A 115343-nucleotide genomic window follows, 5' to 3' on the forward strand; every position below is an offset into this window, starting at 1 on the left:
AGCAGGTTCGCCACGTGCCCCCACGCCGTCATGAGGAAGCCTTCCGCAAGGCCCACCAGGGGAAACGCGGCAAGCGCATGGGTTGATCCGAAATCGGTCCAGGCCGATTTCGGGACGGGGATGCGCGAGAACGTTCCGAACGCCGCGCCGATTGCCTCTGCTATCTTCACCTTGTAGGTCCTTCGCCTTTCATCCACACGGGAATCCCGCATACCACTTCGACTGCGCGGTCGGCCAGCGCCGCCACGCCCGCGTTCACGCGCGCGAGCGCGCGCCTCCATGCCTCGGTCCCCTCATCGTAGCGCATCCCATCGGCGAACACGTCGACGGTGACCACCACCGTATACGCAGCGGCCTGAGCAAGCCGTTCGATGCCTCCGAGCACCTCGCGCGCCGCAGCGTCGGGGTCACGTGGGGACAAGCCGCCTTCCGCGAAAAGCTCGTTCGCAACCAGGTTGCCCACGTCCTCCAAAAGAAGCGTGCAGCCGCGCGGAAGCCCGGGCACTGCGGCGCCCACGTCACGCGTGCGCTCGAGGGTGGAAAACCCCTTGCCCTCGCGCAGCGCCCGATGGCGCGCAATGCGGTGGGCGCCCTCTTCCCCGAAGGGCTCCATCGTTGCCAGGTACACGCGGGGGCCGTCGTGCCCGAGGCACAGGGACTCGGCGTAGGCGCTCTTGCCGCTCGCGGCGGCGCCGATAACGAGCGTCACCGTCATTTCCCGGCCTCGAAATGCTCGTAAGCAGCCATGCCAGTCGCCGTGAACGTCTTCCCATCCCGGTACACGCGCAGCGCCGAATCCAGAAGGGGCAGATACGCCATGGCGCCCGCGCCCTCGCCCAAGTGCATGCCTGCGTCGAGGGGTGCCTTTATGTCGAGCTCGCGAAGGAGCTCCTGGCTTGCGGGTTCGCTTGATGCGTGGGTGCCCACGAGGTAACCCAAGGCGTTGGGGCACAGGCGCGCCGCGCACAGGGCCGCCGTGCAGGATATGACCCCGTCGAGGAGCGCCGGCGCCTTCGAGGCCGCGGCCCCCAGGTAGAAGCCGCACATCGCCGCGATGTCGAAGCCGCCCACCTTCGAGAGCACGTCGATTGGGTCGGCGGGATCGGGCGAGTTCGCGTCGATAGCGCGCTCGACCACGTCGCGCTTGCGCGCGAGCGAGGCGTCCGAGAGCCCCGCGCCGCGCCCGACGAGGCTCCGCGCGTCCGCCCGGATGAGCACTGCGGCCACCGCCGCCGAGGTGGTCGTGTTGCCGATGCCCATCTCGCCCGCGGCGAGAAGGCGCACGCCGGCGCGGGCAAGCCCGCACGCGACGGCAATTCCGACCTCGATCGCGCGCACGGCCCCATCTCGAGACATAGCGGAGCCGTGCGCGATGTTGCCACTCCCCCGCCGCACGTTCGCGCGCACCATGCGCGCGTCTTCTATGCCCCGGGCCATACCCACGTCGACGGGCACGACCTCGGCATCCGCGAACGCCGCCATGCGGCAGGCGCTCGTGGCCCCCTCGCACATGTTGCGCGCGACGGCTCGCGTCACGTCTTGCCCGCTTTGCGACACGCCTTCGGCAACGACCCCGTTGTCGGAGAAGAATACCGCGAGCGCACGGGGAAACTCGGCCACCTCGGCGCTCCCCTGAGCTGCAGCGATACACGCGACGGCGTCTTCAAAGTCGCCCAATCCCCCCAAGGGGTGCGCGATGGAGTCCCACGCGGCGTACGCGGCGGCGCGGGCGCATTCGTCTGCGGGCGCGATCCGGGAGAGCGCGGCTTCGAGCACGGCGCCCGGCGCCGACGAGAACGCGCGCTCGACTTCCTCGCGAATGCAGGCAAGCGCGGTTTCGGTTGTTTCAGCCATGCCGTCTCCTCTCTGCGAACGACGCTGCGGCAGATGCGAACGCGCGCGCAACGTCGGGGTTCGCGGGATAGTACACATGCGGAAAGCCCGCCACCAGGGACGGGGTGGCCGTCATGCACGGCCAGCCCTTGTCGCGCCGGGGCTTCTGCGCCCAGAAGTCGCCGCCCGGGCAGGTGGACTGCCAGTAATGGAATTCGTGCGCGCGGATGCGTGTGCCGCGCGGCCCGTAGAGCCCGTCGCGTTGGGAAGTGAGCTCCACGTACCCGAAATGGGACAGCCTTCCCCCGTTCTCGCTTGCGCCCTCAAGGGCGCCCGCAACAGGCCAGCGCCGCCCCTCGCTATCGGCGATTTCGCGCTGCAGGTACAGAAACCCACCGCATTCGGCGACCGTCGGCATGCCGGATTCCACCGCGCGCCGCACCGCTTCGCGCATCGGCGCGTTCTCGGAGAGCTGCCGCGCATGGAGCTCCGGGTAGCCGCCCCCCAGATAGAGGGCGCTTGTCCCCCGGGGCAACTCGCTATCACGCAGGGGGCTGAAAAAGGCCAGCTCGCAACCAAGGTCCTCGAGCGCGCGCAGGTTCTCCTCGTAGTAGAACGAGAACGCCTCGTCACGTGCGACGGCGACGATGGGCCGCGCTCCCGCGATCAGCTCCAACCGGTAAGGTTCCTCGCGGATATCGGGTGCCGTCGCCGCTATTTCGAGCAAGCGATCGACGTCGACGCTCTTTTCCACCAGCTCGGCCATCTTGTCGATGCGCGCGGAGAGCTGCTCGACCTCGTCGGCGGTCACAAGCCCCAGATGCCGGCTTTCGAGCGAGAACGCCTCGTCGGCGGGGATATTCCCCAAAACTGTGACGCCCGTGTGCTTCTCGATCGCAGGCGCCGCGTAGGCGCAGGCAGCGGCGCTCGTCTTGTTCAGCACGACGCCGCGCACGTTCGCACAAGGCAGGAACTCGGCGATGCCATGGATTACGGCGGCGAGCGATAAAGACGCCCCGCGCCCGTTCACCACTAAAACGACCGGCGTTTCCGTGTCGCGCGCAACCTGGTAGCTACTCGCGTCGGCCACGCCGGGCGCCATGCCGTCGTAGAAGCCCATAACCCCCTCGAGTACCGCGACATCCGCGCCTGCGGCGCCGCGTGCGAGCAGGGCGCGCAGCGTCGGGGCGTCGGTGAAGAAGCCGTCTAAGTTGCCCGAGCGCGCACCCACGACGCGGCGATGAAAGAGCGGGTCGATGTAGTCGGGGCCGCATTTGAAGGCCGCGCATGCAAGGCCGCGGCGCGCGAGCGCGCGCAGGAGCGCGCACGTTACGACCGTCTTGCCGCTCCCGCTCGAGGGCGCAGTGACCATGAAGCGCGGGATGGACGTGCTCACCGGGCGCCGCCTTCCCCACCTGCGGCGCTGCAGTTAGCAAGCGAGACCACCTCAACGGATGGGTTCCCCTCGACAGAGAGGTCCTCCCCGACAGGCGACTCAGCAAGCGCGCCGACTTCGGCAAGCTCCTCGGCATCCGCGCCCGCACCACGCGCGCTGACGAGGAACACGGGGTTTTGCGCCTTCATAAGATGGTGCGAGCCTACAGCCTCGGCACGGGCGGCCGACACCTGGCACGCCTCGAACCCCTTAAAGCGCGAACCCGAGAGGAGCGCGCACGCCTCGGTGAGCGTCTCAACGGTGACGCATGGCACGCACAGGCGAACCTGCGAGTTCTTCTCGAGCGCCGCCTCCACGATGGAGGGAAGCTCGCCCGCGCTCCCGCCGACGAACACGGCGTCGGGGACAGGCAGTTTCGCGAGCGCTTCGGGGGCGACATCGGGGACCGCATGCACGTTGCCGCACCCGAATGCATCCGCGTTCTCTCGGATGAGCCGCACGCCGGCCGCGTTGCGCTCGACCGCCCATACCGACCCCGCTCGCGCGACGAGCGCCGCCTCGATCGACACGCTCCCCGTGCCGGCGCCGACATCCCACACGGTGTCGGTCGCGGTAAGGCGCAGCTTCGCGAGCGCGACGGCGCGCACCTCCTGCTTGGTCATGGGAACGTCGCCGCGGATGAAGAGCTCGTCGGGAATGCCCGAGGAAGCGTACGGCCAGCGGGAGCTCGCGGCGCGGGATGCGCCCGCAGAGTCCGCCGCGAAAGAAGCCGCCGCGGGCTCAGACGCGCCGGCCGGCGCCTCGGAGGCTGCGCTAGAGCCCGCAGGCGACCCGGCGCCGCCTGCGGGCTCGACAAGCATCACGTTCAAGTCGTCGAACGTCTGACCTGCGATTTCACTTGCGGTCGCGCAGGTGATGCGCTCGTCGGGGTACGACAGGCGCTCGGCCACCGTCACGCGCGCGTCCCCGAAGCCCGCCTGCACAAGCTCGCCCGAAAGCCGCGAGGGGTCTTCCCCGCCCGACGTGGCGAGGAAGAGCTCACCTGCGCGCTCGGCCTCGGCCACGATGTCGCACGCCACGCCGTGAGCGCTCGCGAAGCGCCAATCCTGCCATGGACGCGCGAGGCGCGCGGCGAGATACGACGCTGAGCTTATGCCGGGAATGACGCGCACGTCCACCCGCGCGTCGCCGGAGAGCGCCTCCACCAGGCGGCGCGCGCCGCTGAACAGCCCCACATCGCCCGTCATCACGACCACGGCGCGCTGCCACGACGCCGCATCGGTGAGAGCGGCGACGATGTCCGCCGTCTTCACGAGCTCGCATCTCACCACGTCGGGCGGCACGTCGATGCTGACAAGCGCGCGATGAGCGCCGATGACCACGTCGGCGATGTCGATCGCGTCGAGCGCCGCGCGCGAGAGCAAGTCGGGGTTTCCGGGCCCCGCCCCGATGATCGTTACCTTTCGCATGGAATCTCCCGATACCCGCGCGGCGTGACCATACGGCCGCCTACGCGCTTCGTGTCCGCGTTGCCGACGAACACGGTGGTGAACATGTCGGCGTCGAACTCCCCCAGCTCGGAGAGCTTGCACATGCCCGACTGCTGCCCCTCGCGCCCGATGTTGCGTACCCAGCCGCAGAGCGTGTCGGGGGCCTTCCATTCGAGCATAATCTTCGCCGCGCGCGAGAGCCTGTCGGCGCGCTTTCTGCTGCGCGGGTTGTACAAACAGATGCAGAAGTCGGCGCTCGCCACGGCGGCGAGCCTGCGCTCGATGACCTCCCACGGCGTGAGCAGGTCGGAGAGCGACACGACCGCGAAGTCGTGGGCAAGCGGGGCGCCGAGCACCGCCGACCCGCTCTGAGCCGCGGTGGCCCCGGCGATAACTTCCACGTCTACATCGGGGTAGTCCTCCGCAAGCTCCAGCACGGGGCTCGCCATGCCGTACACGCCCGCGTCACCGCTGCACACAAGCGCCACGGCTTCTCCGCTCTGCGCGCGCGAAAGCGCCAGGCGGCACCGTTCGACCTCGTGCATCATCGGCGTCGCGAGATGCGCCGCGTCGGGCACGGCGGCGAGCGCGAGCTCCACGTATTTCGTGTACCCCACAACGATGTCGGCCGCCTCGAGCGCGCGCCGAGCCGCAATCGTCATGCCGTCGGGGCCGCCCGGGCCGATCCCCACCACGAAGAGCTTTCCCATCACAGCTCCTTAAACGAAAGTTCGATAGTTACCTTGGAAAACGCGACGGTCACGCCGCCGTGAGCGAGCTTCGGGAAGATAAGTTTGCCCCCGTCCGCGAGCGCCGCGCGCTCGCACACGTTGTCGACCCCCACCGTCGCGCGCACGAAATCAGATGTTGAAACGCTGCCTTCGACCTGCGACAACTCCTCTACGGAATACGTCACAAGCGGAATATTGCGCGCGCGACAGAAGGCGAGCAGACCCTCCTCGTGCGCCTTCACGTCGATCGTCGCCGCTTCGCGCACGGCCGAAGGCGAGATACCCGCCTGCCCGCACGCGAGAAGAAACGTCTCCCCGATCGCTTCGGCGCACGCACCGCGACGGCACCCTATGCCCGCAACGATGCAGGGCACGACAAGGCGAAGCGGCTCGGGCGCAGACGTCTGCGCCCGCACGCCCGCCGGCTTCCCCGTCTCACCGGCGGGCACGACCTCGCCCGTTGTCTCCGCCGCGCGAACGGACGCACCTGCATTCGCGCCAGCGAACGGCGACACGACAATATCGGCCCGAGCGCGGTCGGACGCAATGTCAACCCCCTCAGGCAGCTGTCCCGAAATCGGCATGTCGGAATAGAGCGCCACGCGCCCGCCCGAAAGCAGCCGCGCCGACACTCGCTTGATGGCCTCGGGATTCGAAACGGCGAGCCCCGCACAGCGAGCCCACGTATCCACCGCCCACACGCCGCGGACGTCGGTCGCCGTGGTGATGACGGGGATGGCCCCTGCCGCGCGTGCCACAGTTTGCGCAAGCTCGTTCGCACCGCCCAAATGCCCCGACAAAAGCGGGACGGCAAAGCGCCCCGCCTCGTCGATCGCCACAACCGCAGAATCGCTTGCCTTCGAGGCGACATGCGGCGCGATCGCCCGCACGGCGATGCCCGCCGCGCCCACGAACAGAAGCGCGTCCGACGCTTCCCACGCGAGCGCCGTCCATGCGCGCAGGTCGGCCTTCCACTCGCCGAACCCGCGCGAAACGGAAACGTCCCAGCCAGGGTCATCTTCACCTGTCTGCGCGCAATCGGAAAGCGCGTGTGCGATGCGCTCCGCCAACGCATACCCCCTCTCAGTGAACGCTATGCAGGAAACCCTCATCTAGCGCACCACCATCGTCGAGAAGTAGCTGCCCCGATCGGGCACATCGTCGAGCGAGCGGTACACGCGCTCGCCCGGAAGCCCACAGTCCTCTACGAGCTCGGCACCGTCGAAGGCGCCCTCCTCGCGAAGGATGCGCTTCGTGTCCGCAAGCGAGCGGCGCGCCTTCATGACCACCTTCGTCCCCGGCCAGCCGATTGCGCGGCGCACGTCGTCGTAGCCGCCGGGCACGATGTGCAGAGGCGACGACATCTCGGGCGTGAGGTCGCGCTCGAGCGCTGCGGCGACCGCGCAGAAGCTCGGCACGCCGGGAATGGCGCGCGCCTCGAACCCGCAGGCGCGCACGTCGGGCGCTATGCGCTGGAAGGTGGCGTAGATGCTCGGGTCCCCCAGGTTCAGCAGCGCGACGTCGCGGACCGCATCCAGGTGCGCGACAAGCTCGCGAACAAGCGAGGCATGCTCGGCCGCGCGGCACTCGGCGTCGCGCGTCATCGAGAATCGCACGGGGATCACCGTCTTGCCTGTAAGGTCGACGGCGCCGCGCACGATGTCGAGCGCGACCATGGCCCCGTCAGCCGTCTGCGGTGCGGCGATGACCGGACACGATTCGATTGTGCGGACGGCCTTGATCGTGAGCAGCTCGGGGTCGCCAGGCCCCGTGCCCACCCCGTACAGCACGCCTTTACTCATACGTAGCCCCCAATTCCCCGATAACTGCATCGGCGCCCGACGTGCGGAAAAGCTCGCGGCGCTCGGCGTCGAACACGACCGCGGCGATGTCGCATGCGCCCGCCGCGCGGCGGCGCAACCTGTCATCGATTGCCGCAGCGAGCGAGGCGCGCGCAGCGTCCCCCACGCCGGCGGCCTCGATTACCTCTAGCGCCGCCGTGGTCGTGACCGACGACATGATCTCGCGCACGGTCTTCGTTCCCGCGCCGGCCAAGGCCGCGTGGGCGGCCAGAATCTCCGCGCGGCAGTCGGCGGTACGCGAATGGGTGTCCATGATGCCGCCCGCGACCTTCACCAGCTTGCCGATGTGTCCCACAAGAAGGACATTGGTAAATCCCTCGCGAACGCAGCAATCAATCGCATCACCCACGAAGTTGGAGATGAAGACCACCGGCGCACCGTTTAGGTGGAAATGCCCCGAGATGAACTGTGCACCGTAGTTGCCGGGCGTGAGCACGACTCCGCGCCGCCCCATAGCCGCATGCTGCCGGATCTCGAGCTCGATGCTGTCGCGCAAGGCAGCGAGACTGCGCGGCTCGACGATGCCCGTCGTGCCCAGGATGGAGATGCCGTCCTCTATCCCCAGGTGCGGGTTGAAGGTCTTTTCGGCAAGGGCAACACCCTCGGGTACCGAAATCGTCACAGCGATATTTCCAGAAAAGCCGTGCGCGGCGCACACCTCGCGCACCGCCGAAGTGATCATCGCGCGCGGCGTCGCGTTGATGGCGGCCGCCCCCACCGGCTGCTCGAGCCCGGGCAACGTCACGCGCCCCACGCCCACGCCGCCATCGACGGAAACTTCCGATTCGCGCGCGGGCACGCCCTTGCTGCCCGCAGTACCCGTGCCCGACCCCGCATGTTCCACGCGCGCGTACACGAGCACGCCGTCGGTCACATCGGCATCGTCGCCTGCGTCCTTTCGCACGGCGCACTGGGCGCACCCCTCGCCGATACATGCGTCGACCACGTTCGCCTCGACGGGCAGCCCGCCGGGGGTGACGATCGACACGCGGCCGACGGGCTTTCGTGACAAGAGCATCTCGCAGGCCGCCTTCGCCGCGAGCGCGGCGCAGCTCCCCGTGGTGTAGCCGCAGCGCAGGCGGGTCGTCCCGGTATATATGTAGTGCTCGAAGGCCACGCTAGCTGCTCGCCTTCCGATACCCTGTGGCAAACGAAGGGTCGTAAAGCTTGCTGCGCTCGTACGACTCCGCTTGCGCGCCGTTGTGCGCAAGCCCGCCGCGAGCTCCGAGCACGCGGCCCACCACCACGAGCGCCGTGCGGTCGATGCCCTCTCGCGCGCCCGCATCGGCGAGCGTGCCCACTGTGCATCGCACCACGCGCTCCTCAGGCCAGGTCGCCTTGTACACGAGCGCCGCCGGCTCGTCGGAGCTGCGGCCCGCGGCCAAAAGCTCGGCGGAAAGCTCGGCGAGCATACCCGAGCTCAGGAAGATGACCATAGTCGAGCCGCTTTCCGCCATGGTGCGCATGCCCTCGCCCGCGGGCATGGGGGTGCGCCCGGAAAGCCGCGTGATCACGACCGACTGGCTGATTCCCGGCAGCGTGTATTCCTGGCGAAGCGCCGCCGCGGCACCGCAAAAGCTCGACACGCCGGGCACCACCTCGTAGTCCACGCCGCGCGCGTCGAGCGCGTCCATCTGCTCCTGGATGGCGCCGTACAAGCACGGGTCGCCCGTGTGCAGGCGCACCACTTCCTCGCCCCGCGCATCCGCCGCGCACATCACGTCGAGCACTTCCTCCAAGGTCATGTGCGCGCTGTCGTAGACGACGCAGGATTCCTTGCACTCGGCGAGCAGTTCGGGGTTCACAAGGCTCCCCGCCCAAACGACCACGTCGGCCGCGCGCAGAAGACGCGCCCCGCGCAGCGTGATAAGGTCGGCGGCGCCCGAACCTGCGCCAACGATATAAATCATCCGAGCCTTCCCTTCCCGTTTCTCATCGCAACCGTTTACGCCGCCCTTCGCGCAGCAGGCAAGACACGGCGCCCGCAGCGGCAATCGGCGCAAATACGTAGGCAGGAGGCGCAATGCCGCCCGCCCTGGCTTTGACACGCCCACAAACGCCCACTATCATAGTGGTAGTTTCGGCAACGAGCATATGACAATCGAATAAAAGGAAATGACCGGCGCGGCGCCCACACAGCCCGCGCTGGCTTGCGGAGGGAACCAGGTGGGAATCCTGGGCAAGGGACATTACTGTGTAGGACGCGCGGGCGAACCGCCTCGCGCCCCAAGCCAGACTGCTTCGCCTTTTCCTCACGGCATCGCCGTGGCGTTATCTCCTTGTGAACCCCGAGGAGTGCGCTTCCCTTTCGAATGCAAGAAACAGGCGCGCTATCCCTTTGCGGACGAGCGCGCTTTTCTTTCGCTTGTGCCGATAAGCAACTGTCGCCGGGGGACCGGCAAACCGAGGAAAGGGAAAACCATGTCCGACCAGATGTCACGCCGCGGCTTCATGGGCGCCGCAGCAACCGGAGCCGTCGCGCTCGCCGGAGTCGCGCTCGCGGGCTGCTCCAGCACCTCCGCGAGTCCCGAGAAATCGAGCGAAAAGGAGAAGGCCGTGAAGCCGGTCATTCTCGTCACGAGCTTCGGCACGAGCTACAACGATTCGCGCCACATCACCATCGGCGCCATCGAAGACGCTATCCGCGAGAAGTACTGGCAGGACTACGACATCCGCCGCGCCTTCACCGCGCAGATCATCATCGACAAGCTGAAGAAGCGCGACGGCATCACGATCGACAACATGACCGAGGCGCTCGACCGCTGCGTGGAAGACGGCGTGAAGGAAATCGTCGTGCAGCCGACGCATCTCATGGCTGGCCTGGAATACGCCGACGTGAAAGACGAACTCGACAAGTACGCCGACAAGTTCGACAAGATCTCGCTCGGCGACCCGCTGCTCACCTCCGACGACGACTACAAGAAGGTGGCCGCAGCCATTAAGGAGAACATGGCGTCCTTCGACGACGGCAAGACGGCGCTGTGCCTCATGGGCCACGGCACCGAAGCCGATTCCAACGCCGACTATGCCAAGATGCAGGAAGTGTTCAAGAACGAGGGCTTGACGCAGTTCTTCGTCGGCACCGTCGAGGCTGAACCGACCTGCGAGGATGTTACCGCCGCTGCGAGCGCCGCAGGGTACAAGAAGGCCGTGCTCGCGCCGTTCATGGTGGTCGCGGGCGACCACGCGAACAACGACATGGCAGACGAGACCGACCCCGACAGCTGGGCTGCGAAGTTCGTGGCCGCCGGCTTCGAAGTGACGTGCCTGCTCCAGGGTCTGGGACAGAACGCCGCGGTCGACGACATCTACCTCTCGCACGTGGACGACGCCATCGCCAAGCTGTAAACTCGCCGCGCACGGGAGCGCCGGTCGCGTCCCCGTGCAACGGGCATGCGCCTTCCCCGACCGACGGCGCATGCCCGTTGCATTCGCATCCCGCCCGCCCACCGCACGGCGCGGGCGGTAGAAGCGATTGAAAGGAACCCCTCCATGTTGAAGAAAACCCTCGTCTTCGCCCTGTCGGCGGCGCTTCTCGCGTTCTCGCTCGCCGGCTGCGCCGGAAATTCAAGCGACAGCGCAAAGGCAAGCAATACCGATTCCCAGGAAAAGACCGAGCAGGCGGCCGATGCGACCGAGGGCGCAAGCGCTGCCCCCATCACCGCCGACAAGGTGGCCGACGGCACCTATCCGATCACCGTAGATTCCAGCTCGAACATGTTCAGGATTGTGGACGCCCAGCTCATCGTGGAAAACGGCTCCATGCACTGCGTGATGACGCTTTCCGGCACGGGCTACGGCAAGCTCTTCATGGGCACGGGCGACGAGGCTGCCGCCGCGAGCGAGGCCGACTTCATCCCCTATGTGGAAAACGCGGAAGGCAAGTACACCTACGACGTGCCCGTTGATGCGCTCGACGAGGACACCGCCTGTGCCGCGTGGAGTATTAGAAAAGAGCAGTGGTACGACCGCACGCTCGTGTTCGAATCCGCCGGCGTCGATCTACGCGCCGACGCACTGAAGTAACGCCATGCGGTCGATTCTTCCCAAGGGGGAAAACAGGAAGCGCCGAAGCATCGCGGCGCGCGCGATCGCCTGCGTTCTCGTCGCCCTGCTCGCGCTTTCCTTCGCGGGGTGCAGTGCGAGCCCGAACGCGACCGGTGGCACGGCGGGCTCTCAGGAATACACTGTGAATGTCTCGCTTTCCGGCGGGTCAGGGCGCGCAAGCATCGCCTCACCCACCACAATTGTGAAGGATGGCGACACCTACACCGCGACCATCACCTGGTCGAGTTCGAACTACGACAAGATGACCGTCGACGGCGTGGACTACGCGCCCGTAAACGACGGCGGCAACTCCACGTTCGAGATACCCGTCACGCTCGACGAGGACATCGCCGTGTCGGCCGAGACCGTCGCCATGTCGACGCCGCACACCATCGACTACACGATCCACTTCGACTCATCCACCATGAAGGAGAAATCGGGCGACGAAGCAAGCGGCGGCTCCCCTGTGGGAACGGCTTCAAGCGCCGCGGCCGACTTCCACAACGCCGATTTGGGCTGTGGCTGGGAGCCGACGGGGGCGCTTCAGCTTGAATACGCCGAGCACTTCACTGTCGACGAGTTCAAAGGCGGTCTGCGGCTTATCTGCGTTTCGAATGGGGAACGTTTCCTCGTGGTGCCGCAAGATGCGAAGGTACCTGATGGGTTGAGCTCCGACATCGCGGTCATAAGGCGCCCCGCCGACAAGGTGTACCTCGTGTCGTCGGCGACGATGTGCCTGGTCGACGCGCTCGATGCGAACGACAATATCATCATGTCGGGCACGAAGGCCGACGATTGCTCGGTCGTGGGCTTCAAAAGCGCGCTCGAAAGTGGGGCGATCGCCTACGGCGGCAAGTACAGCGCGCCCGACTACGAGCGAATATCGGCCTCGGGCTGCACACTCGCCATCGAGAACACCATGATCAACCACACGCCCGATGTGAAGGAAAAGCTGCAGAAGCTCGGGCTCGTCGTGCTCACCGAACAGTCGTCGAGCGAGCCCGAAGCACTCGGGCGCGTCGAGTGGATTAAGCTTTTCGGCGTTCTGTTCGACAAGGAAGACGAGGCCGCGCACCTGTTCAACGAGCAGAAGGCCCGCGTCGAGCAAACGTCGGGGCTCGCGTCGTCAGGTAAAACCGTGGCGTATTTCTACATTAACTCGAACGGGGCCGCCGTCACGCGGCGGGCGGGCGACTACGTGGCGCAGATGATCGAGCTTGCAGGCGGCAGCTATGCGCTCGATGACGCGCAGACGGCGTCGACGTCAGGTTCGTCAGTAACGCTCGAAATGGAGCGCTTCTACGCGACGGCGAAGGATGCCGACATCATCGTCTACAACGGCACCATCGACGAATCGGTTGCCACCTTGAACGACTTCGTAGGCAAAAACGCGCTATTGTCGCAGTTCAAAGCCGTGAAGAACGGCAACGTCTGGGTCACAAGCGCCGACATGTACCAGCAGATGACTTCTACCGCCGACATTATCGACGAGCTGCACGGGGCGTTCACCGGCGATGACGCGAGCGACTTCCATTATCTGAGGAAGCTCGGTTAGCGCCATGAGAAGCCGGCTTTCCATGGCATACGACGAATCGGGGCGCGCCGCGCGGTGTCGCGTCGTGACGGCGCTGCTCGCTGTTGCCCTCATCGTGCTCGTCGGGGCCAACCTGTGCATCGGGAGCGCGCTCGTGCCCGCAGACCACATCCCCGGCATCCTTTCGGGCGGCGCGGCCAATTCCATGGAAAGCCAGGTCATCTGGGAGATTCGCCTGCCGCGCGTGCTTTCAGCCGTGCTTCTCGGCGGGGCACTTTCGCTTTCCGGGTTCCTGCTGCAGACGTTTTTCAACAACCCCATCGCCGACCCGTTCATCTTGGGCGTCTCCTCGGGCGCAAAGTTCGTCGTCGCGCTTACGATGATCGTACTTCTAGGCGCGAACCAGGCCATGTCCTCGCCGGCCATGGTGGCCGCAGCGTTTCTGGGCTCGCTTATCACCATCGGCTTCGTGCTCCTCATCGCACGGCGCATAAGTTCCATGGCCATGCTCATCGTGGCGGGCGTCATGGTGGGATACATCTGCTCGGCGGCGACGAACTTCCTCATCGCCTTCGCCGACGACCAGTCCATCGTGAACCTGCACAACTGGTCTTTGGGTAGCTTCTCGGGTTCGAGCTGGGACGACATCGCGATCATCGCGGTCGTGGTGATCACCGTGAGCGCATGCGTATTCGCGATATCGAAGCCCCTTTCCGCCTTCCAGCTGGGAGAAGCCTACGCGAAAAGCGTCGGCGTGAACGTCGCACGCTTCCGCGTGGTGCTCGTCCTTCTAGCGAGCATGCTCTCCGCCTGCGTGACCGCGTTCGCTGGTCCGGTGTCGTTCGTAGGCATCGCGGTTCCGCATCTCGTGAAGTCGGCGCTAAAGTCGTCGAAGCCCATCCGCGTGATTCCTGCGTGCTTCTTGGGAGGCGCCATCTTCTGCGCGGGCTGCGATTTGATCGCGCGCACGCTGTTCTCTCCCGTCGAGCTTTCCATCAGCGCCGTCACCGCCATCTTCGGCGCTCCGGTGGTTATCGCGCTCATGTTGAAGAAGCGGGTGAGGTAGATGGGGGAATTCGTGCCGCGGCCCAAAACGCTCGGAGGGGACATTCCATGCTTAGACAGTCCTGAGCTCGCACGAAAGCGCCAGAAGGCACTTTCGGCTCGTGCGGAACTGCGCGCGGAACGCCTCCTCCGAGCGGAGCCGAACCTCGAAACTACGGTCGAAACGCAGGCTGACGGAGCGCCGCTTTTCCACATAAGCGACCTGTCGGCGGGCTACGACAAGAAGGTCGTAGTCGAAGGCGTCGATCTGGAGGTTCGCGCGGGCGACGTCGTGGCGCTCATCGGGCCGAACGGCTCGGGCAAGTCGACCATCTTGAAAACCATCACACGCCATCTGGCACCGCTTGCCGGCGCGGTCGAGCTCGACGGGCGGGAGATTTCCCGATGGAAGACGGCGGAGTTTGCAAGGAACCTTGCCGTTATGCTGACAGATCGCCCCCGGACCGAGCTCCTCACCTGCCGCGATGTCGTAGAGGCAGGAAGGCACCCCTACACCGGGCGAATGGGCACACTCTCGCCCGACGACCATAGTCGGGTCGACGAGGCCATGAAAACCGCACATGTGGAAGAGCTCGCCGAGCGCGACTTTATGCAGATAAGCGACGGGCAACGCCAGCGCGTCATGCTCGCACGCGCCATCGCGCAGGATCCGCGTGTGCTCGTGCTCGACGAGCCCACGTCGTATCTCGATATCCGCTACCAGATCGACCTGCTGCGAATACTTCGCCACCTTGCGAAATCGCGGAATGTGGCTGTCATCATGTCCATCCACGAACTCGAGCTCGCGCAGAAAAGCGCCGACAAGGTGATTTGCGTGAAGGACGGCCGGGTCTTCCGCGTCGGCGCACCCGAGGACATATTCACACGCGAGACGATTGGCGAGCTCTACGGCCTTCAGCATGGCACCTTCAACGAGCGCTTCGGCAGCGTGGAAATTGGGCGCCCGCACGGCGATGCGAACACGTTCGTCATCGCCGGCGCAGGTACGGGGTCGGCTGTGTTTCGCCAGCTCGTCCGGCAGGGCAAGGCGTTCTGCGCGGGCGTTCTGCACGAAGGGGACATCGACTGCGAGCTCGCGCGCGACCTGGCAGCGGAATGCGTGGCCGAGCGCGCCTTCGAGCCGATCGGGGATAAAACCATAGCCCGCGCCAAAGAGCTCCTCGTCCACTGCGCGCGCCTTATTGTGTGCCCCGCCGCCTTCGGCACCATAAACGCCCGCAACGCAGAGCTCGTCGAGTTCGCACGCTCGCATGGTATCGAGGTCATGTGAGCGTGCGAAGGCGCATCGGAGGATTCCCAATTGGAGTGGGAAGGATAAACTGGACTTTCTTTTAATGATCCTCAGGCTACAGCTCCTACGCCGGCGAGGTCTACAAGGCGCCGGAGAACCTCGTAAACAGGAATTTCCACGCCGACGAGCCCAACCTGCTGTGGCTCACCGACATCACCGAGTTCAGACTCCCGGGCGGCGAGAAGGTCTACCTGAGCCCGGTCATCGACTGCTTCGGCGGGATGCTCGTCGCCTGGTCGATCGGGCTGCACCCCGACAAGCGCCTCACGAACTCGAGCCTGCGCCTAATCCAAGCGAGATTCCAGACTCGATAGGCCATTGAGAGTCAGGTCGTTGGCGACCTCCGAGACGCGCTCGATAGGAACCGAGCCATCAGACAGGGCCCACGTGCGATAGATACCGATAATACCCGACAGCAAGAACGCCAGATAGTAGTCGAACATCTCGTCCTTGAGACCTTGGGGCAGCAGATCGCGCTCGGCAATCTCGTGTTCGAGCGGCGCACGAAGACGAGCCATAAAATCATCGAGCGGAATGTTCTCGATCAGCTGACGATTGAGCACCAAGTTGTTGCATAGTGCCTCGTTAACGGTTTTAAAGAAGGTCGCCGCCGCGCCCAGGGCGCGCTCGTTGGTGTCGCCGTCCATGGAGGCAAGCGTTTTCTCAACCGAGTCGACAATCATCTCCACCACATCGACGGCAATGGCATCGAGCAAGCCATCAACCGTACCAAAGTGAACGTAAAAGGTCTTGCGGTCGACATTGGCCTCGCGCGCGATGGCACTCACCGTAATGTCTGCCAGCGGCTTTTCCATGAGCAGGCGCTCGAAAGCGGAAAGGATGGCATTGCGGCTGCGAACGATGCGGCGATCAAGACGCGGTTTGCTGGTGTCCATAGACGTGTCCCTTCGATATGCGGGCATTCATCAACAGATGAGAGATAATCTACGTAAGAGGATTATCCCCCATACAGCACAAATATGCCCCGCATCATGAAGAACGCACGACTGTCCTACTGCGACTTAGGGTGCTTCTTCTTATTGAGTGCCGACGGAGATACGCGGATACCGTCGCCCGTCTGTCGCACATAGGCTTTATGAGCCGGCTTAGCGGTCCCAGAAGCCTTCTGAGCGTGCTTCCTGGGATCAACGGTAACAGCATTCGTGGGGTGCGGCTTAGTGGGCGCAGAGGGCGTCTGAGGCGCGCGGCCGAGCTTGCGCATCACGCGATCCCAGCGCGCATGGATACTCTCGTTGTGGGCGCTCTTAAGGCCCAGCAGGGGCGCAGCCAAAATGGTCGGCGCGATAAACGTAATGAGACGCCACAGCAGATAGCCGGCGGTCGAAGCCGACCCAAAGAAATGACCCAAGAACAAAGCAAAGCCGCCCTCAGCGCCACCAGTTCCACCGGGCAAGGGAACCGCAGAGCTCAGCAGCTGGACAAAGGCGCTCGCGGCCATGACCGAGAAAAAGTCGACCTCGTGGTGGCCAAAGGCGAGCATCAGAAAATACGGCACCAGATAGAAAAACGCGAGCTGCAGCATGGTGATAAACACGGTGAGCAGCATGGAAGAAAAATGTCCGGCCGAAAGCTTGAACTTCTCGGAGAAGGAGTAGATCTCGCCATCGACAAACGAGCGCCATCCATCGATCTTAGTGGCCGAGACACCTATGCGCTCGAGCCAATTGATGATGCAATGGGCGACGCGCGTGACGGTCTTAGGCATGAGCGCGACGGCGAAGATGCCGAGCAGGATGCAGCAGTGACCGCCAAAACTAAAGACGCACAGCAGCGTCATGTCGCCATAGCGCTCGGCAAAAAACGGCATGCGAGCAAGCAATAGGATAGCGCCCCAGGCAACTAGGCCAAACTGATACACAATAAATCGGGTGAACTGCGTGGCACCCGCTTCGCCCACGTTTTGACCCGCTTTGGTCAGGCGGTAGATCTGGGCAGGCGTAGAGCCCATCATCATGGGCGTCAGGTTGCCAAAGAAGATGCCACTCGCCTCGACCGAGATCAGGTCGCGAATGCCGACGGGTGAATTGGGGTCGAGCCAGACGGCGATCGCATAGGCCACAATGCCAAAGAACAGATACATGAACATGCAAAGACACGCGACAACGAGCCAGGGCGCCTGGATGCTCGACATAGCAGCCCAGAACTGCCCCATCTGCCCGGTTACCACCAGATAGACGATATAACCCACCAGCACAACGCCGATAAAGATTGCGCCGCGGCGTGCGCTCTTATTGTCATCGCCGCCCGAGGCCTCAACCTCGACCTGGGGCTTGGACGTATGCTGAGAGGACTCCGTCATGAGACTCCTTCTAACAGTCAAAATATCTTGGTTATTGTACCCGTAAGGGCCATAAGCAGAACGCAAAGCTCTTGTTCAAACGGGAATGACAGACAGTTGTTTGATAATAAAAAACCCGGTCTTCCGTGGAAAGACCGGGTATCAGATGCGTGGTAGCCCGTACCAGATTCGAACTGGTGATCTCCGCCTTGAGAGGGCGGCGTCCTAAACCGCTAGACGAACGGGCCACATGACATCTGCACTGCCGTGCTGCGAGGAAATATATTACGGGACAAAAAACGCAAGCGCAAGAAGAAATTCCAAATTGCCGAAATTTTGTCGCGAGGTTATGGAACGCGCAGGTCAACAAGGTAGCTAATTTGGGACGGGGCTATTTTAGCTACCCTAGGTGGAGATGAGTCAGGAGGGCTTCGCGGTTGTTGGGGATGTTGTCCTCGATCACGGCGTCGAGGGCGGCGTTGAGAAGCTGTCCCAGCTCCGGCCCCGGCTTGACGCCGGCGCGGATCAGGTCGCCACCATTGATGGCAAGCATCTTGAGTGTATAGGGCTCCCCCGCCTGCAGCAGATCGTGGGCGAGCGTACGCATCTCCTCGATCGTCTCGACGTAATAGAAGCACGAGGGCGCCTTGCCGAGCGTGTCGGCACGCTTAAGGTCCATGAGCTCGTCCATCAGACGCGGCGTATCGACACCCTCGCCCGAAAGCGCGCGCATCATATTGAGCAGGCAGGAGCGCTCGGGGCGCAGCGGCTTGTCATGGTATTTGATCAGCAGGCACACATCGCGCACCAAATCGTGCGAGAGCGCCAGGCGATCCATGATGACACGCGCCTTCTTGACGCCGAGCTCGGGATGACCGTAGAAGTGGCCGCTGCCGTCGTGATCGACCGTAAAGCACTCGGGTTTGGAAACGTCGTGCAAAAACGCCGCCCACATAAGGCTCGACGAGGGCGCGACGCCGTCGCACAGCGCCAGCTCCCCTGCCACCGTCAGCACGCGGGCGATATGCTCGTAGACGTTAAACGCATGATAGACGCTGCGTTGATCAAACCCGCGAGCGGACGCGAGCTCGGGCACGGCGGCGCAAACAAGCTCGGGGTAGCGCAGCATCGCGTCTCCCCCATGGCCGGTCGAAAGGATACCCTCGAGCTCAATGCCCACGCGCTCGCGCGCCACGGCATCGAGCAGCGGCGCGCACTCGGCAAGGGCACACTTGGTCTCGGGCTCAATCACAAAGTCTAGGCGGCAGGCAAAGCGCACCGCGCGCAACATGCGCAGGGCATCCTCGTTAAAGCGGCGCTTAGGATCACCGACGGCGCGAATCAGCTTGCGGTCTAGGTCGCCCTGGCCATCGTAGCGGTCGACAAGGCCGCGCTCGGGATGCCACGCCATGGCATTGACGGTAAAGTCGCGGCGCGCCAGATCGTCCTCAAGCGAAGCGGCGCGCTCCACACTCTGAGGATGACGACCGTCGGTATAGAAGCCGTCCAGGCGATAGGTGGTGACCTCAATGCGCTCGCCATCGCAAATAGCCGTAATGCCGCCAAATTTAATGCCCGACTCAACTACGGCAATACCGGCGGCCTCGAGTGCCGCCTTGGACTCCTGCCACAGGCCGCTACAGCACATGTCGACATCGTGGCTGGGACGTCCCATCAGGGCGTCACGTACCCAACCGCCCACGTACCAGGCCTCAAGACCGGCATCCTCGAGGGCTCGCAACACGCACAGAGAGGCGGCTGACGGCTGCGTAGCGTTGAGCGAAACATTGCACATTCCTGTGGCCTCCTGCAATTGCGGGCATATCGATTGATGGTTTCCATGAAGTCTAGCAAGAAATGAGAGCGGGCGCACACGCGAACGCGCTTCAAGCACGATTGGATCCCAAGGCATCGACTACAAACATGAAAAAGCACCCGCCTCGGCAATCCGAGACGGGTGCTCTACAAAGCAAAGATGCAAGGTCCGTGCGCTGCGTTAGCAGACCTGACGGATGGCGATGCCCTTCTGATACTCATCGACCTTAGCAAAATCGCCCAGACCCGGGCACTCGACCACGTTGGCGCCGGTGGCCATCGAGAGGCGCAGGGCGTCCTCGACGCGCTCGGGAGCGTCGTGCCACACGGACAGGAAGGCGGCCAGCGAAGAGTCACCGGCGCAAACGGTCGACAGCAGCTTGACCTCAAAGGTACGGTTGGCAAACCAGATGTTCTCGCCGTTGGAGAAGTACGCGCCGGCGCCACCCAGGGTCAACAGCACGTTCTTGGCGCCCTTGGCATGCAGTTCGGCCATCGCGCCCTTGACAGACTCGTCGTCGCCACCGCTCACCTTAATGCCAAAGATGTCGAGCAGCTCGTCGTCGTTAGGCTTAATGAGGAGCGGCTCCATAGCAATGAGGTCGGCCAACTGATGGCTCGAAATATCGAGCACGAACTCGGCGCCCTTTGCCTTAACGCGGCGAAGCACCTCGGCCAGGAAGCCCTCAGAGGTGTTGGGGGGCAGCGAGCCGCTAATGACCAGGCAGGTCATGTCGTCAAGTGAATCGATGAGCTCAAACATCTCCTGCTCGTTGGCAGCATTGATGGCGGCACCGGCATTGACCATGTTGTACTCGGTGTCGGGACCGGCGTTGAGGAACACGTTGACACGCGTGATGCCGTCAGTCCACACGGGCTTGACGGGCACGCCAAGGGCCTCGGCGCCCTTAACGATAAACTCTCCCGAGAAGCCGGCGAAGAAGCCCAGGATCGTGGTGTCGACGCCGTAGTGGTCGAGCGTAAAAGAGACGTTGAGACCCTTGCCGTTGGGGGTGTAGACAGCGTTACGGGTGCGGGTGACGGTGTTGGCGGACAGGCCATCGCAGGAGATGTTGTAGTCAATAGCGGGATTTGCAGTGAGCGTATAAATCATGAATGTTCCTTTCACGAAGCAACGTGTTAATGAAAGTATATTCCACACATCGGTAAAAGGCTAGGACAACTCGGTAAACGGTGTGGAAGCGATGAAGTACGGCAGAACATGTCTCCCCCATGGCAGAACAAAAAAGGCGCCCCGGTCGAAACCGGGACGCCGTATGCGCACGAGTTTGTCGCGTTTCGCTTACTTGCGATCGAGCTTGCGGACAGCAACGCGCTTGCTGTACTCGTCGACGTGACCAAAGTCGCCGATGCCGACGGACTCAGCAACGTTGGCACCGGTGGCCATAGCGAGCTTCATGGCCTCCTCGACGTTGTCGCGATCCCTGTACCACTTGTGCAGGAACGCAGCGAGGGTGCAGTCGCCGGCGCAGACGGAAGAGACAAGCTTGATGTTGAACTCACGCTTGGCATACCAGATGTCCTCGCCGTTGGAGAAGTAAGCGTCACCGCGGCTACCACGGGTGAGCAGCACGTTCTGGACGCCGGCCTCGTGAGCCAGCTTCATGGCAACGCGGACCTCGTCGTCGGTGTCGACCGGCACGCCGAAGATAGCCTTCATCTCGTGATGGTTCGGCTTAATGAGCAGCGGCTTCTTGTGAGCGAGCTCCTTGAGCTTGTCGGAGGACAGGTCCAGGACGACGTCGGCGCCACGGGCCTGAGCGTGCTCCATGACCTGAGCCAGGAAGTCGGGCGTAGCTTTGGGAGGCACGGAGCCGGAGACGATCAGGCACTCAAGGTCGCCCGCGGTGTCCAGGATGTTGTAGAGCTCCTCCTGGTGCTGCGGCGTGATCGGAGCACCGGGGTTGAGGATGCCGTACTCGTGCTGGCCATCGTTGACGTAGGTGTTAATGCGCGTGATACCGTCGGTCCAGACCGGGCGGCAAAGGCAACCCAGGTTCATGACCTCCTCGACGATGAACTTGCCCGTGAAGCCGGCGAAGAAGCCGAGAGCGACGGTGTCGACGCCCATCTTCTTAAAGGCGAAGGACACGTCGAGGCCCTTGCCGTTAGCCGTGTAGCTGGCCGAGCCGGTGCGGACGTTCTCGTCGGGCTCGAGCGGAGAGCTCGATACCGTCATGTCGACAGCCGGGTTAGCGGTTAGCGTGTAGAACATTTACAGTACCCCCTGTATATGTGAGGGCCGCGTGGCCGGCCCATTCCAACCACGCGGTTACCTCTGATACCAAATTAGCGAGCTGCGGACTCGAGCAGTGCCTTGACCTCGGCAGCGGTGTTGCAGGCGAGCGCCTTCTCGGCGAGCTCGTCGCACTCGGCCTTGGTCCACTGGCTGATGGTCTTGCGGGCGCGCAGGATGGACGGAGCGCTCATCGAGAACTCCTCCAGGCCCCAGCTGATCAGCAGCGGCTCGAGCAACGGATCGGCAGCGGCCTCGCCGCACATACCGACCATGATGCCGGCCTTCACGCCGCTCTCGATGATGTTCTTGAGCGAGCGGAGCACGGCGGGATAGTAAACCTGGTACAGGTTGGAGATGGTGTCGTTGCCACGGTCGGCGCACATGGTGTAGCCGATCAGGTCGTTGGTGCCGATGGAGAAGAAGTCGGCGACCTCGGCCAGGCGGTCAGCGAGCAGCGAGGCTGCAGGCGTCTCGACCATGATGCCGACCTCGATGTTCTCGTTGAACTTGCGACCCTCTTCGGTCAGCTCGGTCTTACACTGCTCGACGAGCTCCTTGACAGCCAAGACTTCCTCGACGCAGGTGACGAGCGGGATCATAATCTTGACGTCACCGAAGGCGCTGGCGCGCAGCAGGGCGCGGAGCTGGACCTTGTACTGGTCGGGGTTGGCCAGGCAGTAACGCACGGCGCGGAAGCCCATGAAGGGGTTCTCTTCCTTGACCATGTGCAGGTACGGAATCTCCTTGTCGCCACCCACATCGAGCGTGCGGATGATGACCGGAGCGCCCTTGAGCGCGCTGGCGACCTTACGGTAGGCGTTGAACTGCTCCTCCTCGGAAGGAAGCTCAGCAGAATCCATGAACAGGAACTCGGAACGGAACAGGCCGATAGCCTCGGCATCGTGATCGAGCGCGTTGGGCACGTCATCGGGGTTGCCGATGTTGCAGGCAATAATCTTCTTGATGCCGTCGGCAGTCACGGACGGCTTGCCGCGGAAGGCCTCGAGAGCCGCCTTCTCGGCAGCGAAAGCCTCGGCCTTGGCAGTGTAAGCGGCGAGCGTCTCCTCATCGGGATCGGCCTCGACGATACCCTTGCCACCGTCGACGACAACGGTCATGCCGTTGCGCAGTGCGGTGCAGCTGTTGGAAACCGAAAGGACAGCCGGGATCTCGAGGGCGCGCGCAATGATTGCGGAGTGCGACGTGCGGCCACCAGTCTCGGTGACGATACCGGCAACGTGGGCCTTATCGATCGTGGCGGTCATGGACGGCGTGAGGTCGTGCACGACAACGACGGTGTTCTCGGGCAGGACGGAAAGGTCGACGACCTCCTTGCCCAGCAGCTCGGCCAGAATACCGGTGCGGATGTCGGCGATGTCGGCCGCGCGCAGACGGAACATCTCATCGTCCATGGACAGGAACATGTTCTCGAACATGGTCGAGGTGTCCATGAGCGCCTGCTCGGCGCAGGTGCCGCCGTCAATGGCGGCGTTGATGGCGTCGGTCATGCCCGGATCCTGAGCCAGGACAATGTGTCCGCTCATGATCTCGGCCTCGGCCTCGCCCACCGTCTCCTTCATGTGGTCGGCCTGAGCCTGGGTCTTCTCGCAGAAGACCGAAAGAGCGGTCTGATAGCGCTCCTTCTCTGCTGCCGAATCAGCAACCTCGTGCGGCTCAAACGTCAAGTCGGGATCGACGGCGACCATGACGGTGCCGATACCGATGCCCTCGGAAGCGTTGACTCCCTGATACATTCCCATTCCTCTCTCCGTGTCATGTGATAAAGCGTTTTGCCATATCCATGACAAAAGAGCGCAGCTACCTTAAGACAGGTCACTGCGCCCCCAAATATGAACTTAGTTGTTCAACATGCGACCCGTTTGAGTTCTACTCGCCAAGACCGCTCTTGATGAGCTCGATGGCAGCAGCCAGAGCCTCGGCCTCGTCGGCGCCGTCGCACTTGACCTCGACCTCGGTGCCGCAGGGGATACCAGCAGCCATGAGGGCCATCGGGGACTTGCCGTTGACCTCCTTCTCGGGGGTGACGACCGTCACGTCACAGGCGTACTTGCCCATGGTGGAGGCGAACAGACCAGCCGGACGCATGTGCAGACCCTGAGGATTAACGAGGGTAGCCTTCTCAGAAACCATAGTTGACTCCTTTTTTTGTGTTTAACCCCTGTCATGCATGTGGCAGGAGTCAGATTCACGACGTTGTTTATATTAACTCACATCAAACGGTTTTTCATTGTGTTTCGCACGAATTGTTGGACAGATGTCGTTCGCTGTCCGCTCGCCTGCCGGGCGGGGCTGCGGGAACATGCTTCCGTCCAAGAAATATCGTGCAAAAGGAATTCTGGCTGAATTATTGTTCGCGTGGGTGATTCAGTCGATGAGGGCTATTTATGCCCTGTTGGGGACTAAGGAGTGTCCCGGGGTGCCGGCAGGAAAGGAACGTCCCTGAGTGCCGGGTGGTATGAAAAAAGGCGAGGACCCGTAGGGAGTCCTCGCCTTTGTTACAGGGGGCGATGTTATTCGCGTACTGCGGAATTAGACCAGGCGGGCGTTGATCGTCTTGGCGATCTCGGCGGCGTCGGTGGAACCCTTGACGGTGGCACGGAAGTCCTCGTCCATGAGCGCCTCGGCGACCTTGGACAGGATCTTGAGGTGCGTGGTGCCAGCCTGTGCACCAGGGATGAGCAGAGCGATGGCCACGTTGACGGGAGCGCCGTCCATGGTATCCCAACCGGTCACGCCGGACTCGTCCTTAACGACGATGACGGCAGCCTCGGTAATGGCGTCGGACTTGGCATGCGGGATGGCGAAGCCCTCCATCATGCCCGTGGTGCCCTCGGCCTCGCGGGCCAGGAAGGCGTTCATCACGGCGTCGGCGTCGCTGGCGATACCGGCCTTGACAGCCTGGTTGGAAACGAAGCTCAGAGCCTCGTCGCGAGAAGCGAAGTCCTCGGCGACAAAGACATTCTCGACCTTCACGAAGTCGGCAGCATCGGCCTTAGGGGCCTCAACGGCAGCAGCCTTGGAAGCCTCAACCGGCTTGGCTACAGGAGCGGCCTTCTGATTCTTCTCGAAGTCGTACTTCTTGAAGGCCACGAACAGGATGCCACCGATCACAGCGCCGATGAGGATCGCGAGGACCCACAGCGGACCGTTCTCGACAACGGGCAGGACCAGGAAGCCACCGTGAGGCGCCGGATCGTGAACGTTGAACATGATGGTCAGGATCGAGGCGATGGAGGAACCGAGCATCATGATGGGCATGACGGGCCAGATGTTCTTGGTCATGAACGGAATGGCGCCCTCGGTGATGTGGGTGCAACCAAGAATGAGGTTGACGATACCGGCGTCATGATCCTCCTGGCTGAAGTACTTCTTGCCAACGACGACGGCGAAGGTGGTGATCAGCGGCGGAACGATGCAGGCGGCGGAGACGGCAGCCATGAAGTTGGTGCCGAAGTTGTAGGTATCGGTGCCAACGCCAGCAGCCAAGGCCTCGGTGAGCATAGCGGTACCGGTGACGTAAGCAGCCTTGTTGACCGGGCCGCCCATGTCAACGGCGCACATGCAGCCGATGGCAAGGCCCAGGACAATGGCGCCAGAGGCGGACAGACCCTTGAGGAAGTCCATCATGGCGGTGTTGATGGCAGCCATGGGGCCGGAGATGCCGAGCATGACCAGACCGACGATAGCCGTCGAGAACAGCGGGTAAAGGAAGATAGCCTTGAGGCCGTCCAGGTTCTTGGGCAGACCGGCAAAGACCTTCTCGAGCAGCAGGATGACATAACCGGCGAGGAAGCCGCCGACGATGCCGCCCAGGAAGCCGAAGCCCACGCCGGCGCCACCGGCGTCGATCATGCCGGTCTCGGCGTTAACAGGCAGGCCCTGGATGGCGATCATACCGGCAACAAAGCCGGGAACGAGCGCCGGGCGCTTGCCGATGGATTCGGCGATGTAGGCGGAAAGCACCGGAACCATGAGGTTCATAGCGATACCGCCGATGATCTTGAGCATCGCAGCAAAGCTGTTGTAGTCAGACGCCGTCGAATCGAAGGACGTAATGCCCCACAGGAACGAAACAGCGGTCAGAACACCACCAGCAACGACGAAGACCAGCATGTGGCTGACGCCGTTCATGAGGTGCTTATAGATGACGTGGCCGATGGACTCCTTCTCCTCGACTTCGTCCTCGACATCGGCAGCGGCTGCAACCGTGCTGTCGCCCTTAGCGGCGAGTGCGCGGTCAATCAGCTTACCGGCGGCCTCAACGGACAGGGCCTTGGAAACACCAACGGAAACCATGGGCTTACCGGCGAAACGCTCAGCCTGGACATCCTTATCGGCTGCGACGACGACGGCCTTGGCACCGGCGATCTCGCTCTTGGTGAGCTCGTTCTCGACACCGACCTGGCCATGGGTCTCGACCTTAATGGTCAGACCTCGCTCGGCAGCTGCCTTCTCCAGCGCCTCCTTCGCCATGAAGGTGTGCGCGATACCGGTCGGGCAACCGGTGGCGGCGATGATGTCAAACTTAGCCATGTGTCCCTCCTTTTTAAGTTTTGCGCCCGCAGGCGCTCCCCTACACGCGCGTCCTTGCGCGCTTTTCCACAACTGAAAGATACCAACCTACCGTCCGCGTGAGAAGAGACAAGGCGCAATTCTCCGGTGAAAGGTTCTTTCATAACCGTAAACGGTAGGTGAAAGTTTACCATCAACACTTGAAACGGCAAGGTGTATCTTGTAATTGAAAATCCCCCTATACTATGACATTACAAAACGAGTCCGATTATCATGCCAACCAGGAGCCATCCATGACCGATAGTAGCAAGAGCGCACTTTCCCTCATTAGTACCCATCAGGGATACAGCGAGTCAGAGCAGCGCATTGTCGACTATATATTGGAGCACCAGTCCGAGGCGCCGCGCCTCACGGCCGCTCAGCTCTCACGCGCCGCCGCCACGTCCGAGGCGACCGTTTCGCGCTTCTGCCGCAAGCTTGGCTTTGGCAGCTTCCGCAGCTTTCAGTTTTCCCTGGCGAGGGATTTGGAAAGCCAGCGCAACGAGGGCCTGACTGACGAGGTCTCGCTCGACAATATGGAGCAGAGCCTCAAGAACATCCTGGCTGCCAAGGTGAGCGAGCTTAATGCGACCATCGACGGGATCGACCACGATACGCTGGCGGCTGTTGTGCATGCCCTTAAGCATGCAGGGGTTATTGAGTTTGCGGCTGTGGGCAATACCAACGCGGTCGCGCTCGATGCGACGTTTAAGTTTTCGCAGCTGGGCCTGCGCTGCATGGCGAGCACCATTAGCGAGACATCAATTGGCTTTGCGCTCACGTTACGCCCGGGTGACGTCATCGTGCTCATCTCAAACTCCGGCAAATCGCGCCGACTGAATCGCATGGCAAAAGCGGCTCGCAACTGCGGCGCAACCGTAGTCGTCATCAGCAGCGACAGCAAATCCCCGCTCGCGCGTCTGGCAGACTACACTTTTAATACCGTCAACCACGAAGCGCTACTGACGACGGGCGACTTTGCGTTCTCCAAGATCAGCGCCACGATGATCATCGAAGTCATCTACAACTTCCTGCTGCCCGAGATTGAAAACGCGCGTGAGCATATCAGCTACTACGAGGAGCTCATCCAGCCGGATAAGGTCGTTGAGTAGGTAAATTGGGAGCCGATAGACGCCTCTCGTCAGGAAACACGCCCATCTACTACGTTTTAACCGCAACCGCCAACCATACACCCAAAATAGAGAAAACCGCAGGCGTTCTACCTGCGGTTTTCTTTTTGCAATTCTTGGCGTGGTTGCCGATGCCCTACCAAACGTAGTAGATGGACCCGTTTCGTGGCGGCCGGGTTGAACATGCATGTGGCGGCTCGGCCTAGGCACGCGCCTCCGCAAGCATCTGCCTGGCGTGCGCTACGCTTGCCTCCGATTGATCGCCGCTCAGCATTCGAGCGATCTCTGCGGTACGGGCGTCCCCAGTCACCTCGTCCAGATGCGTCTGAGGAACGTCGCCGGGCTCTTTACTGACCACGTAATGCTTGTCGGCCATGACGGCGACCTGCGCAAGGTGGGTTACGACGATGACCTGATGCGTGGCGGCAAGATCGGCCAGCACACCAGCAAGAGCACGAGCCGTGGAACCACCGACACCGGCATCGACCTCGTCAAATACCAGTGTGTCGACGCCGTCAGCATTACCCAAGACCACCTTGCTCGCCAGCATAACGCGACTGAGCTCGCCGCCCGAGGCAATGCGGCGCAGAGGGCGCGGCGTCAATCCGGCACCGCTGCGATACAGAAGCTCGTAGCTCGAAGGGCCCGCGGGTGTCCACTCAGCGCGAGGGAGATCGCGGGACTCCCAGACCAGCTCAGCGCCGCCCATTTCCAGGCGTGCCATCTGACGACCCACCTCGTGACAAAAACGCGGGGCTGCCGTATTGCGTGCGCGCTTAAGCGCCTTGGCAGCGGCGAACAGTTCGTGCTCCGCCGCGCCGAGCGCCTCGCGTGCCTTCCTAATCTGCTCGTCACCATCGTCCACCAGCGATAACAACTCCCGCGAGTGGTCACGCATGGCAAATACATCGTCCATGGTGGGACCCCACTGCCGCAGAAGTCCCTTAAGGTCGGAATACCGCTCGCGCATGCGAGCGAGGTCGCGAGGATCGAACGCAACGCCATCGCGATAAGCACGCAGCTCGTTGGCGCAATCCTCGAGTGAGATGCAGGCATCCGAAAGTGCGTCGGCGATGTCACCCAGTTTGCGATCGACGGTCGCCATGCGCGACAGTTCTGCCACGGCGCCGTTCACGGCATCGAGCGCTCCCCCTTCGGCAGTAAGCGATGCATGGGCATCGCTGGCCGTCGCCACCAGCACTTCGGCATGCTCGGAGCGCGGCAGCAGCTCCTCGAGCTCCTCATACTCACCCGGCTTGGGGTCGACCTCGGCGATACGCTCCAGGGCGAAGCGCGCCTCCTCGACGCGACTCCCCTGCGCACGCGACGCCTCCTCTACGCGACGGACCTCCTTGGCAGCCGCACGCGACGCCTTAAAGCAGGCACGGTACTTTTCCAGCGCCTCGAACGCAGAGCGACCAGCCCAGGCATCGACCATGGCAACATGATGTGCCGGATCGAGGAGGCGCTGGTGCTCGTGCTGACCGCAAAGATCCATCATCACGCCGACGCGCTCGGAAAGCTCGCGCACGCTGGCAATGCGACCATCAATCTTGACGCGGCTGCGGCCCTCGGCAGAAAGGCTGCGCTGCACGGTGAAGCCCTCCGCGTCGCGCGGGCCATCGAACAGACGCGCCTCGACGCTCGCAAGCGCCTCGCCCTCACGCACGGTCGACGAATCCGCGCGCTCGCCCAAGATGAGCTTGAGCGCCGAAAGCAGCGCGGTCTTACCGGCACCAGTCTCGCCAGTCAAAACCGTTAGACCCGAACTCGGAACCAACGTCGCCTCGCGAATGAGCGCGATATTGGAAACCTGCAGCTCATCGATCATGGCGCACTCCATAGAACACGCGGCTCACCGAGTTATAGAAGCTTTCGGGACCGTAATCCAGCAGCAGTACATCGCCGGGACCACGGCGCACAGCCACGCTCTCAACCGTGCCGTCGCAGGTAATAAACTGTCCGTCGATGGCAATGGCCGGCACACTCGGGCGATCATCGGACATAAAGATCTCGACGACATCACTCGGCGAGGTCAAAAAAGCGCGAGCCTGAATGGTATGCGGGGCGATGGGCACACAGACCATACCCGTGTAATCGGGGCTGACGATGGGGCCGCCGGCGGAAAGCGCGTAGCCGGTGGAGCCGGTCGCCGTCGATACGACCACACCATCGCCGCGCAGGCGATCAATATGATGGCCAGACACCGTGATGTCAAACTCAACCATATCGGACAGGGGACCGCGCGTAAGTGCCATATCGTTGAGGGCAAACGTGCGCACGACATCCTTCGTGCCGTCTTCGCGCACGGACACGATATCCGCGGCGATGGTGGCGCGGCGGCTCACGTGGAGCTCGCCGGACAGAGCATCGCTCACGACCTGCAGAATGTCGCGCTCCTCGGGGCTCGCAGCAGTTAAAAAGCCCAGGTGACCATAGGAAAGACCAAGGATAGGAATCTCGCGATGGTTGAGGATGCGGGCAGCGCGCAGCAACGTACCGTCGCCGCCGAGTGTAATGACCAGATCTGAGCCGTCAATATCAGGCGTGCTTTGAATCTTCGATCGCTGATCGGCCGCCCATGCGACCTCGTAGCCCTGGCGCGAAAGCCAAAGCTCGAGCATCAGGCCGCTCTCGACCGCCTCTTGCTTGTAGTAATTGGGAACCAGAAAGACCTTCATAGCGTTGCAGCTTTCTCGCTCAAAGCCGATACCTGGGATTGCAGCTCATCGTCGGCGCGCTCCCCGGGGACAAACCTTGTGCCGTACAAGAAAAACTCAACGTTGCCTTTAGCGCCATGGATGGGCGACACGCACACGTCAAGCGGGAACAGGCCCTTGGCGGCAAAAAGCTCAATCGCCGCCACGAGCGTATCGCGGCGGACGGCGGGGTCGGTCACGATACCGCCCTCGCCCACCAGCGCAGCCGGCGCCTCAAACTGGGGCTTTACGAGCGTGCAGAACGAACCCGAAGGCTTCAGGCACGCCAGCACGGCGTCGATGATATTCGCGATGCTGGTAAACGAGACATCACACACAGTCAGGTCGATGGCGCCGGCATAGCCAAGCTCAGGCAGCTGCGTCACGTTTGTGCGCTCATGCAGCGTCACGCGATCGTCCTGACGCAACGACCAATCAAACTGGGCACGGCCCACGTCCACCGAGACAACGGTCGCAGCTCCGCGCTTGAGCAGGCAATCGGTAAAGCCGCCGGTAGAGCAGCCCACATCCAGACAGGCATGGCCCGTCGGATTGATGCCAAACGCATCGAGCGCGCCTTCGAGCTTAAGCCCGCCGCGGCCAACATAGGGAATGCGCCCCTTCACGTGCAGCGGCAGGCCAGGGGTCACCTTAAGGCCCGGCGAAGTCAAGCGCTCGCCGCCACTCGAGACCAAGCCGGCCATAAGAGTGCGAAGGGCATCCGCGCGATCAGCGCAGATGCCCTGTGAAATCAGTTCGTCATCGAGACGCACGCGTTTCATGAATGCCATCAACCATTCGTATCCGGAGATGCGGCCTAGCTATCCTGGGATTCGTTTGCCGCATCCTCATCGTATTCCTGCTCGAGCTTATCGGCCTCACGCGGCGTCAACTCAAACTTGTCGACCATATCGACCGCGCGGGAGCCCAGCTCAATCGCTTCGTCAAAAAGATCGAGTGAACGCTCCAAGGAGGTATCCTTGGAGCGAACGGTAGCGATAATCTGGTCCAGACGGTCCGAAATCTCGTCAAAGTTGCGGACAGAACCCTCTGGCATGACTACTCCTCGACGGAGTCGACGACGGCCTCAGCAGCGTCCGCATCCTCGGCCAGCACACCAGCCTCAGCCTGGGCAACCGCAACCTTAGCGGCAGCCTCGGCAGCCTGGGCCTCCTCGCGAGCGCGATCTTCGGCCAGAAGCTCCTGGTACAGATCCTCGCCCGGCAGCTCTTCACTGCGAGCGATCTTGCCCAGCACGCCGTTGACGAACGACGCGGACTGGTCGGTGCCATAGGCCTTGGCAAGCTCGACGGCCTCGTTGATCACGATGGCGTCCGAGACCTCCTCGTCGGTGAGGAAACGCATCTCATAGACGGCGATACGCAGCAGGTTGCGGTCGGCGCCGGGCATGCGCATAAGATCCCAGTTCTTGGCAACGGAGCGCAGAGCGCAGTCAATGCGGTCGATATGCTCGTAAGCACCGCGGCACAGCTCCAGCGCATAGGGGTCGAGGGGACCCTTCGAGATCAGGAAATCGCCCTCGAGGACGCGCTCGAGCGGGCTGTCCGTGGCCTCGGCCTGGAACAGCAGCTGCAGCGCTTGACTGCGGGCAAGCGTGCGCCCGCGATAAACCTTAAGGCTCAAAGGTTACTCCTTGGGGAAAACGAGGCCGTCGATGCAAACGTCAACGCGCTCGACCTCAACGCCCACCTGGGCATCGATGGCGGTGACCACGGCGGCGCGAACGGCCTCGGCGAGTTTCTTGAACGGATAGCCAAAGAACACCACGACACGCACGGTGAGTGCGAGCTTGTCGCCGACGACCTCGGCCTCGACCGCCGGCTCGGAAGCCGGGGCCTTGGACGAGAACATCATGGAGACAAGGTTGGTGGCAAGGTCCTTGACGCCAACGGAGGCGATGCCCTCGACATCCGACACGGCGCGCGAGACGATGGCGGTCAGAACATCGGGTGAAATGCCGATGCCGTCAATCTTGATTTCCTGGGGCATGAGTCCTCCTAGAAGAGTTGGTTGCTAGACGCGGGAGACGAACTTGCCGTCGCGGGTGTCAACCTTAATGACCTCGCCCTCGTTGAGGTACATGGGGACCTGGATGACAGCGCCGGTGTCGATCGTGGCCGGCTTGGTGGAACCCTGGACGGTGTCGCCCTTAAAGCCCGGGTCGGTCTGGACGATGGTGGTCTCGATGAACATCGGCGGGGTCACGCCCATGAGCTCGTCGTCGGCGAAGAGCAGCTGGCAGATGTCGTTCTCACGCAGCCACTTGGAGTTCTCGCCCACCATGTCCTCGGGAACGGGAACCTGCTCGTAGGACTCGTTGTCCATGAAGATGTAGTCGGTGCCGTCGTTGTAGAGGTACTGGAACTCACGGGTGGTGAGCATGACGCTCTCGAACTTGGTGCCGGCGTTGCAGGTGTTCTCAACGACACGACCGCTCTTGATATCGCGAGTCTTGTAGCGCACAAAAGCACCACCCTTGCCCGGCTTGACGTGCTGGAACTCGACGATGGTATAAACCTTGTCCTTAATACGGAGACCGAGGCCGTTCTTGAAGTCGGCGGTAGAAATGGTAGGCATAGCGACCTTTCTTCTTATGGGCAGAACGCACAGGCGTCCAAATTACATACGACCGAAATTATACACTTGCAGACGGCGCCTGCAGCGAGCGCATAAAAAGAGAACGCGGGGCGTCCGAATCGATCCGGACGTCCCACCCCAAAAATCTATCGAAATGAGCTAGCAATCGATGACGTGAAGGTCATGCGGCGTCTTGGTGAAGGGCTCGTAGCCGTTCTCGGTGACCACGCCGTAGTCCTCCAGACGCACGCCGCCCACGCCGGGCAGGTAGACGCCGGGCTCCATGGTGATAACCGAGCCGACCTCGATGATATTCTTGCTGCGGTTGAAGTTGGGCAGCTCGTGGATGTCAATGCCCACGCCGTGGCCCAGACCATGGTTGTAGTAATCGCCATAGCCGGCATCGCCAATGATCTTCTTGGAAAGCTTGAAAATGTCATTGCCCTCGACGCCCGGATGGATGGCGGCGACGCACTCCTCGTGCGTACGGCGCACGAGCGCGTACAGGTCGAGCTGTTCTTGCGTGGGCTCGCCCATCACGACGGTACGCGTCATATCGGAGCGATAGTCGCAGTAGCCCGCGCCATAATCCATGAGAACGAAGTCGCCCTTCTCGATCACGCGGTCGCTCGGGACGGCATGCGGGTTGGCGGTGTTGGGACCGCTCGCGACGATGGAACCAAAGGCTAGGCTATCGGCACCGTTAGCGAACATAAAGTTCTCGAGCTCGTTGCGGACCTGTTTCTCAGTCATACCGGGCTTAATATAGCCGAGCATGTGCTGGAAGGCGGCGTCGGTGATCGACTGCGCGTGGCGCATGAGCTCGATCTCCTCGGCGTCCTTGATGGCGCGCATCTTACGGATGTCGTCATGCATCAGCGGCAGCATGCAGGCAACGGAGCGGTCCTCCAGGCCACGCTGAATACCCTGGTAGAAATTGATCTGCATGTCGTCCTCGACAGCGCAGACGCGGCACTTGTTGGCCGCGATCTTGCCGGCAACCCAGCCGGGGATGGTGCCCTCGTCCATGTCGTAGACCCAGGGGCTGCCGGCGGGAGTGTTCTCCTCAAAGCTGTTGAGATAGCGCGAGTCGGTATGGAACAGGCACTGGTCAGCCGTAATAAACGCAGCGTGCGGGAACTCGAAGGTGTAATCGAAGACGCCCTTGACGCCCGTAAGCCAACGAAGGTTGGCCTCGTCGCGCACCACGATAGCGTCGTAGCCGCGCTCAACCATCAGGGCACGGACACGTTCGATACGACCGGCAGGACCGGCAGCAAACTCAGACATGCAGATTCCTTTCTTGTTGTCTTCATAAAGACGGGACGGGCTCAATCAACGTACGGAATCGCGAGCGATTCGCAACCGATTGGAAACCCGCCCCTCAACATGATACGAAAGACGATGGATGTCAATAAAATCCTAGAGAAGTTCGTTGCGAGAAGCCAAGTATGCGTGAGCATGGCGGTCGAGAACCTCGTCCTCAACGCTCGTTAGACGAATGGCGCCGAGCGCCGCGGGCAGCGGCAACACGCTGCGGTTCGAACGGACAAACTGCTGCCTGCGGAACTCCTCGATATATGCGGCAGGCTCCAGATCGAAGGCAAGCTCCTCGATACCAAAGTCCTCCAGGCAGTCATCGACCTCAAAGACGTAATCGATATCAAAGTCACAGGCATCATGTGCTAGGCGCGCCTCAAAGCGCATGCCCTCGGACAACAGCTGGTAGGCAGGGACCTGCGAAGCGGCATCGCCCAAGCAAGCGCGCAGGGCACGCTCCCCCGTCTTGCCAAAATCGAGCGCATGGCGAGCGCTCGGGTTCGTGGCCATCAGTACGTCCTTACGTGCAGTCTGAGACCACTGAACGGCATTGACGAGCGCGACCTCCTCACCCGCGAGAATCTCGGGGACGGTCTCAGTAAACTGATTCCAGCGGGATTTGCTGCTCGAAAGCATGGTGCCAACAAGTACCGCATAGCCGAGCTTGAGGTCCTCGGGGTCCGCCGCGCGAACAAGGTCGAGGTCACACACGACCAAGCCCGGCTCGGGACGGAACGCGATAGCGGGAAGCGCATTCGCTGACGAGGCGAGAAGCGGCTTCATAGTCGTCGCGACCGTGAGCATGGCGTCGAACGTCGTCGGCAGCAAGGCGTACTCGGTGCGACCGCACCACTGATTAGCACACCAGCTAACGACAGAGCAGGTCGCCGTGTCGCCGACAGCGACAACGAGATCGTCGCAAGTAATGCCGTTAGCCGAAAGGGCGCCAAAGACGGTATCGGCATCGGCCAGCGTAGCACCGGCAGAAGAAACCTCGAGGACGAGCAGCGACACGGCAAAACCGGCGTCGACCAGCGCATGCTCGACAGCCTCGCCAAAACGCTCGGATGTCGCGTCGTTCCAAACCACCATCGCGCGCTTAGGCTTGCCCACAGCCGAGGCAAACATGCGCGACAGCTCCTCGAACGCGCCCAATCCGACGCGGACATCGACACTGCGGTTTTGGAAATTGATAAGTTGGCGGCGAATCATAGCAGTCCACGCTCCAAAAGCATCTCGGCACAAAGGTAGGAAACGTCCTCGAAGGACTTGTTGCGAATATCAAGGGTAATATCGGCGGCCTGGCGATACAGCGGACGGCGATGCTCAAACAGACGCGCAGCATGCTCGGGCGAACGAAAATCGGGTCGGGTATCGGACCGGCGAATCTGGCGCATCGAGTCCTCAAAGTCGCCTTCGAGGTACACGCATGTACCCATCTCGTGCATCAGTTCAATGTTCACCGGCGTCTCGACGATGCCACCCCCGCACGACACCAGCAGGCTGCGCTCGCTTTGAAGCGAACGGAGTGCCGAGGTCTCGAGCTCGCGAAAACGATCCTCGCCCTCGGTCTCAAATATCTCGGTCACCGACTTGCCACATCGACGCACAACCAAGCGATCGGTATCGATGAATCGACGCTTGAACATAGTGCCCACGTTACGCGCGAGCGTCGACTTGCCCGCGCCCAAAAAGCCGATAAAGAAAATATGGTCGCAGCCGTGTTTGATGTGCTGAGACATGGCGAAACCTATTCCTCGCAGGGAAGGTCGCGCAGGGCCCGGCGCTCAAAGATACGGAAGATCTGCGTGTACCACAGGTCCAGGGTTGCCTGCGGCTTGACCAGAATAGTGTCAACGCCGGCAAAGTTACCGCTCCACACGTCCGTGTACAGCTGATCGCCGATCAGCACCGCCTCGTCTGCCGTGGCGCCGAGGCGCTTAAGACCCGCCTTCAAGGCAAACGGAGCGGGCTTCATGGCGTGGCTGATGGCCTCGAGTCCCAGCTCGCGTGCAGAGCTCATGACCTGATCGCGATGCCAGTTGTTGGACACCATGCACAGCTTAAAGCCTATGACGCGGGCGGCGTCGAGCCAAGCGGAAACCGCAGCGGGAACCTGCTCGGTGTCGCGCGGCACCAGAGTGTTATCGCGATCGAGCAGAATGGCGCGTTTGCCGTCGGCCCACAGGGTATCAAGGTCGATGCGATCGACCGAGGCAACGTATCGTTTGGGGCTAAAAATCCTCATGCTAATTCCAAGACTGTTGATGCTCTTCGTAGGTTTGCGAGAAGTACTCCTCGTCCTGCGTAATGTAGAAATACAGGTCATCGGAGTCGGTCGGCTCAAGCGTGGCCTTGAGTGCCTCGAGCGACGGAGAGCAGATGGGCGTGGGTGGCAGGCCCTCGTGCTTATAGGTGTTATACGGGCTATCGCTCTGCAGGTCGTCGGCGGTAACCTCGCCACCGGTGACATACATCATGGTCGCATCGCTGTTGAGATAGCGCAGACCGTCGAGCTTGCCGGCAAGGCGGTTGTAGAAGACCGAGGCCACGTGCGCACGTTGATCGGCGTTGAGGCCCTCGCGCTCAACGATCGAGGCCAAGTTAACGATGTCGTAGTCGGACATCTCCACACCGTAGCGCTCCTTGATCTTGGCTTCGCAGCTCGCAAAGTCAAGCGACTTGTACTCAGTCTTAAACTGATCGAGCATGGCACGAATCACGTCATCGGCCGTCGGCGAATCACCCAACGAATAGGTCTTGGGGAACAAGAAACCCTCGAGCGAGTCGTTGGCGGCGCCCTTAAGGAAGCTATAGTCGTCCACGTAGTTGGAGGCCTTGGCCTGGTTGAGGAAGTCTTCCATAGAGATGCTGTCGTAGGCCTGGGCCACGCGGTCGGCGACTTGATCGACTGTCAGACCCTCAGGGATAGTCAGCGCATTGGAGCCCGCGTTGGGGCCTTCCATGAGCTGCTGAACAACCTTGGTCGCATCCATGAGTGTGGTGAACGAATAAGTACCAGGCTTGAGCGACATATCGGCGTTGAGCTTTTTCACCGCCGCGTAGTAATCCTTGGGATTTTCGACGATGTGGTTCTCGGAGAGAATCGAGGCGATCGCATCACCCGAAGCACCGTCGGGAATGGTCACCGTAACCTGCTGACCAGCCGTGACCTTCGTATCCTCACCGGCAAAGAAGCCCTTGACGGCAGGCACGACAAAGAAAGCGATCGCAGCAAGCGCGAGCACCGCCACCACAACGCCGATAATCATGGGAACCGGAGAACTCTTCTTTTGGACACCGCGACGAGCATGCGTGTTGTAGCTCGAGCGGGTCGCCGGAGCAACGCCATGCGAGCCGCGAGCGTGATGCGAATGCGATTGGGGGGCCTGCGTTCGCTGGGTAGGTGCCTGCTGCTTAAAGCGGGTACCGCTTGCAGGCTGGGTCGTACGAGCAGTGGGCTGCTGAGCCGCGTGAGAAGCCGGATGCTGAACCGAACGAACAGAAGGCTGCTGACCCGCCCGTTGAACAGGCTGGGCCGAGCGAGAGGAGGACTGCACCGGGCGCGCGGCAGGCTGAGCTGCGCGCTGCGTCGGCTGTGCCGGACGCTGGCCAGGCTGGCCAGGGCGCGACGCCGGCTGACGTGTACGATTCGGCTGGCGCGGATCGGAAGCACTAGGCATGCGAAACCTCCTCGTTTTTACGATCGAGCCACGTCTGCAAAAACAGGCTGGCGGCGATCATGTCGACCTTGCCCCTCATTTGCTTTTCATTGAGCCCCTGCTCGCGCAGGATACGCTTTGCCTCTTGCGAGGACAGACGCTCGTCCTCAAACTCAAGCGGAAGATCGAGCTCTTGGGCAATCTTTTGCGCCACGGCGGCAACGCGCTCGGCCTGGGGGCCGGGCTCACCGGCCATGGTCAGGGGACGTCCGCTTACCAGAATGTCGGGCTCATAGTCCTCGACCAGATAGCGGAACGTCTTGGCCACACCGGTGACTTCGGCGGCCGGGAGCACCTTGACGGGCATCGCCATCTTGCCATCACGGCTCGAGACGGCGATGCCGATCCTGGTCTCCCCTATGTCCAGCGCGAGCGCGACCACAGCGACTACCTAGATTCTTAGGCGCCGAGCGCGGTCTTAGCGGCCGCGAGGGCATCGGCGATGCCAGCGGCGTTCTTGCCACCGGCCTGGGCCATGTTGGGACGGCCGCCACCGCAACCGTCGACCAGGCCCGCGATCTGCTTGATCACGTTACCGGCGTGGAAACCGGCCTTGACGGCGTCATCAGAGCCGGCGGCGAGCAGGGCCGGGGTGCCCTTCTCGGTCACGCTGGCGACGACGCAGGCGACAGGACCGGCGACCTTCTGGTGCACGGTATCCCAGACGTTTCGCAGGTCGGCAGCCTCAAGGCCCTGGAGCTCAGCGACGACGAGCTTGTAGCCGTCGAGCTCGACGGCGCCCTCGATGGCGCTGGAGATAGCATCGGAGGAGCCACCGGTCAGCGCCTTCTTGAGCTTGTTGGAAGTCTCGCGCAGCTCGGCCTGCAGGTTCTCCACGCGGGCGGGAACCTCGTCGACGCGGCACTTGAGCGCAGCGGCAGCGGCGTCGACGAGTGCCAGGCGGTCGGCCATGTAGTCGAGAGCACCCTTAGAGGTCACGGCCTCGATACGGCGGACGTTGGAACCCGTGGAGGACTCGGAAATGATCTTGAACAGGCCGATCTCGGCGGTGTTGGCGGCATGGGTACCACCGCAGAGCTCACGGGAGAACGGCTGATCCTCAGCGCCCACGGAGACAACGCGGACGACGTCACCATACTTCTCGCCAAACAGGGCGACAGCACCGGCGGCCTTGGCCTCGTCGATGCCCATGACGCGGGTAACGACCGGCTTGGAGGCGAAGATCTGCTGGTTGACCAGGTCCTCGACAGCCTTGAGCTGCTCAGAGGACAGGGCCTCGAAGTGCGTGAAGTCAAAGCGCAGGTGCGCGGGCGTCACCAGCGAGCCAGCCTGGGAGACATGCTCGCCCAGGACCTGCTTAAGCGCGGCGTCGAGCAGGTGCGTGGCGGTGTGGTTGCGACGCAGGAAGCCACGGCGCTCGGCGTCGAGCACGGCGGTCACGGTAGCACCGACGGTCAGCGTACCCTCGGCGACGTGGGCAACGTGAGCATACAGGCCGTTGTGGTTCTTGGTATCGGAAATGGTCACTGCAACGCCCTCGGCGGAAAGCTCACCGGCGTCACCCTGCTGGCCGCCCATCTCGGCATAGAACGGAGTGTGGTCGAGCACGACCTCGACATCCTCGCCAGCGGCAGCGGACTCAACGGACTCACCGTTGCGCACGATAGCGACAACCTTGGCGCCCTCGATGACGTCGTTGTCATAGCCGTCGAACTCGGTCGCAGCGACCTTGTCCGAAAGCTCGACCCACACGTCATTGAAGCTGCCCCAGGCATCGCCCTTGGCGTTGGCGCGGGCGCGGGCCTTCTGGTCCTCCATGCAAGCGGTGAAGCCGTCCATATCGACGTCGTGACCGGCGGCGCCGGCGATCTCGACAGTCAGATCAATGGGGAAACCAAAGGTGTCGTGAAGCTTAAAGGCAACATCGCCCGAAAGGACAGCGCCGTCGGCGAGCGCGGCCAGGGCCTCGTCCAGGTAGACGCGGCCGTTGTCGAGCGTCGTGGAGAAGCGCTCCTCCTCGGAGGCGACAATACCCTTAACGAGCGCGACGTTCTTGAGCAGCTCGGGATAAGCCTCGCCCATCTGAGCGTTGACCTCGTCGATAAACTTGGTCAGGAAGGCGCCCTCGATGCCCAGCAGACGACCGTGGAACACGGCACGACGGAGCAGGCGGCGAAGGACGTACTCGCGACCCTCGTTGCCGGGCAGGATGCCGTCGGAGATCATAAAGTCGACGGCACGGGAGTGGTCGGCGATGATGCGCAGGGAGCGGCTGGCGCCGGAGTAATCGTCGGCGTCATAGGTCTTGCCGCTGATCTTCTCGCCCAGCTTGATGAGGTGCTGCATCAGATCGCCGTCGTAGTTAGCGGTCTTGTGCTGCATGATGGCGGCCATGCGCTCCAGACCCATGCCCGTATCGAGGTTGCGGTGCGGCAGCTCCGGCATGGAGCCGTCCTCCTGGCGGTCGTACTGGGTAAACACGAGGTTCCAGAACTCAAGGAAGCGGTCGCAGTCGCAGCCAGGCTTGCAGTCGGGGCTGCCGCAACCGACCTCCTCGCCCATGTCAAAGTAGATCTCGGAGCACGGACCGCAGGGGCCGGTGGGGCCAGCGGCCCAGAAGTTGTCGTCCTCGCCCAGGCGGGAGATGTGATCCTCGGCAACGCCCAGAGAGCGCCACACGTCGTGGGTCTCGTCGTCCTCGGTAAAGACGGTAAAGTACAGGCGGTCGAGCGGAAGCTTGAACTCCTTGGTGATGAGCTCAAAGGCCCAAGCGCAGGCCTGCTGCTTGGAGACGCCGCCAAAGGAGAAGTCGCCGAGCATCTCAAAGAAGGACAGGTGACGGCCGTCCTCGCCGATGCAGTCGATGTCGTTGGTGCGGACGCACTTCTGGCAGGAGATCGCGCCGATCTCCTTCATGGTCTTCTTGCCCTGGTAGTACTCCTTAAACTGGTTCATGCCGGCGTTGGCAAGCAGCAGCGAAGGATCGTCGGGGACGAGGGACGAAGAAGGATAGAGCTTAAGACCGCGCTCCTCAAAGAAGTTGAGGAACTTGGAGCGAATCTCGGCCGTAGTCATTGACGGGTAGTCAGCACTCATAGAGGGAATCTCCTCGGTTTCACATCGAAACAGTTCAAACGTAACGATATTACCATCCCACCGCGCCTGTGCAAAAAAGAGGGCCGCCAAACAGCGACCCTCCAGCGAAAGTGCACGTTATTTAGGTCTGTCAAATACTTTGAAAAAAAATGATTTCGGTAAAATTTCATATAAGAATCGTCCGGAAGGAGCGATCGATGAATAGCAAACGGTTTGCCGTGAATGCACTGACCTCAGTAGCCCTTTTAGCAATCTTCGCTTACTCGAGCTGGTATGTGAACCAGCCGAGATTTGGCTACGCATTGTACGCAGTAACATCTGGCGATAAAGCGTATTACACCCTAAGCGCAATTGACGCCATCTTTTTCTATGTGGCTGGCCCCTTATCAATCGCTTTGATCGCGTTTATTGTTATTTACAACATCAAGAAACGCTAACAGGGCCTATTTGGAATCCGAATCGTCCATGGAGCCGTCGATGCCGGTTTTGGTGTCGTCGTCCGTATTGGAATCGTCATCCTTGGCGAAGGGGTTCTTGAAAAAGCCTGTCGCGTCGGGCTGCAGGCCTGAGAGCTTAATCCAGGGATTATCGAGCTCGGGCTTGGGCATTGCCTGGGCCTCGGGCGCGGTCTCGTTGCCGATAAGCTCGGACTCATAGATGAACGTATCGTCTCCGAGCGCGTCGTAGGCGGCGACCGGGTTACCCTCGGTATCGCGATACGGAGTGCCCTTAAACACGGCGCCGTCGTATGCCACGAGCTGACGGCCGGTCTCGTTCTCAAAGTAGTAGACGAAGATGCCCTTGAGGGCCGCGCACAGCGGAATGGCGATAACCATGCCGATGGGACCCATGAGTGCCGAACCGATAACGAGGGCCGTCAGGCTCATAACGGGATGCACCTGCACCGAGCTCTGCATGACCTTAGGCGAAATGACATTATCGGTGACGTTTTGAGCCACCATGGTCACGACAAGCGTCCACAACGCCAGCATGGGGCTGAACATAAAGCCGAGCACCGTGGCGATCGCCGCACTCACCCAGGGACCGACAACCGGAACCAGGTGCATAATGCCGGTAAAGATAGCCATGAGTGCTGCATACGGATGGCCGATGATCGTAAAACCAATAAAGGCAAGAAAACCGCCACAGATCGATGTGATGACCATGCCACGCATGTAGCCGCCGACCGAACGCGAAAGGATGGCCACCATAAAGCGGTAAGAGGTCTCCTTTTCCTGCCCGATGATGGTGCAGACCTCGTGGTGCATGCGGGGATAATCGCAGGCAAGCCAGTAGGCAAGCACCAGACCCAGGAAGATGACGAACAGCTGCGAGGCCGTGTTGGTAATGAGCGGAAACACACCGCGGCCGAGCTCAGCAGCGATTTGCGAGACGTACTTGGACGCTACGGTAACCAACGAAGAAAGATTGTCGTCCAGATACTCCTTGAGCGGCGTGTTGTTGAGCGTCTTGACATGCGAGACCATCTCGTTGAGGTCGCCACCCGCAACACGAAGCTGCTCGGGCAGGCGGCTCAGGACTTCCATGATCTGACCAAAAAGAATCGGCGACAAGATGCAAACGACACCGACGAGCACAGCAACGACCACAATAAGCGCGATAAGCGAACCGATGCCGCGATTCACGCCATGGTGCTCGAGCCAGTTGGTGATCGGGGACATCACAAAAGCAATGATGGAGCCGACGGCAAGAAACTCAATAACCGGTGCCAGGATGCCCATAAGGTTAAAGATGACGGCGGCGATGACGATGCAACCGACGACAGCCCAAATGCGAAGCGTCAGAATGCGGGTATCGCGCAGCGTGCGGTCGGTTTGTTGGGGGTGCTCACTCATGAACGAACCATTACTCCGTCAGGGTCAATCTTGTCTTGAATCTTCTTGAGGGTGCGGCGCAGTAGGCGCGAGACCTGCACCTGCGAAATGCCCAGCTTCTTGGCGATCTCGATCTGGGTCATGCCCTTCACAAAGCGTAGCTCGATCACCTCACGCTCGCGCGGCGAGAAATCGCGGATGGCTTCCTCGATTACCAGGCGGTCATCGGTAAAGTCGAGCTCGTTGTCGTCGTCGGCATAGCGATCGAGAATCGAGGGAGCATCGTCGGAGTCGGACGCGCCGGGAGCCTCGATGGGCACCGACGTATAGGCCGACGACGACTCCATGGCCTCCAGGACCTCGTCGACGGTCACGTCCAGGTACTCAGCGATTTCTTCGACCTTGGGCGAGCGCTGCAACTCGTTGGTAAGCTTGTCGGTAGCCTGGTTAACCTTGGCAGAAAGCTCCTGCAGGCGACGAGGCACGCGCACGCTCCAGCCCTTGTCACGGAAGTGACGCTTGACCTCGCCCAAGATGGTGGGCGTGGCAAACGTGGTGAACTCGAGTCCGCGCTCAGGGTCAAAGCGGTCGATTGCCTTGAGCAGGCCCAAATAGCCAACCTGCATCAGGTCGTCGAGCGGCTCGCCGCGATTCTTAAATTTGTTGGCAAGGAACCTTACCAGGTTCATATGGGACATGACGAGCTGCTCGCGGGCGTCCGGATCACCGGTCTCCTTATAACGACGAAATAGCTCGCGGGTTTTCTCCTTGTCCCAAGCGGTCTTGCCGCTCCGGGAACGTTCGGTCATATTAGATATCCGCCTTGAGATCGAGGGAAAGCGTCAGGGGCGCCGCAGTCTTTTCGTAGGAATCGCACACGCTCGCGAGAATAAGCTCGGCATACACGGCAGCCTGGTCATCCTCATCGACAGTCGCCTGGTCGCCAAAGGTAAAGATCATGCCCACATGCGTTTCGTCCACATCGAACTTGATCGTGATGTCGTCGGAATCAACCGCCGTACAGCCAAAAATGAAGGCCTCCTCGGCAGCCATGCGAATGTCCTCAATACGATCGACGGACATGGAGCACAGCGCGCCAACATTGGCGGCGGTCATGCGCACGAGGCGCGCCAGACGCGGATCCCCAGCAACGGTCAGCGTGAGGGGGCAGGTTGCTTCGCTACTCATCGCAGGACTCCTCAGAGGTCTCGGCGGGCGTATAAGTGTAATACTGAGCCGGCCTGGCTGCAGACTTCTGCGCCACATCTGCGCCATCGGCGGCCTCGTCCTCGCCAATTAGGACGCGCTCGGTGGGCTGCTCGGCCTCCGCAGCGGCAGCGGCGAGCTTACGCTCGGCGTCAGCTGCAGGTGCCTTCACCTTATTGAACAGCTTCTGCACGGCGCCGGCGGCAGAGTCGGTCACGCTCGACACAGCATTGCTGGCCTCGGCCATGCTGCCCGTAACCTCGGAAATGTCGCGGACCACGGCTTCGACCTCTACGAGATTGGAGGTCAAGGCGTCGACGGCGGTCTTGCTCGACTTGAGCAGCGGCTCCATCTGCGCCAAGGCGGGCGTCAACTCATCGACGGCACCATCAAGCTTGGCAACCACGGGCTGTGCCTCGGCGAGTGTGTTGTTAAGATCGTTCACGGTCTTATCGAGCGAGTCAACGACGGTGCGAGTCTTGCGCAGGGTAAGCGCGAGTTCGGCAACAGCCCACACGCCGGCAACAGCGAGCACCAGCAGGGCGATTTGAATGGGACTCATACAAGCCTCCCAAAGGAATCGAAATACAGACGCTGTTCATGGTACCCCAAAGGGGACCGAACATGCCAAGCGTGAGATCCTGGGACAAAATAATCAGCAGTTACTTCGGAGCATTCCCGCTCCGGTCGCGTTCGCTTTGCTCTACGCGCCACTCTTCCCAACCACGGCCGGCAGGATGCCAGAAAGCGCCGCGCTCCAGCCCCTCGGGCAAATAGCGCTGCTCGACCCAGCCTTCGGGATAGTCATGCGGATACTTATACACACCATATTCGTCGCTGCCCGGACGATGACGATCGCGCAGATAGCTCGGTACCTCACGCAAGCCACTGCTATGGATATCGGCCAGCGCCGCATCGATCGAAGCCTCGCACGCGTTGGACTTAGGCGCCAAGCACACATAGAGTGCAGCCTGAGCCAGGTTAATACGGCACTCGGGATAGCCAATGACCTCGGCAGACTTAAACGCGGCATGCGCCACCAAAAGCGCCTGCGGATCGGCGTTGCCAACGTCCTCAGAAGCCTGAATCATAATACGGCGAGCGATAAACTTGGGATCCTCCCCCGCATCAATCATGCGCGCGAGCCAATAGATCGTGGCATCGGGGTCGCTACCGCGCATAGACTTAATAAACGCACTGATGATGTCGTAGTGCATGTCGCCGTTTTTGTCGTACGAAAAGCCACGACGCGGGTTGGCAATCTTTACGTCATCCACGGTGATGGGATAGCGCTCCCCCGCCGCCGGCGCTGGCGTCCCTTCGGTATCGGGACGCGTGACGGCAATCTCGCTCGCCAGCTCAAGTGTCGTCAGGGCCGAGCGTGCATCACCCGCAGCCAGCGTACAAATGGTCTTGACCGTATCCTCATCGGCCGAGAACTTACCGTTCAGACCATGCGGAGCCTCGAGCGCACGCTCGATCAGCGTGGCAATGTCCTCGTCCTTAAGGTGTTCGAGTTCCACCACGCGACCACGCGAGAGCAATGCCGAGTTGACCTCAAAGTACGGGTTTTCCGTCGTGGCGCCAATCATAATGACGGTACGGTTCTCAACTGCATGCAGCAGGGCATCCTGCTGCGACTTAGAGAAGCGGTGAATCTCATCGATGAATAGAATGGTGCGGCGGTCGTACGTATTCAGGCGCGTCTTGGCCTCGTCAATCACGCGGCGCAAGTCCTTTACGGTGCCCGTCACGGCGCTGACCTCGACAAACTCGCTCTTGGTATGGTTGGCGATAATGTGGGCTAGCGTCGTCTTACCCGTACCGGCCGGCCCGTACAGAATCACGCTCGAAAGCACGTCGTGCTCGATCGCGGCACGCAACCATGAGCCCTTACCGACGGCCTTTTGCTGGCCCACATACTCATCGAGCGAATTGGGACGCATGCGAACCGCAAGCGGTGCATTCTGAAAAGATCGCTCGCGCGTCGAAGCAGAAAAAAGGTCGTCCATAACCATCCTGTGAATCCATCAAACTCGTTTTCCACTAACTAGTATAGCGAAAATATACGAACTACCGTTCGTTAATATAGGTACGATGCGGAAACTCTAGCCCCGGGAACAACTTACTCGTCAGCTCGCAGAAATAACCGTCCGTCATGCTCGCGATGTAATCCACGACGGCCTGATGCTTATCGTCCTGCCATGCATAGGCACGGTCGTAATAGGAAAGCTGCTGCTCAATACGCGAAATGTGATGTTTGAAGATGTAGGAGGACTCGTCTCCTTCGTTGATGTCCTGCAGGCAACGGTCGTAGAGCTTTTCGAAGGCCTCGCGCAGTTCCGCCTCGGAGTCGCCTTCGATGCCACCTTTGCTATAGATCTTTTCGTAGTTCTCGCGCTTGGCTCGGCGGATTTCCTCAAACAGGTCCTCGCTCATCTCGATGCGCGGCTTGCCATAGCTATGCTCAACGATATCGATGGAAGCGTGCGTGAGAATCCAGCTGTTATAGGCGCCGCCCCGACCATCGTCAAAAGCGTCAGGTGACAGCAGGCCTGCCGCAATGGCGTCTTGGCGGTCGCGTCCAACGTAGGCAAGGATATCCGAGATGCGAACCACGCAGCCCTCGAGCGTCATGGGACGAAGGTGTTCAATCGCGCTATACCCCATGGCGATGCAGTCCTCGACGGTTTGATCGAACTGATCAAACAATGCCATATCCGAAAGCTCAAACACGCGCTGCTCGTACTCGCCGTTATGGCACAGCACGCCGTCGAGCGTCTGGAGCGACACGTTGCGACCGTACAACGCATCGAGCACGCGGACAGACTGCACGTTATGGAAAAAATAACGACCCGTGCGTTCGTGATAGATATCGTTGAGGAATCGCTCGCCGGCATGGCCAAAGGGCGTGTGACCCAAGTCGTGGCCCAGGCCAATCGCCTCGATCAGGTCGCAGTTGAGCCCCAGGGCGCGGCCGATATCGCGTGCGATGCGCGAGACAAGCTGCACATGGAGACCGCGGCGCGACAGATCATCATTGCTACGGAAGCTAAAGACCTGCGTTTTGCCGGCATAGCGGGTGTATGCCGGAAGATGAAGAATCTTTTCGGTGTCGCGCATAAATGCCGGTCGCATGAGCGTGCCTTTGTCGGCAGCTCGATCAAGGCGACGGATGACCTGGTCATCGTCACAACGGTACGGGTTGACATAGCCCGAAGCACGATCTGCGGCAATGCGCTCGACAAGTTCGGGCGATAACGCCGAGGGAATACGGTCCATGCGCGCCTTAATGACGGCCGTTTCTTGATTAGTTGCCATGGCATGCTCCTTAAGAAGGATGCGCAATCGGTTACAATGTGCAGCCCACGACCTCGATTATGGCAAAAATCGGCACCAAAAACGGGAGCAATGGCAAGGAGCGCGATTTTGTGATGAGGCAGGAGAGGGCAAGGACCAGGAGCGCGGCGGCAAATGCCACGATGCCGCCCAGAGGGTCGAGCGTGCAAAGCGCGAAGAGTGCCTTGGCATCTCCCATGCCGATGCCGGGGGTCTGGCGATGTCGCCGCCAAAGCGATTCAGTCAGCACAAGAGAAAGGCACACGATGACCGCAAAGCATGCGTGGTCAAGTGCCGTGTTCAAGCCCCTATCCAGCCAGACGCCTGCAAACGCTGACACCGCGCATGCGGCCGCAAGCGCGTTGGGAAACCGCCGCTCGCGGATATCAATCGCCGCACCGGCAAAGGCGCAGATCCAAAATGGGATATAGACCACAGGGCACCTCCCGGGACGGCTGCTCTAAAGCAAAACCACCACAAAGGTGCCTGTCCCCCTTGTGGTGGTTTTGGCAGTGGTTATTTGGCGCCTTGCATGACCTCGTCGAGGGTGACGCTTACGGCATGCTGCGTCGGCACCCAGTCGACCTTTAGGAACAGCGCGGCCACCGTAATGGGGATATAGCTGAACATGAAAATTGGGAAGGTGAACAGGTTGGTCACCAAACGCCACTTTTGTGCGCAGTGAATGTGCTTGTACTCAAAGATAGTCGTGAGCAGTGCCAGGATAAAAAACGTCTGATACATCATGGCGAAGGTCATAATGAGCGAAGCGGCGCACGCCTGCATCTCGACTTCGGTAGCCAAGAAGCCGTGCGAAAGACCGCCCACGATGAGGAACGTGGCATTGGCGAGCATCGAGATGAGCGATAGCAGCATACCCGGGGCGATCGTCATAAACATGTCGTAGGCAGCAAAGCGATGATAGCGGAAGGTCGATTTGACCAGATGCTTACCGTAGGTAAAGAACACCTGGTAGAATCCCTTGGTCCAACGCATACGTTGCTTCCAGGATGCCTTAAACGTCACAGGCTGCTCGTCAAAGAACTCAGCCGGTGCATAGCCAATGCGAATGCCGTGAATGGCACAGAACGTGGTGAACTGTATATCCTCGGTAAGCGTGTGGAACTGCCAGCCGTGCATGCCCTCGATAATACTGGCGGAGATGAGGTAGCCCGAGCCCGAGACGGCGCAGGACGTCTTACAGATATTGCGCGCGTTATTGAGGAAGCGCGCTTCGCGCAGATACCAGGTGGCATTGGCTGCCGAAATCCACGAGCTGCCAAAGTTCTTGGAGTTACGATAGCTCGTGACCACATGGAAGCCCTGGTCAAAGGCATCGTTCATCTTGGAGACGTAATCGCGGGCGATAACATTATCGGCATCAAAGATGAAGTAGCCCTCAAAGGTATCGGGATACTCATTAAGGATACGGTCGAAGCCAAAGTCCATGACCCAACTCTTGCCTTTACGGGCCAGGTCGTTGCGCTCGTACACGACGGCGCCCGCCTCGCGCGCGAGCTGAGCCGTGTTGTCGGTGCAGGCATCGGCGACCACGAAGACCTCGATAAGCTCTGAAGGATAATCCTGGTCCTTGATGGAGCGAACGAGGTTGGCGATCACGGCCTCCTCGTTATGCGCCGCGATAAAGAAGGCATAGCGGTGGAGTTTTTTGGCCTTGGGAGGCGCGACCTCGCCACGAAGAGCGCCAATGACAAAGAAGACCACCTGGTACAGAAAGCAGACCGTGAGTAGCGTAACCACAATCTGGTTAAAGATCACGATGGGCGTGTTAGTTTGTAAAAAGGCGAGCATGCAGGCTCCCGAGAACGCGTTACGTAAACAACCGTATATCTTACCGTAGGCTAACCGAGTTCAAGAAACCACCTAATACTGGTTAGGCTTCGAGCAGACCGAGCTGCGGAACGATTTCGTCGCCGGCGGCAGTGCGGCCGAGCGAGCGCGGGGCTAAGTCATCCAGAACGGCGGCGAGATCCCACGGCAGCTCATCGCGGCACTCAATGCGCTCCCCCGTCACGGGATGATCGAACGCCACACGCCAGGAATGGAGGAATTGCCTGGTCAAACCCTGGTCGGCACGCGCATCGCACTTACCGTAGAGCGGATCGCCCACGCAGGCGTGGTTGATATGGCGCATGTGCACGCGAATCTGATGCGTGCGACCCGTAAACAGGTGGCACTCGACGAGCGTATAGCCATCGTCAAAACGCGTGGAATCGAAGCGCTCGAGGACCCTAAAGGTCGTAATGGCCTGGCGCGCGAAAGGATCGTCCGAAACCGCCATCTTGACACGGTCGCGCGTAGAACGGGCAATGCCGGTGTTAATGGTGCCCTCGTCCATGGCAATGTGGCCGTGGACGAGCGTAATGTAGCGGCGGTCGAGCGTGCGCGTGCGGATGAGATTCTGGAGCGCGCGCTGGGTGTCGTCGTCTTTTGCCGCGAGCATAAGGCCCGAGGTGTCACGATCCAGGCGATGCACGATGCCGGGGCGGTCCTCGCCCTGCACGGTGCCCAGATGGTCAATGCCACAGTGATAGACCAAGGCGTTCGCAAGGGTGCCGCTCTCGTGGCCATGGGCGGGATGGCACACCAGACCGCGCTGCTTGGAGAGCACGATGAGGTAGTCGTCCTCGTAGCGGATATCGAGGGGAATGGCCTCGGGAATCACATCGGTGGGATCGTGCGGCTCGGGCAAATCGACCGAAATACGGTCGCCGGAGCGCACGGCATACTTTTTTGACAGGCATGTCTCGCCGTTGACGGCAACGGCACCGCCCTCGATCAGATGCGCGCAGGCAGAGCGCGTAGGGCAGCCGTCATTAGCGCCCAGATAGGCGTCAAGACGCTGACCAGCGGCATCGTCGTCAACAAGGATATGGATGTCGGCCATTAGCGCTCGCTCCTTTCGCGAATCTTGCGGGCACGCTCCCCACGCTGCTGGGCCTTGCGCTTAGCGCGGGCCTCGTCACGGGCGTTGAGTTCGGCGGTCGCGTCGACCTCACGGGCCGCAGGACTCAAGAACATGTAGCCGATGAGGGCAAGCACCACACCGACCGTAATGCCGACATCGGCCACATTGAAGACGGGGAAGTCGATGAAGGTGGTGGCAATAAAATCGGTCACAAAGCCAAAAGCCAGACGGTCGATCGCATTGCCAATGGCGCCGCCCACGACCATAGCCATGCCCACAACCTCAAAGCGAGCAAGCTGGGGCGCGCGAAGCAAGTACACCGCGATCGCAACGATAACGACAAACGCCAGCACGGCAAACGCGAGGCCATGTCCCTCGCCCATGCTAAAGGCAGCACCGATGTTACGCACGAAAAGGAAGTCGATCACACCGGGGATAACAGTCACATGTAGAGCATCGCCGACGGCACGAACCGCAAGCTTGGTCAGCTGGTCAACAAGCAGCACGGCCAACGCCACGCTACCAGCAACACCCAACCGCCAACGCAAAGGCGGCATCATATCCGCAGAACGACCCAAATCAAGCCCCTACCCTCAAAAACATCGAATTACGTTTAACGCAATTAACCATCTTATATTGCCACACGCAGAACGCACGACATATCCACCAACGCAAGCTAAATAACCAGCTAAAAACGAAAGCGGCATTCCGAAAAACAGAATGCCGCTTTTATTCAGCGGAGCAAATGGGCCGAAGGCGCCCAAATTCTCCCTATAACTAAAATGCCGAGTTACCGTGCCTTAAAGGGCATTCGCGCAGCGCTTGCAGATGTGAGCGTGGCTGTTGTACTCGCCGACGGTAGTGCGATAGTTCCAGCAACGGTCGCAGCACTCGCCCTCGGCAGCCTCGATACAGACGGAAAGCTCCTCGCCCTGGGTCAGCTCAACATCGGAAACGATGTAGAACTCGGCCAGGTCGACGGCCTTGTCGCCGGTCAGCAGCGCATACATCTCGGCGGGAACGACCGCCTTGACGCGAACCTGCTGGCTCTTGGTGAAGGTGCCGGCAGAACGGGCATCCTCAAGAGCATTGGTCACGGCGCCACGGAGCTCGAGCGACGCCTCAAGCACGCCCTCAAACTCATTGGCCTCGTCAACCGTGATAGGCGACTTGTACCAATCGAGCAGCGCAGCGTACTTCTGGTGATCGACGCAGCCGGCGGGCGCATAGGCCATGGCCTCGTCGACGGTGTAGGACAGGATCGGCTGCAGGTCGCGCATGAGCATCGAGAAGAGCTCGGCGAGCACGGTCTGGGCACTGCGGCGCTCGAGTGAGCCGGGCTTCTCGCAGTACAGACGGTCCTTCAAGGCGTCGAGGTACACGTTGGAAAGCTCGGTAACCACGAAGTCGTAGAGCGCACGGTAGGCGCGCGGGAACTCGTAGCAGGCATAGGCGTCGTCGACCTCGGCCTGAACCTGGGTCAGGCGGGCAACCATGAGCTTGTCAAGCGGCAACAGGTCGGCAAACGCGACGCCATCCGTCTCGGGCTCAAACTGGCCCTCGAGCTCGGAGAGCAGAAAGCGCAGCGTGTTGCGGAAACGACGGTAGGCATCGGACGTACGAGCGAGAATCTCGTGGTCGATGGAAACGTCGGAGCTGGTGTCGACGGAGGCAACCCACAGGCGAATGATGTCAGCGCCCATCTCGTCGCAGACCTTGTTGGGGTCGATGACGTTGCCGAGCGACTTGGACATCTTGCGGCCCTGGCCATCGAGCGTGAAGCCCTGCGAGACGACCGCCTTGTACGGAGCATGGCCGTTGGCGCCCACCGAGGTGAGCAGCGAGCTCTGGAACCAACCGCGGTGCTGGTCGGAACCCTCAAGATACACGTCCGCCGGGTACTCAAGCTCGGGGCGATACTCGCAGACGGCCTTCCAAGACACGCCGGAGTCCCACCACACGTCGAGGATGTCCTTATCGGCCTTGAGGTGATGGCCACCGCACTTGGGGCAGACGCAGGCCTCGCCCAAGTAGCTCTCGGGAGCGTCGGTGAACCAGGCGTCGGAGCCCTTCTCGTGGAAGAGCTTGATGACGGCATCGAGCGTGGCGTCGTTCATGACCTTCTCGCCGCAGTCGGCGCAGGTGTAGCTGGGGATGGGGACGCCCCAGTTGCGCTGACGGCTGATGCACCAGTCGGGACGCTGCTCGACCATGGCGCCAATGCGGTTGGCGGCGTGGGCCGGATACCACTTGACGTTCTCGCGGACCTCCTTGCCAGCCTGCTCGCGCAAACCGGTCTTGTCCATCGAGACAAACCACTGGTCGGTAGCACGGAAGAGCACCGGGTGCTTGCAGCGCCAGCAGTGCGGATAGCTGTGCGTGATCTTCTTCTCGAGGACCAGGGTGCCGCGCTCGCGCAGGAACTCGATTATGTGCGGATTGGCCTCGTCAGTATCCATGCCGCTGAAGGGACCGCCGGTGCCAAACTCCTCGCCGGTGTAGAACTTACCGTCGTCATCGACCGGCATGCAGATGTCGGTGATGCCCTCCTTGAGGCAGGCGAAGTAGTCGTCGACGCCGTGACCGGGCGAGTTGTGGACGATACCGGTACCGTCATCGACACCGACGTAATCGGCCAGCAGCGCCACGCCCTCAACGCCGTCAAAGATCGGCTGCTTGTAGTGGATGTGGTGGAAGGTCTCGGCGGGAACCACGTAGGGCTTACCGTCGACCATAACCGGGGTGTACTCCCAGCCAAACTCTTCGCAGCACTTGGGAGCCAGGTCCTCAAGCATGACCTCGGCACGACCATCGTGCTCAACAGCGACATAGGCGGCGCCGGGCTTGAGAGAAACGGCCTGGTCGGAGGGGATGGTCCACGGCGTGGTCGTCCAGATGATAAAGTCGACCGGGCCATCGAAGTTCTCGAGGCCGGCGGGCTTGGAGGTCATCTCGAAGCGCACGAAGATGGACGGGCTCGTCTCGTCGGAGTACTCAATCTCGGCCTCGGCGAGTGCGGTGTGGCAGTGCTTGCACCAGTGGACGGGCTTGTGACCGCGATAGATCATGCCCTTGTCAAACATGGCCTTGAAGACCTCGATGTCGGCGGCGTCATGCTGGTGATAGAGCGTCAGATACGGGTTGTCCCAGTCGCCAAGCACGCCCAGGCGACGGAAGCCGGCCTTCTGCAGCTCGATGTTCTCGACAGCGAACTCGTTGCAGAGCTCGCGGATCTTAGCCGTGGAGGTCTGGTTGAACTTCTCGGTGCCGAGCTTCTCCTCGACCTTGTGCTCGATCGGCTGGCCATGGCAGTCCCAACCGGGGACGTAGGGAACCTCATAGCCCTGCATCATCCAGTAGCGGTTGATCATGTCCTTGGAGATCTTGTTCATAGCATGGCCGATGTGGATCGGACCGTTGGCGTACGGAGGACCGTCGTGCAGCACGAACTTCTTATGGCCCTCGTTCTTCTTCAGAACCTGCTCGTAGACCTTGTTGTCCTGCCAGTCCTTGAGTCGCTTGGGCTCGGACTTGGAAAGACCGGCACGCATGGGAAAACCGGTCTTGGGCAGATTCATCGTCTGCTTGTACTCGTTTGCCACGGTACCCCTTTCATGTCGTGGGCGCGCACGCCCGTTGGGCACCAAAAAAGCGCCCGTCCCTACAAGCTGGGACGAAGCGCCGCGAAACGGGCTGTTCGCCCGCAAAAGCTCTTCGCTTAACCACCCAGCTTAGATGCCCTCGCCCGCGTCGCCGCGCGCTCGCATCCGTTACTCGGCTGGCCTGTATCGACGACCATCTCGGCGATGTCTACTAAGACGTGCCTGCGCGGCACGTCCGTTGGGACCGCAGCTCCGGGGTGATTTTCATCGGTCGCATGCACGGGTTCTCAGCGCTCCCCGCTCTCTGTAGCATGCGGACGGCCGACTACTCGTCCCCATCAACGCTTATGCGGAGTATGCTAGCACGTTCCGCGCCGGCGAAAAACCCTCAACATTGGTTTTATACGTTCGAAATTTCTCGCTATTACAGACCTTCTCTAGGAGCAAAATACCTGAAAGCACTTTATCTAACGAAAGAAGGCTACTATGCGCACGATTGGAATGAGCGACTACACCGTCGGCGAGGACTGCTTTGACGAGCTGCCCGGCGCGCTGGCCGAGTACGGAGCGACCAAGGTCGCGATTATCGGCGGCAAACGAGCACTGGCCGCGGCGTTTCCCGGTATCGAAGCCGCGCTGGCAGGCACCGACGTCGAGATCCTGGAGACGCGCGTCTACGGCACCAACAGCACGCGCGCCAATATCGCCAAGGTTGTGAACTCCCCCGCCTGCCAAGAGGCCGACGTGCTCATCGCATGCGGCGGCGGCAAGGCGCTCGACACCGTAAAGACAGCGGCCATCGAGCTCAAGAAGATCGTCTTTACGGTACCGACGATCTGTTCCAACTGCTCCGCCGCGACCGCCATTGCCGTCGTGTACAACGACGACGGCTCGCTCGAGGGCTATTCGTACCCCAATCGCCCCGCGCACATCTTCATCAACCCCAAGATCATCGCCGAGGCACCGGCGGAGTACTTCTGGGCCGGCGTGGGCGATGCCCTGTCCAAGCAGCCCGAGGTCGAATACGCCACGAGCGCCGGTAACCTGGAGCATACCGCCGGCCTTGGCTTGGCACTTGCTCACACCTGCTCCGAGCCGCTGTTTACCTATGGCGTCCAGGGTCTTGAGGACGTGCGCCAGGACCTGTCGAGCGAGGCCGTCAAGCAGATCGCGCTCGATATCGTGGTCAACACGGGCTACGTCTCCAACCTGACCAACCAAAACGATTACTACTACAACTCGAGCGTGGCGCATGCGTTCTACAACGCCACGTGCAGCATCCCGCGCGAGAGCTCCTACCTGCACGGTGAGGTCGTGGGCCTGGGCGTGCTGGTGCTGTTCGCCTACACGGGCGATACCGAGAACCTTAAGCGCTACGCCGCCTTCAACAAGCAGATGGGCCTGCCCGTGACGCTTGAGCAGGTCGGGCTATCCGAGGCCGATATCCCTGCCCTGTGCGAGTATGCGCACGCTACCAACGAGTGGAAGCAGGGAAACCCCGAGCCCTTCACGGACGAAAAATTCGCCGCTGCCATCAAGGCCGCCAACGCCTACGGCCACACGCTCTAGCTCTAGGCCAAAACCACCACAAGGGGGACAGGCACCTTTCTGGTGGTTTTTTATTGCTCCAGCATTCAGTTCGTACTCGAACCCGATTCTTTACGAGAAAGGGTTCGGGTACGTTTTTTGTTTATCGAAAATTCTGCGGAAGGACTACTCGGAACGGTAAACAGGAACGAACAGAGGCAGGGTATCATCGTGGTGATGGTATCCTGCCTTTTGTTTTGCGGGATCAAGGTCGCTTTATGCGAACTTGATCGCCACTTATATGGCGCATTGATGGCAATTGCTTCGTACGTGCATACCGGGAGCCTGTACACCTCTGGCAAGGCGTAACATACTAGACTTTGTTCCAAAGTCCGTGTGCTAAGGGGGCAGGCCCCTTAGAATTCCTGTGGAGTGTGTACGCACGTACGCAGGAAAACGGCAATATTTCGCTATATCAGGGCGTTCTTTCATTGGAGAGTATGGTATACACGGCTTAGTTCAACAAATAAGAATTTATATATAAAGGAGAATATTGATGAAACTGTTTTTATGTTCTCACTTTTCATGTGTAGGAAGTCTGATAAAGGAAGAAATTGAAAATAAAAAAGTCGCATTTATTCCAACAGCTTCGCTGCGTGAAGGCTACACCGGTTATGTCGGCTCGGCTCGAAAATTATTCAAAAAGTTGGGAGCAATCGTAACTGAAATTGATATTTCAACGGAGGCTTATTCAACGATACAGTCTCTTTTTGAAGATGCAGATGTGATCTATTTTACCGGCGGAAATTCTTTTTTCCTTATAGACCAGCTCCGTAAAACGGGAACGGATGAGCTGTTGAAGAAAGAATTGGCAAAGGGAAAACTGATGATTGGTGAATCGGCAGGTGCGATTGCATGCGCTCCAAGCATCCAATATATCGAGCAAATGGATGAAAAGCCGGAGGACTACTCACAAGAAGATGATTCAGGGCTTAATTTGATTGATTTCTATGTTCTTCCGCATTATCTCACAGCACCATTTAAGAAAGTTACCGAGAAAATAATGACTGAGTTTTCGGATTTGAATCTATGCCCAATTAACAACCGTCAGGGAATTGTAATTAATGGTGAAGGTTCAAAGGTAATTTGCAAAGACTAATTTGAAAATTCCAGTTTGCTGCACTCGTTCCTAGCAGAGTTTGGGGCAGGCACGTCCCAACAAGAAGCTGTCCCAAAGGGGCAAGAATGGGGACTGCGGACGATTTCTTGGACCGTTACACGGCCCTTCCCAGCGCGGAGCGGAACTCGGCCGGCGTGCGGCCACCGAGCGCATCGCTGCGCCTCTCCGTATTGTATCAACCGATCCAGCCCCCGAGCTCCTCGATGAAGCGGGCGGGGGTCCAGTCCGACCAGTCCCTGCCGTGCCAGAACTCCTTCTTGAGCAGGCCGAAGAAGCCCTCCATCGCCGCGTTGTCCGGGCTGCAGCCCTTGGCGGACTGGATTGGCTACACTGATGTGGACAGTTCCGGGAGGGGCGCAAGAGACGGGAAGGCCGTGTGCGCGTTCCTGCGCGAGGACCGCGGGGAGGGGCTGCCTGGGTACGGCGCCTGTCAACTCGGTCTACGTCTTTGATAACCGGGTCGTACTCAATATCAACTTCACGGATGATGCCAAAACGGCCACCCGTGAGGAAGTGTTGGGTTCGAGTGCTATGGACAATGTTCCAGTATGCTGGGGTCGAACTCACTCGCGGGAATCACACGATACCCGTGGTGCAACAGTAGGTCGACAAAAACACCGTTGCCCGCAGTGAGCGTACCGCTGAACGTTCCGTCGTAGATGCGACCCGCGCCGCACGAGGGACTACGATCTTGAAGGATGCACGCAGCGATTTCGGACGGGCCGCCCGCCTGCTCGCACCTATCGAGTGCGCGCTCTGCGCCCAGGCGAAACTCGCGATCGACCGAGACGCCCTCGCAGGTACGGACCTCGCCGTTCACAATCTCGGATGGCTTGCGCGGCGTGGGAAGGCCGCCAAAGACCTCGGGGCACACCAGCAGGACCTCGGCCCCCGCGCGCTCGCAAGCCTCGACCAGCTCGCGATGGTAGTTGTCGAGCCCGTTATACTTGCAGCTCTCGCCCATCAAGCAGGCACTTACCACGATCTTCATATAACAACTCTCCTCACGCAAAAACGCCCCATTTGAGATGGACACTCAAATGGGGCGATTGACACAGCGCAACTAGTATTACTGCTGCTTTGGCATCAGCGGATTCTCGCGCGTGAGAAGATTCATAAACTCCTCGCCCGTGATCGTCTCCTTCTTGTACAGATAACGAGCCAGCTCGTGGAGCTTAAACTTGTTCTCCTTGAGGATCTGCAGGGCACGATCGTGCGCATCCTCAATCAGCTTGGCGACAATCGCATCCACACGCTCGGCCGTACCGGGGGCGCAGGTAAGCGACGTGTCCTGGTTGAGATACGCGTTCTGGACGGTACCGAGCGCCATCATGCCAAACTCATCGGACATACCAAAGCGCGTCACCATATTACGGGCGAGCTTGGTGGCCTGCTCGATGTCGTTGGCCGCACCGGTCGTCATCTCGCCAAAGATGAGCTCCTCGGCGGCACGTCCGCCGCAGTAGACGGCGAGCTTGTCCAGAACCTCCTGGCGCGTGGTCAGGAAGCGCTCGTCCTCCTCGACCTGCATGGTGTAGCCCAGAGCGCCGCTCGTGCGCGGCACGATGGTGATCTTGGTAACCGGCGCAGAGCCCTTCTGGCGGGCGGCAACGATGGCATGGCCGATCTCGTGGTAGGAAACGACCTGCTTCTCGTGGTCGGACAGCACCGTGGACTTACGCTGCTGGCCGGCGATGACGACCTCCACCGACTCCTCAAAATCGTCTTGCGTGGCGCGCTTACGGCCCTCGCGGACGGCACGCAGGGCGCCCTCGTTGATGATGTTGGCCAGGTCGGCGCCCGAGGCACCGGGCGTGGCGCGGGCAATCGCGGTCAGGTCAATCGGCGGCTGCGTCTTCACGCTCTTGGCATGTAACTCGAGGATGTTCTTGCGGCCGGTCAGGTCGGGCAGCTCAACGGGGATGCGGCGGTCAAAGCGGCCGGGGCGCAGCAGGGCGGGATCGAGGCTGTCGGGACGGTTGGTGGCTGCGAGGACGACGATACCCTTGTGGTTATCGAAGCCGTCCATCTCGGTCAGCAGCTGGTTGAGCGTCTGCTCGCGCTCGTCGTTGCCGCTAAAGCCGCCGCCGTCACGCTTCTTACCAATCGTATCGATCTCGTCGATAAATACGATACAGGGGGCCTTTTCCTTGGCCTGCTTAAACAGGTCGCGTACCTTGGCGGCGCCACGGCCGACAAACATCTCGACGAACTCAGAACCCGAAATGCTAAAGAACGGCACGCCCGCCTCGCCGGCAACAGCCTTGGCAAGCAGGGTCTTACCGGTACCCGGAGGGCCAACAAGAAGAGCACCGCGCGGCAGCTTGGCACCGATCTCCTCGTAGCGCTGCGGCTTCTCCAGAAAGTCGACGACCTCCTTGAGGGACTCCTTGGCCTCTTCCTGGCCGGCGACGTCCTTAAAGGTCACGCCCACATCCTTGGAGGCAATCACGCGAGCACCGGACTTGCCCAGTCCACCGCCGCCAAAACCACCGCCGCCAAAGTTCATCGACGGACCGTCATCACCCATGGCCTTCTTCATGCGGCGGTTGAGCCACCAGCCAATCAGGAAGAAAATCGCCATGGGAAGAATGAGGGTGAGCAGGTAGTAGGTCATCAGACCCGAGTTTTTATCGGGAACGACCGACTCAAGCGAAGCACCGGATTCAAGCACACGATCGGTAAAGCCCGCGTCATTCGGCACGCCGGTCGTCTTGTAGGCGATGTTCTCGTCCTCGCCCTTCTTGGTGTAATAAATCGTGTAATCGTCCGTGTTGTACTCGACCTTGTCGACGCTCTTCTTATCGAGCGCTTTGACAAACGTCGAGTAATCGGTCTTCGTAATCTGCTGCGTGTGACCGATGTTAGGGAACAGAACGGTCGAGAGCACGAGGTAGACGACGAAGGCGATGAGCACGTAGAGGATCATATTCCGTCTACGTTTGTTGTCATCCATCTCCATCTGCTTGAACTCCATCTACTGGGGTTGATAATGCTATCTAGAATACCCAACCCAGATGGCGATAAACCGACGCCGGGCACGAAAGGACAGAGATGGCATCACTGGAAGTCGGCAAGGTTCAGATCTACACGGGCGACGGCAAGGGAAAAACCACGGCCGCTTTAGGGCTGGCTTTGCGCGCCACAGGTTATGGACTCGACGTACTCATGCTGCAGTTTGCCAAGAAGCTACACTGCGCCGAACACGATGCCGCGCCGCGCCTGGGACTGCGCATTGTACAGGCCGACCGTGACACGCCCGAGGCTTGCGCCGAGCAGATCATGGAACTTGCACGCGAACAGATCTCAAAGGTCGACGTGCTCATTCTGGACGAACTCGGCGAGGCCATGCGCCGCGGCTTCGTGACGCGCGAGGATGTCGAAGCGCTGATCGCAATAAAGCCCGCCAGCACGGAGCTCGTGCTCACCGGCCGCGGATTGCTGCCCCTCGCCGATCTCGCGGACCTAGTCACCGAAATGCGCCCCATAAAACACTACTTCGACGAAGGCCTCCTAGCCCGCCAAGGCATCGAATACTAATTGATCCGAAGGGGACGGAGGAAAACGGATCATCGACATCACGAGGGAAATGATCCGTTTTCCTCCGTCCCCTTCGGATAATTAGGCGGTGGCGCGGCCGAGCCAGTTGCCGCTGTGGTGGTAGATGGTAAACATCGTGGCCGTGATGAGCCAGGTTACGGGGTAAACCAGCAGCAGGTGCTCAAGCGACGGATCGAACGGCATAATCGCAAACACCCAGATCACCCTGAGCACGACGGTGCCAAAAATCGTGAGCAGCATGGGCTGCAAGCTTACGCCGGCACCGCGAATAGTGCCCGACGCGTTTTCGATAATCGAGAAGATCGCGTAGAACGGCGCGATAAAATGAAGAATCGTCGTGGTGTACGCCGAAATCGAAGCATCGTCGACAAACAGTCGCGACAACGGACCCGAGAACACCAGCAGCACGGCAGACAGGCCACCAATGAGCATAAACGACAGCACGAGCGACGTATGGTAGCCCTTGCGCATGCGCTCGTAGTTGCGCGCGCCAAAGTTCTGTGCCGAGAATGTGGTGATCGAAACGCCAAGCGCCTCGGTGACCATCCAGACAATGCCATCCAAACGGCCCGAAAGACCCCACGCCGTGGTGACATCGGCACCAAACGAATTGACCGACACCTGAATCAAAACGTTGGAAATCGAATACGCAGCAGACTGAAAGCCAAGCGGCAAACCACACGAGATCATGCTCTTACAAATGCCAGGATCAATGCCGAGTTTGGACAGTGAAAGCCGCCACGCACCCGGTGCGTACATCATACGAATCACGATCATCGTGGCGTTGGAGCAAATGGTCAGCGCCACCGCGATGCCGCAGCCCAGAGCCTCCATATGAAGCACGGCAACGAAGATGATATCCAGCACCGCATTAACAAGGCAGCCGGAAGCAATGATCACAGCAGGCCCGCGCGTGTCGCCCACGGCGCGCAGCAGCGCCGTTCCCATATTGAGCAGCAGCGCCGCAACCATGGCGGCAAAATAGCAACGAGCATAGGCCACGCCTTCGGCCAATAGTTCATGCGGTGTGTTCATAAGTACCAGCATGGGCTCAACGAGCACTATGCCAAGAATCGAAAAAACGATACCGCCCACCAGCGCGAGCGTCATGGCCGTATGGACCGAACGACTCAGTCGCTCATCATCGTGCTGGCCAAAATACTGACCGGTAATGACCGCGCAGCCGGCGCCGACGCCGACGCAAAAGCCAATGCAGAGCTCGGTGAGCACCATCGTGGCCTGAATGCCACCCAGCGCGAGCTTACCGCCAAACTGACCGACGATATAAGTACCGATAAGCGTGTAGGCCTGCTGAAAAAACGAACTAAAAAAGATGGGAACGCATAGTGAAAGCAGCTGCTGCCAAATAACACCCTGCGTTACATCGATAGCCGTAGATTTCTTAGCCACACGCCCTCCCCAAAAGCGCACGTCAACCGACAAAACAGCAATTTAAGACCAAAGTCAATACCAGCTTAGCACCGACCGGCGTCGGCCGAAACACCCCCGCTGGCACGACTCGGATATCACCCTCGGCTAGTGATACAAACCCGGCTGGTAGTGATACTCGTTGCTCACGTGCGGGCACAGCTGCCAAAAGGCGACGGCACTCGCCGCGGCCACGTTGAGCGAATCGACCCCGTGCGCCATAGGAATGCGCACGGCACGGTCACAGCCCGCGATGGTCTTGGCGCCCAGGCCGGCACCCTCGGTGCCCATAAAGATCGCCAGGCGATCAATCTCCTGCAGCGCAGGATCGTCCAACGAAACGGAGTCGTCCGTCAGCGCCATGGCGGCACAGGAAAACCCGGCATCGTGCAGCGCGGCCAGGCCGTCATGCGGCCACACGCGCGCCTCGCTGCCAATACGCGTCCACGGCACCTGAAAAACCGTGCCCATACTCACGCGGGCAGAGCGACGATACAGCGGATCGCAACACGTAGGGCTCACCAGAATGCCGTCGACATTGAGCGCAGCCGCCGAGCGGAAAATCGCGCCGACATTGGTGTGGTCGACAATGCCCTCGAGAACGCACACGCGCACCGGACGCTCCCCCGCAGCTTTTACGACGCCGTCGAGAAACTCATCGACCGGAATCTGTCGCGGGCGACGGAACGCCGCGAGCGCACCGCGCGTCACGTTAAAACCCGTCAGCTGCTCCATGAGCTCCATGGAGGCAACGAACACAGGAACCGGACCCGCGCCCTCGCGCATAACCAGGCGCTCAAACAGCGGCATCATCTGGTCGAGCCAGCGTTCGCCCAAAAGAAAGCTCACCGGCTCGTATCCGGCGCGAACCGCACGCTCGATGACCTTGGCACTCTCGGCGATAAAAATGCCCTTCTGCGGCTCCAGCACGCAGCGAAGCTCACGCTCGGTCAGTCGCACGTAGGCATCGAGCCGCTCGTCCTCGAGCGAATCAATTCGCAGAACCTCAACGGCATCAGTCATAGCAGCCAGCCCGCACCCTTCCTTACAGCACATCTATACCAAACGAGGCGACGCTAAGCGCCGCCCCATGCATTCAATCAACCCGATGATACCGTTCACGCCAGGCGATTTACGCCTCAACGCGACGATACGTCACGAACTCATAATCGAGGCCTTCGTCACCCTCGCCCGCGGCAATCGTGGCAACCCCTTCGCGCCGCGCAACTTCCCACGCGGGATCGGCGTCCAAGTCGGGAAAGTACGTGTCCACGGGATGGACGCAGTGGTTATGCGTGACCTCGGCCTCCACGCAGTACGGCAAAAACTGCCGATAGACATCGCCGCCGCCGATCACCCAGGCAACGGGCTCATCGGCAACCGCGGCGAGCGCCTCGCCGATACTATGCACCACGTCGACACCTTCGGGCGAAAAATCCTCGTCGCGCGTGAGCACGATATTGCGACGATTCTTGAGCGGCCGTGCGCCGGGAAAACTCAGCAGGGTCTTGCGCCCCATAATAACCGGGCAACCTTTGGTGCACGCCACAAAATGACGCATGTCGGCACGGTTGGACACCACCATGTCGCCCTCGCACCCAATACCCCAGTCATCGCACACGGCGACAATGGCAGAAAGCTTACACGTCATGCACGTCACCTACACCGCAATGGGGATGTTCTTGACCTGCGGGCCGTGCTCATAGCCCTCGACAATCAGGTCGTCGGTCGTAAACGCATAGAAGTCATGCACATCGGGGTTAAGCGTTACCTTAGGCGCGGCAAACTGCGGACGCTCGATAAGCTCGCGGACGATATCGACATGACGGTCGTAAATGTGGGCATCGGCAATCACATGCAGCAACTCGCCGGGAATCATATCGACCGACTGCGCGACCATCATCAGCAAAATGGCATACTGGCACACATTCCAGTTGTTCGCGGCCAAAATGTCCTGGCTACGCTGGTTGAGAATCATGTTGAGCGTCGGCTTGTCGTCCTGCGGACGCTGCGTCACGTTATACGTCACGCTGTAGGCGCACGGATACAGGTGCATCTCGGACAGGTCGCTAAACACATAGGTGTTCGTCATAATGCGGCGGCTGTACGGCGTGTTCTTAAGGTCGTACAGCACGCGATCCATCTGGTCAAAGTCGCCCTCGGCATAATGGCTCTTCTGCCCAATCTGATACCCGTAGGCCTTACCGATGGAGCCAGTCTCGTCGGCCCACTCGTCCCAAATATGGCTGTTGAGGTCATGCACGTTATTGGACTTCTTTTGATAGATCCATAGGATCTCATCCATGGCAGATTTGAGGGCCGTACGACGCAAGGTAAGCGCCGGAAACTCCTCACGCAGGTCATAGCGTGCCGTGACACCAAAGTTTTTAATGGTATAGGCAGGGGTGCCATCCTCCCACACCGGGCGGACCTTTTGGCCCTCGGTGGTGGTGCCATGGTCCAGAATATCGCGGCACATGGTTACAAACTGTTGATCAGCCTTGCTCATTGACCCTCCTGTCAGTCGCCTAAAAGCGAGATTCATTGTATCCCAGGCACATGCGGCCCCACAGCCCAAACATATGCCTTCATTTTCTGGCATATGCCAGAAATTCCTTGCGTAAATCTGCGCGTTCGCTATTCTATTGTTGACATATGTCAGATAAGGAGCACGTATGGCAGGAAGACGCGAGAAACTGCGCCGCGTCGGGATCATCCCCGAATACCGCGGCTTTACCCCTGACGGCCTAGCCAGCGGAGACGCCATCGAGATGACGGTCGATGAGCTCGAAGTACTGCGCCTGTGCGACCTGGAAGGCCTCAATCAGGAGGCCGTCGCCCAGCAAATGGGCATCGCCCGCGCCACCGTGGCGGCCATCTGCAGCCGCGCACATCGCAAGGTGGCAAACGCGCTGGTCAACGGACGGGCGCTCGTTATCGAGGGCGGCAATATCGCGTACTCCCCCATCACCACGACGACGGCCGCATGGCCAGCAAAGGAGGTCGGCACCATGAGGGTGGCAACGACGTACGACAACGGCAACATCTTTATGCACTTTGGCCGCAGCGAGCAGTTTAAGATCTACGACATCCAGGATGGCAAGGTGCTCAGCGAGCAGGTCGTGGACACCGGCGGCACCGGTCACGGCGCGTTGGCGGGCCTGCTTGCCAACGGTGGCGTCGACACGCTCATCTGCGGCGGCATCGGCGGCGGCGCCATCAACGCGCTTGCCCAAGCCGGCATCACGGTATACGCGGGCGCCCAGGGCAGCTGCGACGCCTGCGTCGAGGCCCTCATCGCAGGCACGCTCGCGCAGACCGGCGAGGCCACCTGCGACTGTCACGACCATGATCACGGGCACAACCACGAGCATGGCGAGTCCTGCGGGTGCCACAGTCACCACGGTCACGAGGGCCACGAGGGCTGCGGCTGCCACTAACGGCACGGCACCGCGAGCTCGGGGCGCGACGCTGAACGCAGCCCAACTATCAAAGCCAACAACAAAGGCCACCCGGTAGCTTCCGAGTGGCCTTTGCCATATCAAGCTGGAATTACAGCCCTATTTCTTATTGCGCATCTGCGCTTCCATCTGGCGCAGCAGCTCCATATCGGACTTGGGGCCGCCCGTACCCAGGCCGCCCATGCCGCCCAGACCCATGGCATCCAGACCGGGAATATTGGGCATGCGCATCTTCTTGCCCTTCTTACCCTTTTTGCCCTTCTTGCCGCCGGCCTGCGCCTGATTGGCCATCGTGCGCATGCGGCCCATCATCTTGTTCATCTCGCCCCACTGCTTCATAAGGCTGTTGACCTCAGTGGGGGTCACGCCGGCGCCCTTGGCAATGCGGGCGCGACGCTGGCCGTTGATGATGGAGGGACGCAGGCGCTCCTCCTTGGTCATCGACATGATGATGGCCTCGTTCTTGTCAAAGATGCCCTCGTCCAGGTTGCCGCCCATCTGGTTGAGCGCGCGCTGGCCACCGGGGAGCATGCCCAGAATGCCCTTCATGCCGCCCATCTTCTTAACAGCTTTCATCTGGTCGAGCATGTCGTTCATGGTAAAGCCCTCGCGCAGCATGCGCTCGGCAGCCTCGAGCTGCTCGGCATCGGCTGCCTCCTGGGCCTTCTCGATAATACCGACGACGTCGCCCATGCCCAAGATTCGCTTGGCCATGCGATCGGGATAGAACGGCTCCAGCGAATCGGGCTTCTCGCCCATGCTCACGAATTTGATGGGCTTGCCGGTCACCTGGCGCACGGAAAGCGCGCCGCCGCCACGGGCATCGCCGTCGAGCTTGGAGATGATCACGCCGTCAAAGTCGGTGCGCTCGGCAAACGTCGAGACCACGTTGACGATATCCTGGCCGGTCATGGCATCGACGACCATCAGCACTTGATCGGGCTTGACGGCCTTCTTGATGTCCACGGCCTCCTGCATCATCTGCTCGTCGATCTGCAGACGACCGGCGGTATCGACGATGACCACGTCGCGCAGGTGTTCGACGGCCTCCTGGATGGCGCCCTTGGCAATGTCGACCGGGTGCGCGCCGTCACCGCGGAAGACAGGCACGCCGATCTCGCCGCCAAGCGTGGCCAGCTGGTCGGCAGCGGCGGGGCGGTAGACGTCGCACGCGGCGAGCAGCGGCGAGCGGCCCTGCTTCTTGAGCAGGTAGGCCAGCTTTACGGCCGCCGTGGTCTTGCCGGAGCCCTGCAGGCCCACGAGCATGATGACGTTGGGGATGCGGTTGCTAAAGACGAGCTTACTCTCGGTGGAGCCGAGCATCTCGGTAAGCTCGTCGAGCACGATCTTGACGACGTTTTGCGCCGGCGACAGCGACTCCATGACCTCGGCGGTCATGCAGCGCTCCTTGGTCTTGGCGACGAACTCCTTGACAACCTTAAAGTTGACGTCGGCCTCGAGCAACGCCATGCGAATGTCGCGCATGGCCGAGGTGATATCGGCCTCGGTCAGCTTACCCTTGCCACGCAGGCGGTCAAATGTGTCATTGAGGCGATCGCTCAGAGAATCAAACACTAGTCACTCCTTAGTTGGACTCGCCCACCAGGGCGCGGCAGAAATCTTTGGCGTTAAACTCCTGCAGGTCATCGACCTGCTCGCCCACGCCGATGCGCAGGATCGGGAGCTTGAGCTTCTCGGCCACGGCCATGGCGATACCGCCCTTAGCCGTGCCGTCGAGCTTAGTCATGATAATACCGTCCAGACCCAGCGCCTCGTTAAACTCGAGCGCCTGGTTCAGGCCGTTCTGACCAGTGGCGGCATCGATCACGAGCACGACCGAGACCGGCATGGGACCGGCGGCCAAATTGGCGGCGCGCTTACGGGTCACGTTGACCACCTTGGCGAGCTCGCGCATGAGCTCGGGGCTCGTGTGCAGACGACCGGCGGTATCGATGAGCACCAGGTCGCTGCCGCGCTTATCGGCCTCGTCGAGCACGTCATAGCACACGCTCGCCGGATCGGAGCCGCGGTCACGCTTGATAACCGGTACGCCGGCACGCTGGCCCCACACATCGAGCTGCTCGATGGCGGCGGCGCGGAAGGTATCGGCCGAACCGATCACCACGTTCTTGCCGCGGGCGGCCATGGCGCTCGCAATCTTGCCGACCGTGGTGGTCTTACCGGCACCGTTGATGCCGACAAACAGCACGCAGCTCGGCGTGTCGGAAAACGGGTCGCGCTCAACAGGCACAAAATGGCCCTCGAGCTGCTCGGCCAGGGCGCGGCGAAGCTGCGGGGCGGTCTTGAGGTTCTTCTTGGCTGCGGCGTCGCGCAGGTCATCGGAGACCTGAATGGCGACCTCGGCACCCATGTCACCCATGACGAGGGTATCCTCTAGGTCCTCCCAAAAATCCTCGTCGACCTCGCCGCCAAAGTAAAAGACCTCGTTGAGGGCCTCGCGGCTGCGCTCAAGTCCGCGCGAGAGAGCATCGAAGAATCCCATTATGCATTCACGACCTTTCCGGTTTCGCGATCGAGTTTTTGCGAGACGACGCGACTGACGCCGTCGGCTTGCATCGAGACGCCGTAGAGGACGTCAGCGTCCTCCATAGTACGGCGCTGATGCGAAATGACCAAGAGCTGCGTATCGGAACGCAGCACATCGAGGGCGCCGATGAGCTTGGACAGGTTGGCGTCATCAAGCGCCGCCTCGACCTCGTCCAGCACATAGAACGGCACCGTGCGCGTGCGGTACACGGCAAAGAGCAGGGCGAGCGCCGTCAGACTCTTCTCGCCGCCCGACATGAGCATCATCTTGGTGATGCGCTTGCCGCGCGGCTGCGCCACGACCTCGATGCCCGTCTCGGCCGGATGCTCGGGGTCGGTCATCTCCAGATGCGCCTGACCACCCGGGAACAGCATGGCGAAGATCTCGCGGAAGTTCGCATCGACCTTCTCAAAGGTCACCAGGAACGCCTTGCGCATCTTGCGATCAATGGCCACCGTGATCTTGGTGAGCGCCTTACGCGCGCTCTCCAGATCGGTCAGCTGCTCCTCGATGTAGTCGGCGCGGCGCTTGAGCTGCTCGTACTCCTCCATGGCAACTTGGTTAACGGGACCAAGGTTGTTGATCTGGCGCACAAGCTGGTTGAGCTCGCGCTCGGCGGCATCGCGGTCGGTGGGCGCAGGAAGCATGAGCGCTTCCTCGAGCACCGTGGTGCCATCGGCGGTAATGGCCTTGATGGCGGCCTCTACCTGCACCTCGAGCTTGCCACGCGCGACCTTAAACTCGTTTTGCGTGGCAGTGGCGGTATCGACCCGCTCCTTGGCACGGGCAACCTCTGCCTTGGCGTCCTCAATGGTCTTCTTGAGCGAAGCGGAGTCCGCCTCCTCCAGAGAGGCCTGGTCACGCAGGCGCGCCGCCCAATCCGACGCGCGTTCCAACAGGGCCGAATAGCGTTCGTGCATGGGGTCGACGCGCAGGCGCAGCAGCTCGAGTGAGCGCGAGGCCTGGCGTGTTCCGCGTATACGGCGGTCGATGCCCTCCAGGCGATGCTCCAGATCGGGTACACGGCCCTTCAGAGAACGCAGACGTTCGCTTGTTTGGGCTAGACGAACCTTGGCGTCGGCGAGCTTGCCGGCAGCCTCGGAATCGTCACGGCGCACGCGGTCGAGCTCGTCGTTGGCCTCGGCAATCTGCAAGCCCAGGGCGCTTGCCTGAGCACGGGCCTCGTCACGCGAACGGGTGAGCTCGTCCACGCGCGGGCGCGCAGCGCGAACGGCCTCGGCGGCCTGCTCACGGCGCTTGGAAATACGCGCGCGCTCGACCTCGGCATTGTTGGCGCTTTGCTCCAAGCGCCCGATCTCGGAGAGCAGCGAGCGGCGCTCGCCCTCAAGACGGGCGATCTCGCCGGCGGCATCGCCCTCGGCGGCACGCGCCTCTTCGACGGCCGCATTGGCCTCGACGACCTGATCCGACACATGCTCAAACACAGCAGCCAGATCGGGCTCCAGGCCCTCCAGCTCGCGAATGCGACGCTTGCGCTCCAAAGCACCCGAAGCCTCGCCGGCGTCGAGCCCCACACGCACCAGGCCGCCGCAGGCGACGCGGGCGCCATCGGGGGTCACGTAAGTCACGCCGTCAACGACAGGCGCCGACAGCGCGGCAGCAAGATCGTCCACTACGTAATAACTGCCGAGCAGCGCCTCGACGACGGGACCGTAGCCCGCACGCACGGACAGACGATCGACCAGGCGGGAACCGGCAGCGCCCTTAGCGGCAGCAGAGGCGCTCACACCGCGCGCGACCAGCAGCGCCTCGCCCGAGGCCTTCTTCTGGTCCAGAGCGGCACGACCGGCACGCTCAAGCGCGGACGCATCGTCGAACAGCAGCGCATCGATATCGCCGGCGAGCAATTGCTCAACCAGGCCCTCAAGCTCACGCGGGGCCTCGAGCACGTCGCCCAAACGGCCTGAGACATCATCGCCCAGTGCGCCCATCAGACGGCTCACCAGCGGCGAGCTGTCTGCCATGCGGGCATCAAGCTTCTTTTGGCTGGCAAGCTCCGAGCGCACCTCGGACAGCTTGTTGCGCGCCTCACTCTCACGATTACGCAAGTCCTTCAGGGCTGCACGGGCGACCTCGGTGGCCTCACGCGCATCGGCCTGGGCCTGGCGCGCTTCCTCAAGAGCACCCTCAAGCTCCTCTGCGCGGTCGCGACGGCTCTCGAGCGAGGCCGTGACCTCCTCGAGCTGCTCGTCGATCTGCTCCAGGCGTGAGGCGTACATGTTGTCCTCGACCTCGGCGTTGCTCAGCGAGTCCTTCACCTTGGCGAGTTCGAGCGCCGCGTTATCGGCCACACGCTGCACATCGCGTTGCTCACGCGTAAGCTGCGAAATCTGATTGTCGAGCGCCACGCGCCGCTCGTGGAGCTCAGCGGCGGCAGGACCAGCGGCGTCAACGTCCTCCTGGGCCTGCATGTGCGCGCCGGTCACTTCCTCAAGCTGCGCACGTGCATCCTCGAGCTCCTCGACAACGCGACGACGCTGATGCTCGGAGCTCGAGATCTGACCGCGCATGTCGGACAGGCGCGACACCATATTGTGGCCCTTTTCCTCGAGCAGGCGCATATCGGAGTTAATGCGACCGACCACGTCTTGCATATGGCGGCGCTGCTCGCCCAGATCGCCCACAAACAGGCCCTTTTCCTCGAGCATGACCTGGAGCTTCTCGAGCTCGCGTTCCTTTTCGCCCAAGCGGTACTGCGCAAGCTCAAGCTCGGCAGCGCCCTCCTTGGAGCGGCTCTCCAAGTCGTTCCACTGCGACTGCAGCGAACGAAGCTCGTCGACGGCCAGCATCTGCGTAAGTTCGTTCGCGCGCGAGGACAGCTCTTTGTACTTGCGCGCGCGATCGACCTGACGCTCCAGCGGCCGCAGCTGACGGACGATTTCCTTATTGATGTCGCGGGCACGGGTCAAGTGCTCGTCCATCGATTTAATCTTTTTGAGCGCACGCTCCTTGCGGCGTTTGTGCTTGGAGATGCCGGCGGCCTCCTCGATGAGGGCACGGCGCTCCTCGGGGCGGCTCTGCAAAATGGCGTCGAGCTTGCCCTGGCTGATGATGGAATGCGTATCCTTGCCCAAGCCCGAATCGTGCAGGATGTCCTGAATGTCCATCAGGCGGCAGGGGCTCGAGTTGATGAGGTACTCGCTTTCGCCCGAGCGATACATACGACGGGTGATGGCGACCTCGTCAAAGTCGACGGGCAGCATATGGTCCGAGTTATCGAGCACCAGCGTGACCTCGGCGACACCCACCGGCTTGCGCGCTGACGAGCCCGAGAAGATGACATCCTCCATGGCCTGGCCGCGCAGCTGCTTGGCGCTCTGCTCGCCCAGGACCCACAGAATCGAGTCAGAGATGTTCGATTTTCCCGAGCCGTTGGGACCGACGATGACGGTCAGGCCCGGCTCAAACGTCATATGGGCGCGGTCGGCAAACGACTTGAACCCTTTGAGCGTGAGGGACTTGAGATACACGGCTCCTCGCTTAAACAGGCTTCTTGTTGAGAATCACGCCATTGGTGGTGTAGCCCATGCGGTCGAGTGCCTCGAGCGCCGCGGCCCCCTCGGCTTCCTTCTTTGAGGAGCCGGAGCCGCGACCCTGGCGAATACCATCGATCAACACCACGGCGGTAAAGGTGGGCGCATGCGCAGGGCCCTCGGAGCCGACCAGCTTGTACGCGGGAGGCTCGTGGCCGTCGGCCTGCACGCACTCCTGCAAATACGACTTGGGGTTCGCAGGGTGCTCGGCACGCTCGGATGCCAAATGTGGCTTAAGCGTACGGTGGATAAACTCCGCCGCGGCATCCCAGCCGGCGTCCAGATACAGCGCGCCCACGAGCGACTCGTAGACGTTCTCGAGCGCCGAGTGCAGGCCGCGCGCGCCGGTACCGGTCTCGGAGGCACCAAAGATGATGATGTCATCGATACCCAGCTCGTGCGACACCTCGGACAGCGTGGCGCCCGAGACAAGGGACACCTTCAGGCGTGTGAGCTTGCCCTCGTCAAACTCCGGATAGGACACAAACAGGGAGCGTGCGACCACGGCGCCCAAAATGGAATCACCCAAGAACTCAAGGCGCTCGTAGCTTGCCGAGACTGGCTGGCCTTCGACGGCCGAAGGATGCGTAAGGGCCGCGCGCAGCAGCACCTTGTCATTGAACTCGTGGCCCAGAATCTCCTGGGCGCGCGTAAGTCGTTCGGATAAAGCCAAGACCTAAGCCTCCCTGGCGTTTTCGATCGCGTCGACGGCGTCGGCGACAGAGTTGAGCGAGAGCAGGGTCTCGTCATCGATCTCGAGATTGAACTCGTCCTCGATAGCCGTAACCAGTTGCAGGCGCTCGAGCGAGTTGGCATCGAGGTCGTCAAAGGTGGTCTCATCGCTAATTTCGGCAACATCGACGCCCAGAACGTCAGCAGCGACCTCGGCGATCTTGTCGAAGATTTCGGAGCGGTCCATAGCGCTTCCTCTCATAGTGCATGAATACCAAAAGAATGGTACCGCCCGGGCGGTACCAAGACACGGTTCTGATTCTACCCCACGAAGCAGGCCGCGAGGCACATAACAGCGCTCTAACTCGCTCTTACAAAACGATGCCGTCCATGGAGTTGGCGACGTTCTCGACCAGCCCTGCGCGCACGGCTTCGGCCGCCGCGAGCGTACCGTTTTTAACAGCCTCGACCGAGGTGGCGCCATGGCCGATCAGGACCACGCCACGCAGGCCCAAAAGAATCGCGCCGCCCTTGGCATCACCAGAGAGCTTGGCCTTAATCCCGCGCATCTGCTTTTTAATGAGCAGCGCGGCGATCTTGGTGCCGAGCGAGGCCATAAAGGCGCCCTTGAGTTCCTGCAGCAAGAACTTGGCAGCACCCTCGGTGGCCTTGAGCGCAATATTGCCCGACATGCCATCGGCAACGACGACATCGAAGTTACCGGAGGTGATGTCCGTTCCCTCGCAGTTACCCACAAAGCCGGGAACGGCGGCTTTCATGGCCGGGAAGCAGGCCTTGGTAAAGTTGGAGCCCTTCTCGTCCTCGGTGCCATTGGCAAGCAAGCCCACGCGAGGATGCTCGATGCCCAGGACAACGCGGGCATAGGCGCTGCCCATCTGGGCAAAACGCACCATGTCGTCCACCTCGACATCGGGGTTGGCGCCCATGTCGCACAGCACCGTCAGGCCGCCGGCACGATTGGGCAGCGCATTGGTCAAACAGGGGCGCACCGGCTGCTTCTTGCCTTCGGCCATATATCTAAACGGTGTGACGTAGGCGGTCGCGGCAGCGGTCATGGCGCCGGTGGAGCCGGCGGAGAAAAACGCGTCCGCGTTGCCCTTTTTGATGGCGCGGCAGGCAAGCACGATCGAGGACTTGCGCTTGGTCATCACGGCGCGAATGGGATCGTCATCCATGGCGATAATGTCAGGGGCTTCCAGAGCCTCCACACGTGCATGGGCCGCGGCAAAGGGATTGACGATTTCGGCGGGACCGACTGCCAGGACCTCGATATCGGGATCGGCGGCAAGCGCAGCCTCGATACCATCGAGAACAACCTGAGGTTTCTCGTCTCCGCCCACAACGTCTACACAAACGCGAACGTTACTCATATACATACTCCTTATACAAAAATGGCCGACTCATTGAGCCGGCCATTGTGGTTCCATTTGGAACGGCATCGCATCCAGAGTATACCGTTACTCGGTAACGATAACCTCGCGGTCCTTGTAGAAACCGCAGCTGGGGCACACGTGGTGCGGAAGCTTGACAGCGCCGCAACGGGGGCACGTGGACTGAGCCGCAGCCGAGATCTTCATGTTGGCGGAACGACGGGTGTGAGTGCGGATACGACCCTGCTTTTGTTTAGGTACGGGCATAGTGACCTTCCTTATGAACTATCCAGTGTGGCGATTACGCGCAAGTAGCGATACTACCACAGTTTTACTCATCGAGCTTGAGATTCTTCAATGCTGCAAATGGATTTTCCGTGGCAGCGGCCCATTCTGCCTCTGCCTGGGCGGCGCAATCGCATTGCTCGACGTTGAGATTGCAACCGCAAGTGGGACACAGACCGCGGCAATCGGGCTTGCAGAGCACCACAAACGGCGTGTCCATAACGACCGCGTCATTGATGGGCTCACCCAGATCGACTATGCGGTCCTCACCCAGGAGCTCGTAGCCGTCCTCGTAGGCCTCGGGATCCTCAGGCTCCTCAAAGAGGTAGAACTCCTCGATCTCGCCGGCGATATCAAACGAGGCGGGCTCCAAGCAACGGTCGCACTCGCCGGTGGCGTGCGCGCGGACCATGCCCGTGAGCAAGACACCGGTACCGGCATTGGTAAAGACAACGTCGTAGTCGATGCCGTCCTGTAGCTGGTACTCCTTCTCGCCCACCATGTAGGTGGCGACGTCGACCTTACCGGTCAGCGGATACGAATCACCAGGAAACTCGAGCTGCTCGGAAAGATCGACGGTAACGCTCGGGAACTCAGCCATTACCACTGACCATTCTGTTGGGCGGCACCCTCGTTGAGCTGCTGACGGCAACGGGTAACGGTGCCGGTCAGGCTCTTGAGGTTCTCCTCCAGGTGCGTAAAGACCTGCTCTGCGTAGTCCTCGGCAGCATAACGCGTCTCGCGCTCGTACTGCTGGGCACGATCACGGATGTCGTCGGCCTGCTGCTGCGCTAAGCGGACGATCTCCTGCTCACCGGCAATGGTGAGGGCCTGCTGCTGAGCGTCGGCGATGATGGAATCGGCCTGAGCGGCGGCGGAAGCCATAAGCTCCTCGCGCTCCTTAAGGATACGGCGGGACTTCTGCCACTCCTCGGGATAGCTCATGCGGATCTCGTCGAGGATGTTGAAGAACACGTCGGCGTCGATGACCTTGAACTGAGCGTTCTTGCCGAAAGGCGGCTTGGCTTCCTCGATCAGCCCTTCGAGCTCATCGACCAAGCTGACGATCCTATCGCCAGGAAAATTCTCGCCCGGCATCCGGTCTCCTTTCATAGGTAACATATCATCGTGCTAGTTTACCACATGCCACCAGGCAATAAAAAACGTCACGAAAAGCGATGTCTGAGCGCTTCGACCACGTTGGGCGGAACAAACGTCGATACGTCGCTCCCAAGCGACGCAATCTGGCGTACCACCGAGCTCGAGATGTAACCGTACTGCGGAGCACTCATGACAAAGATGGACTCCAGCTCGTTATCCAAGCGATAGTTGAGGTCGGCCTGCTGCAGCTCATACTCAAAGTCGGTCATGGCGCGCAGACCCTTGACCACGGCCCCCGCCCCCTGCTCGCGAGCGAAGTCGACCAAGAGGCCGGTAAAGGGCAGGACCTCGACGCCGTCGATATCACCGAGCGCCTCGCGAGCCAGCGCCACGCGCTCATCGAGCATAAACGTGGTGCCCACGCCGTTTTTACCCTGCGACTCGGCAACAGCGACGATCACGCTGGGAAAGATGCGACGGGCGCGGCGGATCACATCGATATGGCCAAACGTGATGGGATCGAAGGTGCCCGGGACGATCACGCGGTAGATGGTGTCATTCATGGGCGTTCTCCTGAACCGTCATGGCATCGTTGTTGTGAGCATCGGTGCCGGTGCAATCTTCCTCACCATCGTCATCGCCGACCCAACGAAGCAGGTCGACCGAGGTAATGCCGTAGCGCTTCTCGCGCACGATCTCAAAGCCTGCCGGATGCGCGCCCGCATCGGCGGCGGCATGCTCAAACAGGGCATAAGCGCCAGGTGCAAGCAGACCCTGCTGAGCCAGGTTCTGCAGCAGTATCTCGACCGGCTCGGCACCAAAAGCATAGGGCGGGTCGAGCAGGACCAGATCAAAGGGGCCGCCCGGCACACGACCGCGCGAGGCGCTCGCCAGCATGTCGCCCGTTACCACGCGCCAACGCGCACGGTCACGGCAGAGCGACTCGATATTCTTGGTAATGAGCCGCGCGGCATTCCGTTCGATCTCGAACGTCGTGAGCGAGCGGGCACCACGTGAGAGCATCTCTAACCCTAAGGCGCCGGAACCGCCAAAGGCGTCCAGCACGCGGACCTCGTCCAGATCGAAGTCAAATGCCGACATGACCATAGATGCGCATGCCTCGCGCACACGATCGGTCGTGGGGCGGGTGACATCGCGACCACGGGGCTCCTCGATCTTACGACCGCGCCATTCGCCGCCGATGATTCTCATCCTCCGCTGACCTCCTTAAAAATGTGTCGATATCGCATGGCGACCGCATCGCGCAGGGGGCGCGTCGCCACGGAGTCAAGGTTGCAAGCATACCGCAAGAGCTCGACCGCGTCCAAATGGGCCCACTCGATCAGCTCCTCGTCGGCATCCAAGTCGACAAAGCGCAGGGTCACTCCGCCATGCTGGCGGTACCCCAGGATTTCGCCCTCGTGGCGCAGACGCAGGTCCATCTGGGCGAGCGTAAAGCCATCCGAGGTCTTCTCGAGCGATTGCAGGCGATCTTGTGCTGCCGAAGCGCCGCCGTTGCCCTTGGAGTGCGTCATGACCAGGCACGTGCCCGACACGCTGCCACGGCCCACACGACCGCGCAGCTGGTGCAGGGCAGCCAAACCAAAGCGCTCGCCGTTCTCGATGACCATGACGGTGGCGTTGGGCACATCGACGCCCACCTCGACCACCGTAGTCGAGACGAGCACGTCGATCTCGCCACGCTTGAAGGCATCGATAACCTGGTCCTTCTCCCCCGCTGGCATGCGGCCGTGAAGGCGCTCGATGGCAAGACCCGGCAACGCCAGACGCAGGCGATCGAGCTCGGTTGCCGTATCGTGCAGCGGCACAGGGACAGTCACGCGGCCCTCGTCGTCACGAGCGATACCGGGCACGTCTTCCAGCTCATCGGCCGAGTCACCCGGCTCCACAAGTGGGCAGATCACATAGGCCTGGTGGCCCTTTTCGTGTGCCTCGCGGATGGCGCCGTAGGCCAGGTCGCGGCTCGACTCGGTGAGCACGCGCGTCGTAACACCCGCACCCGGAACAGGTCGATGGCGAATGATGCTCGTGTCCAGGTCGCCATAGACCGAGAGCGCCAACGTGCGCGGGATAGGCGTGGCCGTCATAACGAGCAGGTCGGCGCCCGGGCCCTTGGCACGCAGGGCATTGCGCTGGCCCACACCAAAGCGGTGCTGCTCGTCGATGACGACAAGCGACAGATGCTTAAACGCCACGTCATCCGAAAGGACCGCGTGGGTACCAAAGAGCACGTCGAGCTCGCCCGATTCCAGCTGCGCATGGATCCGCTCGCGCTCGGCCGCCGGCGTGGCACCCGTCAGGAGCGCCCAGGACATACCGGCCTGCGAGAGCAAGGGGCCGGTCTTATCGGCATATTGGCGCGCCAGCACGCCCGTAGGCGCCATAACGCAGGACTGAGTACCCGAATCGGCCGCGACGGCCAGCGCGCAGGCGGCGACGGCCGTCTTGCCGGTACCGACGTCGCCCAGCAGCAGGCGGTTCATCACGCGATCGCCATCACACATGTCGTGCAGGATGTCTTGGAATGCGGCCTCCTGCTCGTCACTCAGCGAAAACGGCAGGGCTTCCTTGAGCGCCGCCAAGTGCTCGCCCGCGACATGGGCGTAGGGAACGACTTCGACCAACCCGCCGTCGTTGCGCAGGCGCAGCGCCAGTTGAAGGCAGAGGCACTCCTCATAGGCAAGCCGTGCGCGCGCAATATCGCGCTCGGCCATACTCGATGGAAAATGAATTGAGCGCAGCGCGCGGGCATTGCTCATCAGGCGGCGCTTAACGCGCAGGCGTGCAGGAATCGGATCGAAGGGATTGCTGACAACCTCGAGCGCGCCGCTTACGATGCGGCGCATCCACGCCTGGCTCACGCCATCGCTCACGTAATGGACCGGCAGGATAGTCCCAGCGGCACGCCCGTCCTCGAGCTTTTCGAAATGCGGCGAGGCCATCTGCTTAAAGCCGTAGGCAAACTCGACCTTACCCATCACGGCCAGGCGGTCGCCCTGCTTCAACTGCTGGGCAATCCAAGGCTGACGGAAAAAGGCGACTTGCAGCACGCCCGTCTCGTCCACCAGCGAAACCTCAGTCACCTGCATACGCGGACGGGGCTGCTTTTGGACGATGCGATCGACCGTGGCGACAATCGTGCACACGGTACCGATGGGAGCCATCTCGATGGACCAGGAGCGCGTAAAGTCGAGATATCGATGAGGGATATGGAGAAGGAGGTCCCCCACCGTCCGAATTCCCAGACGGCGAAGGGCCTCCTCACGTTTACCCGAAACATATTTGAGTCGCGCGATATCCTCGTCGAGCGCATTGCTCTGGGCAAAGCGCTCCGAGACGCGCGGCACGAAGCACAGCTCGGACATGGGCAGATGCCTACTCGATCGAGAAGATCACGGGATAGAGCGGCTGCTCGCCACGATGGGCATCAATCTCCAGGTCGGGCTGAGCCTCCTCGATGGCGTCGACGATCTCCTGGAAGGCCTCGTCGGACAGCTCCTCACCGGCCAGAATCGTAAGCGCGTCGCCTTCCTCTTCCTCCTGCATGCGGTTGATGCAGTCGAGCGTGACCTGCTTCACGTCGGAGCCGACCACGTCGATGGAGCCGGCAATGATACCCATAACGTCACCGGAGTGAATCGGAGAGCCGTCGGAGGCGCTGGAATCGCGCACGGCACGGGTGACCTCGCCATCGCGGACCTCGCTGATGGCGTCGACCATGGCGGCGACGGCGTCCTCGAGCTCGGAATCGGGCAGGACCGCAAACAGCGCGGAGAACGCCTGCGGGACGGTCTTGGTGGGAACGACGGCAACCTTCTTGTCGGTGCAGGCAGAAGCGGCAGCCTCGGCAGCCATGCGGATGTTGCCGTTATTGGGCAGGATGATGACCGAGGTCGCGTTGACCTGGTCCACCGCGCCCAGCAGGTCGGCGGTCGAGGGGTTCATGGTCTGGCCACCCGAGACGATCACGTCAACGCCAAGGGACTTGAGGATGTCGGCCTCGCCCGAACCGGCGGCAACGGCGACAAAGCCCAACGCCTTGGCGGGCTCGGCGGCCTTCTCCTGGTCCTCATGAATCTTAGCGGTACGGTCGTGCGCCTCCATCTCCATGTTGTGGATAAAGACCTCGTAGATCTGACCAAGCTGAAGCATGTGCTCGAGCACCAGGTTCGGGGTGTTGGAGTGCACGTGGATCTTGTAGTCGGGATAGGCACCCACGAGCAGCTCGCAGTCGCCCATGGAGCCCAGGAACTTAAGGCATTCGTCCTCGTCAAACGGGGCGTCGGCCTTAAAGAGGAACTCGTTGCAATAGCGGAACTCCGAGCCCTCCCAGTCGTCGTTGGCCTCGATCTCAACGCGACCGAGGGCCGCGTCGCGGGCAGAGCCGGCAGAATCAAACGTGGCGGAGAAATCCTCGACAACGGTGCTGCGGCCAAGAGCGGCGGCGACAAAGTTCTCCAGGAAAATGGCAAAACCAAAGGCACCGGAGTCGACCACGCCGTTCTCCTTCAGAACGGGCAGCAGGTCGGGCGTGCGGGCGACGGACTGGTAGGCCTCGACGACGATGGCATCGAGCGCGTCCTCGGCCGAGAACTTCTTCTTCTCGCACTCGTCGGCCTTGGTCGAGACATCGCGCAGGACCGTGAGGATCGTGCCCTCGATGGGCTTGCGGACGGCTTGGAAGGCGACCTTGACAGCGCGACGGAAGGCGAAGGCGATGTTGGCAGACGTGATGGGCTCATCGGCAGAGACGAGACCCTCGGCCACGCCGCGCAGGATCTGCGAGGTGATGACGCCGGAGTTGCCGCGGGCACCCATCAGAGAGCCGTGGGTGATGGCGCCGGCGATGGCTTCCATATCGGCATCGGCGGGAAGGGCGGAGAGCTCCTTGGTCACCGAGGCGAGCGTGAGCGACATGTTGGTACCGGTGTCGCCGTCGGGTACGGGGAAGACGTTGAGCTTGTTGATCTCCTCGGCCTTGTCGGAAACGGCAGCCGCAGCGATCGGAAAACAGGTGCGAATGGTCTTTGCAATCATGGGTATTTGAATCTCCGTTTTCGGATGCTAGTTCAGACGGCTCTTGAGCGCGTCGATATGGATGCCGATCTTAAGGCTGGCGGGATCGATCTGGGCGATCTCCTGCAGGGTAAAGGCAACGGAGCTCGAAAGATTGTGGCAGACGGACTTCATGTTGACGCCGTTCTCGAGCACGACGTGAAGATCGACCGTAAGGCCGTTCTCGTCGGCGGAGACAAGCACGCCCTTGCGGAGGCGCTGACCGGCAAGCAGGCGCACGCTCTCTGCGCCTTGGAGCTGCTCGGCCATACCGACAACGCCATAGCACGTCATCGCGGCATAACCGGCAATATCGGCAATAACGTCGTTCGAGACGCTCAGGCTGCCGTTAATGGTCTCAGACACAAGAATCTCCTTATCTGGTGCTCGCGGCACCATCTCGTGGGAGCAATCATTGCATTATTCTACAACGAGCGCGCCATGTTGAGGTGGTGGGTCGAGGGATTACATCCTCGACACGAAATGTTGATATGGCAACGTTCGCGCTAGGCGATCGCGGCATGAAAAAACCCGCCGCATAGCGACGGGTTTTACAACCTGGCTCCCCGGGTAGGACTCGAACCTACAACAGCGCGGTTAACAGCCGCGTGCTCTACCATTGAGCTACCGAGGAATTTAAAGCCCAACTGAAAGGGCTGGAAAATTCTGGCTCCCCGGGTAGGACTCGAACCTACAACAGCGCGGTTAACAGCCGCGTGCTCTACCATTGAGCTACCGAGGAATAGGTGCGTGCTCTCAAGCAACGAAGTTTATTATACGGACGATTGGGCGAAGGGCAAGAACTTTTTTAAGAAATTTTCTCGCCTTGATCCCTTGGGGACGGCCTAACTACCGGCACCGGCAACGGAAACGCCGATGTTTTGACAATGCCAGCGAGCGGGCACCAGAGCGAACAAATTGTCATGAAAAGAGGACGGCATAGACCTTCTGGTCATGCCGTCCTCTTTGAATGACAAGTTGTCGCTCTGGTGTCCGCGCAGCGTCGGCCAGTTACGGCGTTTGGTAAAACGCCGTAACTACTAAGACTCGATGTAGTCCTTCAGCTTGCTAGAGCGGCTGGGGTGACGGAGCTTAGCCAGGGTCTTGGACTCGATCTGGCGGATGCGCTCGCGCGTGACGCCAAACTCGCGGCCGACTTCCTCGAGCGTACGGGGATGTCCGTCGACAAGGCCAAAGCGCAGCTCAATAACCTTGCGCTCACGATCGGCAAGCGAGTCAAGCACCTGCGTGAGCTGCTCCTGCAGCATGGAGAAGCTGGCGGCATCGGGCGGAACGATAGCCTGGGAGTCCTCGATGAAGTCGCCCAGCTGGGAATCCTCTTCCTCGCCGATGGGGGTCTCGAGTGACACGGGCTCCTGCGAAATCTTCTGGATCTCGCGGACGCGGTCGGCACTCATGTCCATCTCGGCACCGATCTCCTCGGGGGTCGGGTCGCGACCCAGGTCCTGGAGAAGCTGGCGCTGCACGCGAACGAGCTTGTTGATGGTCTCGACCATGTGCACGGGAATACGAATGGTACGGGCCTGGTCGGCGATTGCACGCGTGATGGCCTGACGGATCCACCACGTGGCGTACGTGGAGAACTTAAAGCCCTTCTGGTAGTCGAACTTCTCGACGGCGCGGATCAGACCGAGGTTGCCCTCCTGGATCAGGTCCAGGAACAGCATGCCGCGACCGACATAGCGCTTGGCGATGGAAACGACTAGGCGCAGGTTGGCGCTGATGAGCGCCTGCTTGGCCTCGAGACCGACGTTCTCAATACGGGTCAGGCGACGCATCTCGGCGCGGGTGAGCTCGATCTCGCCCGCCTCGGCGGCCTCGAGCTTCTCGGTGGCGTCAAGACCGGCCTCGATCTTCATGGCCAGATCGACCTCTTCGGAGGCGGTCAGCAGGTCGACCTTACCGATCTCCTTAAGGTACATACGAACCGGGTCACCGGTCAGCATCACCGTGGAGGCATCGATGCCACGCACGCGCGAACGCGAGCGGGACGTGCGCACGGTGCGCTTCTTCTTGCTCTTGGAAGAACCCATCTCGGCGTCGGCCTGACGGGCCATCTTAAGCTCGTGATCATCGAGCGAGCCGGAATCGTGCTCGTCGTCATCGAAATCATCGGTATCGTTATCGTCATCGTCGACGTCCATGGGGGCGTCGTCGTTACCGCTCGCGGAGATAATCTGGATGCCGCTGTTGCGCAACGCGGAATACACCGCGTTGAGCTGCTCGTCAGATACATCGATATCCTTCAGGGCGACCTGAATCTCGTCCTCGGTTACCGAAGTCCTGTTTGAGCCGTTGCCCATGAGCTTTGCAACGTAGGATTCCAGCCCAGTACCCGTGCTCTCAGTCTTTTTTGGCACAGATTCTCCCTTCATAGTCCACAGGACTCAATACTTTAGCACACAGCAACGTCTATACCCAAAATCCAGACTGGATATAGGCGAGAATACGCTGGTTGACCACAACATCTAGGCCTGTTCGGTGCCTGCGGCCTCCAGACCGATCAAACGGAACGGGTCAGCCACGCCGCCGATCGACTTTTGCAGTTCGCGTTGACGTTGCGAATCCTGCGCGGCCTGCACGGTCAGCGCGCGACGGGCCTCGTCATCGAGTGAACGGTCCTGGCGCAGCTTGGCCTGTGCAGCACGCATGCGGCGCTTGATGGTGTAGAGCTCGAGCGTATCGAGCATGAACACGATGTTCGTCTCGGTGGGGTGTTTGCTCGTCGCCGAGATGCGCCCGGCACTCACAAGCGTTGCCGCCTCGGGACACACCGAGCGCGCCGCATCCATGCAGGTCGCAGGATCGGTGCCCGGGGGCGTCGCCAGTACGGCCCATGCGATGGACTCGTGACGCGGGTCGACCCACTCGATGGAGCAGATGCGATCGGCATACGTGCGGAACAGGTCGGGGTAGCTCGTGAGCATGGTCAGCAGCTCGCGCTCCCCTGCCAAGGACTTGCGTTCCAGATCGGTCAAAACCATAGTGGCCGAGGCGTCTGTCGGGGAACCGGCGGGCGCAGAGCCCATACCATCAGGCACATCAATCGGTGGCAGGTCGTCGACGACCTCTACAGGCGCGACACCGTATGCATCGAGCGGGACATAGTCGTACGGCTCTTCTTCGACCGGCGCGGACACCGGCGGCGTCGCGCCCGATGCCCAAGTACCACGAGATGCCCCCTGCGAACCAGATGACCGACCGCCCGCGCTACCAGATCGCTCGGCTTGCGCCCGCTGGCGTTCATAGTTCTGCTCACGGCGACGCTCCGCATCCTCGCGTTTAGCGACATCGCGAAACACACGGCCCGAGCTCGAGCGCACCGTCTCCAAATCCAAGCCAAGCAGGTCGGCAATCTGGATAAAGTACGTATCGATCATGTAGCTATCGCGCAGCGGATAGATGAGCGTCAGCGCATCCTCGAGCGCCTTGGCACGACCGCCCGGCGTGGTGATGTCGCTCGACTCCTGCAGCGAACGGTAAACAAAGTCCATGAGCGGCTCGGCGGCGTCAATGCGTTTCTGCAGCTCCTCTCCGCCGTGCGCCGTGATGAACTCCATGGGATCGTTGCCGTCGGGCAGTACCACGCAGCGCAGGTCCATCGAATCCTGCTCGATAAATTGAATCGCGCGACGGGCGGCCTTCTGGCCCGCGGCATCGCCATCGAACATATACACGATACGCTTGGCAAAGCGGGTGAGCGTCTTGACGTGATGCTCCGTGAGCGCGGTGCCCAGCGTGGCGACAACGTTTTTGATCCCCGCCTCCCAGCAGGCGATGCAATCGGTATAGCCCTCCACCACGATGGCCGTATCCTGCGCGACGATAAACTCCTTGGCCCAGTTAAAGCCATAGAGGTTTCGCTTTTTATGGAACACGCTCGTCTCGGCGGTGTTGAGGTACTTGGGTTGGCCGTCACCCATGATGCGCCCGCCAAAGGCAATGTTGTGACCCTGCTCGTCAAAGATGGGAAACATCACGCGGTCGTAGAAGCGGTCGGCAAGCTGCCCGCGCCCGCGGCTCACGGCAACGTTGGCGTCGATCATCTCCTGCGGGGTAAAACCCGCCTGGGACAGGTGCGACACCAGCGCGTTGCGGCCCGGTGCAAAGCCCAGGCAGTAGCGGCGGCAGACGTCGCCACCCATACCACGGCTGGCAAAGTACTCGCGTGGACGGCCGTCCTTACCGCGCATAAGCATGGTGTGGTAGAACTGGGCGGTCTCGGCACACAGATCGTAGATGCGGGCACGCTTGGTACCGCGCTCGCGACGATCTCCGGTGTCATGCAGCTCAATACCCGCACGATCGGCCAAATAGCGGATTGACTCGGGAAAGCTCAGGTTTTCGCGCTTCATGATATAGGTGAAGACGTCGCCGCCTTCGCCGCAGCCAAAGCAGTGCCAGACCTGCGTAGCGGGGATAATGTGGAAAGAAGGCGTCTTTTCGCCATGGAAGGGGCAGCAACCCCAAAACTCATGGCCGCGGGGCTTGAGCTCAACCGTTTCCTGCACGATGGCAACTAAGTCGGACGCAGCGCGTACCTGGTCTTTTTCCTCATCGCTAATCACGGATGCCCACCCCCTGCTCGCCCAAGTTGTGACGAATATCCTCGATATTACCCTCGACGGTCGAGATCAACTCATCCAGCGATTCGAACACACGCGAGGGACGCAGCCAGCGCGTAAACGCCAGCGAAACGGAAGCGCCGTACAGGTCGCCCGTATAACCAATTAAGTTAGCCTCGAGATGCGATGAAGCGGCATCGTCGGCATACGTCGGCGGCAGGCCGACGTTAACGGCAGCAGGCCATACGGTGTCATCGACGAGCACCAGGCCCTCATACACGCCATCGGCAGGCACCTGAATGCCGTCGGGAACCTGCAGGTTTGCCGTGGGAAAGCCCATGCCAGAGCCCTCGTGACGGCCGCGAATAACACCGCCGCGCAGCATATACGGGCGGCCGAGCAACTCAGCAGCCAGCTCCACACGGCCCTGTCCCAGCTCATGACGGATGCGGGTGGCGCAAATGGCCTCACCGCCCTCGCAAAGCAGATCGTGACCATACACGTCAACGCCGTGCTCGGAACCCCAGACGCGCATCTCGGCAACACCAGAAGCACCGCCACGACCCAGCCTAAAATCGCTGCCAACGCGAATCGAACGAATGTCGACCACGCGTGACAACAGTGTGAGAAAACCGACATGGTCGAGTGCCGCAACCTCAGGCGTAAAGGGAACGGCCACCACTGCATCGACCCCGGTCTGAGCCAAGGCATGTAGACGGTCGGCCGTCGTCATCAATTTTTGAGCGGGCGAAGGACTCACCACAACGTCCGGATCGGGATCGAAAGTGACCACGACCGCCTTGCAGCCATGGGCACAGGCATCACGGACAAGCGCTTCGATGAGTTCCCGGTGTCCACGGTGAACGCCATCGAACACGCCAATGACGATCGAGGCAGCACCCAAGTGCTCGCACTCATCAAACGCATCGGCAGTGTCGATGCGAGCCTCGTCCGACTCGCCTTCAAAAAAGATACGCGCGAGCTCGCGAGCGGACAACATCATCGAACACCGCCGATTGCCTGCGGAAACACGTGCTCCATGACAAAACGGCCACTTTCGATGCGGGCGAGCGCCTTGAGTCCCCCATCGAGCACCAGCGCAAACGGCGCTTTCGAAGCATCGAAATCGGCAAGCGCACGCTCAACGGGAATGCGTCGGCCGCAGAGCAGGTCTTCGGCAAGATTGTCCGGCAAGTCAACACGCGTGGCGCCCAGGGCCGCAATGGGATCCAGGGCAAAGCCGGGCGCGGACTCGGGAGAAAGCTCCTCGACCGCATGACAGGCGCCAATGGAAACAACACCGGAGGCCGTGCGGCGCAGCGCGGAAATGTGCGCGGCGCTCTCGCAGGCGCGGCCCAAGTCGCGAGCGAGCGCACGGATATAGGTGCCCTTGCTCACCGAGAACGCCACGGTCCACACACACGTATCACCTTCGCCGCCCACGGCGATCAGGTCGGCGGCATAGACCTCGACGGGGCGCGGAGGTAGGTCCACCGCATTGCCCTCACGAGCAGACTTGTAGGCGCGAACGCCATTGACCGAGATAGCCGAAAACGCCGGCGGCACCTGCATCTGCGGACCCAGCATAGCGGCCAGGCGCTCACGGGCATAGGCAGGATCGCGGAGCTCGTTGGCAACAGCCACCGTGCGGACCGCCTCGCCCTCCGCATCATCGGTATTGGTCTCGGCGCCAAACGAGATGTCGGCGACATAGCTTTTGGTATCGAGCGTGAGCATGCCCAGCAGACGGGTGGCCTGGCCCACACCCACCACCATGACACCCGATGCCATGGGGTCGAGCGTGCCGGCATGGCCGACGCGTCGCTCATGGAGGGCGCGCCGGCATTGCGAAACCACATCGTGGGACGTGCAGCCCACCGGCTTATCGACGGCGAGCAGCATATTCAGTTGAGAAGGCGTACGACGAGCCATGTACCATCCAAAAAGTTAAAGCTCGACGGTCACCGAAGCGGGATCCTCCCCTACCAGTTCGGCCAGCATGGGAAGTGCCACGGTGAGCGTCTCGAGAATCGTTCCGTTGTTGGAGAAACCGGCGGCAGCAGGATGTCCGCCTCCGCCAAAGGCAGCAGCGATCTCGGACACGTTGAGGTCGCCCTTGGAGCGCAGGTTGCCGCGCACCTTGGTATCGCCCTCAATGCCCTTCAGGAACAGGCAGACCTCGACGCCCATCACCGAGCGCACCACGTCAACCAGACCGTCGCACTCATCCGAGGTGACACCGCACGCCTCAAGGTCACTCTGGTACGCGTAGCTATACGCGACGCGCCCGTGGGCCACCGTCTTAATGCGGCCCATAACGATGGACTTGAGGTGCAAAAACTCAACGCGCATGCTCTGGTAGACCTCGAGTGCCACACGCGCCGGATCGGCACCGTGGGCAACCAGACGCGAGGCTGCATGGAACGCGGCGGCATCGGCGTTTTGATACTGAAAACGACCGGTATCGGTCACCAGGCCGCACAACAAGCAGGTCGCAACACCATCGCGAGCCACAATGCCACAATTGTCCAAAAAGCGGTCGATGATCATGGCGCAGGCCGCGGCGTCGACGCACCTCAGGCTCAGCTCGGCAAATTCCTCGCGCGCCGGATGGTGATCGAAGCACACCACATGCGACGAGCGACGAAGCACCTCGGCGGAGTTGTTCAGACGCTCGACGACCGGCACGTCCACCGAGATGAACAGGTCCGGATTGCCGGTATACGCAGATGCCGGCACCAGACGGTCGGCGCCCTCCATAAAACGGTAGATGCGCGGAACCGGGTCATCGTCTGCCAGCAGCAGGGCAATGTCCTTGTTGGGAAAGAACTTCCTAAGCGAGAGGCCCAGGCCTAGCACGGAGCCCAGGGCGTCGCCATCGGGAGACGTATGTCCCGAAATCGCAATGGAGGACGCACCCTCGATGAGCTCAAGGATGCGTCGCTGAATATCTGCAGACTCGCACGATGCGAGGTCGGCGGAATTACTCATCTAAAGCTGCCTCCTGGGCGGCATCCGCTATCGGATAGCCGTCCTCGTCCTTTTCGATCGCAAGCGTGGCGGGAACGTTTTCCAGCGCACGCGTGATGCGCTCGGCCTCATCGGTCGAGCGATCGATGCGAAAATCGAGCTCGGGCGTGACGCGCCAATCGAGCGAGCGGGCCAGCAGGCTACGGATGCGGCCCTTGGCGCTGGCGAGCGCCTCCATGACCTCGTCGTAGCGGCTCGCGTCGCACGACACGTACACACGCGCGAACGAACGGTCCACCGCGACCTCGACCGCGGTCAGGGTGACCAGGTCGAGACGCGGATCGGAAACCTCAAAGAGCAGGATATAACCGAGCTTCTCGCGAAGCTGCTCGCCCAAACGGCGGGTTGCCTGCGTTTGCTTCATAGCGCTACCCCCTACTCGGTACGGGCAACCTGGTCGATGCGGTAGCCCTCAATGGTGTCGCCAGGCTTAATGTCCTGGAAGTTCTCCAGGCCAATACCGCCCTCGGAGCCGCTCTTGAGGCTCTTGGCCTCATCCTTGTAGTGGCGCATCGAGGCGATCTTGCCGTTGAAGACCACGATGCCGTCGCGCACCAGGCGCACGGAATCGGTCGCGGCGATCTCGCCCTCTTCGACGCGGACACCGGCGGCGATACCGACCTTGGGCACCTTGAAGGTGTCCAGAACGGTCGCGGTACCCGTGGAAACCTCGACCTCGGTGGGCTTGAGCATGCCGATACGGGCTGCGTCGAGGTCCTCGAGGCACTTGTAGATGACGTCGTAGCAACGGATCTCGACGCCCTCGCGCTCGGCGGCGGAGCGGGCCTTGCCGTCGGGACGGACGCCAAAGCCGATGATGATGGCGTTGGAGGCGTCGGCCAGAACGACGTCGGTCTCGTTGATGGCGCCAACGGCGGAGTGGATCGTGTTGATGCGCACTTCGGACTGGTCCATCTTGTCGAGGGAGTCCTGAAGGGCCTCGATAGAACCCTGGACGTCGGCCTTGATGATCAGGTTGAGCTCCTTGACCTCGGCGTCGGCGATGGTCTCGAAGAGGTTCTCGAGCGTCACATGCTTCACGCGGCTCTGCTCCTCGATGCGGGCCTTGAGCGAACGCTCGTCGGCCAGGGCGCGAGCCTCGCGCTCGTCCTCGAACACGCGGAACTCATCGCCGGCGTTGGGGACGGACTGCAGGCCCAGGATCTCGACGGCGTCGGAGGGACCGGCCTCGGTGACGGCGTTGCCCTTGGGGTCGAGCATGGCGCGGACGCGGCCGTAGGTAAGGCCGGCGACCAGCGTATCGCCCACGTGCAGGGTACCGCGGGTCACGAGCACCGTGGCAACCGAGCCGCGGCCCTTGTCGAGCTTAGCCTCGAGGACGTTGCCCGAAGCGAACGTATCGGGGTTGGCCTTGAGTTCGAGCACGTCGGCCTGGAGCAGGACGGTCTCGAGCAGGTCGTCGATACCGATCTTCTGCTTGGCGGAGATGTTGACGAACATGTTCTGTCCGCCCCACTCCTCGGGGATGATGCCGTACTCGGTGAGCTCCTGGCGCACGCGGTCGGGGTTGGCACCCGGCTTATCGATCTTGTTGACGGCGACGACGATGGGGACGCCGGCGGCCTTGGCGTGGTTGATCGACTCGATGGTCTGGGGCATGACGCCGTCGTCGGCAGCCACGATCAGAATGACGATGTCGGTCACCTTGGCGCCGCGGGCACGCATGGCCGTAAAGGTGGCGTGACCGGGGGTATCGATGAAGGTAATCTTGCGGTCATTGATCATGACCTGCGAAGCGCCGATGGCCTGAGTAATGCCGCCCGCCTCGCCGGCAGCGACGCCGGTGTGACGGATGGCGTCGAGCAGCGAAGTCTTGCCGTGGTCGACGTGGCCCATGACGGTGACGACCGGGGCACGCGGCTTAAGGTCGGCGGGATCGTCGTAGAACGAGAAGGTGTTCTCCTCCTCGGGGGTGATGATCTTGATCTGGCGGCCCAGGTCGTCGGCAACGAGCTCGACGAGGTCGTCGGACATGGACTGCGTCATGGTAAGCGGCGTGCCCAGCAGGAACAGGCGCTTGATGATGTCGTTGGCCGGAACGTCGAGCGCCTCGGCGAGCTCCTGGACGGTAACGCCCTGGGAGACCTTGATGGCGTCGAGGTCCTCGGGGTTTACGCCCTGGGCCAGCGCCTCCTCAATCTTGCGCTCTTCCTGAGCCTTTGCGGCCTCGCGCTCGCGCTTCTCCTTGCGCTTTTTGCGGCGACCAGTGGACTCGCGAGAGGCCTCCTCGACGGCGGCACGAGCCTCCTCGAGCACCTTCTCGCGGCTGTACTCCTCGGCCTCGCGAGCCATGCGGCTGTAGTGGTCCTCTTCGTTGTTGTGACCGCCCTTGCGCTTCTTGCCCTTGCCCTGCTTGTCGGGGTTGGGGAAGTCCATGCCGGCAGCGACGTTGTTGCTGGCATTGGTGCGATGGCTGTGGGGACGGCTCTCGGAGGCGTTGCGCTCGGAGTTGTTGTCGGAGGCGTTGCGATCGTTACGACGGCCACCGCGACGGTCGTTGTTGCCGCCACGACGGTTGCCGCGCTCGGCAGCGCGCTCGGCCTTGGCCTTCTGCTCGGCGTCCTTCTTCTCCTTGAGCACGGTCTCCTGTGCGGCGATCTGGTCGAGCAGCGAACGGAAGCGCGAACCGGAGTCGGAAGCGGGAACGGCGCGACGCTGGGCCTCGCGGGCAGCCTCCTCCTTCTCGCGAGCAAGACGCTCCTGCTCGGCCTTCTTCTTGGCCTCGGCCTCGGCGCGGGCGGCCTCCTCGGCAGCCTGGGCGGCGGCGAACTGGCGGCGCTCCTCCTCGCGTGCCTTCTCGGCGGCGATGCGCTCGCGCTCGGCCTCGGCAGCGCGTGCTGCCTCCTCGGCGGCGGCAGCCTGCTCCTCGGCCTGCTTGGCGGCCTCGACTTCCTGGGCGCGGGCCTCGATCACCGAGGCGAGCTGCTTGCGGACCATGGCGACATAGGCGTCCTCCAGGGCGGAGGAGGCGGACTTAGCGGGAATCTTCATTTCGGCGAGATGACCCATCAGTTCCTTGGAGGTCATGCCGAACTCTTTGGCCAGGGTGGACACACGGACTTTTGCCATATGACTTCACCTACCCTTTCTGGCACCTTGGGTGCCTAGAGACTGAACGAGCGTGGGAGATGCGCCGGGACCTGCCCGGCGCGACCGCGCGCTAGATCAGGTCCTCCGCATCATCGAAGGCGTCGGTGTCGTGGACACCGCAGAAACGGGAGCCGGGACGGGCCTGGTTGCGGCACTGGATGCCGTCCTCGGACACGAACTCGCAGCGACGGACGTCCTCGTCCTCCTCGTCACCGATCAGGTCGGCGGCGGGCTCCTCGTGAACGGGAACGTTCTTGAGGATGTCGGCGGCAAGGGTCTCGGACTTGATGTCGATGTGCCAGCCGGTCAGGCGCGCGGCGAGGCGGGCGTTCTGGCCCTCCTTGCCGATGGCGAGGGACAGCTGGTCATCGGGCACGATAACGCCGGCGTAGGCCTTCTCCTCGTCGATGAGGACGCGGGTGACCTTAGCAGGCGACAGGGCGTTGGCGACGTAGACGGCCGGATCGGCATCCCACAAGATAACGTCGACGCGCTCGCCACGGAGCTCGCCCACGACGGCGCGAACACGGCTGCCCTTGGGGCCGACGCAGGCGCCAACGGGATCCAGGCGATCGTCGAGCGAGTGGACGGCGACCTTGGAGCGCTGGCCAGGCTCGCGGGCGATCGACTTGATCTGGACGGTGCCTTCATAGATCTCGGGCACCTCCTGCTCAAACAGACGACGCATGAGCTCGGGGTGGGTACGGGAGATGACAATCGGCGGACGGCTGTGCTCGCCGCGAACCGGCTGCAGGTTGGAGTTGGGGTCGCGAACATCGATGATCACGGCCTTGATGTGCTGATTGTGCAGGTAGCGCTCGCCCATCGGACGCTCGTTGCGCTCGTTCTCGTAACGGCGCTGATCGAAGTGCGGAAGCTCGGCCTCGACGCCCTCGCGAATCTTGACGATCGTGAAGTCGGGGGTGGACTGCAGCACGGTACCGCTGATGAGGTCACCGATACGGCCGGAGAACTCCTCGTAGATCTGCTCGCGGGCGGAGTTGCGCACGATGGCGTTGATCTCGGCCTTGGCATGCTGAGCGGCGATGCGGCTCGTGTTCTTGGGGGTGACGTCGATCTCCTCGAACTCGGTGAAGTTGCCCTCCTCGTCCATGGAATCGTCGATCGGCTCCAGGCGGTAGACGTAGATCTTGCCGGTGGTGCGGTCGATGGTCACCTTGGCGCCCCACTCAAGATGCAGGATCTCGGCATAGCTCTTGGCGAGTGACTGCTCCAGGCGGTCGATCAGGTAGAGCTGGTCGATGTGCCTCTCCTGGCAAAGCTCCATCAGGGCGGACATCATGTCGGATGCTGCCATCTTACTTTCCTTCCTTCGCGGGCTTGAAGTCATAGGTGGGCTTCAACTTGCACTTTATAACATCAGAGAAATCGAGGGTGACGGAGTCGCCGTCCTCGAGCTCGAGGGTCACGTTCGTCTCGGTGGCGGCGGCAATCTTGCCGGCGTACTTGCGACGGCCCTCGGTGGCGGTGGAGGTGAGCTCGCAGTTCTCGCCCACAAAGCGGGCAAAGTCGCGCGGGCGGCGCAGCGGGCGCGCCATGCCCGGGCTCGACACCTCGAGCGTGTAGCTCGAAGAAATGGGGTCGAGCTCCTCGATCACGTCGCCGACCCACTTGGTGTTGGCCGTGACGTCGTTGAGCGACAGGCTCTGACCCTCGGCACCCTCGATACGCACGCGCACGCAGGGGGCCTTGGTGGCACCCACGAGCTCGACGTCGACGATGTCGACATCGTGCTGGGGAGCGACGGCCTCGAGCGCGTCGATGATCGCCTGCTCGGTCTTGGTCTTGACCATTGCGGCACCTCCATCCATACAAAAAAGAAGCGGGGCCGAAACCCCACTTCTTTCAATTACAACTTCATTTGCAAGCAAACTATACCAATAGCTGCGGAAACGCGCAAGCACAGTACGAATCTGCAGGTCAGCGTGCGCACAGGTTCTCCACAAGAATAGAACAATTGACCGCGGGCGCTTTGGGCAGGTAAAACAAAACGAGGGACGACCCAGCCGGATCGCCCCTCGTCTTAGAAGCATCAGCTATGCGTGCGACGTTTACTTGACCACAAGGTTGACAAGCTTGCCGGGCACGCAGATGGCCTTGACGACGGTCTTGCCCTCGGTCCACTTGGCGACGGCGGCCTCGGCGACGGCCTGCATATCCTCATTGGAGGCATTGCGGGCCACCTCGACGCGGCCGCGGACCTTACCAAGCACCTGGACCACGATCTGCACCGTGTCCTCAACGGACTCGGCCAGGTCGAACTCGGGCCAGGCGGCGGTGTAGGCGTTGCCCTCGCAGCCGAGCGCCTCGTGCCACAGCTCGTCGGCCCAGAACGGGCAGATGGGGGCAAGGACGCTCACGATATCCTTAGCCACGCCGTAGCACAGCGCCTTGTCACGGGAAGCGCCCTCAGTAGCATTGAGGTAGGCACTCGCGGCATTGACGAGTTCCATGACGGCCGAGATGGCGGTGTTGAACTGGCCGCGATCGAAGTCCTCGGTGCACTTGGCGATGGTGCGGTGACGCTCGCGATAGAGCTTCATCGCAACCTCGTCGAGCGCGGACTTGTCGAAGGCCACGTTGGCGTCGCCGGACTGGACGAGCTGCCAAACGATACGCCAGGCGCGCTTGATGAAGCGGTTGGCGCCCTCAACGGCCTTGGGATCCCAGTCGAAGTCCTTCTCGGGCGGGGCGATAAACAGGATCGCCAGACGCATGGTGTCGGCGCCGTAGGGCTCGATGACCGAGCTCGGGGGCACGACGTTGCCCTTGGACTTGGACATGGTGTCGCCGTTCTCGTCCTTGACCATGCCCTGGCACAGCAGGTTGGTGAAGGGCTCGTCCACACTCAGCAGGCCCAGGTCGCGCAGTGCCTTGGTAAAGAAGCGGCTGTAGAGCAGGTGCAGAATGGCGTGCTCGATGCCGCCGATGTAGTTATCGACGGGCATCCAACGGTCGGCGGCCTCGCGGGAGAAGGGCTGCTCGGTGTTGTGCGGGTCGGTATAGCGCAGGTAATACCAACTGGAGCAGGTAAAGGTGTCCATGGTATCGGTCTCGCGCTTGGCCGGGCGGCCGCAGACCGGGCAGGTGGTCTCGTAGAACTCCTTGCACTCGGCAAGGGTCTCGCCGGCGCCCAGGTCAAGGTTCTCGGGCAGCGTCACCGGCAGCTGGTCCTCGGGCACGGGCACGATGCCGCAGTGCTCGCAGTGGATGGCCGGGATGGGGTTGCCCCAATAGCGCTGGCGGGAAATGAGCCAGTCGCGCAGACGGAACTCGACCTTACGACGACCGCAGCCCATGGCCTCGAGGTCGGCCACGATCGCAGCCTCGCCCTCGGAGTGCTTGCCGCCGCGCATACCGGTGTACTTGCCGGACTGGACCAGCGTGCCCTCGGCAGCGTGGGCGCATTCCCAGTCGACAGTCTCGGCATGGAAGGTATCGATGGTCTCGCCGCTGGCCTCGACGGCAGCGCGATCATCGTCGTCCAGGATAATCGGCACGATCGGCAGATCATACTTGCGGGCAAACTCAAAGTCGCGCTGGTCGCCGCAGGGAACGGCCATGACGGCGCCGGTGCCGTAGTCGGCCACGACGTAGTCGGCAACCCACACGGGGACCTTTTCGCCGTTAACGGGGTTCACCACGTAGCGGCCGGTAAAGGCACCGTGCTTCTCGAGAGTGCCCTGGGCACGCTCGACGGCAGAAATGTGCTTGGAGTCCTCAACGATCTTGGTGACGGCCGCCTCGTACTCCGTGCCCTCGACGAGCTCGTGCAGACGGGCGTACTCGGGAGCCAGGACAAAGAAGGAGACGCCAAAAAGGGTATCGGCACGCGTGGTGAAGACGGTGATCTTGCCCTCATCGCCCTCGATGGGCTCGCCATCGGCATCGCACAGGGTAAAGTCGACCTCGGCGCCCTCAGAGCGACCGATCCAGTTGGCCTGCATCTGCTTGACGCGCTCGGGCCAGCCGGGGAGCTTCTCCAGGTCGTCGAGCAGCTCCTGGGAGTACTCGGTGATCTTGTAGTACCACTGCTCAAGGTCGCGCTTCTCGGGCTCGGTGCCGCAACGCCAGCACTTGCCCTCGGTCACCTGCTCGTTAGCCAAAACGGTCTTGCAGGTGGGGCACCAGTTAACCGGATTCTTCTTACGATAGACCAGGCCCTTTTCCCACATCTTCTCAAAGATCCACTGGCCCCAGCGATAGTAGTCGGGGCTGCAGGTCTTAACGGTGCGATCCAGGTCGTAGGAGAAGCCCATGCGCCTCATCGTGGCGAGCGCCTGGTCCATGTTCTTATACGTCCAGGCGGCAGCCTGCGTGTTGTGCTTGATGGCGGCGTTCTCGGCGGGCAGGCCAAAGGCGTCAAAGCCGATGGGGTGCAGCACGTCAAAGCCGCGCATGCGGGCCTGACGGGCCATGGCATCGCCGATGGTATAGTTGCGCGCGTGGCCCATGTGCAGGTCGCCCGACGGATACGGGAACATTTCGAGCACGTACTTCTTGGGCTTGGTGGCGTCGGTGTCGACGGCAAAGAGGTTCTCGTCGTCCCAGGCCTTCATCCACCGGGACTCAATGGCCTGCGCGTCGTAGGCAGGGATCTCATCCTTATGATCTGTGCAATCGCACATATCAGCTCCTTTGTTAGCTGGGTTGGGGCGGGGCGTTCTTACCTTTACTCGCTGCTGCGGACAGTCCTGCTCGCACGAAGAGCACATTAAGTGCTCTTCGGCTCGTGCGGAACTTGCAGCGAGCAAAGATAAGAACGCCCCGCCACATCGTTAACTCGACTGATGATAGCAAATACAACAAGCGAGATGCCTGCGACTTGCAGGCATCTCGCTTTATCTAAATAACGTGGTTGAGGCTCAACCTTTATGTGCAGGTCTTATCTTATCGATACGTTACGCTCTGTTGGGAGTCCTTGACTACGACGTCGTGGGCTCCGCCTTCGACGATCGAGGTCGAGGAGACCAAGGTCAGACGTGCCTTTTCCTGGAGCTCGGGGATCGAGAGGGCGCCGCAGTTGCACATCGTGGACTTGACCTTGTAGAGCGTGCCGCCCACGCCGTCCTTGAGGGAGCCGGCGTAGGGAACGTAGGAGTCGACGCCCTCGACGAAGCTGAGCTTCGCGGCGCCGCCCAGGTCGTAGCGCTGCCAGTTGCGGGCACGCGCAGAACCCTCGCCCCAGTACTCCTTCATGTACTGGCCGTTGACGTTGACGCGCTCGGTCGGGCTCTCGTCAAAGCGGGCGAAGTAGCGGCCCAGCATCATAAAGTCGGCGCCCATGGCAAGGGCGAGCGTCATGTGGTAGTCGTAGACGATACCGCCGTCGGAGCACACGGGCACGTAGACGCCGGTCTCCTCGTAGTACTCGTCGCGAGCGCGGCAGACGTCGATCAGCGCGGTGGCCTGGCCACGGCCGATGCCCTTGGTCTCGCGGGTGATGCAAATGGAACCGCCGCCGATACCGACCTTGATGAAGTCGGCCCCGCAGTCGGCCAAGAAGCGGAAGCCCTCGGCGTCGACGACGTTACCGGCACCGACCTTGACGTCCTCGCCGTAGTTGGCGCGGATCCACTCGATGGTGCGCTTCTGCCACTCGCTGAAGCCCTCGGAAGAATCGATGCACAGGACATCGGCACCGGCCTCGATGAGCAGCGGCACGCGCTCGGCATAGTCGCGGGTATTGATACCGGCGCCGACCATATAGCGCTTGTCGTTATCGAGCAGCTCGTTGGGGTTGGTCTTGTGGCTGTCGTAGTCCTTGCGGAAGACGATGCCCATAAGGTGATCGTTGTCGTCGACGATAGGCAGGGCGTTGAGCTTGTTGTCCCAGATGACGTCGTTCGCAACCTTGAGGCTGATGTTCTTGTCGCCCACGATGAGCTGCTCACGCGGGGTCATGAACTCGGAGACCTTCTTCTGGTGATCATCGCGACTGGGGCGATAGTCACGGCTGGTGACGATGCCCAGGAGCTTACCCTTGGGAGTACCGTCGTCGGTGACCGGCATGGTGGAGTGACCGGTCTTCTCCTTGAGCTCGATGACCTGCTCCATGGTCATGTCGGGGGTCAGCGTGGAATCGGACTGAACGAAGCCAGCCTTGTGATCCTTGACGGCCTTGACCATAGCGGCCTCGGACTCGGGGGTCTGGGAACCGTAAATGAAGGACAGGCCACCCTCGGTAGCGAGCGCGACACCCATGTCGACGCCCGAGACGGACTGCATGATGGCGGAAACCATGGGGATGTTCAGGGTGATTGCCGGCTTCTCACCGCGCTTGAAGCGGGTTAGCGGCGTCTTAAGAGAGACGTTGTTGGGGATGCACTGCGAGGACGAGTAGCCAGGGACCAGCAGATACTCCGAAAACGTGTGGGACTCACCGGGAAAGAACGTAGCCATGTTTCTCCTTTTTCCATGCGACCGGTCGGCTGCAGGCCTCGTAGGACCCAGCCCAACCTTGGGCGCCCAATACTGGGGAAGTATCTTAACGCACTTTGACTGCTACAATGCATGATTTAAGAAGAGCACACGAGGGTTTGACGCAGGCTTTGCGTTTACCCAGCAAACACTTTAGCGGGGAGACGTGGAGCACATGGAGTACAAGACGACGGCAAAGCTGGTCATTCAAGCGTGCGACAAAGACCTGCCAGGCGTGTTCGGCCATGGCTGTGTCTTGCTGCTGCAGGGCATCGCCCGCGAGCACTCGCTCAACCGCGCCGCCAAGAGCATGGGCATGGCGTATTCCAAGGCCTGGCGCATCGTAAACGAGGCCGAAGGTCAGCTAGGATGCAAACTCATCGAGCGCGACGGCGCCCGCGGATCATCGCTCACCCCCGCCGGCGAGCGAGCCATAGCGGTCTACGAGGAGCTGCAGGCCGACATCAACAACGTCATCGCCTCAAAAGCCGACGACCTCATCGCCAGCATCAATGCAGGGTAGTCCTTTTAGACGGTTTTTAGCCCACAGCGCCCTCGGGTTGAGGCTCGCGCCACAAAACGGGCCCATCTACTACGTTTAGTTGAATACCCACGACTATACCGGACATTATGAAAATAAAACCGCTGGTAAACCGCTTGGTAATTTTCAAAATAGGCGGGTGTGGTCGAACCCTATTGCTTAAACGTAGTAAATAGGCCGTTTTCGTGACACAGACCCCGATTAGCTACTTGCGAAGGGCGTTATCGAGAGTGGCAGCCACCTGCAGGGGATCGTCGGTACCGGCGAAGAGGCGGATGGTGCTCCCCTGCTTGCCGCGTGGAGCCGAAAGGCGCGTCGTTGCGCCGCCGGCGGGCGATGTGCGGAATTCGTCCGGCAGTATGCTGAATAATTCACCCGCGATGCAGTCCATCAGGTCAAACTCTACTGCCGGGCCAAAACCGTGCTCCAGGATGCCGGTCGCGATGGCATGGTCGGGATGCGAGGTCAGCCCGGGATAGCGCACGTTGCATACCATCTCGTTGGCGGCCAGATACTCGGCCAGCGCACGGGCGCGATCGAAGTGCGCCTGCATGCGAGCATCAAGCGAGGACAACCCGCGCTCCAGCACGCCGGCCTCCTCGGCAGACAGGTCAAGAGCAGGCGCACCGCAGTCCACAAGCAGCGCGTGCGAGCACTCGGCAGCGGCATCCACGCGATGGCGCTTGAGTTGCGAGCGCGCCACCGAAGCGGCGACGAGTTTGCGCGGCGCAACGCCGGCACACACACGGTCGAGCGCCTCGAGCGAAAGCACGGCGCCCAGACGCAGCGGGTTGCACCCAAAGACGCCTGACACAGTGTTATCAACCACGAGCAGCGCATGCGCCTCGCGAGCCGCGCGCCCCAGAGCACGAAGATCGGGCACACGCAGACCAAACCCGCCGATGGAGTTGACGAACCACCACAGGTGCGGCCCCTCGGCATCAAACGAAGCGTCAAAGCCCTCAGACGCAGCAGCAAACGCCGCAGCCGCGGGCTCCCCCACCAGCGCAACATCGCAGCCATCAAAGCCGCAGGCAAACGCATCGGCAAAATCGTCCGCAAAGGCCACCAGGCGGTCACCGGGACGCACAATACGCAGTAGCGACAGAGCCGCCGGCACATGCGGCGCTGCAGCAAGACGCGCCTCACGCGCGCCGGCCCTTGCAGCCCAGGCCTCTTCTAGCTGCTGTACATCCACACGGCACCGTCCCTTCATAAGCAAAAACCCACGATGCGGGTGTTCCCCGCATCGTGGGCAACGGCTGCAGTATAGCGCCGATGGGCGACGAAGCGCCTAGATGCTGAGCGTGTGATAGGTCACGCTCGCACCCGGAGCGTCAACGGTCACGCCATAGGCCTCGGGTGGCCAAAAGCGTCTGCAACGTCGAGCATCTCAAAGTTGGCATCCCAGCTGTCAAAGATACGATGCACCAACACCGCGAGTTCCTCGGCACACAGCAGGGGAAACGGCGCATCTGCCGCACCCTGAAGTGCGACCGACCCGCCCGAGCATGCCTCGAACAACGGCACCAAAAATGGGTCGGTTAATGCCGGCGATGCGGTATACAGATACGGCACGCGCAGGACTTTGGCTTGGATGCCGTCGCGCGATGCATAGTAACGGCACAGGTCGTTGGCAGCGCGGGCGATAATGCCCTTGCCCGTCTGGGCGCCACTGGCGGCCGTGGCGTCGTCGTCACATCCGCCAGTGGTGCCCTCCGCACCCGCGGGCCCCGCAATAAACAGCAGCTGCACATTGCGTCCCATACAGGCACGAAACACCGAGCGCAGCAGTTCGATGCCGCCAAAAGTCTCGGTATACGGGGTAAGGTAGGTAGAAAGGTAGACCACGCGGTCGAACTCGTAGGCCTGCTCCAAGTGCTGGAGCAGCTCTTTCCACGAGGCATGGGGCGACAACTCATCACGACGCGCATCCTTGGCGGCTACAACCTTAACGTGGTCCCCGGGGAATGCCTTGGCGCAAAAGTCATCGTCAACATATGCGGTGTTGCCAACAACCAGCACCTCCATGGCGTACTCCTCCCCTAAAATCCACTTTAGTCATAGTCAAACATGCGTATTTTACGCTGTCAACGCGAGCTGGAGCGCCTTTAAGGCTGTTTTAAGAACTTTTTTGGAGGATGTGGGGACTTCGAGAGTGCAAAATGAGCGCCCAATCCGGAAGTACGCGGCAAATTCTTGACATGCCGACCACACTGGATAGCGACAACGTTTCTACCTGCGGTTTCTTTACCCAAAAACAACGGCGTGCTCGAGGGCTCCGGAATTTGCAGCATACTTCCGGCGGGCACTCAGCTGCTATTTCAACAAGTCAACCAGCAAAAACTCTCCGCTCTTTCGCTTACTCGTCTCCGCATGAGCTTTAATTGCCTTTACAAGTTTTTCGCCGTTGCCCCAATATTCCTCAAGAAAGTCCTTCTCTTTAATTTTGCCTAGTCCAAGACGCTGCTTGCAGAATTCATTAGGCTTAAGCCGTCTATCCCTTCTGGTCGCGTTCTCCCAATCCCGATAGGCACCCTCGGCGTGAATCACAAGCATCTCGACCTCCGGCCGCGTAACAAAACTCAGCACTTTAGTGCCGTTCTGTCTGCGCTTTGGAAACTCAAACTTGGGAGCGCTGCTGTCCACAATCCGTGCGACCGCAAGTCCTTCAGCCCCAGCAGTCTCGTAGTTCATCGAGAAATAGTCGTTTGCAATTTCGGAAGCCTTGCGTTTTCGTGTGTAAGGACGATCAACAATGAGGGCATCTTTGACCACTCGTTCTCTTGGGACGATCAACAAATCGTTGTCATACAGCTCCTGAATAACGACACCCTCTGCAGTTCCTTCACAGCTAAACAAGACAAAACGACTTGATAGAATGTCTTTTGCCTGATTACCCATTGATGTGCTCGCAAACATATTCGCGCATCGCTTGAACGTCGGGGTACTTAGGCATAGACCCCTTAATCACATTGTTGATGATCACATCGCTCTTTTTGTTCTCAATCCGATTGATACGCTCGGAATACTTGATGAGCTCTGTCTTAAACGAATCGTCGCGCACAAGAACAAAGACATTGTCTTTACGTCTCAGCACATCAAGGAGCTCCGAGTAATGAGTCGAAAAGAGCAAAGTTGCCCCATGGGGGTTCGTAACGGGAGAAGCAAAAAGCTCAATCACTGTGCCAACAAGTGATCTATTAAGACCCGTTTCAATCTCGTCCACAATCAGATAGCCCCCATTTCTGAGAGCGGTTATCGCTTGATTGACCAGCTCAGCGCCCAAGATCGTTCCATTTGACAGAACAGAAGTCGCGATCGCGACATTCATCACTCGCTCCGCTCGCTCACCCTTAAACTTAAGATGGAACACTTGGTTTTCCTTGTTCCAGACAAGATATTCAACACTCGGATCAAAAGCCTGAACAACAGGGGTTGGCAAGCTCGTCAAAGGCAGCGTGCGCTCGGGGGACTCCACCGAGACCACCTTTTTACCCGTGATGACAGACACGATTGACATGTTGTCATCCAGAAAAGTTCGTTGGGCATCGTTAAGAACAAGGTCACCATCATCAGGCCCCTCACGAACCAGAATAGGCTCAGAAACATCCTTCAGATGCTCGATATTCAAAACGACCTTTCTAGAGACGCGCGATACGGGGCATCTCCAAAGCCATTCGTTCTCAAATGCAAGCGATTCCGCAAAAGAAGTATCCTCCGCAGCTACGCCATCTACTTTGCGAAGCCGAGACTCAATAAGATAGACCGAACCTTTTTCGAAAAAAACACAGGCAACATTGACTTGGCGCTCCAAGTTTCCGAGAACATCGGAGCCAGTTGCAAAGCGGCGCATAACAAAGCTGCCAGACATATAACCAAGTACAAAGCGCACGAGGTTGAGAGTCGTTGTCTTGCCGGATGCGTTAACGCCAACAACGCCCATTACATTTTGAGAATAGAGCGAGGACCCAACTGGCAGCGGAAACACGTCAGCATAATTACCTTCTTCATCGCTCAAAACTCGATCGGCAGCAATAAAATCAAGTTCTAAACGTTTGTCCTTAAATAGTGTGACCCCATCGATTCTTAATTTAAGAAGTTTCACAGCGACCTCCTCTTAGACAATTCAATTATAAACAGTTTTCCTGTTTATAATTTGAAAAACAAGATTTCTGAGAAAAGCTCAGTCATTTAAGTTCATGCACAGAGACCCCCGTCGACCGTTGCGATGTTCGCAGACACGGTCCGTGCCCCCTTCGTCTGTGATTTATTGTTTATCCGCTGGAAATCACATAACGAGGTGCGGACCTTGTTCCGGTATGCGATTATCAATTTACGAAAGAAACCATGCGCTATCGGCATACATCGATGACCTGACGAACGGTCGTCTCTATATGAACGCAGCCGGCTACTGCTACGGCCTGCCTGGCGGCAGCATCGTCATAATCAGGATATGCATCAACAGAAGAACGTCCGAATTCATAGCGAGACGAGTTCCCGAAGGGGAAATGCAAGCGCAAGGAGAGACTATGCCCATGAAGCCCTTCTCGATGGAGTCGAGAGAGAAGATAGCGCGGATTGACAACCATAGAAATGTCTTTCGCGACGCTGCCGTCCCTCACCCATAGGCGAGCTCTACCAACGCTGGCATAACGCCTCCACTAGACACAGCCTTACCATAGCTCGCGTACTTGGCTAAAAGTGCGTTGCAAAAATCCGGTTCGACCTGTTTACAAAAGCTCAAGTGGCCTAAAACGCGAAGGGCGCATTCACGATCGCACTCGCGCATAAGCACCTGGTATAACGAGCGCTTTAACTCTGCCTTTCTTTGAGGTCCCAATCGCAGGACGCCATCACAGTCAAGATAGATGCCCGTGATTTTACGAAGGTGCCCTCGCCCAAAACAACGAGTTTTGTCACTATTCAAATCAAAACCCTTTTGCCGTAGGCGACTACCAACAAAAGTTGAAATCTCCGCAGAGTCTATCCATTCAGTTGATGAAATGCAGATGTCGTCAGAGTATCGCGAGTAGACGAATCTTTCGCCTAGTCTAGCTGCAATCTCATGGTCAAACGAAGCCATTATGCGATTGGCAACGAAAGGCGAACACGGAGAACCCGTTGCAAGAGAACCCCGATAACATGATAAAGCTACGAGAAGATCGACATCGTCTGCAGTAAGACGCGAGCGAAATTCAGCGTTTGTCGGCCGATAGGTTCCCCCTGAAAACAAATTCCTAACCATTTGCTGAGTGCAGGACTCAAAGAAATGGCAAATATCAAGCAGAAGAAAATGACTGCTCTTAGCATGGAGCCCGGCATTACGGCAGACGCTTGAGCCCTTTTCGTAAGCTGTAGCGTAAGGAAGATCTATATCAAACTCCGTATTTATATAGTCCGAAATCCAACATTGGACGAGCTTCAAATCTGGCCGAGGCGCAACAATCTTTCTCCCACCGGCAGAAAAACAGTGATACCTATCTGCCGTTGAGCTTACAAGGCCCAATAGCTGACGATTTGTCATTCCAAGGTCGAAGCAAATTCTATCCGCAATAGACACCGGCAACGCCTCCATATCCCATTGATCTCTTACGAAGGATTACCCGCGCCCTCATATTTAAGAAATCTCGGTCTTCGTCTCGCTTAAACATGAAATAGGAATCGAGATGTATCGTGCTTTTAATCAGATAGTCATGATCCTTTTTGTATCCCACTTTAGAAACAAGACCGGTAGCTCTCATAATGCAGCAAACATCCGACCAAGATATCGGAACACCAGCGTTTTTCATATCCGCATTTAAAATGGGCGAGTATATTTTGAGCTTACTAGCACGGAAGCCTTTGGCCGCACAGTATATCGTTCGTAAATCGGTCTCTGACATGGGGCCCAATATTTGAAGCAAATCAAGTAACTCGTGGACGAGGGAGCCCACGTTAATCTCGGACTCGTCTCGATTGATCATCTTTCTAGCGGCCTTTAAGCCAGCCTTGCCCCGCTTAGTAGCATTAGCACCAAAAAGGGGTCTTAGTTCAGAAACAAAGCGGCACAAGTCAGGCGAAGACATCGGGTTATTTAAGTCTAAGTAAAAGACCTTGTTAAGCGAAGAGTCACCCGTGGCTATTTCTCTCACTGGCCCATCAATCAAGAAGCTCCGAGAGCCCTTATATTGCTTTCCAACAGCAACAGAGGTAATCCAAGCGGCATGAGGCAAAGCGGAGAAAGCACCCAACTCGCAAAAAGATCCACAGCTCTCTGCAAAAATCAATATCCAGTCCGATATATCGGCAAGCATGGCCTCTTGCTGAAGTAAATTAAGTCTCGAACCGTCCATTTCCGCCGCCACGTCTTCGGCAGTAAGACAAAAAACGTTATTTAACGCCTCGGTGTGATTGCTGGACACATAAGCTCTAAAGAATCGTCGAGAGGAATGCAGGCTCTGATCACCGCCGCAGGGAAAGATAAACAAGGGCAGATTATTAACGTCACGCTTAACTCTCAGATGATTTCTCAGGATATTCAAATCAGTTTTACTGATACAGTCGCAGAGCATTGCACCTCGATTCCAATAAGGACAAGGCCGCACAGTCCGTGCATATGGTCATTCCGTAGACACGGATTCGGGTCCGTGGCTATGGAATGACCATATGCACGGACCAAAATTGGTAAAAACGTCTCAGTCCATCTTTAACAGAGGACTCGCTCCAATCGGGGCAATCAATGACTAGCTGCGGCCTTGTCTCAAGTAACTTTACCATCACATTAGTGTCTAAGGCTTGATATTAGCCGGCTATAAATAGAAAGCATGCTAGTCCCGCATCAAGTTTATACTGCAAAATGTACTCTATTGAGCAGCGAGTCGCCCATTCTCGGCCTATTCCTGGCTGCTCTTCGCGGAGGATTTCATCCCGTTGTCACTCCCCCTTCTTCTTACGCAACACATGCATCGCGTGTTCGCCGAAGATCGCCGTGGACAGTTTCATCGCCGCACCCTTAACGGCGTTGAAGAAGTTCTCAAGAAACGGTACGTTCATGTCGTAGTAGTTCATGTTCCTAAGCAGCGCATAGATTGCCAGAAACGTTTGGGCAATGACCACTACAACACTCATTGCAAGAGCGTTGTAGGGCGACTGGGAAATCCTTACCAAGGGCCTCAAGCGCAGTTGGGCAAACCAATCTCCGGCGACCAACAATCCGTCTTGGGCAGTCTTAATAAACCCATAGGGGAAATAATTGCGCATAAGGAGGTGACGCATAATTTCTTTCACAAATTGACAAACACATTGAGGGACACAATCCACGCGCCGTCATATGATTTCTGGCGACTAGACAATAAACCATCGAGGAAAGGGGCACGGCAGTATTTGCGAACATCGTATCAGTCGACGCCGAGTCGTCCGAGCCCGTCGGGGCCGAACGCTACGAGAGGGCGGCGGGCCGGGAGGTCAACCGCAGCGGCCACTACGCGAGGAAGCTCGTCACCGGGGCAGGGGAAGTCGAGCTCGGCGTGCCGAAACTCCGCGGCGCGACCTTCCGGACGGCTGTCATCGAGCGCTACCGCAGGCGCGAGACCTCGGTCGAGGAGGCCATCGTCGAGATGTACCTGGCGGGCGTCTCAACCAGGAGGATCGAGGACGTCTCCGAGCTCCCCTGGGGGGGCGCCGGTGTCCACCGTGAGGACGGTGCGCGACGGGTTCGCCGAGACGCTTGCCTACACGGAATTCCCGCCGGAGCGCTGGCGCCGGATCAGGTAGAACGACGGGGTCGAGCGCATCAACCGCGAGATCAGGAGGAGGACGAAGGTCGTCGGAACCTTCCCGGACGGCAACTCGACTTTCATGCTGGTGGCGACGAGACTGAAGTTCATAGTGAAGCAAAATGCGGCAAGAGGAGATGCCTGGATATATCGAAGCTGGACGAGATGGACGAGCTGAAGGGAGAGGCGAAGGGCCAGAAGAGGATGGGGCCGAGGACGGCTAAATCAATTTGCGAAAGAATCATGACGGTACCCGAAAATGTGACCCAACCCCTCACTCTGCCGTCGAGTCATTATGATAATTAACAACGTAAAACGATGAGGAGCCCAGGCGGAACTCAAGTAGACGGGAACAACGTGCAATCAATCGAACCTCTAAAAACCACGGACGGTCTGGGCGAAGGCAAAGGCGGCATTTGGAAGAAGTGGCCTTGGAAAGACCTAGATCACTATGAATTAATGTCTGATCTTATTCTTAAGGCTAACTACAGCATTCAGGACTTCAATGCTGTCATCAAAGACGGTTTTTCTCCCAGCATTAAGGACACTGTATTTCTGGTAGCACTTGCCACCTGGATTTAAGATGCATACTGGCAGATTAATTACGCCTGCTTGAAAGAAGTAATTAGAACCAAATTCGAGTTCTCAAGACAGAATGAACTCACAGAGGCGCGTAATTATCTTGAAGCGGTTCGCTCAATCGTAATTGCACACCCCCTAAATTCGACGAGGCATGAAGAATACGGCTTTGGTCCAGAAGGACGAATTTGTATTGATATGCGACGGAAAAGCCTTCTCGATTCATATCCGGGCAGAGTGATCTATCGCATTACACCAAAAGGATTCAAAGAAACCGACAGTGTCGAGGACAACGAAATTGCACTAATGACCTGTCGCCGAAATAAAACAGAAAATGGCAAGCTACATTTTGAAAGATGTTGCCTGGATATGTGCGATATCCGCAACTCAGCCCAAGTCTACATTGACGCCTTGTACGAACTCGATCGACATCTCGGTCGACTAAGAAAGAAAGACTTCGAAACATGAGTGTGATCTTCTCTAGCGAATTGATCTACGCTCAGCCGTAACTGCATTTTGAACATCCTTTAGATGCTTCTGCGCCTTTCGGCGTATATCTTTTAAATCCTTAACTGGATCAACGTCAACCTCATTAAAAACATGGGTTATATCACCGTCACGATATGCAACAAAGGAAATGCCGCCTAACTTGCCGACAGCTTTGCCGTGCTGCGATAGCAATTTCTTCATATCTCTGCGAACGGCACGTATTCTAGGCTCAGCACAATCCAGAAAATGGCAGAATAATTTAAGCACAAGCTCCTGGTACTTCATGTTTGTATACCTGAAGCAAAGGTACGAGCAGCCGGACGAATCACGTTCTTTCATTATCGAAATTGACTTGCTTAAAAAAGCGCGCAGCTTTGGCGAGGTATTGTAGTCGCGCAAATCGGCAATTTGGTCAAGATCAAATCGGACCCTAATCAAACCGTTTTCCCTAACACGCGAAACAACGGTTTGACCATGCTGAACGGGATTTCGAATCTCATACATAAAAACATAGAGGCCACCTCGGTCATACCAAGCAGAAGGCAACTTCCAATATTTTTTATATAGTTCTTTTTCAGAACCTCGATCATAAACCCGCATGACCGCTTGCATTCTATCGACAAGACCACGGGCTGCGGATACATAATTACCAAAGGCGGCGTTAACAACAGTCCTTTCGCCAAAACCACCGCTGGTAAAGCCGTCGGGCAAGAAGTCAGACCGATCGCACGGAACCAGGCGCCGCAGTTCACCGTAGTTCCATCGAAACTGTTCATACAGTTGGTTAACCTCCCAAAATGACCGCACAACACCGTCATACTCTTTCACTTTGGTTGCAGAATCGCCCTCGAGATATTCAATCTTTGAAAGCGCTTCCTGGGCTTCGTCGCTCACCGATTGAAGCGGCAAAACATGAACTAAATCTGCCAAAGTAATTCCCCCTTGAATCCCAGATATATGTATCGGCCCGAAGCAACACCGCCCATGAAAGGACGCCTAGCATCAAAACGGCAACATCGCATGTCCACTCAAGTTCGAACCCAGAGAGGCATACATCGACGACCTAATAAACGGGCATTTCTACATCAATGCTGCCGACAACTAACATGGCCTGCCTGGCGAACAGGGCAATCCGTTCTAGGCGTCCATGGCTCCCAGGGTGCGCCCCATCAGGATCCCCTGATACACTAGCCCTCAACTAACTGCACACAAAACCTCGGCCGAGTTTTATGTTCAAGAAGAAACCCCTCACGCTAAAGCAACAGTTAGCTTTGTGAGATCACCCTGGAGCAGATGCAGCAATGACATCACTAGCGACAACAGCCAGTTATAATTTCAACCTGGCCTATTTAAATCGCGCTGTGCCCCCTATCGCAAAGCTAATAGTTCATGGCCGTGTTTGTTAGGACGATAGCCGCAAAACGAGTACAGCTCCGATTCGCACTCAGTTCCTGGACAGACAAGCTCATCTTCAAAAAACAGATGATTAAGACAAACAGGGTTCTTGGAATGTTCAAGACACAGGTAACGTCCAGCTTTACTGGAATAATGCCAGCGCCCAAAGTCGACAATCATTGATTTAAGTGCGTTGGCGGAGCGCCTTCCAAAATATATCCCTCGAATTGACAAATTTCCATGTGCGACATCCGGAGTCATTCTTACATTAAGCCCTCTGCCACCGCCCACAGGACTATAAGCAACACAGGGTTCGTATGAATAAAACTCATCAACAATTGCATTGCTCAATTGATAGGTAGTCTCACCGAGAACTTCAAAGGGGCGAGAAAACTCTTGATGCAAATAATCATGCAGCAGGCAGTATTGTCCGAATGCAGTCGGGCTTTGCCCAAACAGCCTACGCACTTCGGAAGGAATATAAACACCAATACCAATAGCTTTAATAGGTCTAGCGACCTCATACGCTATCAAAGCAAATTGGTCATCAACGTTCACCCTGGCTTCGTCAAGCGTCGTGACTGGGTCACCGCAATTGACATATAAATAGCTCTCACCGGGTTTATTTAATCGCCCAAAATTGGTCACGCAGTTATTCGGTGGCTCCCACAGTTGACCCTGGTCAATAAACTGAGCTCCATAATCGAGAGAAGAAGAGACACTTCGCGCACGAAAAACAGTCGCCCCCTTAGGTAAACTAATGTATTCAGGAAACTGTAAGTACATGCCATCAACACGAAGCTGATTATGCAATATTTCTTGAGCATTTTCATGGCGGACATCAGCCCAGAGAGAACTTAGAGCTGGCAGCCTACATTCAAATTCCGCCTTTTCCAATGCAGCAATAAAACCATCCAAGTCACCTTGAATACAATTAAACATCCTCGCAATAACTGAGCTATCAAGGGGCTGACCAAGCTCTCCAGCAGAAATAAACATAGAACGATGCAAGATAAAACGTCCTTCAAACAAAACCAGACAATCACGCGCGCCAAGGTCAAATTTACTCGGTCATTACAAAATTATATTACCCTGCAGAATAACCGAGAATAACCTGTGGCCAACACCACCATCCAACCCAAAGCCCACCTCCAGCCCCCATCTGTCCAAGGAGCTGGCCGCCGCCGAACCCAATATCGCCGCCAAGACTATCTACTGCGGCCCCATCAACGCGTTCTACGACTTCAAGCTGGGCACGCTCGAGTACCGCAGCCTGCGCTTCGAGACCGAGACGCTCGACGAGGCCGACCACCAGGGCGTGGCCGTGGTCAACTACACCGAGCGCGAGGTCCCCTACACACGCATCATCGAGCACAAGCACTTCGAGTTCGGCACGCAGGACAGGACCGTCATCACGCGCGAGTACCCGGCGGACTGGAAGCCCGGCGACGAGCCCTACTACCCCATCAACGACGCCAGGAACGAGGCCCTCTACAAGCGGTACGAGGAGCTGGCGGCGCAGGAGGGCGACATAATCTTCGCCGGTCGCCTGGGCGGCTACAAGTACTACGACATGGACAAGGCCATCGCCGCGGCCTTCGAGCTCGTCCGCAACGAGCTGGGCGTGGAGCCCACGGAGGCGTAGTTAACCATTTGAGAGTCAATGCGTCAATCAATATAAATTAATTAATGGGGATGCTAGAACAGATCTGCATCCCCATTAATTAAAACAGTTACGTCAACGTTTCTGTTCGAAAAAAGTTGGGCACCGACCTTCGCCGATGCCCAACCCATTCATGCAAATGGAGTGAAATAAAATATGAAGATGGCGGAAGCCGAACTGAGTCTAATAGAGTTTCGTTATGCCCGCAATCGAGCAAAACGGCTAACAAATCTAGCAATCCACAATTGAACGCCCTCTACAACAATCTCTCGATAAGAGCTTCCCAGTTTCTTACATAGGTACACGGGCCATTTCCAATTATTATAGGCTAACTGGGAAATTGCCTGTCCTAATATAATACCCCAGGCCCCCAAACCAAAAGAACCAGAAAACAGACAAACAAGGACACAGCCAATAATGGATGCAATAATATATCCCCACATATAAGGAATCTCGTTCATGCTGATAATGTAATTGCAAAAAATAGAATGCTGCTGAAGAAGCCCCACATACAAACACATTACAAGAAACAAAGCATAGTCAATATCGATGCCAGGCTTGAATAATGGCAAGAGAGGAAAAATAACAACACAGACTCCAGCGGTTCCAAGCATAAACAGCATCCAGTAACCTACAATCCCAGTCGATACAAATTTCCTCTGTTTACCAGATTCACCCTCCGCATAAGCTGACTGCATCGCAGGATAAAAAGACTTTGGATACGTAGATGCAAAATTATAAATTGCATTTGCAAACTGCAGCAGAATAGAATAGGTGCCCGTCTCGGATAGGCCAAGAAATATGGAACTCAAAATACTCATGGCTTGAGTGGAAGCATAAAGAGAAAGCTGAACCAAGCCATCACGCCATGCGACATGGAAAATGGTCGAAAAAATATCCTGAATTGAAGAGAAGTTTACCGACAACTTATCCGAACGTCGTCCATCTTCGATCTCTCGATGTTTCCTAAGCATAATTAAGGCAGAAACCCTAAGAAGCACAGCATTCATAAGAAACCCAATAGATGCGCCAACAAGCCCAAAGCCCGCAACGAGCAAAACGCCACTGATAAAGAGCTGTCCTACTCTACCAATTACGACCGCCTTATTTTCTCCAGCAATATCTCCGTATCCTCTTAATACCGTGATCGACCAAAGAAAATAGAGATTAAGGAAAATTGAAACACAGAAGAGTGCCCATGAAAGCCAAACGTCAGCAGGATTCATATTCGAAGCAACAAAGAAAATATAAGCTGAGCCAGCCGTAGAAAGCAGAAGCAACACAACGACCGCAAGAATCGCGTATATAACTTTGGAAGCCTTAATTACCGTGTTCAAAAGATGCCAATCGATGCCATCTTCAACTGATTCCTTATCACACCCCTTAACGGAAAGACGGCGGGCACCACTCACTACATATACGATATTTCGCGCAAACGTTGGATTAAAACCAAACTCAAAGAGCATGGCGAAATTAGAGAGAGCAATGTAGACATACCAAAGTCCCAATTCCTCATCAGAGAGAAAGCGCATAAGCAACGGAAGAAGGATGAAACCACTTGCCATCGAAACTATTGTCCCAATGTAATTCCATATCACATCGGTTTTTCGCGTCACGATACTACTCATGCGGCACTCCAGCATATTTTTGAAAACCGACTTCCCTCTTATCGACTTTGGATAGAGAAAAGAGAAGCTCGGGTCCGATTGCAAAAAGAAAATAATTACATTCGATGCGAACACCCAAAGTTTCGGTAAGACCGTATACCGACATTAAAACAATACCGAACAAGAGTGAGTCCCATTGATTTTGGCGAACCATTTTAATTAAAAGTGAAAATAGTCCAATTATAAATAAGGCAGACGGAATAATACCGTAACGCAAAATCAAATGGCAGTACGCATTATCAACGACGAAATGGTACGGTTTTCCATTTTCCCAATAGATTACAGGACTATCAATATAATTTGTACCAAATAGCGAGAGACCCTTCATCTGATAATAGCCATGAGCCAATCTCAATCTTCCCGATAAAAGGTTATTCAAAACTGAATCTATTGAGCGAGCTGGGTTATAGTTAACCATAAAATAAAAGCTAATGAAAACAATCAAAACAACGGCGATAACAAAACTTATCGAAATGATTCTTCTTAAACGTTTGTTTTCCACTTTGTAGAAAACAAACAATAGTAAAACTTGGAAAACAGCAAGAATTGCTGTTGATCTTGAATCCGACACAACCAAAATTAGAATGGCAGCAGATATAAGCAGCATTGATTGGAACAAAGGGGTTTTTCCAAATCGCAGAACAGAAATTGATGTGCACGCGAGAATAACATACATGCCGAAAATATTAGGGTGAGTAAAGCCCAACGACTGACGAGCAATACCTGAGCGAATTAGAATTAGATTTTCAATAATACCCGAGACAGCAAACAATGGCGCAATGACTAGAATCATGATCGACAGGACAAGTGAAATAAACGCAAGTTTATTCAATTTGACGCCCTCAGAGCAGACAATAAAGAGAGCAAGCCAAAATAACCATCCTTCCTGCGAATTCCTCCATGAAACAAAGCCAACAAGAACGACAAGCGCTGCCATTAGCCAGCCATTTACAGAAGCCTTTTGAAGAATAAATTTAAAAATCAAAAGGCAAAGAATTGCCAGGCTGAGAATATTTGACAAAAGTGAAACCGGAATAAAGAGAAATTCAACGAATGTCGTTCGATCGAGAATGCAGCTGAAAAAATACAAGGCGTAAGCAAGGTAGAATACAAACTCCCCTATGCTCATGCATCCAATAACGGAGGCAGCATTGCCTGTTTTTCCATTTATTCCAATGTCACTCATTAATGCGTGTCCTTATCAATTAGAACTTTCCCCGCTAGGTGGTCTTTGACTACAGTTCTTAATCCCCAAAATAGATAGGCAAAGGTAAAGAAACCTTTTTTACAAAGAATCGTGAATACTTGAAGCCAGAGAGAAAGACAGTAACCTTCGAAACAATGCTCAGAAAAACACCCCTGATCGGAAGCAAAGGAAAGAAGCCGCACACTCGATTTTTTTGCCCCAATCAGACCTGAGTTTCGAACAAAATTCTCAATACCTTGGGTGGTTAAAAAAGCACATCGTGAAATAAATGGCACCTGTTCATCTTCTAATGAACATGTTGACATGATTCCCGTAATGGAGCGCTCCCATGGATCAACCTCAATCGAATGAACAGCAGACCCCTGGTATTGGTAATACCAATACCAGACATTAGAAGCGATTGCCATCGTTTTACATTTTTCAATAAACCGGTAATTAAAGAGCGTATCTTCACCGATAGGAATATCCTCTTCAAAACGCAGGGCTTCAAGAAGATCAGCACGATAGAGTTTTGCAACAGGTCCACGACCATTAAAATCAGGCAAAGAGTCGAAGCAATACTTAGCATGTCCAAGCATTTGAAATTTTGCCGCCATCAATTCACGAGACTCATCAAGAATCCAATAGTCGCCTGCATCGCAGCCGTCGTTCGGAGAATCACCGAGAAATAGATGGGCAACACCACCACAGACAAGATCGACATTCTCTCCCAATGCAATCTGGAGAGCCTGATTAATAAACAAAGGATTCAATTCATCGTCAGAATCAGAAAAAGCAACCCATTCACCCTGAGCTTCGTGGATTCCGATATTTCTAGCGTGTGATACGCCTTTATGGCCTCCCTTAACAATTCGCGCACGAGCCTCCCCCGATACAAGTCTCTGCTCAACGGTTAAACACTCATCATCGCTTCCATCATCAACGATAATGAATTCAACATTAGAGTAACTTTGATTAAATAACGACAAGAGGCATCTCTCAAGCGCTTTAACCGGGGCGTTAAAGACGGGAACAACAATCGAAACAAGAGGATCTTTGTCATCTCCATTTAGATTAGATTGTATATCGGGCTTTGCGCTCCTCATTCCGCCTCCAAGTTTTGAAGAACGGAAAGCGTCTCAGCCACACCATCTTTTATTCCCTTAAATGGAATCCATCCAAGTTCTCTCATTTTGCTACCGTCCATGAGCGCAATCGAAGCTTTTGAGTACCCTGCTGCTTCCTCAGCATCTGGCAAATCAAAAACAACTTCAACGTTTCCAGCTGAAGCAACCATCATTGCCAGATCACGTAAGGTGACATCCGATGAAGGGTCAGCAAGGTTATATGCTTCGCCATCTACACCAAGTAGCAGCGCGTAAAGCAATCCGGAAACAGCATCTGCAACATGTAAATATGAATAGTGTTGAGTTCCGCTACTCTTAAGCACTACATTTTGGTGACAAAGCGCCTTATGCATAAACTGAGAGAGCGCCTTAGAATCATCGGGGAGTAGAGTTGGTCCGTATACTCGGGCTATGCGAGCAATAACAGTTTCAACAGATTTCTGCGAACGGTAAGCCTGGCACATAGTCTCGCCAAGACGTTTGGACTCTGTATAACAGGCACGAAGAGTATTGCAGTCAATATATCCACAATACTCCTCGTCAAATCGTTCAACATCTCCACGGTTTTCTCCATACACCTCAACAGAAGAAGCGAAGAGCAATCTTGAGCCGTATTCTGAGGAATACTCAAGCAAATTATGAAGTCCGTCAACATTTGAGCAAATAGTGCCGATAGGGTTACTCGCATATTGACGCGGATGCGTAGAGCTAGCAAGGTGGATAACAAAATCTGAAGGAGCTGACGGCATTACCCCTCTTTCGGTAATATCCACCTCCTCAAATTGAAATAAAGCATTATCAAAATAAGGCAACCTGACACGAGCTTTCTCCTCACTTCTACCGATAGCAAGGATGCGACAACCAAGGTGATTTATTCTATTTTTTCTCATAATAACGTCAATGAGAAATGAGCCTATCATTCCAGTAGCGCCAGAAAGAGAAAGGGTCTTCCCTGCTAGTTTTTCCCATGGGAGATCTTGGCTACAAATAGAATCCAGCTCTGAGATGTATATGTTAGATTCGAGTCTATTCATTAGAAATACCCTGCTTTTAATCCCTACATCCTGAAGTGGCTAAATAAGCGCGGAAAGTGTCAAGGTTCTCAGGGGTAGTTAGCTTAATATTCTTATCCGATCCAGCAGCAAAATGTAGAGTTTCGCCAAGCTCAACCATCATCGTATTGGTGTAATGCGAACCGTAAATACCAATACCCTCAGCAAAAGCCTTCTTATAGGATTTCAATAAATTCCCGTAGCGATATGCCTGCGGAGTAGAAACACGACGAAGAGTCTCTCTCGGAATAAATTTGTCGGTAGTTGATTCATCGTCTTGATTAACAACAAATATTTGTTCGTTATAAGGCAAGCTTGTAACAGCATTACCATATTTTTGGCAAACACGAATCACGTCGGTAATCACGTCCGAATCCAACATCGGTCTCACGCCATCGTGAATAATAGCAATGTCATCATTAGACAGAATTCCCTCGAGCCCATATACGCCATTGCGAATAGACTCTTGACCAGTCTTTCCACCTTTAACAACCCATTTTAATTTAGAAATACCAAACTGCTTTGCATATGCTTTGAGAATGTCTTCCCAGCCATCGATACAAACAACTTCAATAGCCTCGACCTGCGGATGCGCCTGGAATGCCTCAAGTGTATATATTAAAACAGGCTTATCGCGCACATTAATAAACTGTTTGGGGATTTGCTGGCCCATACGAGAACCGACGCCGCCGGCGATTACAATTGCAACGTTCATTTTTACAAATCCTCACTCTCGATATTTGAGTACTTTCCTAAATCAAACTCATAGACAACATGTACTTCTCGGTCCTCTAATGGCGGTGGCGTCATGTAATCGGGCCCATAAAGCGCTTCCATATAAACCTTGAAATCATTGGGCACTGGAAGCAGAAGTCCTTCAAACTCACCCGGCTCTGTTGGAAAAAATGCATCGCGACTATATAGCTCACCAAAATAGTGTTTGCGTCCAGTCGGTATTGAAATGTACTTACTGCTACTATTGCGATACTTGGAATTCCATCGATTCCAAAGCGCCACCCATTTTTCAGGGGTGTAGAAAGAAAACAACTTCCCGATCATTTCCTTACGCTTAAAGACTTTTAAGGCAGATTCGTTGCCGGCAACCAAAGAGTTATATAAATCTGCATGCGCCTCAAAGCGACGACACGAATAGCAGAACCCCAGAGCCATAGATATAAAGCCATGAATTCCGCGGCAAATAAAATTATCTGGAACACTTTCGAGTAGAAAAATATCGATATAAGCACCACAACTCGAACTAGGAAGACCGATATCATCTCTGTTTCGGACAATGGTTCCGTTA

General features: G+C 59.3%; 104 protein-coding genes, 3 tRNA genes and 2 pseudogenes (2 of these 109 cut by a window edge). 17 read left to right on the forward strand and 92 right to left on the reverse strand.

From position 1 onward, the window contains the following. The 10 genes in view from cobS to cobM are tightly spaced (at most 42 nt apart) and all read right to left on the reverse strand, a layout consistent with a single transcriptional unit that may run on beyond the window. Window positions 1–170, reverse strand: partial view of an adenosylcobinamide-GDP ribazoletransferase gene (gene cobS, locus PMW70_RS00215; RefSeq protein WP_089571795.1) — the start only. It extends 598 nt beyond the left edge of the window; the window shows 170 of its 768 coding nt (coding positions 1–170); its start codon is at window positions 168–170; the stop codon falls past the left edge of the window. Continuing rightward, window positions 167–715 (reverse strand): bifunctional adenosylcobinamide kinase/adenosylcobinamide-phosphate guanylyltransferase, encoded by a 549-nt coding sequence (locus PMW70_RS00220; protein ID WP_271743517.1) that lies wholly within the window; start codon window positions 713–715, stop codon window positions 167–169. Before PMW70_RS00220 ends, cobS begins: the two co-directional genes overlap by 4 nt. Continuing rightward, window positions 712–1854 (reverse strand): nicotinate-nucleotide--dimethylbenzimidazole phosphoribosyltransferase, encoded by a 1143-nt coding sequence (locus PMW70_RS00225; RefSeq protein WP_271743518.1) that lies wholly within the window; start codon window positions 1852–1854, stop codon window positions 712–714. Before PMW70_RS00225 ends, PMW70_RS00220 begins: the two co-directional genes overlap by 4 nt. Continuing rightward, window positions 1847–3229, reverse strand: coding sequence for a cobyrinate a,c-diamide synthase (locus tag PMW70_RS00230; RefSeq protein ID WP_271743519.1), 1383 nt, complete (start codon window positions 3227–3229; stop codon window positions 1847–1849). The genes PMW70_RS00225 and PMW70_RS00230 overlap by 8 nt, the downstream gene beginning before the upstream one ends. Further along, entirely contained in the window at window positions 3226–4698 is a 1473-nt protein-coding gene (cbiE, locus tag PMW70_RS00235) for a precorrin-6y C5,15-methyltransferase (decarboxylating) subunit CbiE (RefSeq protein WP_271743520.1), read from the reverse strand. The genes PMW70_RS00230 and cbiE overlap by 4 nt, the downstream gene beginning before the upstream one ends. Then, the gene (gene cobJ, locus PMW70_RS00240; protein ID WP_117564102.1) at window positions 4686–5429 is read right to left on the reverse strand and encodes a precorrin-3B C(17)-methyltransferase; all 744 of its coding nucleotides are present in this window, start codon (window positions 5427–5429) and stop codon (window positions 4686–4688) included. Before cobJ ends, cbiE begins: the two co-directional genes overlap by 13 nt. Continuing rightward, window positions 5429–6520, reverse strand: coding sequence for a cobalt-precorrin 5A hydrolase (locus PMW70_RS00245; RefSeq protein WP_271743521.1), 1092 nt, complete (start codon window positions 6518–6520; stop codon window positions 5429–5431). Before PMW70_RS00245 ends, cobJ begins: the two co-directional genes overlap by 1 nt. A gap of 42 nt (window positions 6521–6562) precedes the next feature. Beyond that, the gene (gene cobI, locus PMW70_RS00250) at window positions 6563–7252 is read right to left on the reverse strand and encodes a precorrin-2 C(20)-methyltransferase (RefSeq protein ID WP_271743522.1); all 690 of its coding nucleotides are present in this window, start codon (window positions 7250–7252) and stop codon (window positions 6563–6565) included. After that, window positions 7245–8429, reverse strand: a complete 1185-nt coding sequence (gene cbiD / locus PMW70_RS00255) for a cobalt-precorrin-5B (C(1))-methyltransferase CbiD (RefSeq protein ID WP_271743523.1) — start codon at window positions 8427–8429, stop codon at window positions 7245–7247. The genes cobI and cbiD overlap by 8 nt, the downstream gene beginning before the upstream one ends. 1 nt (window position 8430) lies before the next feature. Continuing rightward, the gene (gene cobM, locus PMW70_RS00260) at window positions 8431–9222 is read right to left on the reverse strand and encodes a precorrin-4 C(11)-methyltransferase (protein ID WP_118225780.1); all 792 of its coding nucleotides are present in this window, start codon (window positions 9220–9222) and stop codon (window positions 8431–8433) included. A 511-nt stretch (window positions 9223–9733) separates the two neighbouring features. Between cobM and PMW70_RS00265 the strand changes: the two genes are divergently transcribed. The 6 genes and pseudogenes from PMW70_RS00265 to PMW70_RS00290 all read left to right on the forward strand — a co-directional run. After that, window positions 9734–10660, forward strand: coding sequence for a sirohydrochlorin cobaltochelatase (locus tag PMW70_RS00265; RefSeq protein ID WP_271743524.1), 927 nt, complete (start codon window positions 9734–9736; stop codon window positions 10658–10660). A gap of 144 nt (window positions 10661–10804) precedes the next feature. Continuing rightward, complete coding sequence (locus PMW70_RS00270; RefSeq protein ID WP_089571779.1) at window positions 10805–11338, forward strand: hypothetical protein; 534 nt, start codon at window positions 10805–10807, stop codon at window positions 11336–11338. A 4-nt stretch (window positions 11339–11342) separates the two neighbouring features. Further along, on the forward strand, window positions 11343–12914 hold the full coding sequence (locus tag PMW70_RS00275) for an ABC transporter substrate-binding protein (RefSeq protein ID WP_271743525.1): 1572 nt from the start codon (window positions 11343–11345) through the stop codon (window positions 12912–12914). Between the two features lie 22 nt (window positions 12915–12936). After that, window positions 12937–13959, forward strand: coding sequence for a FecCD family ABC transporter permease (locus PMW70_RS00280; RefSeq protein ID WP_117583467.1), 1023 nt, complete (start codon window positions 12937–12939; stop codon window positions 13957–13959). Beyond that, a complete protein-coding gene (locus PMW70_RS00285; protein ID WP_271743526.1) occupies window positions 13960–15228 on the forward strand; it encodes an ABC transporter ATP-binding protein in 1269 nt (422 codons plus the stop codon). Between the two features lie 77 nt (window positions 15229–15305). Next, a pseudogene (locus PMW70_RS00290) lies at window positions 15306–15530 on the forward strand (DDE-type integrase/transposase/recombinase); the annotation flags it as partial. Between the two features lie 3 nt (window positions 15531–15533). Here PMW70_RS00290 and PMW70_RS00295 read toward each other — a convergent pair. The 9 genes from PMW70_RS00295 to PMW70_RS00335 form a co-directional block, all read right to left on the reverse strand. Beyond that, entirely contained in the window at window positions 15534–16145 is a 612-nt protein-coding gene (locus tag PMW70_RS00295; RefSeq protein ID WP_158556488.1) for a TetR/AcrR family transcriptional regulator, read from the reverse strand. A gap of 116 nt (window positions 16146–16261) precedes the next feature. Beyond that, window positions 16262–17569 carry a lysylphosphatidylglycerol synthase transmembrane domain-containing protein gene (locus tag PMW70_RS00300; RefSeq protein WP_271743527.1) on the reverse strand — a complete coding sequence of 436 codons (1308 nt, stop codon included), beginning with the start codon at window positions 17567–17569 and terminating at the stop codon, window positions 16262–16264. A 150-nt stretch (window positions 17570–17719) separates the two neighbouring features. After that, window positions 17720–17796, reverse strand: a tRNA-Glu gene (locus PMW70_RS00305). Between the two features lie 152 nt (window positions 17797–17948). Further along, on the reverse strand, window positions 17949–19343 hold the full coding sequence (locus PMW70_RS00310; protein WP_117583463.1) for a CCA tRNA nucleotidyltransferase: 1395 nt from the start codon (window positions 19341–19343) through the stop codon (window positions 17949–17951). A 201-nt stretch (window positions 19344–19544) separates the two neighbouring features. Then, a complete protein-coding gene (locus PMW70_RS00315; protein WP_271743528.1) occupies window positions 19545–20477 on the reverse strand; it encodes a 1-phosphofructokinase family hexose kinase in 933 nt (310 codons plus the stop codon). A gap of 189 nt (window positions 20478–20666) precedes the next feature. After that, entirely contained in the window at window positions 20667–21599 is a 933-nt protein-coding gene (locus PMW70_RS00320) for a 1-phosphofructokinase family hexose kinase (RefSeq protein WP_055250439.1), read from the reverse strand. 74 nt (window positions 21600–21673) lie between these two features. Next, complete coding sequence (gene ptsP / locus PMW70_RS00325) at window positions 21674–23377, reverse strand: phosphoenolpyruvate--protein phosphotransferase (RefSeq protein ID WP_055250441.1); 1704 nt, start codon at window positions 23375–23377, stop codon at window positions 21674–21676. 133 nt (window positions 23378–23510) lie between these two features. Continuing rightward, window positions 23511–23774, reverse strand: a complete 264-nt coding sequence (locus PMW70_RS00330; protein WP_022094575.1) for an HPr family phosphocarrier protein — start codon at window positions 23772–23774, stop codon at window positions 23511–23513. A 399-nt stretch (window positions 23775–24173) separates the two neighbouring features. Then, the gene (locus PMW70_RS00335) at window positions 24174–26177 is read right to left on the reverse strand and encodes a fructose-specific PTS transporter subunit EIIC (RefSeq protein ID WP_271743529.1); all 2004 of its coding nucleotides are present in this window, start codon (window positions 26175–26177) and stop codon (window positions 24174–24176) included. A gap of 272 nt (window positions 26178–26449) precedes the next feature. Here PMW70_RS00335 and PMW70_RS00340 point away from each other — a divergent pair, with 272 nt between their 5' ends. Then, the gene (locus PMW70_RS00340) at window positions 26450–27307 is read left to right on the forward strand and encodes a MurR/RpiR family transcriptional regulator (protein WP_271743530.1); all 858 of its coding nucleotides are present in this window, start codon (window positions 26450–26452) and stop codon (window positions 27305–27307) included. Window positions 27308–27527: 220 nt separating this feature from the next. Here PMW70_RS00340 and PMW70_RS00345 read toward each other — a convergent pair whose 3' ends face one another. From PMW70_RS00345 to alaS, 14 genes are all read right to left on the reverse strand, one after another. Then, a complete protein-coding gene (locus PMW70_RS00345; protein ID WP_271743531.1) occupies window positions 27528–29156 on the reverse strand; it encodes a DNA repair protein RecN in 1629 nt (542 codons plus the stop codon). Continuing rightward, window positions 29146–30006, reverse strand: coding sequence for an NAD(+)/NADH kinase (locus tag PMW70_RS00350; RefSeq protein WP_055250448.1), 861 nt, complete (start codon window positions 30004–30006; stop codon window positions 29146–29148). The genes PMW70_RS00345 and PMW70_RS00350 overlap by 11 nt, the downstream gene beginning before the upstream one ends. Further along, on the reverse strand, window positions 30003–30806 hold the full coding sequence (locus tag PMW70_RS00355; RefSeq protein ID WP_271743654.1) for a TlyA family RNA methyltransferase: 804 nt from the start codon (window positions 30804–30806) through the stop codon (window positions 30003–30005). Before PMW70_RS00355 ends, PMW70_RS00350 begins: the two co-directional genes overlap by 4 nt. 35 nt (window positions 30807–30841) lie before the next feature. Continuing rightward, window positions 30842–31081 carry an exodeoxyribonuclease VII small subunit gene (locus PMW70_RS00360; protein WP_006233978.1) on the reverse strand — a complete coding sequence of 80 codons (240 nt, stop codon included), beginning with the start codon at window positions 31079–31081 and terminating at the stop codon, window positions 30842–30844. 2 nt (window positions 31082–31083) lie between these two features. After that, window positions 31084–31668, reverse strand: coding sequence for a transcription antitermination factor NusB (gene nusB, locus PMW70_RS00365; protein ID WP_271743532.1), 585 nt, complete (start codon window positions 31666–31668; stop codon window positions 31084–31086). A 3-nt stretch (window positions 31669–31671) separates the two neighbouring features. Further along, window positions 31672–32034: an Asp23/Gls24 family envelope stress response protein gene (locus PMW70_RS00370; protein WP_271743533.1), complete on the reverse strand. Its 363-nt coding sequence runs from the start codon at window positions 32032–32034 to the stop codon at window positions 31672–31674. Window positions 32035–32058: 24 nt separating this feature from the next. After that, window positions 32059–32622 carry an elongation factor P gene (gene efp / locus PMW70_RS00375; RefSeq protein WP_006233983.1) on the reverse strand — a complete coding sequence of 188 codons (564 nt, stop codon included), beginning with the start codon at window positions 32620–32622 and terminating at the stop codon, window positions 32059–32061. Window positions 32623–32781: 159 nt separating this feature from the next. Then, a complete protein-coding gene (locus tag PMW70_RS00380) occupies window positions 32782–33912 on the reverse strand; it encodes a M24 family metallopeptidase (RefSeq protein WP_117637706.1) in 1131 nt (376 codons plus the stop codon). 132 nt (window positions 33913–34044) lie between these two features. Continuing rightward, the gene (locus PMW70_RS00385; protein WP_271743534.1) at window positions 34045–35154 is read right to left on the reverse strand and encodes a hypothetical protein; all 1110 of its coding nucleotides are present in this window, start codon (window positions 35152–35154) and stop codon (window positions 34045–34047) included. Continuing rightward, entirely contained in the window at window positions 35151–35684 is a 534-nt protein-coding gene (locus PMW70_RS00390) for a shikimate kinase (protein ID WP_271743535.1), read from the reverse strand. Before PMW70_RS00390 ends, PMW70_RS00385 begins: the two co-directional genes overlap by 4 nt. 8 nt (window positions 35685–35692) lie before the next feature. Continuing rightward, window positions 35693–36190, reverse strand: a complete 498-nt coding sequence (locus PMW70_RS00395; protein WP_271743536.1) for a YqeG family HAD IIIA-type phosphatase — start codon at window positions 36188–36190, stop codon at window positions 35693–35695. Window position 36191: 1 nt separating this feature from the next. Next, window positions 36192–37625, reverse strand: a complete 1434-nt coding sequence (mltG, locus tag PMW70_RS00400; protein ID WP_271743537.1) for an endolytic transglycosylase MltG — start codon at window positions 37623–37625, stop codon at window positions 36192–36194. After that, on the reverse strand, window positions 37618–38046 hold the full coding sequence (gene ruvX, locus PMW70_RS00405; RefSeq protein ID WP_271743538.1) for a Holliday junction resolvase RuvX: 429 nt from the start codon (window positions 38044–38046) through the stop codon (window positions 37618–37620). The genes mltG and ruvX overlap by 8 nt, the downstream gene beginning before the upstream one ends. Window positions 38047–38063: 17 nt before the next feature. Further along, the gene (gene alaS / locus PMW70_RS00410; protein WP_271743539.1) at window positions 38064–40721 is read right to left on the reverse strand and encodes an alanine--tRNA ligase; all 2658 of its coding nucleotides are present in this window, start codon (window positions 40719–40721) and stop codon (window positions 38064–38066) included. Between the two features lie 197 nt (window positions 40722–40918). Here alaS and PMW70_RS00415 point away from each other — a divergent pair, with 197 nt between their 5' ends. After that, entirely contained in the window at window positions 40919–41158 is a 240-nt protein-coding gene (locus tag PMW70_RS00415; RefSeq protein ID WP_117800225.1) for a hypothetical protein, read from the forward strand. Between the two features lie 6 nt (window positions 41159–41164). On the opposite strand, the gene PMW70_RS00420 is transcribed toward PMW70_RS00415, so the two are convergent. From PMW70_RS00420 to ileS, 11 genes are all read right to left on the reverse strand, one after another. After that, window positions 41165–42577: an AI-2E family transporter gene (locus PMW70_RS00420; protein WP_271743540.1), complete on the reverse strand. Its 1413-nt coding sequence runs from the start codon at window positions 42575–42577 to the stop codon at window positions 41165–41167. Then, a complete protein-coding gene (locus PMW70_RS00425) occupies window positions 42574–43365 on the reverse strand; it encodes an RNA polymerase sigma factor SigF (RefSeq protein WP_271743541.1) in 792 nt (263 codons plus the stop codon). The genes PMW70_RS00420 and PMW70_RS00425 overlap by 4 nt, the downstream gene beginning before the upstream one ends. 1 nt (window position 43366) lies before the next feature. Next, window positions 43367–43744 carry an ATP-binding protein gene (locus PMW70_RS00430; protein WP_271743542.1) on the reverse strand — a complete coding sequence of 126 codons (378 nt, stop codon included), beginning with the start codon at window positions 43742–43744 and terminating at the stop codon, window positions 43367–43369. Beyond that, window positions 43737–44324 (reverse strand): hypothetical protein, encoded by a 588-nt coding sequence (locus PMW70_RS00435; RefSeq protein WP_271743543.1) that lies wholly within the window; start codon window positions 44322–44324, stop codon window positions 43737–43739. Before PMW70_RS00435 ends, PMW70_RS00430 begins: the two co-directional genes overlap by 8 nt. 100 nt (window positions 44325–44424) lie before the next feature. Next, window positions 44425–45774 carry a replication-associated recombination protein A gene (locus PMW70_RS00440; protein ID WP_271743544.1) on the reverse strand — a complete coding sequence of 450 codons (1350 nt, stop codon included), beginning with the start codon at window positions 45772–45774 and terminating at the stop codon, window positions 44425–44427. Between the two features lie 61 nt (window positions 45775–45835). Then, entirely contained in the window at window positions 45836–47083 is a 1248-nt protein-coding gene (locus PMW70_RS00445) for a deoxyguanosinetriphosphate triphosphohydrolase family protein (RefSeq protein WP_271743545.1), read from the reverse strand. A 31-nt stretch (window positions 47084–47114) separates the two neighbouring features. Then, window positions 47115–47537 (reverse strand): prepilin peptidase, encoded by a 423-nt coding sequence (locus tag PMW70_RS00450; protein ID WP_271743546.1) that lies wholly within the window; start codon window positions 47535–47537, stop codon window positions 47115–47117. Window positions 47538–47617: 80 nt separating this feature from the next. Next, on the reverse strand, window positions 47618–48913 hold the full coding sequence (locus PMW70_RS00455; RefSeq protein ID WP_271743547.1) for a glycosyltransferase family 2 protein: 1296 nt from the start codon (window positions 48911–48913) through the stop codon (window positions 47618–47620). Between the two features lie 82 nt (window positions 48914–48995). Then, window positions 48996–50009 carry an RluA family pseudouridine synthase gene (locus tag PMW70_RS00460; protein WP_271743548.1) on the reverse strand — a complete coding sequence of 338 codons (1014 nt, stop codon included), beginning with the start codon at window positions 50007–50009 and terminating at the stop codon, window positions 48996–48998. Next, the gene (lspA, locus tag PMW70_RS00465; RefSeq protein WP_271743549.1) at window positions 50009–50608 is read right to left on the reverse strand and encodes a signal peptidase II; all 600 of its coding nucleotides are present in this window, start codon (window positions 50606–50608) and stop codon (window positions 50009–50011) included. Before lspA ends, PMW70_RS00460 begins: the two co-directional genes overlap by 1 nt. A gap of 222 nt (window positions 50609–50830) precedes the next feature. Then, complete coding sequence (gene ileS / locus PMW70_RS00470) at window positions 50831–53608, reverse strand: isoleucine--tRNA ligase (RefSeq protein WP_416378071.1); 2778 nt, start codon at window positions 53606–53608, stop codon at window positions 50831–50833. Between the two features lie 510 nt (window positions 53609–54118). Between ileS and PMW70_RS00475 the strand changes: the two genes are divergently transcribed. Further along, complete coding sequence (locus PMW70_RS00475; RefSeq protein ID WP_271743551.1) at window positions 54119–55201, forward strand: iron-containing alcohol dehydrogenase family protein; 1083 nt, start codon at window positions 54119–54121, stop codon at window positions 55199–55201. 514 nt (window positions 55202–55715) lie between these two features. Beyond that, window positions 55716–56318 carry a Type 1 glutamine amidotransferase-like domain-containing protein gene (locus tag PMW70_RS00480; protein WP_271743552.1) on the forward strand — a complete coding sequence of 201 codons (603 nt, stop codon included), beginning with the start codon at window positions 55716–55718 and terminating at the stop codon, window positions 56316–56318. A 550-nt stretch (window positions 56319–56868) separates the two neighbouring features. On the opposite strand, the gene PMW70_RS00485 is transcribed toward PMW70_RS00480, so the two are convergent. Beyond that, window positions 56869–57330, reverse strand: a complete 462-nt coding sequence (locus PMW70_RS00485) for a 2-thiouracil desulfurase family protein (RefSeq protein ID WP_271743553.1) — start codon at window positions 57328–57330, stop codon at window positions 56869–56871. 78 nt (window positions 57331–57408) lie between these two features. Continuing rightward, on the reverse strand, window positions 57409–59301 hold the full coding sequence (ftsH, locus tag PMW70_RS00490; RefSeq protein WP_198019956.1) for an ATP-dependent zinc metalloprotease FtsH: 1893 nt from the start codon (window positions 59299–59301) through the stop codon (window positions 57409–57411). A 92-nt stretch (window positions 59302–59393) separates the two neighbouring features. On the opposite strand from ftsH, the gene PMW70_RS00495 reads away from it, so the two are divergent. Beyond that, window positions 59394–59879: a cob(I)yrinic acid a,c-diamide adenosyltransferase gene (locus tag PMW70_RS00495; protein WP_271743554.1), complete on the forward strand. Its 486-nt coding sequence runs from the start codon at window positions 59394–59396 to the stop codon at window positions 59877–59879. 81 nt (window positions 59880–59960) lie between these two features. Here the strand turns inward: PMW70_RS00495 and PMW70_RS00500 are convergent, their stop codons facing one another. The 4 genes from PMW70_RS00500 to thyA all read right to left on the reverse strand — a co-directional run bounded on the left by PMW70_RS00500 (window position 59961) and on the right by thyA (window position 63837). Further along, window positions 59961–61310 carry an MATE family efflux transporter gene (locus tag PMW70_RS00500; protein ID WP_271743555.1) on the reverse strand — a complete coding sequence of 450 codons (1350 nt, stop codon included), beginning with the start codon at window positions 61308–61310 and terminating at the stop codon, window positions 59961–59963. Window positions 61311–61436: 126 nt separating this feature from the next. Further along, a complete protein-coding gene (locus PMW70_RS00505) occupies window positions 61437–62351 on the reverse strand; it encodes a TrmH family RNA methyltransferase (protein ID WP_271743556.1) in 915 nt (304 codons plus the stop codon). A 109-nt stretch (window positions 62352–62460) separates the two neighbouring features. Beyond that, on the reverse strand, window positions 62461–62979 hold the full coding sequence (locus tag PMW70_RS00510) for a dihydrofolate reductase (protein WP_271743557.1): 519 nt from the start codon (window positions 62977–62979) through the stop codon (window positions 62461–62463). Between the two features lie 9 nt (window positions 62980–62988). Further along, window positions 62989–63837 (reverse strand): thymidylate synthase, encoded by an 849-nt coding sequence (gene thyA / locus PMW70_RS00515; RefSeq protein WP_117629294.1) that lies wholly within the window; start codon window positions 63835–63837, stop codon window positions 62989–62991. A gap of 166 nt (window positions 63838–64003) precedes the next feature. Between thyA and PMW70_RS00520 the strand changes: the two genes are divergently transcribed. Then, window positions 64004–64768, forward strand: coding sequence for a DUF134 domain-containing protein (locus PMW70_RS00520; protein WP_271743558.1), 765 nt, complete (start codon window positions 64004–64006; stop codon window positions 64766–64768). Between the two features lie 120 nt (window positions 64769–64888). Here PMW70_RS00520 and ffh read toward each other — a convergent pair whose 3' ends face one another. The 27 genes from ffh to PMW70_RS00655 form a co-directional block, all read right to left on the reverse strand. After that, the gene (gene ffh, locus PMW70_RS00525; protein WP_271743559.1) at window positions 64889–66364 is read right to left on the reverse strand and encodes a signal recognition particle protein; all 1476 of its coding nucleotides are present in this window, start codon (window positions 66362–66364) and stop codon (window positions 64889–64891) included. 10 nt (window positions 66365–66374) lie between these two features. Continuing rightward, the gene (ftsY, locus tag PMW70_RS00530) at window positions 66375–67292 is read right to left on the reverse strand and encodes a signal recognition particle-docking protein FtsY (RefSeq protein WP_271743560.1); all 918 of its coding nucleotides are present in this window, start codon (window positions 67290–67292) and stop codon (window positions 66375–66377) included. Continuing rightward, window positions 67292–70828, reverse strand: a complete 3537-nt coding sequence (gene smc, locus PMW70_RS00535) for a chromosome segregation protein SMC (RefSeq protein WP_271743561.1) — start codon at window positions 70826–70828, stop codon at window positions 67292–67294. The genes ftsY and smc overlap by 1 nt, the downstream gene beginning before the upstream one ends. A 10-nt stretch (window positions 70829–70838) precedes the next feature. Continuing rightward, entirely contained in the window at window positions 70839–71564 is a 726-nt protein-coding gene (gene rnc / locus PMW70_RS00540; protein ID WP_089571704.1) for a ribonuclease III, read from the reverse strand. A gap of 3 nt (window positions 71565–71567) precedes the next feature. Next, a complete protein-coding gene (locus PMW70_RS00545; protein WP_055309519.1) occupies window positions 71568–71810 on the reverse strand; it encodes an acyl carrier protein in 243 nt (80 codons plus the stop codon). A 124-nt stretch (window positions 71811–71934) separates the two neighbouring features. Then, entirely contained in the window at window positions 71935–72954 is a 1020-nt protein-coding gene (gene plsX, locus PMW70_RS00550) for a phosphate acyltransferase PlsX (protein ID WP_271743562.1), read from the reverse strand. An 87-nt stretch (window positions 72955–73041) separates the two neighbouring features. Further along, window positions 73042–73221 (reverse strand): 50S ribosomal protein L32, encoded by a 180-nt coding sequence (gene rpmF, locus PMW70_RS00555; RefSeq protein WP_022094017.1) that lies wholly within the window; start codon window positions 73219–73221, stop codon window positions 73042–73044. A gap of 64 nt (window positions 73222–73285) precedes the next feature. Further along, a complete protein-coding gene (locus PMW70_RS00560) occupies window positions 73286–73840 on the reverse strand; it encodes a YceD family protein (protein WP_117564150.1) in 555 nt (184 codons plus the stop codon). Further along, window positions 73840–74337 carry an ATP synthase subunit B family protein gene (locus PMW70_RS00565; RefSeq protein WP_040358176.1) on the reverse strand — a complete coding sequence of 166 codons (498 nt, stop codon included), beginning with the start codon at window positions 74335–74337 and terminating at the stop codon, window positions 73840–73842. Before PMW70_RS00565 ends, PMW70_RS00560 begins: the two co-directional genes overlap by 1 nt. Window positions 74338–74405: 68 nt before the next feature. After that, a complete protein-coding gene (gene coaD / locus PMW70_RS00570) occupies window positions 74406–74903 on the reverse strand; it encodes a pantetheine-phosphate adenylyltransferase (RefSeq protein WP_271743563.1) in 498 nt (165 codons plus the stop codon). Then, window positions 74896–75552, reverse strand: a complete 657-nt coding sequence (rsmD, locus tag PMW70_RS00575; RefSeq protein ID WP_271743564.1) for a 16S rRNA (guanine(966)-N(2))-methyltransferase RsmD — start codon at window positions 75550–75552, stop codon at window positions 74896–74898. The genes coaD and rsmD overlap by 8 nt, the downstream gene beginning before the upstream one ends. Next, entirely contained in the window at window positions 75549–77726 is a 2178-nt protein-coding gene (gene recG, locus PMW70_RS00580) for an ATP-dependent DNA helicase RecG (protein WP_271743565.1), read from the reverse strand. The genes rsmD and recG overlap by 4 nt, the downstream gene beginning before the upstream one ends. A 10-nt stretch (window positions 77727–77736) precedes the next feature. Continuing rightward, window positions 77737–79398: a DAK2 domain-containing protein gene (locus PMW70_RS00585; RefSeq protein WP_006234030.1), complete on the reverse strand. Its 1662-nt coding sequence runs from the start codon at window positions 79396–79398 to the stop codon at window positions 77737–77739. Window positions 79399–79425: 27 nt separating this feature from the next. Then, window positions 79426–79815, reverse strand: a complete 390-nt coding sequence (locus PMW70_RS00590) for an Asp23/Gls24 family envelope stress response protein (protein WP_187361832.1) — start codon at window positions 79813–79815, stop codon at window positions 79426–79428. A 160-nt stretch (window positions 79816–79975) separates the two neighbouring features. Continuing rightward, a tRNA-Asn gene (locus PMW70_RS00595) sits at window positions 79976–80050 on the reverse strand. Between the two features lie 33 nt (window positions 80051–80083). After that, a tRNA-Asn gene (locus PMW70_RS00600) sits at window positions 80084–80158 on the reverse strand. A 298-nt stretch (window positions 80159–80456) separates the two neighbouring features. Beyond that, window positions 80457–81797, reverse strand: coding sequence for an RNA polymerase sigma factor RpoD (gene rpoD / locus PMW70_RS00605; protein WP_271743566.1), 1341 nt, complete (start codon window positions 81795–81797; stop codon window positions 80457–80459). A gap of 108 nt (window positions 81798–81905) precedes the next feature. Then, window positions 81906–84005 (reverse strand): DNA primase, encoded by a 2100-nt coding sequence (gene dnaG / locus PMW70_RS00610; RefSeq protein ID WP_271743567.1) that lies wholly within the window; start codon window positions 84003–84005, stop codon window positions 81906–81908. Continuing rightward, the gene (gene ribF / locus PMW70_RS00615) at window positions 83998–85005 is read right to left on the reverse strand and encodes a riboflavin biosynthesis protein RibF (RefSeq protein WP_271743568.1); all 1008 of its coding nucleotides are present in this window, start codon (window positions 85003–85005) and stop codon (window positions 83998–84000) included. Before ribF ends, dnaG begins: the two co-directional genes overlap by 8 nt. Next, window positions 85002–85934, reverse strand: a complete 933-nt coding sequence (gene truB, locus PMW70_RS00620; protein ID WP_271743569.1) for a tRNA pseudouridine(55) synthase TruB — start codon at window positions 85932–85934, stop codon at window positions 85002–85004. Before truB ends, ribF begins: the two co-directional genes overlap by 4 nt. 15 nt (window positions 85935–85949) lie before the next feature. Continuing rightward, on the reverse strand, window positions 85950–86993 hold the full coding sequence (locus tag PMW70_RS00625) for a DHH family phosphoesterase (RefSeq protein WP_118267779.1): 1044 nt from the start codon (window positions 86991–86993) through the stop codon (window positions 85950–85952). Beyond that, the gene (gene rbfA, locus PMW70_RS00630) at window positions 86986–87396 is read right to left on the reverse strand and encodes a 30S ribosome-binding factor RbfA (protein WP_117647311.1); all 411 of its coding nucleotides are present in this window, start codon (window positions 87394–87396) and stop codon (window positions 86986–86988) included. Before rbfA ends, PMW70_RS00625 begins: the two co-directional genes overlap by 8 nt. Before the next feature lie 11 nt (window positions 87397–87407). Next, on the reverse strand, window positions 87408–90122 hold the full coding sequence (infB, locus tag PMW70_RS00635) for a translation initiation factor IF-2 (RefSeq protein ID WP_271743570.1): 2715 nt from the start codon (window positions 90120–90122) through the stop codon (window positions 87408–87410). Window positions 90123–90213: 91 nt separating this feature from the next. Beyond that, window positions 90214–91461 (reverse strand): transcription termination factor NusA, encoded by a 1248-nt coding sequence (nusA, locus tag PMW70_RS00640; protein WP_271743571.1) that lies wholly within the window; start codon window positions 91459–91461, stop codon window positions 90214–90216. Between the two features lies 1 nt (window position 91462). Then, window positions 91463–91957: a ribosome maturation factor RimP gene (locus tag PMW70_RS00645; protein WP_271743572.1), complete on the reverse strand. Its 495-nt coding sequence runs from the start codon at window positions 91955–91957 to the stop codon at window positions 91463–91465. Between the two features lie 258 nt (window positions 91958–92215). Further along, window positions 92216–94792 carry a leucine--tRNA ligase gene (gene leuS, locus PMW70_RS00650; protein ID WP_271743573.1) on the reverse strand — a complete coding sequence of 859 codons (2577 nt, stop codon included), beginning with the start codon at window positions 94790–94792 and terminating at the stop codon, window positions 92216–92218. Between the two features lie 262 nt (window positions 94793–95054). Then, a complete protein-coding gene (locus PMW70_RS00655; RefSeq protein WP_117803302.1) occupies window positions 95055–96566 on the reverse strand; it encodes an IMP dehydrogenase in 1512 nt (503 codons plus the stop codon). Window positions 96567–96759: 193 nt separating this feature from the next. Between PMW70_RS00655 and PMW70_RS00660 the strand changes: the two genes are divergently transcribed. Then, window positions 96760–97107, forward strand: coding sequence for a winged helix-turn-helix domain-containing protein (locus PMW70_RS00660; protein WP_118256098.1), 348 nt, complete (start codon window positions 96760–96762; stop codon window positions 97105–97107). Window positions 97108–97330: 223 nt separating this feature from the next. Here the strand turns inward: PMW70_RS00660 and PMW70_RS00665 are convergent, their stop codons facing one another. The 7 genes from PMW70_RS00665 to PMW70_RS00690 all read right to left on the reverse strand — a co-directional run bounded on the left by PMW70_RS00665 (window position 97331) and on the right by PMW70_RS00690 (window position 104382). Further along, window positions 97331–98323: a PLP-dependent transferase gene (locus tag PMW70_RS00665; RefSeq protein ID WP_271743574.1), complete on the reverse strand. Its 993-nt coding sequence runs from the start codon at window positions 98321–98323 to the stop codon at window positions 97331–97333. 146 nt (window positions 98324–98469) lie between these two features. Next, window positions 98470–99156, reverse strand: a complete 687-nt coding sequence (locus PMW70_RS00670) for a hypothetical protein (protein WP_118256100.1) — start codon at window positions 99154–99156, stop codon at window positions 98470–98472. Window positions 99157–99444: 288 nt separating this feature from the next. Next, window positions 99445–100029 (reverse strand): hypothetical protein, encoded by a 585-nt coding sequence (locus tag PMW70_RS00675; protein WP_271743575.1) that lies wholly within the window; start codon window positions 100027–100029, stop codon window positions 99445–99447. Further along, on the reverse strand, window positions 100022–101233 hold the full coding sequence (locus PMW70_RS00680) for an AAA family ATPase (RefSeq protein WP_147346289.1): 1212 nt from the start codon (window positions 101231–101233) through the stop codon (window positions 100022–100024). The genes PMW70_RS00675 and PMW70_RS00680 overlap by 8 nt, the downstream gene beginning before the upstream one ends. Before the next feature lie 513 nt (window positions 101234–101746). Then, complete coding sequence (locus PMW70_RS09725; protein ID WP_416378070.1) at window positions 101747–102703, reverse strand: reverse transcriptase domain-containing protein; 957 nt, start codon at window positions 102701–102703, stop codon at window positions 101747–101749. Beyond that, window positions 102672–103679, reverse strand: coding sequence for a retron St85 family effector protein (locus tag PMW70_RS00685; RefSeq protein ID WP_271743576.1), 1008 nt, complete (start codon window positions 103677–103679; stop codon window positions 102672–102674). Before PMW70_RS00685 ends, PMW70_RS09725 begins: the two co-directional genes overlap by 32 nt. 361 nt (window positions 103680–104040) lie before the next feature. Further along, complete coding sequence (locus tag PMW70_RS00690; RefSeq protein ID WP_118256107.1) at window positions 104041–104382, reverse strand: hypothetical protein; 342 nt, start codon at window positions 104380–104382, stop codon at window positions 104041–104043. Window positions 104383–104498: 116 nt separating this feature from the next. On the opposite strand from PMW70_RS00690, the pseudogene PMW70_RS09730 reads away from it, so the two are divergent. The 3 genes and pseudogenes from PMW70_RS09730 to PMW70_RS00700 form a co-directional block, all read left to right on the forward strand. Next, window positions 104499–104783, forward strand: a pseudogene (locus PMW70_RS09730) (transposase); the annotation flags it as partial. Window positions 104784–104910: 127 nt separating this feature from the next. Then, a complete protein-coding gene (locus tag PMW70_RS09735; protein WP_416378072.1) occupies window positions 104911–105060 on the forward strand; it encodes a hypothetical protein in 150 nt (49 codons plus the stop codon). Window positions 105061–105239: 179 nt separating this feature from the next. Then, a complete protein-coding gene (locus tag PMW70_RS00700) occupies window positions 105240–105464 on the forward strand; it encodes a hypothetical protein (protein ID WP_271743577.1) in 225 nt (74 codons plus the stop codon). Window positions 105465–105941: 477 nt separating this feature from the next. Here PMW70_RS00700 and PMW70_RS00705 read toward each other — a convergent pair whose 3' ends face one another. Further along, entirely contained in the window at window positions 105942–106880 is a 939-nt protein-coding gene (locus PMW70_RS00705) for a hypothetical protein (protein WP_271743578.1), read from the reverse strand. A 438-nt stretch (window positions 106881–107318) separates the two neighbouring features. Beyond that, entirely contained in the window at window positions 107319–108356 is a 1038-nt protein-coding gene (locus tag PMW70_RS00710; protein ID WP_271743579.1) for a hypothetical protein, read from the reverse strand. Between the two features lie 184 nt (window positions 108357–108540). On the opposite strand from PMW70_RS00710, the gene PMW70_RS00715 reads away from it, so the two are divergent. After that, on the forward strand, window positions 108541–108990 hold the full coding sequence (locus PMW70_RS00715) for a UDP-galactopyranose mutase (protein WP_271743655.1): 450 nt from the start codon (window positions 108541–108543) through the stop codon (window positions 108988–108990). A gap of 215 nt (window positions 108991–109205) precedes the next feature. Here PMW70_RS00715 and wzx read toward each other — a convergent pair whose 3' ends face one another. The 6 genes in view from wzx to PMW70_RS00745 are tightly spaced (at most 16 nt apart) and all read right to left on the reverse strand, a layout consistent with a single transcriptional unit that may run on beyond the window. Beyond that, window positions 109206–110636, reverse strand: a complete 1431-nt coding sequence (wzx, locus tag PMW70_RS00720) for a lipopolysaccharide biosynthesis protein (RefSeq protein WP_271743580.1) — start codon at window positions 110634–110636, stop codon at window positions 109206–109208. Continuing rightward, window positions 110629–111861 (reverse strand): hypothetical protein, encoded by a 1233-nt coding sequence (locus PMW70_RS00725; protein WP_271743581.1) that lies wholly within the window; start codon window positions 111859–111861, stop codon window positions 110629–110631. Before PMW70_RS00725 ends, wzx begins: the two co-directional genes overlap by 8 nt. After that, complete coding sequence (locus PMW70_RS00730) at window positions 111861–112967, reverse strand: glycosyltransferase family 2 protein (RefSeq protein ID WP_271743582.1); 1107 nt, start codon at window positions 112965–112967, stop codon at window positions 111861–111863. Before PMW70_RS00730 ends, PMW70_RS00725 begins: the two co-directional genes overlap by 1 nt. Then, window positions 112964–114022, reverse strand: a complete 1059-nt coding sequence (locus tag PMW70_RS00735) for an NAD-dependent epimerase/dehydratase family protein (RefSeq protein WP_271743583.1) — start codon at window positions 114020–114022, stop codon at window positions 112964–112966. The genes PMW70_RS00730 and PMW70_RS00735 overlap by 4 nt, the downstream gene beginning before the upstream one ends. A 16-nt stretch (window positions 114023–114038) precedes the next feature. Next, on the reverse strand, window positions 114039–114755 hold the full coding sequence (locus PMW70_RS00740; protein ID WP_271743584.1) for an IspD/TarI family cytidylyltransferase: 717 nt from the start codon (window positions 114753–114755) through the stop codon (window positions 114039–114041). 2 nt (window positions 114756–114757) lie between these two features. Continuing rightward, a protein-coding gene (locus tag PMW70_RS00745) for a LicD family protein (RefSeq protein WP_271743585.1) crosses the window boundary here: on the reverse strand, window positions 114758–115343 show its 3' portion. The gene runs 353 nt beyond the window's last position; the window shows 586 of its 939 coding nt (coding positions 354–939); its start codon lies beyond the right edge, outside the window; the stop codon is at window positions 114758–114760.

Source organism: Collinsella aerofaciens, from assembly GCF_028209625.1.
Lineage (GTDB): Bacteria > Actinomycetota > Coriobacteriia > Coriobacteriales > Coriobacteriaceae > Collinsella > Collinsella aerofaciens_AM.

Coding starts and splice junctions, on each gene's coding strand:
- PMW70_RS00485 (WP_271743553.1), bottom strand. CDS start 57,330: ATGAAGATCGTGGTAAGTGCCTGCTTGATGGGCGAGAGCTGCAAGTAT.
- PMW70_RS00295 (WP_158556488.1), bottom strand. CDS start 16,145: ATGGACACCAGCAAACCGCGTCTTGATCGCCGCATCGTTCGCAGCCGC.
- cbiE (WP_271743520.1), bottom strand. CDS start 4,698: ATGCGAAAGGTAACGATCATCGGGGCGGGGCCCGGAAACCCCGACTTG.
- PMW70_RS00475 (WP_271743551.1), top strand. CDS start 54,119: ATGCGCACGATTGGAATGAGCGACTACACCGTCGGCGAGGACTGCTTT.
- PMW70_RS00280 (WP_117583467.1), top strand. CDS start 12,937: ATGGCATACGACGAATCGGGGCGCGCCGCGCGGTGTCGCGTCGTGACG.
- PMW70_RS00275 (WP_271743525.1), top strand. CDS start 11,343: ATGCGGTCGATTCTTCCCAAGGGGGAAAACAGGAAGCGCCGAAGCATC.
- PMW70_RS09725 (WP_416378070.1), bottom strand. CDS start 102,703: ATGGAGGCGTTGCCGGTGTCTATTGCGGATAGAATTTGCTTCGACCTT.
- PMW70_RS00560 (WP_117564150.1), bottom strand. CDS start 73,840: ATGGCTGAGTTCCCGAGCGTTACCGTCGATCTTTCCGAGCAGCTCGAG.
- PMW70_RS00435 (WP_271743543.1), bottom strand. CDS start 44,324: ATGAGTCCCATTCAAATCGCCCTGCTGGTGCTCGCTGTTGCCGGCGTG.
- PMW70_RS00340 (WP_271743530.1), top strand. CDS start 26,450: ATGACCGATAGTAGCAAGAGCGCACTTTCCCTCATTAGTACCCATCAG.
- PMW70_RS00545 (WP_055309519.1), bottom strand. CDS start 71,810: ATGGACCGCTCCGAAATCTTCGACAAGATCGCCGAGGTCGCTGCTGAC.
- cobI (WP_271743522.1), bottom strand. CDS start 7,252: ATGAGTAAAGGCGTGCTGTACGGGGTGGGCACGGGGCCTGGCGACCCC.
- PMW70_RS00355 (WP_271743654.1), bottom strand. CDS start 30,806: ATGAAACGCGTGCGTCTCGATGACGAACTGATTTCACAGGGCATCTGC.
- PMW70_RS00425 (WP_271743541.1), bottom strand. CDS start 43,365: ATGACCGAACGTTCCCGGAGCGGCAAGACCGCTTGGGACAAGGAGAAA.
- PMW70_RS00440 (WP_271743544.1), bottom strand. CDS start 45,774: ATGGACGACCTTTTTTCTGCTTCGACGCGCGAGCGATCTTTTCAGAAT.
- PMW70_RS00675 (WP_271743575.1), bottom strand. CDS start 100,029: ATGGGTAATCAGGCAAAAGACATTCTATCAAGTCGTTTTGTCTTGTTT.
- PMW70_RS00590 (WP_187361832.1), bottom strand. CDS start 79,815: ATGGTGCCGCGAGCACCAGATAAGGAGATTCTTGTGTCTGAGACCATT.
- PMW70_RS00740 (WP_271743584.1), bottom strand. CDS start 114,755: ATGAACGTTGCAATTGTAATCGCCGGCGGCGTCGGTTCTCGTATGGGC.
- rpmF (WP_022094017.1), bottom strand. CDS start 73,221: ATGCCCGTACCTAAACAAAAGCAGGGTCGTATCCGCACTCACACCCGT.
- PMW70_RS00220 (WP_271743517.1), bottom strand. CDS start 715: ATGACGGTGACGCTCGTTATCGGCGCCGCCGCGAGCGGCAAGAGCGCC.
- PMW70_RS00520 (WP_271743558.1), top strand. CDS start 64,004: ATGGCAGGAAGACGCGAGAAACTGCGCCGCGTCGGGATCATCCCCGAA.
- infB (WP_271743570.1), bottom strand. CDS start 90,122: ATGGCAAAAGTCCGTGTGTCCACCCTGGCCAAAGAGTTCGGCATGACC.
- leuS (WP_271743573.1), bottom strand. CDS start 94,792: ATGTGCGATTGCACAGATCATAAGGATGAGATCCCTGCCTACGACGCG.
- PMW70_RS00335 (WP_271743529.1), bottom strand. CDS start 26,177: ATGGCTAAGTTTGACATCATCGCCGCCACCGGTTGCCCGACCGGTATC.
- PMW70_RS00585 (WP_006234030.1), bottom strand. CDS start 79,398: ATGATTGCAAAGACCATTCGCACCTGTTTTCCGATCGCTGCGGCTGCC.
- PMW70_RS00655 (WP_117803302.1), bottom strand. CDS start 96,566: ATGGCTACGTTCTTTCCCGGTGAGTCCCACACGTTTTCGGAGTATCTG.
- recG (WP_271743565.1), bottom strand. CDS start 77,726: ATGTCCGAGCTGTGCTTCGTGCCGCGCGTCTCGGAGCGCTTTGCCCAG.
- PMW70_RS00455 (WP_271743547.1), bottom strand. CDS start 48,913: ATGCTCGCCTTTTTACAAACTAACACGCCCATCGTGATCTTTAACCAG.
- PMW70_RS00730 (WP_271743582.1), bottom strand. CDS start 112,967: ATGAGGAGCGCAAAGCCCGATATACAATCTAATCTAAATGGAGATGAC.
- PMW70_RS00510 (WP_271743557.1), bottom strand. CDS start 62,979: ATGACGTGTAAGCTTTCTGCCATTGTCGCCGTGTGCGATGACTGGGGT.
- PMW70_RS00725 (WP_271743581.1), bottom strand. CDS start 111,861: ATGAGTGACATTGGAATAAATGGAAAAACAGGCAATGCTGCCTCCGTT.
- ptsP (WP_055250441.1), bottom strand. CDS start 23,377: ATGTATCAGGGAGTCAACGCTTCCGAGGGCATCGGTATCGGCACCGTC.
- cobJ (WP_117564102.1), bottom strand. CDS start 5,429: ATGGGAAAGCTCTTCGTGGTGGGGATCGGCCCGGGCGGCCCCGACGGC.
- PMW70_RS00495 (WP_271743554.1), top strand. CDS start 59,394: ATGGCATCACTGGAAGTCGGCAAGGTTCAGATCTACACGGGCGACGGC.
- PMW70_RS00685 (WP_271743576.1), bottom strand. CDS start 103,679: ATGCTCTGCGACTGTATCAGTAAAACTGATTTGAATATCCTGAGAAAT.
- rsmD (WP_271743564.1), bottom strand. CDS start 75,552: ATGAGAATCATCGGCGGCGAATGGCGCGGTCGTAAGATCGAGGAGCCC.
- PMW70_RS00690 (WP_118256107.1), bottom strand. CDS start 104,382: ATGCGTCACCTCCTTATGCGCAATTATTTCCCCTATGGGTTTATTAAG.
- PMW70_RS00285 (WP_271743526.1), top strand. CDS start 13,960: ATGGGGGAATTCGTGCCGCGGCCCAAAACGCTCGGAGGGGACATTCCA.
- PMW70_RS00415 (WP_117800225.1), top strand. CDS start 40,919: ATGAATAGCAAACGGTTTGCCGTGAATGCACTGACCTCAGTAGCCCTT.
- mltG (WP_271743537.1), bottom strand. CDS start 37,625: ATGCCTAGTGCTTCCGATCCGCGCCAGCCGAATCGTACACGTCAGCCG.
- PMW70_RS00330 (WP_022094575.1), bottom strand. CDS start 23,774: ATGGTTTCTGAGAAGGCTACCCTCGTTAATCCTCAGGGTCTGCACATG.
- PMW70_RS00480 (WP_271743552.1), top strand. CDS start 55,716: ATGAAACTGTTTTTATGTTCTCACTTTTCATGTGTAGGAAGTCTGATA.
- PMW70_RS00430 (WP_271743542.1), bottom strand. CDS start 43,744: ATGAGTAGCGAAGCAACCTGCCCCCTCACGCTGACCGTTGCTGGGGAT.
- PMW70_RS00660 (WP_118256098.1), top strand. CDS start 96,760: ATGGAGTACAAGACGACGGCAAAGCTGGTCATTCAAGCGTGCGACAAA.
- truB (WP_271743569.1), bottom strand. CDS start 85,934: ATGGCTCGTCGTACGCCTTCTCAACTGAATATGCTGCTCGCCGTCGAT.
- PMW70_RS00390 (WP_271743535.1), bottom strand. CDS start 35,684: ATGTCTCAGCACATCAAACACGGCTGCGACCATATTTTCTTTATCGGC.
- PMW70_RS00735 (WP_271743583.1), bottom strand. CDS start 114,022: ATGAATAGACTCGAATCTAACATATACATCTCAGAGCTGGATTCTATT.
- plsX (WP_271743562.1), bottom strand. CDS start 72,954: ATGAGTAACGTTCGCGTTTGTGTAGACGTTGTGGGCGGAGACGAGAAA.
- PMW70_RS00625 (WP_118267779.1), bottom strand. CDS start 86,993: ATGAGTAATTCCGCCGACCTCGCATCGTGCGAGTCTGCAGATATTCAG.
- thyA (WP_117629294.1), bottom strand. CDS start 63,837: ATGAGCAAGGCTGATCAACAGTTTGTAACCATGTGCCGCGATATTCTG.
- PMW70_RS00385 (WP_271743534.1), bottom strand. CDS start 35,154: ATGATTCGCCGCCAACTTATCAATTTCCAAAACCGCAGTGTCGATGTC.
- PMW70_RS00370 (WP_271743533.1), bottom strand. CDS start 32,034: ATGCCCCAGGAAATCAAGATTGACGGCATCGGCATTTCACCCGATGTT.
- PMW70_RS00320 (WP_055250439.1), bottom strand. CDS start 21,599: ATGTTCTACACGCTAACCGCTAACCCGGCTGTCGACATGACGGTATCG.
- PMW70_RS00270 (WP_089571779.1), top strand. CDS start 10,805: ATGTTGAAGAAAACCCTCGTCTTCGCCCTGTCGGCGGCGCTTCTCGCG.
- nusA (WP_271743571.1), bottom strand. CDS start 91,461: ATGGCAGCATCCGACATGATGTCCGCCCTGATGGAGCTTTGCCAGGAG.
- ftsH (WP_198019956.1), bottom strand. CDS start 59,301: ATGGAGATGGATGACAACAAACGTAGACGGAATATGATCCTCTACGTG.
- cobM (WP_118225780.1), bottom strand. CDS start 9,222: ATGATTTATATCGTTGGCGCAGGTTCGGGCGCCGCCGACCTTATCACG.
- PMW70_RS00345 (WP_271743531.1), bottom strand. CDS start 29,156: ATGATCGATGAGCTGCAGGTTTCCAATATCGCGCTCATTCGCGAGGCG.
- PMW70_RS00315 (WP_271743528.1), bottom strand. CDS start 20,477: ATGATTTATACGCTCACTGCAAATCCCGCTATTGACTACAACATCTCC.
- ribF (WP_271743568.1), bottom strand. CDS start 85,005: ATGATGTTGTCCGCTCGCGAGCTCGCGCGTATCTTTTTTGAAGGCGAG.
- PMW70_RS00310 (WP_117583463.1), bottom strand. CDS start 19,343: ATGTGCAATGTTTCGCTCAACGCTACGCAGCCGTCAGCCGCCTCTCTG.
- alaS (WP_271743539.1), bottom strand. CDS start 40,721: ATGAGTGCTGACTACCCGTCAATGACTACGGCCGAGATTCGCTCCAAG.
- PMW70_RS00300 (WP_271743527.1), bottom strand. CDS start 17,569: ATGACGGAGTCCTCTCAGCATACGTCCAAGCCCCAGGTCGAGGTTGAG.
- PMW70_RS00420 (WP_271743540.1), bottom strand. CDS start 42,577: ATGAGTGAGCACCCCCAACAAACCGACCGCACGCTGCGCGATACCCGC.
- rbfA (WP_117647311.1), bottom strand. CDS start 87,396: ATGAAGCAAACGCAGGCAACCCGCCGTTTGGGCGAGCAGCTTCGCGAG.
- efp (WP_006233983.1), bottom strand. CDS start 32,622: ATGCCTACCATTTCTACCGCCGACTTCAAGAACGGCCTCGGTCTCCGT.
- ileS (WP_416378071.1), bottom strand. CDS start 53,608: ATGAATCTGCCCAAGACCGGTTTTCCCATGCGTGCCGGTCTTTCCAAG.
- ftsY (WP_271743560.1), bottom strand. CDS start 67,292: ATGGGATTCTTCGATGCTCTCTCGCGCGGACTTGAGCGCAGCCGCGAG.
- PMW70_RS00380 (WP_117637706.1), bottom strand. CDS start 33,912: ATGTCTGAGTTTGCTGCCGGTCCTGCCGGTCGTATCGAACGTGTCCGT.
- coaD (WP_271743563.1), bottom strand. CDS start 74,903: ATGAATGACACCATCTACCGCGTGATCGTCCCGGGCACCTTCGATCCC.
- PMW70_RS00645 (WP_271743572.1), bottom strand. CDS start 91,957: ATGGTCAAGACCAAGACCGAGCAGGCGATCATCGACGCGCTCGAGGCC.
- wzx (WP_271743580.1), bottom strand. CDS start 110,636: ATGAGTAGTATCGTGACGCGAAAAACCGATGTGATATGGAATTACATT.
- PMW70_RS00505 (WP_271743556.1), bottom strand. CDS start 62,351: ATGACTGATGCCGTTGAGGTTCTGCGAATTGATTCGCTCGAGGACGAG.
- PMW70_RS00265 (WP_271743524.1), top strand. CDS start 9,734: ATGTCCGACCAGATGTCACGCCGCGGCTTCATGGGCGCCGCAGCAACC.
- PMW70_RS00445 (WP_271743545.1), bottom strand. CDS start 47,083: ATGGCAACTAATCAAGAAACGGCCGTCATTAAGGCGCGCATGGACCGT.
- PMW70_RS00360 (WP_006233978.1), bottom strand. CDS start 31,081: ATGCCAGAGGGTTCTGTCCGCAACTTTGACGAGATTTCGGACCGTCTG.
- PMW70_RS00565 (WP_040358176.1), bottom strand. CDS start 74,337: ATGCCGGGCGAGAATTTTCCTGGCGATAGGATCGTCAGCTTGGTCGAT.
- PMW70_RS00395 (WP_271743536.1), bottom strand. CDS start 36,190: ATGAGGATTTTTAGCCCCAAACGATACGTTGCCTCGGTCGATCGCATC.
- PMW70_RS00225 (WP_271743518.1), bottom strand. CDS start 1,854: ATGGCTGAAACAACCGAAACCGCGCTTGCCTGCATTCGCGAGGAAGTC.
- PMW70_RS00350 (WP_055250448.1), bottom strand. CDS start 30,006: ATGAAGGTCTTTCTGGTTCCCAATTACTACAAGCAAGAGGCGGTCGAG.
- PMW70_RS00460 (WP_271743548.1), bottom strand. CDS start 50,009: ATGGCCGACATCCATATCCTTGTTGACGACGATGCCGCTGGTCAGCGT.
- PMW70_RS00670 (WP_118256100.1), bottom strand. CDS start 99,156: ATGGAGGTGCTGGTTGTTGGCAACACCGCATATGTTGACGATGACTTT.